Raw genomic sequence first — 111,871 nt, forward strand, 5'->3', positions numbered from 1 at the left:
AGTGACGGCGAAATATATATTGGTCGCGACTGGTGCCTGGCCGGTCATGCCCGACATCGAAGGCGCGGAACATGGCATCACCTCGAACGAGGTGTTTCATCTCGACCAATGCCCAAAGCGGATCGTCATCGTCGGTGCCGGCTATATCGCCAATGAATTTGCCGGCATCTTTCACCAGTTCGGCAGCCATGTGACGATCGTCAATCGCTCCTCCACCCTGCTGCGCGGCTATGACGAACAGATACGCGACCGGCTGCTTCAGATTTCGATGACGAAGGGCATCAATTTCCGTTTCAACGCGCATATGGATCGGATCGAAAAGACGGATGACGGTGCGCTGTGCGTTCACTTCAAGGATGGTGATCCGGTATCCGCCGATGTCGTCCTGTTCGCGACCGGGCGAAAGCCCAATGTCGACGGGCTGGGGCTGGACAGCGCAGGCGTCGAACTGGACGACAGGGGCGCGATCAAGGTCGACGACTATAGCCGGACCAGCTGCGAGAGCATCTATGCCGTGGGCGACGTGACCGACCGTCTGCAACTGACCCCGGTGGCCATCCGCGAGGGTCATGCCTTTGCCGACACGGTCTTTGGCGGCAATCCGCGCACGGTCGATTATGACTGCGTGCCATCCGCCGTGTTCAGTCACCCCCCGCTGGCCGGTGTCGGCATGACCGAAGCGCAGGCGAAGAACAAGCTGGGGACGGTGAAGGTCTATACGTCCGACTTCCGCCCGATGAAATATGTGCTGGCCGGGCGCGACGAGCGGGCGCTCTACAAGATGATCGTGGACGCCACGACCGAGCGGGTGGTGGGGCTGCACATGATCGGTCCCGACGCGCCGGAAATCTTGCAGGCCGCGGCCATTGCGGTGAAGGCCGGGCTGACCAAGCAGGACTTTGACGACACGGTCGCGCTGCACCCCAGCATGGCGGAAGAACTGGTGCTGCTGAAATGAAATAGGAGTGTTCCCGCCTATGCGGGAACACTCAGGCCTGGACGAAGGTCACCACCAGCGCATCGCGCCAGGCCGGTTGGTTGTCATCGACCGCATGGATTTCCGTAACGCCATGCAATATCCGCCGGTCGTCGATCAGCATGGCGTCGCCCGCATCGGCCAGCATGAATTCGCCCAGCGGCGTGCCGTCTGGCGCGCCGATCCGGGTCACGCCTTCCCGCACGTTGCGCCGTTCGACCAGCATCACCAGGACATGATCCACCCCGTCGCGATGCAATCCTTCGGGCGTGGGGCGGCCGACTTCGCCGGGGCGTGCCTCGATACGGAACTGGTGCATTTCGACATGGGCGGTGCCGTTCATCGGAAACTGCGCCGCGCAGAAGGCGAAGATGGCGCGGCAGACCGGGGTGTCGATCGTGGCCTGTTCGACCGGATCGAACCAGCGCTGCACATCGCCATTCAGCGGATTATAGTCCCGGCTCTGATAATGGGGCTGGTGCGGCTGGCGGATGAAATCGCCCGCTTCGTAGCGGAAGGTCGCGTGGCGACGGCGGCGGTAGCGCCCGCCATCGGCCATATAGAGATCCGGCCCCAGATCGTTCCAGCTGGCGGCAAACGCATGCCATTCGGCCGCATCGACGCCCAGTTGCGCGATGGTTTCGGCCCCCGACAGGCGCGCATAGCCTTGTCTTGCCATCATGGTCTGAATGGCGTTGGTCGCCGGGTCGATCAGTGCGCCGTGAGTCATCATGCCTCTCTAGTGCCTTGCCCAGACGATCGACAGGGCCGCTTTCCGCAGGCTGGCTTCACCCGATCCAATAGGGGACGATCTGGCGATTGTCCGGGTCGACATGGATCGGCCGGTCGGCGGGCGGGAAGGCGCGCTGGTCGCAGCTTTGGCGCGAACAGAGGCGGCAGGTGATGCCGATGGGCGTCGCCGCGCCCTCATCCTCCAGTCGCAGTCCGTCGGCATAGACGAAATTTGCGGCATGGGCGGTCTCGCACCCCAGCACCACGGCAAAGCGGCGCGGCGTGCGGCTGTAGCTGCCCGATGGCTTTACCAGTCCCTTCGCCATAGACACATAGCGCACCCCATCGGGCGTTTCGCCCAGTTGCACGTTGATCCGGTCGGGGATGGCGACGGCTTCATGCACGTTCCACAGTGGACAGGCGCCACCGAAACGGGCGAATTGCAGCCGGGTGGCGCTGTGGCGCTTGGTGATGTTGCCCGCCATGTCGACGCGGCAGAAGAAGAAGGGGATGCCGCGCAGGCCGGGGCGTTGCAGCGTGGACAGGCGGTGGCACGCCTGCTCGAAACTCACGCCAAAGGTGCGGGCCAGACGGTCGATGTCGTGGCGCATCACCCGCGCCGCCTCCCGAAACGGCGCATAGGGCAACAGCAGCGCGCCAGCGGCATAATTGCCAAGGCCGATCGCCAGCAACCGATCAGCCCCGGCCACCGGCAGCGCGGCCTTTGCCACGACATCGGCGATGACGGCCTGCCCCTCCAGCATCATCAGTTGGTGCGCGAGCATGAATTTGCGGCTCTCGGTCGGCAGCGCCGCGTTGATGAACAGGCGTCGGTCCGGCGCGCTATAGGATCGCAACGCGCTGTCGGGCGTATCGGCGATCAGCGTCTCGATGCCATGCCGCCGCGCAAGCGCTTCGACCAGCATACCCTCGTCCAGCGCCTGCCCGGCGGTAAAGCTGGCGGCCATATCCTCGGCCAGACAGTCGAGAGAGTGGACATAATTGCCCGCCTCATGAAACCAGTCGCGCGCCGCCTCCCATGGCAGCCGCGCCTGCACCGTGCTGTCGTTGGCGATCGCCTCCTCGATCATGTTGATGCGTTCATTGGCGCGGATATGGGCGTTGTAGAGATCGAGGTAACGCGCCGCGAATTCGGGGAATTGCAGGTGCAATTTCTCGATCCGCTCCGGCTCCAGCGCGACGCCGGGCAGTTCGGGATGGCTGAGCGCGAAGGTGAACGCCCCCAGCATCTGCTCATCCTCGCGCGCGTCGAAACTCGCCCAGTCGGTCGGGAAGGCATTGGCGAGCGCCGCCTTGACCTTGGCAGTCAGTGGGCGATCGTCATTTTCCATCTGGGACAGATAGGACACGGATATGCCCAGCGCCTGCGCCATCGTCGCCTGGTCCATGCGATGGTCAAGGCGCAACTGGCGCAGCCTTGGTCCTGCAAAGATACGGTTGCCGCGTGCCACTATACACCCCCTGCACAAACCCATAGACTGGATTTGCCCATCCCTAATTTGCGAAGTCGTGATTTGCAAATTAGCAAATTTACATTTGCGAAAAATCGCAATCGCGGGAAAAGGGCGTCACAACAGGTCCGCACCCTGACCGGAGAGATATGCCTATGTCGAAGCTCGCCATTATCGAACAGCTTGAAGCCAAGCGCGAAGGCGCGCGCATGGGCGGCGGCCAGCGCCGCATCGACGCGCAGCATGGCAAGGGCAAGCTTACGGCGCGCGAGCGGATAGAGGTGTTGCTGGACGAAGGCAGCTTTGAAGAACTCGACATGTATGTCGAACATAATTGCACCGATTTCGGCATGGATGAAGCGCATATCCCCGGCGACGGCGTGGTCACCGGGTCCGGCACCATCAATGGCCGGCTGGTGTTCCTGTTCAGCCAGGATTTCACGGTTTACGGCGGCGCGGTGTCCGAACGGCACGCGATGAAGATCTGCAAGATCATGGACATGGCGCTGAAGGTCGGCGCGCCGGTCATTGGCCTGAATGACAGTGGCGGCGCGCGGATTCAGGAAGGCGTGGCGTCGCTGGCGGGCTATGCGGAGATTTTCCAGCGCAATGTGCTGGCGTCGGGCGTGGTGCCGCAGATCAGCGTCATCATGGGGCCGTGCGCGGGCGGGGCGGTCTATTCGCCTGCCATGACCGACTTCATCTTCATGGTGAAGGATTCAAGCTTCATGTTCGTAACCGGCCCGGACGTGGTCAAGACGGTGACGAACGAGGTGGTGACGCAGGAAGAACTGGGCGGCGCGGTGACGCACACGACCAAGTCGGGCGTTGCGGACGTGGCGTTTGAAAATGACCTCGAAGCGCTGCTGGCGGTGCGCGATTTCGTGGACTTCCTGCCTGCGTCGAACAAGGAGCCGGTGCCGGAGCGTCCGAGCGCGGACCCGTGGGACCGGATCGAACCGAGCCTCGACACGCTGATCCCCGCCAATGCGAACCAGCCCTATGACATGCACGAACTCATCCGCAAGATCGTGGATGAAGGCGACTTCTTCGAAGTGCAGCCGGCGCACGCTGGCAATATCATCTGCGGCTTTGGTCGGGTCGAGGGGCGCACGATCGGCATCGTCGCCAACCAGCCCTTCGTGCTGGCGGGCGTGCTGGACATCAATTCGTCGAAGAAGGCGGGGCGCTTCGTGCGCTTCTGCGATGCGTTCGACATTCCGATCGTGACACTGGTGGACGTGCCGGGCTTCCTGCCGGGCACGGCGCAGGAACATAATGGCATCATCAAGCATGGCGCCAAACTGCTGTTCGCCTATGCCGAAGCGACGGTGCCCAAGATCACCATCATCACCCGCAAGGCCTATGGCGGCGCTTACGACGTCATGGCGTCCAAGCATCTGCGCGGCGACCTGAACTATGCCTGGCCGACCGCCGAAATCGCGGTGATGGGGGCCAAGGGCGCGGTCGAGATCATCTTCCGCGGCAAGACGGCGGACGAGATCGCCGAGCGCACCGCGGAATATGAAGCGCGCTTCGCCAACCCGTTCGTAGCGGCCTCAAAGGGCTTCATCGACGAGGTGATCCAGCCGCACTCGACCCGCAAGCGGATCGCGCTGGGCCTACGGAAACTGCGCAACAAGGCGCTGGAGAATCCGTGGAAGAAGCATGACAATATTCCGCTTTAACTGACACCGTCATTCCCGCGCAGGCGGGAACCCATCGCCCACCCCATCGTCAGGCGCGCGGGCCGGAGATGGATACCCGCCTTCGCGGGGATGACGAAGTTGAGGATTGTAAGACATGAAACTCGGCCGTCTCAACCACATCGGCGTCGCCACGCCCAGCCTGGAAAAGAGCATCGCTTATTATCGCGATGTGATGGGCGCGACGAAGATCCATGAACCGTTCGACCTGCCCGCGCAGGGGGTGAAGGTGTGTTTTGTCGATACGCCGGGCGAGAATGGGACGGCGGGGACGCAGATCGAGTTGATCGAGCCTTTCGATGAAAGCTCGCCGATCACCGCCTTCATCGCCAAGAACCCGGCCGGGGGGCAGCATCATATGTGCTACGAAGTGCCCGACATTCTCGCAGCGAAGGCCTGGTTCGAGGCGAAGGGTGCGCGAGTGCTGGGCGAACCGCGCATCGGGGCGCATGGCACGCTGATCTTCTTCGTGCATCCCAAGGATATGAACGGGGTGCTGACCGAGATCATGGAGACGCCGAAGGAGGCGCATTGACGGTTTAGCCCTCCCCCCGGCGGGGGGAGGCAGCGAGACTTGGGGGCTGCGCAGCAGACCCTTAGTCGCAGCGGAGAGGGGGCGCGACGCCCGATGGGTCGAACCCCCTCTCCAACTTCGGCTAGCCAGACAAGCTGGCAAGCCTGCGTATCCTCTCCCCTCCGGGGCGAGGAAAGGGATGGATTAGATGACCGACAAGCCGACACTGGACCAATGGGCCGCCGCTGCCGCGAAGGAAGTGAAGGGCAAGGATTTGACCTGGCAGACCCCCGAAGGGATCGCCGTCAAGCCGCTCTATACCGCCGACGATGTGACCGCCGATCCTGGCCTGCCCGGCTTTGCGCCCTTCACCCGTGGCGTGAAGGCCAGCATGTATGCGGGCCGCCCCTGGACCATCCGCCAATATGCGGGCTTTTCGACGGCGGAGGAATCCAACGCCTTCTACCGCCGCAATCTGGCCGCCGGGCAGAAGGGGCTGTCGGTCGCGTTCGACCTGGCCACCCATCGCGGCTATGACAGCGACCATCCGCGCGTCACGGGCGACGTTGGCAAGGCGGGCGTGGCGATCGACACGATCGAGGATATGAAGATCCTGTTCGACGGCATCCCGCTCGACAAGATGTCGGTCAGCATGACGATGAACGGCGCGGTCATCCCGATCCTGGCCTTTTTCATCGTTGCGGGCGAAGAACAGGGCGTCGAGCGCAAGTTGCTCGACGGGACCATCCAGAACGACATCCTCAAGGAGTTCATGGTCCGCAACACCTATATCTACCCGCCCGAACCATCGATGCGGATCATCAGCGACATTTTCGGCTATACCAGCCGCGAGATGCCCAAGTTCAACAGCATCTCCATTTCCGGCTATCATATGCAGGAAGCCGGCGCGACACAGGTGCAGGAACTGGCCTTCACCATCGCCGACGGCATGGAATATGTGAAATATGGCGTCGCGTCCGGGCTGGACATCGACAAGTTTGCCGGGCGGCTGAGCTTCTTCTTCGCCATCGGCATGAACTTCTTCATGGAAATCGCCAAGCTGCGCGCCGCGCGCGTGCTGTGGCATCGCGCCATGACGCAGTTGGGCGCGAAGGACGAGCGCTCCAAGATGCTGCGCACCCATTGCCAGACGTCGGGCGTCTCGCTGACCGAGCAAGACCCTTATAACAACGTCATGCGCACCACGATCGAGGCGATGGCCGCCATGCTGGGGGGCACGCAATCGCTCCACACCAACGCGCTGGACGAAGCGATCGCGCTGCCCACCGACTTTTCCGCCCGGATCGCGCGCAACACGCAGATCGTGATCCAGGAAGAAACCGGCATGACCAGGGTGGTCGATCCGCTGGGCGGCTCCTACTATGTCGAGGCGCTGACCCAGCAGCTGGTCGACGAAGCCTGGGCGATCATCGAAAAGGTGCAGGCCGAAGGCGGCATGGCGAAGGCCGTTGCGGCTGGCTGGCCCAAGGCGATGATCGAAACCGCAGCGGCAGCGCGTCAGGCGCGGGTCGATCGCGGCGACGATGTGATCGTGGGCGTCAACAAATATCGGTTGGCGAACGAGGATCTGCTCGAAACGCTGGAAGTCGACAATGCCAAGGTGCGCGAAGGGCAAATCGCCCGGATCAACCGGGTGAAAGCGGAACGCGACAGCGCCAAATGCGAAGCCGCGTTGCAGGCGTTGCGCGATGGCGCGGCCAGGCCGTCCAGTCTTGACAACAACCTCCTCGCCCTCGCCGTGGAGGCCGCCCGCGCCCGCGCGACGCTGGGCGAAATCTCTTCGGCGATGGAAGAAAGCTTCGATCGTTATGGAACCCAGCCGACGCCGGTGAAGGGCGTCTACAGTGCGCCTTATGCAGGCGACAGCCGCTGGCAACAGGTACTCGACGGCGTGCAGGCCGTCGAGCGGCGCCTCGGTCGCAAACCCAAACTCCTCATAGCCAAGATGGGGCAGGATGGACATGACCGGGGCGCCAACGTCATCGCGTCCGCGTTCGGCGACATGGGGTTCGACGTCGTGTCGGGTCCATTGTTCCAGACGCCCGACGAAACCGTGGTGCTGGCGCTCGACAGCGGCGTCGATGTCGTCGGCGCATCCTCGCTGGCGGCGGGCCACAAGACCTTGATCCCGGACCTGATCGCCAAGCTGCGCGAAGCAGGTCGCAACGACATCAAGGTGATCGCTGGCGGGGTCATCCCGCCGCAGGATTATGACTTCCTCCGTGACGCGGGCGTCCAGGGCATTTATGGACCGGGCTCCAATGTCGTGGAATGCGCCGCCGACGTGCTGCGCCTCCTCGGCCACAACATGCCCCCTGCCGGGCTGGAGGACGCCGCTTGAATAATCTCTTCATCCTGATCCGCACCCAACAGCCGTTCGTTTCGAGCGTAGTCGAGAAACATTGGCATGCGGCTTCCGGCTTCTCGACTTCGCTCGAAGCGAACGGAGGCGTGGAGTGACCATGACGGCTATCACCGCCCGCACCGACTGGACCCGCGCTGAAATCGCCGCGCTGTTCGATCTGCCCTTCAACGACCTGATGTTCGAGGCGCAGTCGATTCATCGCGCGAATTTCCCGCGCAACGAAGTGCAGCTTTCCACCCTGCTCTCGATCAAGACCGGCGGTTGCCCGGAAGATTGCGGCTATTGCAACCAATCGGCGTCGGCGGAGTCGGGCTTGAAGGCCGAGAAGCTGATGAGCGTGCAGGCGGTCATGCAGGCCGCGGCTCAGGCAAAGGATGCTGGCAGTTCCCGCTTCTGCATGGGCGCGGCGTGGCGCAACCCCAAGGAGCGGCACATGCCCGCCATCGTCGAGATGGTGAAGGGCGTGCGCCAGATGGGCATGGAAACCTGCATGACGCTGGGCATGCTCAGCGAAAGCCAGGCCAAGGTGCTGGCCGACGCGGGCCTCGATTATTACAACCATAATATCGACACCTCGCCCGAACATTATGAGAAGGTGATTACCACCCGGACCTTCGACGACCGGCTCGAAACGCTGGAAAATGTGCGCAATTCGGGGATCAACGTCTGTTCCGGCGGGATCGTGGGCATGGGCGAGACGCGCGAGGACCGCGTCGGCTTCCTGCACGCGCTGGCCGTGCTGCCCACCCATCCGCAGAGTGTCCCGATCAACGCGCTGGTGCCGGTCAAGGGCACCGTGCTGGGCAATATGCTGGCCGACACGCCGCTCGCCAAGATCGACGAGATCGAGTTTGTGCGGACGGTTGCCGTCGCGCGGATCGTGATGCCGGAAAGCATGGTGCGCCTGTCTGCGGGGCGCGAGAGCATGTCGGATGCCTGCCAGGCGCTCTGCTTCATGGCGGGCGCCAATAGCATCTTCACCGGCGACAAGCTGCTGACCACCGCCAATGCGGGCGACAATGCCGACGCGGCACTGTTCGCGAAGCTGGGCGTCGTGCCGATGCAGGCCGAGGTAAAGGTTGAGCTGGAGGCGGCTGAATAGGAGTGATCCGCTATTTGGGGTGCTTGGCGGTCGCCATCGCAGTTCTGGCAGCGGTTTTTTGGGTGATGGTCGATCTGGGCATGTTCATGCACGGAGACTGAAATCATCCGTTCGCTTCGAGCGAAGTCGAGAAGCAGTTCTCGACACGCTCGAACCGAACGGACTTTAGAGCAAGGACTGGGACAGGAAATAGAATGGCAATCACCAAGATCCTGATCGCGAACCGTGGCGAAATTGCGTGTCGTGTCATGCGCACGGCAAAGAAAATGGGCATCAAGACCGTCGCGGTCTATTCCGATGCCGACGCGCGCGCGCCGCATGTGCTGATGGCCGACGAAGCCGTACATATCGGCCCGTCGCCCGCCGCCCAATCCTATCTGATCGCCGACAAGATCATCGCGGCCTGCAAGCAGACGGGCGCCGACGCGGTCCATCCCGGCTACGGCTTCCTGTCCGAACGCGAAAGCTTCCGCAACGCGCTGGACGCGGAGGGCATCATCTTCGTTGGCCCGCCCGCCAATGCCATCGCGGCGATGGGCGACAAGATCGAGTCCAAGAAGCTGGCCCTCGAAGCAGGCGTCAATGTCGTTCCGGGCTTCGTCGGCGTCATCGACGATACCGAACATGCCGTCAAAATCTCGAACGAGATCGGCTATCCGGTGATGATGAAGGCGTCGGCTGGCGGCGGCGGCAAGGGGATGCGCCTCGCTTATTCCGAACAGGATGTTCGCGAAGGCTTTGAAGCGACCAAGCGCGAAGGGCTTGCCAGCTTCGGCGACGATCGCGTGTTCATCGAAAAGTTCATCGAAAGCCCGCGCCATATCGAAATTCAGGTGCTGGGCGACCAGCATGGCAATATCGTTTATTTGAACGAACGCGAATGTTCGATCCAGCGCCGCCACCAGAAAGTGGTCGAGGAAGCGCCGTCGCCCTTCGTCAGCCCCGAAATGCGCCGCAAGATGGGCGAGCAGTGCGTCGCTCTGGCCCGCGCGGTCGGCTATTTCAGCGCAGGCACGGTCGAACTGATCGTGTCGGGCGAGGACAAGACCGGGGACGGTTTCTACTTCCTGGAAATGAACACCCGGCTTCAGGTCGAGCATCCGGTGACGGAGGAAATCACCGGCGTCGATCTGGTCGAACAGATGATCCGCGTCGCCAATGGCGAGAAGCTGGCCTTCACGCAGGACGATGTGAAGATCAACGGCTGGGCGGTCGAAAACCGCGTCTATGCCGAAGATCCCTATCGTGGCTTCCTGCCGTCCACGGGTCGCCTGATCCGCTACAATCCGCCCGAAACCGGCGCGGACGAAAGCGGCGCGCTGATCCGCGTCGATGACGGCGTGGAGGAAGGGGGCGAGGTCTCCATGTTCTACGATCCCATGATCGCCAAGCTGATCACCTGGGCGCCCACGCGGTTGGAAGCGATCGACAAGCAGATCGAGGCGCTCGACAAGTTCGAGATTGAGGGGCCTGGACACAATATCGATTTCGTGTCCGCGCTGATGCAGCATGAACGGTTCCGGTCGGGCAACATCACCACCGGCTTCATTGCGGAGGAATATCCTGACGGGTTCCAGGGCGCGCCTGCGTCGCCCGAACTGCTGGTGCGCCTGTCCGCCATCGGTGCCTTCGCCGCGATGGCGCAGGCCGATCGGGCGCGTCGGATCGACGGCCAGCTGGGCAAGCGCCTCAGCCCCCCGACCGGCTGGCAGGTCAAGATTGGCGACGCGACCCATGACGTCGAAATTGACGGCGACGAAGTGACCGTCGATGGCGTCAGCATCGACATGGCGCTGGAATATACGCCAGGCGATCGCCTGATCGAGGCGGAGTTTGGCGACGAGCAACTGGCCGTCCGCATCGCGCCGGTACGCTCCGGCTTCGTGCTGACCTGCCATGGGGCCAGCCACAAGCTGCGCATCCTGCCCGCCCATGCTGCACGCTATGCTGCGCACATGATCGAGAAGATTCCGCCGGATCTGTCGCGTTACCTGATCTGCCCGATGCCCGGCCTGCTGGTCGCGCTGCATGTCGGCGAAGGCGACAAGGTCGAGGCAGGGCAGCCGCTGGCCGTGATCGAAGCGATGAAGATGGAAAATATCCTGCGCGCGCAGAAAGCGGGCGTGGTCAAGAGCGTGTCGGCGGCGCAGGGCGACAGCCTGGCCGTCGATGCCATCATCCTCGAAATGGAATAGGCGCACGCCGCATCGCGAAAATAGAGGGCCGCTCCGCTCAGGCGGGGCGGCCCTTTGTCATAGTTTGCAAACCGGAATTGGCGTGTTGAGCAAGGTTCCTCGTTCCCCGCGGGGTATGGCTATCGCACATAAAACGCGCCTCATTTCTCTTCGTCATGCTGAACTTGTTTCAGCATCCATTTCTCGTCACGAGCGGCAGCTTTTTGGGGCGCGATGGATCCTGAAACAAGTTCAGGATGACGTTGTAGGATGGCGAAAGCTTATATGCGATCCCTCTACTGTTGCGGGGGCAGGATTTTGGCACCGGGCTTGCAAAGACCATGATCGCCCTTTGTTATTTTATGTTTCGCTGCGCTGTCACGCCTTGCCCCGGCCCCGATCCTTCGCCTAGCAGCCGCCGGATGAGCAGCCTGCGACAGACGATCTTCGGCCTTTTCGCCCTCTGCACCGCCATGGCTGTGTTCCCGGCCCACGCCGCCGAGGATGAGCAAATCTGGCTCCAGGCTATCGCGCAGGGGCCGGTTTCGGGCGACATCGTCTATTTTGCCGAGATCCAGTCCCGCTTTGGCAGGGATATGGGCGGGCTGGACCAGATGCTGCTGCGTCCGGCGATCGGCGTCAAACTGTCCGACCGGCTGACCGTCTTTCAGGGCTATGCCTATGTCCGCACGCCGCAATCGGGTGGCGGCGAAACGCGCGAGCATCGCAGCTTCCAGCAGATCAACTGGTCGCTTGGCAAGGTTGCGCGCGGGCCGCTCTCTTCCCGCACGCGGCTGGAACAGCGCTGGGTGTCGAGTGGCGACGATATAGGGTGGCGGCTGCGTCAGATGATCCGGCTGGCAGTGCCGTTGACGGAGAGGTCGGGGGGCGTGTCGGCGCTGGCCTATGCGGAAGGATTCGTTGCCCTTAACGATACCGATTGGGGCGCGCGCGATGGCTTTGACCGGCTGCGCAGCTTTGCCGGGCTGGAACTGCCGCTGGCGGGCAAGTCGACGATGGAGGTCGGCTATCTCAATCAATATGTCAAAAATCGCGGTCGCGCAGACGATGTCGACCATGTCCTGCTGGTGACGCTGCAACTGCGACGCTGACACAGGTTTTTGCCTGTCCTATTGCGCCTGCTTCATGCCATATCGACCCTGTGTTGCGCGGGGTCGATGCAGTCGGTCGCGTCGCGCGATGTTGGAAATTTAGTTGCCGGATCGGGTAACACAATATCACGATTGCCGGGAAAAATGCGAAGTTAAGGGGGGCAGGGGATGAACGGAGCGGTCGGCAGCGACTATGTGATGGACGTCAGGCGCGACCGGCTGGTCATCACCGCCTCGGCGCTCGGCACCGTGTTCGAATGGTATGATTTCTACATCTATGGCGTCCTCGCGCCGATCATCGGGCGCACCTTCTTTCCCACCGACAATCCCACCGTCGAACTGCTCTATACGCTGGCGGGCTTTGCGATCGGCTTCGCCTTCCGTCCGATCGGCGCGGCATTGTTCGGCTATCTGGGTGACAGGCTTGGCCGCAAATATACATTCCTTGCCACGATCATCCTGATGGGCGTCGCGACCGCCGGGGTCGGCCTGACGCCGTCAGCCGCCAGCATCGGCATCGCCGCGCCCATCATCCTGATAGTGCTGCGTATCGCCCAGGGACTCGCGCTTGGCGGCGAATATGGCGGGGCGGCCATCTATGTCGCTGAACATGCGCCGCCCGGCCGACGCGGCTTTTACACCAGCTTCATTCAGGCGGGAGTGATCGGCGGCTTCATCCTGTCGCTGATCGTCGTGGTCGGTACGCAGGCAATCGTCGGGCCGGACATCTGGGCGGAGTGGGGCTGGCGATTGCCTTTCATCTTCTCGCTCGCGTTGCTCGGCATATCGCTATGGATGCGGCTGATGCTGCGCGAAAGCCCGGTATTCACGGCCATGAAGAAGGCAGGCGCCCAGTCGAAAAACCCGATCAAGGAGGCTTTCACCTATCCGGGCAACCGAAAGCGGATGCTGGTCGCAATGATCGGCATCGCGGCGGGCTTCACCGTCATTGCCTATACGGTGATGTTCCAGGCGCTCTATTTCCTGCAAAATGGCCTGCATGTCTCCCCCGGCATCGCGCAATTGCTGGTAGGGGGCAGCGCCTTTGCGGGCATGGCGGCCTTCGTCTATTTCGGCCATCTGTCCGACCGGGTGGGGCGCAAGAAGCCGATCGTCATCGGCTATGCGCTGGTGTTGCTGCTGTTGATGCCGCTCTACCAATTCATGGGCGCGACCGCGAACCCCGCCCTGGTGGAGGCAGGCGCGCGCTCGCCCGTTGTGGTGGGCGGCCCGGATTGCGTGTTCGATCCCTTCGCCAAGGTACAGCCGACCGCCTGCGGCAAATTGCTCGACCATTTTTCCAAGCGCGGCATCCCCTATGACAAGCAGGCCGCGCCCGCGCCTGCGGTGCAGATTGGCGATCTGGTCGTCACGGATCTGAGCACCGACGGCCTCGACACGGCGTTGAAGGCCGGGGGCTACCCCAGCGGCGCCGTAACCCCGGACTGGCCGCGCGCGATGATGCTGTTCGGCGCGCTGCTGCTGCTCTGGACGCTATCGGGTGCGACCTATGGCCCAGTGGCGGCGCTCTTGTCGGAATATTTCCCGGCGCGCATCCGCTATTCGTCGCTGTCGATCCCCTATCATATCGGGACTGGCTATTTCGGCGGTTTCCTGCCGCTCGTCAGCCAATATATCGTGGCGCGCACGGGTGATCCCTATGCCGGGCTTTGGTACACATTGGCTATCGTGGCGCTGGCGCTTATCACCTGTCTCGTCGCGCTGCCGGAAACGAAGGACCGCCCGCTCGACGCCTGAAACAGCCGGGGATTGCCCATGCCACGCGGCGTAGCGAAGCGCGATCTGCCGACCAAGACCTGCCCGGTCTGCCAGCGCCCCTTTGCCTGGCGCAAAAAGTGGGCGCGGGACTGGGACAATGTCGTCTATTGTTCCGACCGCTGCCGCAACGCGCCGCGCAAAGCCTGACACGAAAAAGGCCGCCGCTCCCTTTGCTGGAGCGACGGCCATTTTCAATGTCTCAGGCGATCAGCGTTCGATGCACATCGCCACGCCCATGCCGCCGCCGATGCACAGCGTCGCCAGACCCTTCTTCGCGTCGCGCTTGGCCATTTCATACAACAGGGTGGTCAGCACCCGCGCGCCCGACGCACCGATCGGATGGCCGATGGCGATAGCGCCGCCATTGACGTTCACCTTGGACGCATCCCAGCTCAGTTCCTGCCCGACCGACAGCGCCTGCGCCGCGAAGGCTTCATTGGCTTCGATCAGGTCGACATCGGCCAGTGCCCAGCCTGCCTTTTCCAGCGCCTTGCGACTGGCAGGCGCGGGGCCGATGCCCATGATCGAAGGGTCGACGCCGCAGGTCGCAAAACCCGCGATCCGGCCCAGGATCGTCGCGCCGCGCTTGGCAGCCGCATCGGCTGTCATCAGCACCAGCGCGGCGGCACCGTCATTGAGGCCGCTGGCGTTGGCGGCAGTGACGCTGCCGTCCTTCTTGAATGCAGGCTTCAGCTTTTCCATCGCTTCGATGGTCGCGCCAGCGCGGATATATTCGTCCTGATCGACAATCGTGTCGCCCTTGCGGCCCTTGATCGTGACAGGCACGATCTCGTCGGCAAAGCGCCCCGCTGCGCGCGCGGCTTCGGCCTTGTTCTGGCTGGCCACCGCGAAAGCGTCCTGCGCTTCACGGCTGATCTGATATTTCTCCGCCAGATTTTCCGCGGTGATGCCCATATGATAATTGTTGAAGGCGTCAGTCAGGCCGTCATGGATCATCGTGTCGACCAGGCTGACATTGCCCATCTTGCTGCCCGCGCGCAGATATTGCGCATGGGGGGCCAGCGACATGCTTTCCTGCCCGCCGGCCACCATGATGCTGGCATCGCCCGCACGGATCGCCTGGGCCGCCAGTGCGACAGCGCGCAGGCCCGATCCGCAGAGCTGGTTGATGCCAATCGCCGTGCGCTCGACCGGGATGCCGGCATTGACGGCGGCCTGACGCGCGGGATTCTGCCCCTGACCGGCGCTCAGCACCTGGCCCAATATCACTTCGTCCACTTCGTCGGGCGCGACCCCGGCCTGCGCCAGCGCGGCGATGATTGCCTGACGGCCCAGTTCATGCGCCGGAGTCGATCCGAACGCGCCCATGAAGCTGCCGACGGCCGTACGCTTGGCGGCGGTAATGACGATATCTGACAAAGGCTCGATCCTCTATTATTGGGGTCTCTTTTCGCAGGCGCACATAGCATCATCCGCCATGGCTGGAAAGCCATTGGGACAGGGGAAGCCACAGAGTTTCGCGCGCCTGCCCACCCACGACCATGCCGACATGCCCCAGTTTCAATTGCCAGTCTGTAGCCAATTCGGCCGAGGCGGCGGCGGGGACGATCCGGTCGGTCGTGGAACGGATCGACAGGGTGGGGCAGGTCAGTGCCTGCGGATCGACCGCCTGTCCGCCGACGGTCCAGCGCCCTTGTCCGCTGGCGTTACCGGCATAGAGATCGTCGAACAGGTCGCGCCCCGCAGCAAAGGTAAGCGGCGGGCCACCATTGGCCCAATCCTCCACCGCCATGAACGCCCGCTCCCCGTCGGAACCCGGCGCGGCATCGGCAAAGACGGCGAATTTGCGGATCGTGCGCGCCGGGTCCATCGCCCAGAAACCCGATTGCAACACCTCCATCGGAACATAGCCCAGTCGATCGCACATCGGTTTCGCGCCGCGCCACAGGGCACTGATCTCCTGCCGGTCGGCATCGCCAAAGCCATCGAATCGCCAGGGCGAGGCAATGGTTGCGACTGCCTGAACGGGGCGCAGCATCGCCGCACCCATCGCCAGCGTTCCTCCCAGGCAATAGCCCACGATGATGGGCGGTCGCGGCAGCGCCGCGATCAGCGGCAAGAGCCGTTCGGTGACATGCCCTTCAAGCCCCATCGCTCTGTCACCAGCTAATGGAGCGCCCCAGTCGACCAGCCATGCATCATGTCCTGCTGCGGCCATGTGGCGCAGCAAAGATCGGCGTTCCGACAGGTCCAGCACTTGCGGCGGATTGATGAGCGAGGGCACGAAAACCACAGGAGCGCGGCCATTTTCAACGCCATAGCGCAACAACCGGGCGCTGCCGACCTGCACCATGCTGGCCGGGGCAGGCGGCGGGGCGGGCCGCTTTGCCTGCTGATAGCGGCGCAAACCGACGAACGCGCGCTTGCGCAGTTCGGGATCGCCCTCTGTTTCGCGCCATAAAATGTTGAGAAAAAGGGGTAAAGGCCTCGGGCCATGTTGCGGTGCGGCAACGCCCTGTGCTAATAAGGATTGTGCAGGTGCGGGAGAGGTGTCCATGGCCAAATCTAAAGCGGCTAATGAATCAGAGCCGGTCGTTATCAAGAAATACGCTAACCGGCGGCTTTATAACACCGAAACCTCCAGTTACATCACCCTTGATCTCCTGTCGCAAATGACGCGCGAGGGCCGCGAGTTCGTGGTCGTCGATGCCAAGAGCGGCGAGGACATCACGCACAATGTCCTGACGCAGATCATCATGGAAGAAGAACAGCGCGGCGAAAATATGCTGCCCGTCAACTTCCTGCGTCAGTTGATCTCCATGTATGGCGATTCGATGCAGTCGATGGTGCCGCAATATCTCGAAGCGTCGATGGACGCTTTCCGCAAGAACCAGTTGCAGTTTCAGGAAGCGATGCAGGGTGCGTTCGGCGGCGGCCCGCTGGCCGAAATCGCCAAGCGCAACATGCAGATGTTCGAGGCCGCGACCAGCGCCTTCAAGGGGGCAGGCGGGCTGATGCCCGGTGTTCCGGGCGTTCCGGGCACGACGCCCGCGGAAGCCGACAAGGATGACGAGATCGCCGAGTTGAAGGCGCAACTCGCCGCGCTCAACGCGAAGATCGACAAGCTGGGCTGATACCCCATGGCGAAGGCTGACCGGCTCGAACGGCTGGACGTAAGGCGGGCCGAGCTGGAAGCCGACTATGAAGCCGCGTTGATCGCAGCGCTTCAAACGGCCGCTGGCGGGGTTTGGGGCCTGTTCGACCATAAGCCTGACCGGCAGGCCCGCGCCAGAACTGCGCCTGTCATCGCGGCGCTGGTTGAACTTGCCGCCGACATCGACGCCCTGCGCGATCAGTTGGGGCTGGAGCCGTTTGCGCTGCACCAGTCCTTTCTTGCCGCCCGCGGCCCGGTGGCATCGGATGCGCCGGGCGAGCCAAAGCAAGCCCGCGCATGGCTTGAAAAACTGGGCGTCACCATCGGCTGAACATCAATGCGCGTCGGGGCTGGACGGGAATAGCGCGCATGGCCTATTGCGCGCCGATCCATTCCCTACAGCAGGCAAGCCATCTCTGTGAAACACGCCCTTTCCGTCACCCGCGAACAGGATTTCTCCGCCTGGTATCAGGCCGTCATTACCGAAGCGGACCTTGCCGAAGAAAGCGGCGTGCGCGGCTGCATGGTCATCCGGCCATGGGGCTATGGCATCTGGGAACGCATCCAGACGTTGCTCGACGCGCAGATCAAGGCGACGGGCCATGAGAACTGCTATTTTCCGCTGTTCATCCCCTTGAGCTATTTCGAAAAGGAGGCCGAGCATGTCGACGGCTTCGCCAAGGAAATGGCGGTCGTCACCCATCACCGGCTGATCCAGAAGGACGGCAAGCTGGTTCCCGATCCGCAAGCCAAGCTGGAGGAGCCGCTGGTCGTGCGCCCGACGTCGGAAACGGTGATCGGCGCGGCGTTCAGCCGTTGGGTCCAGTCCTGGCGTGACCTGCCTGTCTTGATCAACCAGTGGGCCAATGTCGTCCGCTGGGAAATGCGCACGCGCATGTTCCTGCGCACCACCGAATTTCTCTGGCAGGAAGGCCATACCGCCCACGCCACCGTCGAAGAGGCGATGGAAGAGACGATGAAGATGCTGGAAGTCTATCGCAGCTTTGCGGAGGACTGCGTCGCCATGCCCGTCGTGGCGGGCGAAAAGCCGGAGAATGAACGCTTCCCCGGCGCAGTCGCGACATATTCGATCGAAGCGATCATGCAGGACGGCAAGGCGTTGCAGGCCGGCACCTCGCACTTTCTGGGCACCACCTTCAGCCAGGCGCAGAATATCAAGTTCCAGAATGCCGAAGGGCAGCAGGAACTGGCGCAGACGACCAGCTGGGGCATGTCCACCCGGATGATCGGCGGGCTGATCATGGTCCATGGTGACGATGACGGACTGCGCGTGCCGCCGCGCGTTGCGCCCTATCAGGTGGTCGTGGTGCCGATGCTGCGCGACACGGACGAGGATGCCGCGATCGTCGATTATTGCGCCGATCTGGTCGGTCAGCTCAATGCGCTGGACGTGTTCCGCGAACCCGTGCGCGCGCTGCTCGACCGTCGTGCGGCCAAGGCGGCGACCAAGCGCTGGGGCTGGGTCAAGAAGGGCGCGCCCATCGTGATCGAAGTCGGCGGCCGCGACGTGGCGGGCGGTAATGTGTCGGTGATCCGGCGCGACCGGCTCTATCGCGCCGACGGCAAGCTCGACAGCCAGATTGTCGCCAAGGATGATTTCGTCGCCGGCGCCACCGCCATGCTGACCGAGATTCAGGCGTCCTTGTTCGCGGATGCCAAGTCCAGGCTGGATGACAGCATCGACAGGTCGATCAGCGACATTGAAGCGCTCAAGGCCTATTTCGCCGCCAGTGCCAAGCCCGGCTGGGCGCTGGTGCAATGGGCAAAGCCGACCGGCGAGGCGCTGGAGAAGGTGGTGCAGTGGCTCAAGGGCGAGAAGCTGACATTGCGCAATGTCCCCAATGATGCCGACCCCGCCGACGGGACATGCATATTCACCGGCGAGAAGGCGGTCGAACGCGTACTGGTCGGGCGGAGTTATTGAGCTTCGGCAGACAAAATACCTCCGTTCGCTTCGAGCGTAGTCGAGAAGCCGCCAGCGCTGTGCTATGTTTCTCGACTACGCTCGAAACGAACGGATGTGGTTTATGACGATTCAGATCGGAACATTGGGCAATCCATTATCGGCATTTCGTACTTCGGATAATGGCGTCGTTGTTTGGTGTGATCATTGCCGAAATTGGCATGCCCACGGTCGTGGTTCTCCGGCCTTTGGTATTGAAGATGGCCACCGATCAGCACATTGCCGAGACAAGTCGTCACCCGATTTCGGCAATGGCTACCATTTTTCAGTTCGCGGTGCACTGACGCTGCAAGCCATGGCTGAGCGCGGCGAATTTCTCCCAGTCGCGCTAATCCCCGGCAATGTATCATAAGACATATTTGCTCAGATCCGTGTCATGCGCGATGGCATTGAGCTGCTTTTCGACATAGGCGGCGTCGATCACCAGCGTTTCGCCGCGACGATCCTCCGCCTCGAAACTGACATCTTCCAGCAGCTTTTCCATCACGGTCTGAAGGCGGCGGGCGCCGATATTTTCGACCTCGCTATTCACTTCCGCGGCGATGCGCGCAACGGCGTGGATGCCTTCGGGCGTCAGGTCGATCGTCACCTCCTCGGTCGCCAACAGTGCGCGATATTGCGCCACCAGGCTCGCCTTGGTATCCGACAGGATCGCCACGAAATCCTCCTCGGTCAGCGCCTTGAGTTCGACGCGGATAGGCAGGCGGCCTTGAAGTTCGGGGAGCAGGTCGCTGGGCTTGGCAACATGGAAGGCGCCGGACGCGATGAACAGGATATGGTCGGTCTTGAGCGGACCATATTTGGTCGAAACGGTCGTCCCTTCGATCAGCGGGAGCAGGTCGCGCTGCACGCCCTCGCGACTGACCGAGCCGCCGCGCACGTCGCTGACTGCAATCTTGTCGATCTCGTCAAGGAACACGATGCCATTCTGTTCGGCGCTCGTGATGGCGACGCGGGCGACATCATCCTGATCCAGGCGCTTGTCCTGCTCCTCCTCGACCAGCTTGTCCCACGCATCGGCGACCCGCATCTTGCGGCGCTTCTTCTGCTGCTGGCCAAAGGCTTTGGACATCATGTCGGACAGGTTGATCATGCCGACCTGACCACCCATGCCGGGGATTTCCATCGGCATGGAAGGGCTGTCGGCGACTTCCACCTCAACCTCTACATCGTTCATCTGATGCTGTTCGATCTTCTGGCGGAAGGACAGGCGCGTAGCCTCGCTGGCTTCCTTGCCCGTCAGTGCGTCGAGCAGGCGGCCCATCGCGGCTTCCGACGCGGCTTCGCGCACGGCCTCACGACGCCGGTCCTTTTCCAGGCGCACCGCTTCCTCGACCAGATCGCGGACGATCTGTTCGACATCGCGGCCGACATAGCCGACTTCGGTGAATTTGGTGGCCTCCACCTTGACGAAGGGCGCATCCGCCAGTTTGGCAAGGCGACGGCTGATCTCCGTCTTGCCGCAGCCGGTCGGCCCGATCATCAGGATATTCTTGGGCGTTACCTCATCGCGCAGGTCGTCGGGCAGATGTTGCCGCCGCCAGCGGTTGCGCAGGGCAACAGCCACGGCGCGCTTGGCGTCATGCTGGCCGATGATATGCGCGTCGAGCGCGGCGACGATGGCTTTAGGGGTCAGATTGTCGTTCATTTCAGTCCTTTTCCCCGCCCTTCAGGGAGGGGTTAGGGGAGGGCATGTCGGGGACGGCTGATTACGCGCCATCCCCAAACTCCTCCCGCAAGCGGGAGGGGAGGTTAAGCGGCGCTGTCCAGCGTCTCCATTGTGAGCTGATCGTTGGTATAGACGCAAATGTCGGCCGCCACGGCCATGGCCTTGCGCGCCAGCGTTTCCGCATCTGCCTCGTAATCTACCAGCGCGCGGGCGGCGGCGAGGGCGAAGTTGCCGCCGGAGCCGATCGCGGCCACGCCATTCACGGGTTCCAGCACGTCGCCATTGCCGGTCAGGATCAGCGTCACATCCTTGTCCGCGACGATCATCATCGCTTCCAGATTGCGCAGATATTTGTCGGTGCGCCAATCCTTGGCCAGTTCGACCGCCGATCGCATCAATTGGCCATTATGGCGCTCCAGCTTCGCTCCCAGCCGCTCGAACAGCGTGAAGGCGTCGGCGGTCGCCCCGGCAAAGCCGCCAATGACGCTGCCGTCATGCAGTCGGCGAACCTTGCGGGCATTGGGTTTCATCACCGTCTGGCCCATCGAAACCTGACCGTCGCCAGCGACGACGACCTTCCCATTCTTCCGGACCGACATGATGGTGGTGCCATGCCAGACCGGCATGCTGCTGCTGTTATGGTCATTCATGAAGCGGCATATGGGACGCTGTGCTTTGTGGTGCAAGTCGCCTGAACAGCGACGACGAAGCGTGGCATTTTGGCGACAATATTCTTACAAACCGTTCAGGAACAAATGTCGATCAATTGACATTGTGCATCGCACCATCAATTATTGGCGTCCGCTTTCATGGGAGAACGCGCATGACTCTCAAGGCCAGAGCTCAGGAAAAGGTCGAGCGCGCGGGCATTTCCAACTATAGTTTCGATCACGACATTTTGGTCATGTGTGGCGTGCGCTACACGATCGAAGCATGCAACTGTGGCGAACCGGAATGTGATGGCGTCCGGCTGCGCAAAAACGCGACAGCCATCGGCCGCGTCCTGCAATAATATACTGTCGATCGGTCAGTGCATCACTTCTTTGCCGGCCCGACCAACAGATTCAATATCGCGTCCTACGCCCTGCACCGTGTTGCAGGCGGCCAACGTAGCCAGAATGGCCAGAAACAGCGCCTTACGCATTAATTCGTCACTCCATATTTGCGGCATAATCATTTTAAGCGCTTGGGCGATGCTGTGCAAAGGCGCAATTTGCGCGCGCCCATGCCGCCACGCTTGACAGGGCGCGCCAGCGATGCCAATGGCCGCCTCCTCCCGAAAGGGGGCGCGTAGCTCAGTGGTAGAGCACACCCTTCACACGGGTGGGGTCGTAGGTTCAATCCCTACCGCGCCCACCATGGCTTGGCTGCCATGGACGGGACAGATTATTTCCCTGCATTGATCTTTTCAGTCTCATGGGGCTAATCATTGCCCTTGATCCGGTGGCCTGCACGGTCGCCGACGTGAAAGGATGTCGATGCCGCCCTATCTGAAATCCGGCGCAGCGCTTGGCGTGCTGCTGATGCTGTCCGCAGCACCTGTCATCGCGCAGGAAAAGCTGACGCTCGAGAGAGTTTTTGCCAGCCCCGACCTGGCAGGACCGCAGCCGCGGGCGCTAAAATTGTCGCCGGACGGTACGCTCGTCACCCTGCTCAAACCGCGCGCCGACGAAAAGGAGCGGCTGGACCTGTGGGCGATCGACACGCGCACCGGCAAGCAGCGGATGCTGGTCGATTCGCGCAAGACCGGCAGCGGCGCGGCGCTATCCGAAGCGGAAAAGATGCAGCGCGAACGCGACCGCTCCGTCGCGGGGAGCACCGGAATCACCAGCTATGACTGGTCGCCGGATGGCAAGAGCATCCTGGTGCCGGTCGATGGCGATCTTTATCTTGCGGCGCTGGATGGCAAGGTGCAGCGGCTGACCGATACGCCCGACGGCGAATTGAATGGCGTTGTCAGCCCCAAGGGCGGTTTCGTGTCCTTCGTGCGCGGCGGCAACCTGTTCGTACAGCCGATCGGCGGTGCGGAACGGCAGGTAACGCAAGGGGCCAGCGATACGGTCAGCTGGGGCGTTGCCGAATTTGTCGCGCAGGAAGAAATGGACCGGCGCACCGGCTATTGGTGGTCGCCCGACGACAGCCTGATTGCGGTTGCGCGGGTCGATGAAAGCCCGGTCGGCATCGTCACCCGTACCGCTATTGGCGGGGAGGGCACGACAGTCTATCAGCAGCGTTATCCCGCCGCCGGGACGCCCAATGCGATCGTCGACCTCTATGTCATGAAGCCGGACGGGTCGGGCCAGGTGAAGGTCGATCTGGGATCGGATCGGGACATTTATCTGGCGCGGGTCGACTGGGCGAAGGATGGCCGCACGCTCTATGTCCAGCGCGAAGCGCGTGACCAGAAGCGGCTCGACCTGCTGGCAGTCGATCCGGCGACCGGCAAGGCCAAGGTCATTTTGAGCGAAACGGCCAAAAGCTGGATCAACCTGAGCGATAATTTCCATCCCCTGTCGGGTGGCGATTTCCTGTGGTGGTCCGAAAAGAGCGGCCATGGCCATCTCTACCGCGTCCATGACGGCAAATGGACGGCGCTGACCAGTGGTGACTGGGAGGTCAAGACGCTGGTGGCGGTCGACGAAAAAGCGGGGCTGGCCTATTTCACCGGCAATCGCGAAACACCGCTGGAACAGCAGCTTTACAGCGCCCCCATCACGCGACCGGCCGCCGCGCGCCAGATTACGGCCAGCGGCTGGTGGAATGACGCGGTGATGGACGCCGCCGCCAGCCGCGCCGTCATCACGCGCCAGAACAGCGATCAGCCCAAGCAGGTCTATCTGGCCGACAATAGCGGCAAGCAATTGCAGTGGCTGTCCGAAAATGCGCTGAAGGGCGACCATCCCTATGCGCCCTATCTGGCGAGCCATGTCAAAACCCGGTTCGGCACGATCAAGGCGGCGGACGGAACGACGCTCTATACCAACATCATGACCCCGCCGATCGAGCCGGGAAAGCGCTATCCGGTGTTCATGATCCATTATGGCGGGCCGGGTGGCGGGCGACAGGTGACGAACACATGGTCCGGCGCGCTGAACCAGTATCTGGTCGACCGCGGCTGGATCGTCTTTGCGGTCGACAATCGTGGCACGCCCGATCGCGGCAAGGCGTTCGAGGATCATCTCTATCGCGCGATGGGGACGGTCGAGGTGACGGATCAACTGGCCGGCGTGGATTGGCTAAAGGCCCAGCCGTTCGTCGATCCCAAGCGGATCGCGACCTATGGCTGGTCCTATGGCGGCTATATGTCGTTGAAGCTGCTGGAAAAGGCACCGGGCGTTTTCGCGGCGGCCGTCGCGGGTGCGCCAGTCACGAAGTGGGAGTTGTACGACACCCATTACACCGAACGCTATCTGGGGATGCCGCAGGACAAGCCCAGCGCCTATCCGGCATCAGGCGCGATCGACGAGGCGGTGAAGATCAGTGATCCTTTGATGCTGATCCACGGCATGTCGGACGACAATGTGGTGTTCGACAATGCCACTGCCTTGATGGCCAAGATGCAGGGAGCGGCGGTGCCGTTCGAGATGATGGCCTATCCCGGCCAGACCCACCGCGTCGGCGGGCCGGGGATCAGCGTGCATCTGTGGCGCACGATCGAGGATTTTCTGGCCCGGCGCGGGATAGCGCCCGACGCCGCCAAACCATAGGAGACAGGCGGCAAAGGGCGTTGCGGCATCGCGGCAACGTCCAGCGGGAAAAGCTGACCTTTCGCGCAACAAAGGGCTTGCCACTAGACAAATGACGCAACGCCGCTATGCCGCCCACTCCGCAATATCTGCATCGGAGTGGAGTGTTCAGTCATGGGTTACAGGGTCGTCGTCGTAGGTGCCACCGGGAATGTGGGCCGCGAAATGCTGACCATTCTCGCCGAGCGCGAGTTCCCGATTGACGAGATCGCCGCGGTCGCATCGTCGCGGTCGCAGGGTCTGGCCGTCGATTTCGGCGAAACCGGCAAGACGATCAAATGCCAGAATATCGAACATTTCGACTTTAGCGGCTGGGACATCGCCCTGTTCGCGGTAGGCAGCGGCCCGACCGCCGAATATGCGCCAAAGGCGGCGGCAGCCGGCTGCGTCGTGATCGACAATAGTTCGCTGTACCGCATGGACCCGGACGTGCCGCTGATCGTGCCCGAAGTGAACCCGGACGCGATCGACGGCTATATCAAGCGCAACATCATCGCCAACCCCAACTGCTCGACCGCGCAGATGGTGGTGGCCCTGAAGCCGCTGCATGACGCCGCGACCATCAAGCGCGTGGTCGTATCCACCTATCAGTCGGTGTCCGGCGCGGGCAAGGCAGGCATGGACGAACTGTTCGAGCAGTCGCGCAACATCTTCGTCGGTGATCCGGCGGAGCCCAAGAAGTTCACCAAGCAGATCGCCTTCAACGTCATCCCGCATATCGACGTTTTCCTGGACGATGGTTCGACCAAGGAAGAATGGAAGATGGTCGCGGAAACCAAGAAGATCCTCGATCCCAAGATCAAACTGACCGCCACCTGCGTGCGCGTGCCGGTGTTCGTGGGTCATTCCGAAGCGATCAACATCGAGTTCGAGAATGAAATTTCCGCCAAGGAAGCGCAGGACATATTGCGTGAAGCGCCCGGCATCATGCTGGTCGATAAGCGCGAGGATGGCGGCTATATCACCCCAATCGAATGTGTCGGCGACTTCGCGACCTTCATCAGCCGCGTGCGTGAGGATTCGACCGTGGACAATGGCCTGACGCTCTGGTGCGTCAGTGACAATCTGCGCAAGGGTGCGGCGCTGAACGCGGTGCAGATCGCCGAATTGCTGGGCCGCCGTCACCTCAAGAAGGGGTGACGGCCCCATGATCTCCGGCGCTGCCGCTCTCTGGAACGCTGTTCCTGTTGCGCAGCGCCGGATGATCCTCTCGCTGATCATGGCGATCGGCCTCGCCAACATCGCCCAGCCCTATTCTGAACTTGCGCCACTACAACATGGGCCAACCATTGCGCTGATCGCTGCCACGCCCTGGCTGCTTCGACGCTGGCCGTTGTCCAACGGCGCTGTTGCGTGCATCTTGCTCTTTCTCCTGCTCCATACACTCGGCGCGCGCTGGATTTATTCCTATATACCCTATGATGATTGGGCGCGGGCGTTGGCAGGGCACGATCTGTCATCCTTGTTCGGGACGTCCCGCAACGGCTATGACAGGTTGGTTCATTTTGCGTTCGGCATGCTGCTGACAATGCCTCTGGCGCAAAGCGCGCATCGCTTCGGTGGCTTGCGGCACGGATGGAGCCTGACCTTCGCCTTCGCCGCTATCGGTTTGGGCAGCGCGCTTTACGAGATATTCGAATGGCTGCTTACGGTGATCGCGGCTGGCGAGACGGCTGACTATTATAATGGCCAGCAAGGCGATGTCTGGGACGCGCAGAAAGATATGGCGGCGGCCCAACTGGGCAGTGCGCTGACGCTGATCGCGCTCTTGCGCCCCCGCGCCGGACGCCATATCGGCAAGCCGCCCACCGCTGGTAAGGATTACTCCATGACCGACCTGACCATCGAACGCCATGACATCAAGGGCTTTGATGGCCTGCCGATCGCCGTGCATGTGGCGGGGGAGGGCCGGGACCTGGTGCTGATCCATGGCTATTTTTCCAACGCCTTCACCAACTGGATTCGCTACGGTCATGCCGCGAAACTGGTTGAGGCGGGCTTCCGCCTGATCATGCCCGACCTGCGCGGCCATGGAGAGAGCGGGAAGCCACATGATATTGCCGCCTATCCGCCCGACGCCCTGACCGAAGACGGGCTGGCACTGGTCGAGCAACTGGGGCTGACCGACTATGATCTGGGTGGCTATTCGCTGGGTGCGCGCACGACCGTTCGGATGCTGGCGCGCGGAGCGACGCCGCGGCGGGTGATCCTGGCGGGGATGGGCCTGCGCGGGCTGGTCCAGACGCTCGACAATGGCGGCTATTACAGGAATGTCCTGACGAACCTTGGCACGTTCGAGCGCGGCACGTCGGAATGGATGACGGAAGCCTTCCTCAAGACCACCAAGGGCGATCCGGTGGCGATGCTCCATATCCTGAACACCTTTGTCGATACGCCGCGCGAGACAATCGCTGCCATTCAGCAGCCGACCGAAATCATCTGCGGCGCGGACGACCGCGATAATGGCGTGGCGCAGGAACTGGCGGATGTGCTGCCCGATGGGCGCTATGTCGAAATACCGGGCAATCACATGAACGCCGTCACCCGCAAGGAGATGGGGCAGGCAATGGCCGATTTCCTGACCGCTTGACTGTATCGTCCGGGCAAGTCACCTTCCCCTTCATAAGCCTATGAGGGGAACTCCCGTGAAAATCGCCATCTCGCTTGCCGCGCTTGCGGCCGCACTCACTGTATCGCCCGTCCTTGCCCAGCAGACGCCCGCACCGACGGCTGCCGAGGCCGAAGCTTTCCTTGCGAAGGCGGAAAAGGCAATGTTCGAACATTCGCTGATCTCCAACCGTGCCGACTGGGTCAATTCCACCTATCTGAATGACGACAGCGACGCCGTGGCCGCCTATTTCGGCGCCATCCGCACGTCCATGAATGTCGATTATGCGCTTGAGGCGGCGAAATATGCCACCGCGCCTGGCCTGTCAGCCGAAACGAAGCGCCGCCTGGACCTGCTGCGCACCGCGCTGACCCTGCCTGCGCCGACCACGCCGGGCGCGGCGCAGGAACTCAATGATCTCGCGACGCGGCTCCAGTCCACCTATGGCAAGGGGAAAGGAACGCTCAAGGGCCAGCCGATCAATGGCAGTGACATTGAGGAGCAGATGGGGAACAACCGCAACCCCGAAGAACTGAAGGAAATGTGGGTCAGTTGGCACGACAATGTTGGCGCGCCAATGCGGGACGATTACGCCAAGCTGGTCGATATCGCCAATGCCGGCGCCAGGGAATTGGGCTTTGCCGATACCGGGGCGATGTGGCGGTCCAAATATGACATGCCCGCCCATGATTTCGCCAAGCTGACCGACAAGATCTGGGCGGAGGTCAAGCCGCTCTATGACCAGCTGCATTGCTATACCCGCACCAAGCTCAACGAGAAATATGGCGATGCGGTGCAGCCGGCGACGGGACCGATCCGCGCCGACCTGCTGGGCAATATGTGGGCGCAATCCTGGGGCAATATCTATGATGTCGTCGCGCCCAAGGGCGCAGGCGACCTGGGCTATGACGTCGGGGAGCTGTTGAATGCCAAGGGTTATGTCGAAACCCGCCCCGGTCAGGTCGATACCCCCGACACGCCGGAAAAGCAGCAGCGCGGTTATTGGGAAAAGCAGATGTTCAAAATCGGCGAGGGCTTTTATTCCTCGCTGGGCTTTGCGCCGCTGCCGGAGACGTTCTGGGAACGCACCCAGTTCATCAAGCCGCTGGACCGCGAAGTCGTCTGCCATGCATCCGCATGGGATATCGACAACAAGGACGACATACGCGTCAAGATGTGCACGAAGGTCAACAGCGACGACTTCGTGACCATCCATCATGAGCTGGGCCATAATTATTACCAGCGCGCCTATCAGAATCAGAAGCCGCTTTATCTGGATGGGGCGAATGACGGCTTCCATGAAGCGATCGGCGATTTCGTCGCTTTGTCGATCACGCCCGACTATCTGGTGAAGATCGGCCTGCTGGACGCGGGCAAGGTGCCCGGACCGGACAAGGATATTGGCCTGTTGCTGCGTCAGGCGATGGACAAGGTTGCGTTTCTGCCCTTTGGCCTGCTGGTCGACAAATGGCGCTGGGGCGTATTCAGCGGCGCGATACCGCAGAGCCAGTATGAAAAGGGCTGGACCGACCTGCGCCGCCAATATCAGGGTATCGTCCCGCCGGTGACCCGCGATGAAACCAAGTTTGACGCGGGGGCGAAATTCCATATTCCGGGGAATACCCCCTATACCCGCTATTTCCTGGCAGGGATTTTGCAGCAGCAATTTTACGAAGCGGCCTGCAAACAGGCGGGCTGGAAGGGGCCGCTCCATCGCTGTTCCTTCTACGGAAACAAGGCTGTCGGCGCCAAGCTGAACGCGATGCTGGAAATGGGTGCCTCCAAGCCATGGCCCGATGCATTGCAGGCTTTCACTGGAACGCGCGAGATTTCGGGCAAGGCGATGACCGCTTATTTCGCACCGTTGCAAAAATGGCTCGTCCAGCAGAACAAAGGCAAGTCTTGCGGCTGGTAATCGCCAAGTAAAGCCAGTAAAGGCCAGGCCCGTGGACCCGGCGATCATCATCATTGCTTTGCTCTTCTTCACCAGCGTCATCATGGCGCTGGCGATGGGGGTGGCGTGGTTACATTTTGGACGCCAGGTCCATGTGTTGAGCTGGACGCTGTCCTACAGCGCCGCAATGGTCCAGTGGATCGCCAATGCGGCGGGCATTATGTTGAAAAGCGCCCCGCTGATGGCGCTGGCGGCATGCTGCATCGTCGTCAGCGGTACGCTGGTGGTGGCGGGCGTGCGCCAGCGGTCGGGACAGCCTGTACCCTGGCGATTGATGCTGGGCGCGGGATCAGTCGTGGCGGTCGGGGGCATCTATGCGGCGATGATCCATGATCGCGCGCTTCAGGGCATGATCGTGCCGGGCTATGTCGGCATATTGATGCTGTGTTCGGCTGCCTCTCTCTGGCCCCGCGACCGACGGTTCAATGCACCGGAAATCGCCTTTTTCACCATGTTCCTGTTGTTCGCGCTGTTTCAGACGGCGCTGGCCGTCAGCGCCGCCGCCAATCTGGGCCAGGCGCCAGGCGCGGGCTTGGTCACCTATCGCGCGATATTGGGCCTTGGCCTGCCGTCCATCTATGTTGGCACGGGCGTGGCCGCCGTCATGGTGGTCGCAGGCGATCTGGCGCACCAGTTGCGGCGGCAGATGCGGCATGATCCGCTGACGGACGTGCTCAACCGGCGCGGGTTGGATGAGGCCGCCGTGCGCGCCATCGCCAATGCCAGGCGTTATGGCCGCCCGTTGGCGCTGGTCGTGTGTGATCTTGACGGGTTCAAGGCTTTGAATGACGGGCATGGCCATATCGCCGGGGACGCTGCCCTGCGCGGTTTTGCCCAGTTGCTGGGCAGCGCCGTCCGCCGCGGCGATATTGTCGCGCGGATGGGCGGCGATGAATTCGGGCTGCTGCTGGTGGAGACGGACGCCGCCGCCGCCGCCGACGTCATGGAGCGGGTGCGTGCGGAAATTGGCTGCCTGATCCTGCCCAACGCCCCGCACGCCCGGTTGCACGCCAGCTTTGGCGTTGCGCAATTGCAGGCGGGCGACCAGCAACTGGACGACATGGTCGCTCGTGCTGACGCCGCCCTTTACGACGCCAAGCGTGACGGCAAGGACCGTGTCGCCATCTGGCGCGCGGCTGCCTGATCAACGCCTCATCTGAATGGCGGCTCGTTGAAGGCGCGCAGCTTGCGGCTGTGCAGCTTTGCGCCCCCTTCTCGCAGCAGTTCGCAGGTCATTAGCCCGACGCGCAAATGGCTGGCGATCGCTTCCTCATAGAAGCGATTGGCCTGGCCCGGCAGTTTGAGTTCGCCATGGATCGGCTTGTCGGAAACGCATAGCAACGTGCCATAGGGCACCCTGAAGCGGTAGCCCTGGGCCGCGATGGTGGCGGATTCCATGTCGATGCCGACCGCGCGCGACAGGCTGAAGCGCAGGGCGGAACTGGAATAGCGCAGTTCCCAGTTGCGATCATCGGTCGTGACGACCGTGCCGGTGCGCAGGCGGCGCTTGAAATCTTCCGGGTCGCGCCCCCCAAGCACGGCTTCTGCCGCCTGGGCCATCGCCACCTGCACCTCCGCAATGGCCGGGATCGGAATTTCCGGCGGCAGCATGGCGTCCAGCACCTTGTCATCGCGCAGATAGGCGTGGGCCAGCACATAGTCGCCGATCCGCTGGCTGGGGCGCAGCCCGCCGCAATGGCCGATCATCAGCCAGGCTTCCGGGCGCAGCACGGCCAGATGATCGCAGATCGTCTTTGCGTTGGACGGACCGACACCGATATTGACGAGCGTGATGCCGCTGCCGTCTGGCGCGATCAGGTGATAGGCCGGCATCTGATGCTTGCGCCAGGCGCTGTCGGCGATCATCTGCGCCGGATCGGCGGTTTCGGGGGTGACATAGACGCCACCAGCCCCCGACAAAGCGGTAAAGCGGTTGCCGTCCCGCTGCAATTCGGCGCAGGCCCAACTGACGAATTCATCGACATAGCGATGATAGTTGGTGAACAGGATGTAGCGCTGCATATGTTCGGCGGGCGTGCCGGTATAATGTTTCAGACGCGCCAGCGAAAAGTCGGTGCGCAGACCATCGAACAGCGCCAGCGGCCGATCACCGTCCGCATCCGGCATGAACAGGCCATCGGCAATCTCGTCGCCAATCTCGGCCAGTTCGGTCGTGGGGAAATAGCGCGCCAGTTCGGTAGGGGGCGTGCCGTCGAGCGCCCCCATGTCCAGCCCGTCCAGAACATAGGGAAAGGGGATTTGCTGGTGACTGAGGCCGGTTTCGACCTCCACCCCATAGTCGCGGACGAGCAGGTCGATCTGTTCAGCCAGATAATCGGCGAACATCGCGGGACGGGTAATGGTGGTGACATAGCGGCCCGGTTTGGACAGGCGGGCGAAGGACCGGCCGGGCGGCGGCGCGTCGCTGTCACCATGATAGGTGATGCGCAATTCGGGATAGCAGAAACGCTGGTCGTGCCGCGCTTGCGGCGGAGGGACGCTGCCGTCGCGACCGTAAGCGCGCATGGCGTCGCGCAATGTTTCGATGGACGTCTGATAGAGGCGGTCAAGTTGCGCGACCGTTGCGCTGCCGATGCTTTGTGTCATCGCCCCTTGCTAACGCAGTTGCATGACGGAAGGAAGTCGGCGCGCGATCGAAAATGCGCGCCGACTTCTGGAATTAAAGCTGGCCCAGCATATGGTCGGCCGATGACAGTTTGAAATCGCCGGGGGCTTCGACATTGAGTTCGGCCACGACGCCGTCCTTCACGATCATGGAGAAGCGCTGGCCGCGCTGGCCAAGGCCGAATTTGCTGCCATCCATGGTCAGGCCAACGGCCTTGGCGAAATCGCCATTGCCATCGGCGAGCATCGTCACCTTGCCATCGGCACCGGCAGACTTGCCCCAAGCGCCCATCACGAAAGCGTCGTTGACGGCGGTGCAGGCGATTTCATCGACGCCCTTTTCCTTCAGCGCACCGGCCTTGTCGATGAAGCCGGGCAGATGCTTGGCAGAGCAGGTGGGCGTAAAAGCGCCGGGAACGGAAAAGACCGCGACCGTGCGGCCCGCGAAATATTCGTCCGACGTCACGGGCTCCGGGCCATCCTCGGTCATTTTCGTGAATGTCGTGCTGGGAAGGCGGTCGCCCTTGGCAATGGTCATGGTCATTCTCCTGAAACTGACGAGGGCGCAGGTCGTTGCTGCCGGGCGGACTGTCAAGGGCGGGGACGGAATATGCCGCGAGATCCTTGGCATCATCCCATGTTGGTCTATATTCCGGTGATGGACCAGACCAGTTTCTTTGGCGGGCATTTCCTGCTCGCATTGCCCGGCATGGCTGATGCGCGGTTCGATCATAGCGTGGTTGCGCTGTGCGTTCATGACGCCGAAGGGGCAATGGGCATAGCGGTAGGGGAGGAAATGGAAGGCGTCAGCCTGCATGGCCTGCTCGACAGTTTCGACATTGACGGCAGCGCGATCCCCGACAGGCCCGTCCTGCGCGGCGGTCCGGTCGAACCGCGGCGCGGCTTTGTCCTCCATTCGCTCGACTGGTCGGGGCAGGACATGGTGCAGGTCGGCACGCAATGGGGCTTGTCCGGATCGCTCGACATATTGAAGGCGATTGCGCAGGGACGCGGGCCGAGCCGGTATCTCGTCGCGCTTGGCTATGCCGGGTGGGGCGCCGGACAATTGGAACGCGAGATGACGAGCGACAGCTGGTTTCTGGCACCGGGCAATGCCGACCTGTTGTTCGACGTGCCCACCCATCGCAAATGGGCCGCTTCCTATGCCGCAGCCGGTGTCGATTCGTCGCATCTGGTGCGCGGGGCCGGTTCGGCCTGACGCAGGTTTCGGTCGACCGGCAGGGTCATCACATAAAGAAATCTTTATATCGAGTTGCCACGGGCGGCGGCGGTTGGTAAAGCGCTTGCCATCGCCGCCGCCCGGACCTTTTTCCAGCGGTACAGGCATCATTTCAAGTTTACGGAGACACGATCGTGGCCACCGCTTCCGCCACCCAGGCGCAGGATTATGTGATCGCCGATATCGCCCTGGCCGATTTTGGCCGCAAGGAAATGGATATCGCCGAAACCGAAATGCCGGGCCTGATGGCCCTGCGCGCGGAATTCGGCCCGTCGCAGCCGTTGAAGGGCGCGCGCATCACCGGATCGCTGCACATGACGATCCAGACCGCCGTGCTGATCGAAACGCTGACCGCGCTGGGCGCTCAGGTTCGCTGGGCGACCTGCAACATCTATTCGACGCAGGACCATGCCGCCGCCGCGATCGCCGCGTCGGGCGTGCCGGTATTCGCCATCAAGGGCGAAACGCTCCAGGAATATTGGGACTATGTCGAACGCATTTTCGACTGGCACACCGATCCGTCAGGCGTTGCCAACATGATCCTGGACGATGGCGGCGACGCCACCATGTTCGCGCTGTGGGGCGCGCGGGTCGAAGCGGGCGAGGAACTGTTCACCCCGTCGAACGAGGAAGAGGAAATCTTCTGCGCGGTGCTGAAGCGCGTGCTGAAGGAACGCCCCGGTTTCCTGACCAAGACCGTTCAGTCGATCAAGGGCGTGTCGGAAGAAACCACCACCGGCGTCCATCGCCTCTATGAACTGGCCAAGAAGGGCAAGCTGCCTTTCCCCGCGATCAACGTGAACGACAGTGTTACCAAGTCGAAGTTCGACAATCTTTACGGCTGCAAGGAATCGCTGGTCGACGCGATCCGTCGCGGCACCGACGTCATGCTGGCCGGCAAGGTCGCCTGCGTCGCCGGCTTCGGCGATGTCGGCAAGGGTTCGGCTGCCTCGCTCCGCAATGGTGGCGCGCGCGTGCTCGTGACCGAAGTCGATCCGATCTGCGCACTGCAGGCGGCGATGGAAGGCTATGAAGTCGTGACGATGGAAGAGGCCGCCCCGCGCGCCGACATTTTCGTCACCGCGACTGGTAATGAAGGCGTGCTGACCGTCGATCACATGCGCGCGATGAAGAATATGGCGATCGTGTCCAACATCGGCCATTTCGACAGCGAGATCGAGATTGCGGGCCTGAACAACATGAAATGGACCGAGATCAAGCCGCAGGTGGACGAAGTCGAATTCCCCGACGGCAAGAAGATCATCGTCCTGTCGAAGGGGCGCCTGGTCAATCTGGGCAATGCCACCGGCCACCCCAGCTTCGTGATGTCGGCCAGCTTCACCAACCAGACGCTGGCGCAGATCGAACTGTGGACCAAGAGCGATCAGTATCGCAACGAAGTCTATGTCCTGCCCAAGCATCTGGACGAAAAGGTCGCCGAACTGCATCTGGAAAAGCTGGGCGTGAAGCTCACCAAGCTGAGCCAGCGTCAGGCCGATTATATCGGCGTGCCGGTCGAAGGGCCGTTCAAGCCCGACCACTACCGCTACTGATCAGCGACCATCCTCCCCTTTAAGGGGAGGTGCCGGGCCGCAGGCCAGACGGAGGGGTGTCCTGCTTTCGATAGGGCGACACCCCTCCATCAGCACGTCGTGCTGCCACCTCCCCTGCAAGGGGGAGGATTTGTTTTGGTCTGCTTTTACGCGCTGGCCTCAATTCTTTGCATCGCCTTCTTCCCGCTGCGCCCGACTTGCGTTAGTCCGGGCATGATTATGAACAGCGACAGGCAGTTTCGGCGGAAATGGGAGCAGAGGGCGCAATGACGCTGACCCCCATGGCCGCCATCATATTGGGCATCGTGCTGGCCCTGTGGCTGGGCGCCGCCGTGTGGGCGCTGGCCAGCGGACAGCGGATGCGCCGCGAGGGGATGCAGGCGCAGGGCAAGCTCGATCGCCTTGCCATGCTGCTCGCTTCCGCACCGGCCGCCCCGGTGGTCATTCATCCCGATGGCAAGCTGGAAGCGGCTGATCGTCTCGCCAAATGGCTGGGCAAGCCCCGTGTCCCGACCTTTGCATCTGAACTGATCGCTGCCGACGGGGGATTGGAACCCGACGATGCCGCAGCACTGGCTCGCGAAATCGCGTCTGCGCAAAAGGCGGGCAAGAGCTTTGCCCTGCCGGTGCGCGGTGTCGGGTCGTCACGGCTGCTGCTGGTCCGCGGCGCGCCTGCATCGCCCGGCCTGGCGTCCAACGGCGGCGTCGTGCTGTGGATATTCGACGCGACCGACAGCCAGTCCGAAATCCAGGCGCTTAAAGGCCAGGTCGACCAGTTGCGCGATGCGCTGGAAGCGCTGGCGGGACTGGTCGAGGCTGCACCCTTCCCGATGTGGCACCGCACCCCGGACCTGCGCCTGAGCCTGGTCAACAGCGCCTATGTCCGCGCGGTCGATGGTGCCGACGCCCGCGAAGTGATTGGCAGCGGCGTCGAACTGGTCGAAGCGGTGGGCGGCCTGACGCCACAAGCGGCCGCCGCCGACGCATTGGCGCGCGGTGAGCCAATCGAACGCATGGTCCCCGCGACGATCGACGGCGAGCGGCGCACCATGCGCGTGGTTGACGTGCCGCTGGGCGAGGCGGGCGTCGCGGGCTATGCCGTCGACCAGCATCAACTGGAACAGGCACGGGTCGAACATCGTCGCCTGGAAGCAGCGCAGCGCGACTTGCTTGATCGCCTGTCCGCTGGCGTCGCCAGATTTGGCCCGGACCGGGCGCTACGCTTCTGGAACCAGCCCTTCATCAGCCTGTTCGGCCTGCATCAGGACCAACTGGCCGATGCCCCCCTGTTCGAACGGGTGCTGGACCAGATGCGCGACGCTCGCCGCCTGCCGGAACATCGCGACTTTCCGGCATGGCGCGGCGAACGGCGCGACTGGTTCCTGTCCCCCGATCCGGTCGAGGAAAACTGGCTGTTGCAGGATGGCACCCATTTGCGTGTCTATGCCCAGCCTCTTCCCGATGGCGGCCTGCTGCTGATCTTCGAGGACCGGACCGAGCAGGTGCAGCTTTCGAGCGCGCGCGATACGCTGCTGCGCGTACGGACGGCGACGTTCGACAATCTGTTCGAATCGATTGGCGTGTTTTCGTCCGATGGTCGCCTTCAGATGTGGAACAGCCGGTTCCGCACGGTGTGGGGCGCAGATGAGGAAATGCTGGCGACCCATCCGCGCATAGATGACCTGATGCGCGCGGTGCAGGAACGGCTGGCCAAGCCGCAACAGTCCAATCTGGTGCGCGAACTTGTCCGCGCGGCGACGGTCGAACGCAAGCAGCGGATCGGCCATGTCGGCTTTGCTGACGGGCGGACCTTCGAATTTGCCGCCATCCCGTTGCCAGACGGCAATGCGCTTTTCACCATGCTGGACGTGACCGACAGCCGCCGCGTCGAACAGGTGCTGCGCGACCGCAATGTGGCGCTGGAACAAGCCGATGAAGTCAAGACCGCCTTCGTCACCAATATGAGCTACGAACTGCGTACGCCGCTGACCACCATTGCTGGCTTTGCCGAGATGATGAGCGCGGGCTATGCCGGGGAACTCAGCGCATCGGCCAAGGACTATGTCGACGGCATACTGCAAAGCACAGGCCGCCTGTCCATGCTGATCGACAATGTGCTGGACCTGACGCAGGGCGAGGCGGGGACGTTGCCGATCGATCGTGCGCCCGTCGATCTGGCGGCGGTTGCCCGTGCGAGCGCCGATCGTGTCCGCGCCGACGCCAACGCCAAGGGGATAGACCTGGCCGTAACCATCGACCCCAGCCTGGGTCAGGTGGAGGGGGACGCACGCCGGATCGGGCAGGCGATCGATCATCTGCTCGAAAATGCCATATGCTATGGCGGCAGGAGCGCGCGCGTACTGCTGCATGGCGATGGTGGTGCTGATCGTGCCCGGATCGTCATTTCCGACAATGGGCCCGGCATTCCGGCGGTACAGCAGAAATTGCTGTTCGATCCGGCAGCCCGCGCCCGACAGGCACGTAGCGGGGGCAAGGCCGGGATCGGCTTGCCGCTCGCCCGTCAGTTGGCGCAGGCCCATGGCGGGACGCTGGAACTGGTGTCGCAGCCGGGTCAGGGGACGATGGTGGTGATCGAGTTGCCCCGTGGCTGACGTGGCGCTCTATCTGGCCGATGAAGCTGCGATGCTGGACCTTGGCCATCGCATCGCCACCCATGTGCGAATCGGCGATGTCATTGCGCTTGAAGGTGGGCTTGGGGCAGGCAAGACGACGCTGGCGCGCGGTATATTGGAAGCGTTGGGGCTGGCGGGCGAAGCGCCCAGTCCCAGCTTTGCGATCGTGCAGCCCTATGACGTGCCGGAAGTGCGATTGCCGGTCGCCCATGTCGACCTCTATCGGCTCGACACGCCGGAGGATACGGAGGAACTTGCGCTGGGCGACTATCTGATGGACAGTCTGCTGATCGTTGAATGGCCTGACCGGCTGGGTACGCGGCTATGGCCGCATGCGCTGCGTTTGAGCATTGCGATTGAAGGGGATGGCGCTCGGCGCTTGACAGCGGACGTGCCCGACGCTTGGACGGAGCGATGGTCACAGATATGATCCCCCCGGCCGCCGCGCCCGCTTTCCTTGGCCAAGCCGGATGGGGCGACGCCGCCATCGTGCCGCTGGCAGGCGATGCATCCTTCCGCCGCTATTTCCGCGTCGTCGACGGCGGACGCCGCGCGGTGCTGATGGATGCGCCACCGCCGCATGAAGACCCGCGCCCGTTCATCGCCATCGCTGAACATCTGCTGGCGGACGGCTTTGCCGCGCCACGAATATTGGCCCGCGATCTGGAAGAGGGGCTAGTGCTGATCGAGGACTTCGGCGATCTGCGGGTCAAGGAACATCTGGACGATCAGCCGGACGCGGAGCTTGCGGTCTATGGCCGCGCGATCGATTTGCTGGCGGACCTCCACCGTTTGCCCGCGGCGCCGGTGCCACCCTATGACCGCGCGGTCTATCAGCGCGAAGTCGATTTGCTGACGCAATGGTATTGCCCGGCGATCGGCCTGACGGTCGATCAGGACGCCTATGTCGCGGCATGGGATGCGGTGCTGCCGATCGTCGAACAGTCCGCCAGCCCGACCGTCACGGTGCTGCGCGATTATCATGCAGAAAATATCATGCTGATCGACCGGGCGACGTCGCACGGCCTGGGCCTGCTCGATTTTCAGGACGCGCTTGCCGGGCATCCCGCCTATGATCTGGTGTCGCTGTTGCAGGATGCGCGGCGCGATGTGCCGCCGCAGGTCGAGGCAGCGATGCTGGCGCGCTACAAGGCGATCGCCGCGCCGCCCGCCGATTTCGACGCTGCCTATGCGGTGCTGGGCGCGCAGCGGAACGCCAAGATAATCGGCATCTTCACCCGCCTTTGGCAGCGCGACGGCAAGCCGCGTTATCTCAGCTTCCTGCCGCGCATGTGGGATTTGCTGGAGCGCGATCTGGCGCACCCGGTGCTGGAACCGGTGGCGCAATGGTTCGCCGCCAACATACCGGCCGATCAACGCCATAGGGCGCTGGTGGAGTTCGCCCCGGCATGATCGACACAGCGATGTTGATGGCGGCGGGGCTTGGCAAGCGGATGCGTCCACTCACCGCCACTCGGCCAAAGCCGCTGGTCAAGGTGGCGGGCAAGCCGCTGATGGACCATGCGCTCGACCGGCTGGAGGCTGGCGGCATCCGCAAGGTGATCGTCAATGTCCATTATCTCGCCGACACGGTCGAGGCGCATTTGCGCACGCGCAAGGGCGGCATGGCGTTTGCCGTCTCCGATGAGCGCGCCAAATTGCTCGAAACCGGCGGCGGCCTGATCCATGCCGCGCCGCTGCTGGGCGACAAGCCCTTTTTCTGCGCCAATAGCGACAATCTGTGGATCGACGGGCCACAGGAAACGCTGGGAATGATGCAGCGCATCTGGAACCCGGAGAGGATGGATGCGCTGCTGCTGCTGGTGCCGCTCGCGCGCGCGCACTGCCATACTGGCCAGGGCGATTTTCATATGGATGCCAGCGGTCGGCTGACACGACGCAAGACGGCCCATGTCGCGCCATTCGTCTTTACCGGCGTACAGATCATGTCGCCCGCGCTGCTGCGCGATCCGCCCGGTGACGTATTTTCGACCAATATTTTCTGGGATCGGGCGATCGAGGCGGGACGGCTCTATGGCGTTTCGCATCAGGGCCTGTGGTTCGATGTCGGTACGCCCAAAGCCATTCCTGTCGTGGAATCCATGATCACCCATGGGTGATCGCACTCGCCCCGCGCTATTTTCCATCCCGGCGCATCGCGCCTTTTCCGATGCGCTGGTTGCGGGCCTGTTGGCGCGCCATGGCGGCGATCCGATGGCGTTGGCGCAAGGCATGATCCTGCTGCCCAGCAATCGCGCGGTCCGCGCGGTCAGCGATGCGTTCGTGCGCGCGTCGGGCGGGGGGCTGTTGCTGCCCCGTCTGGCGGCCGTCGGTGACCAGGATATTGGCGAACAGGTCGGCAGCGCGCTCGATCCGTTGGGGGAGGGGGACGCGCTGCCCCCGGCGATTGCGCCGATGCGCCGCCAGATGATCCTGGCGCGGATGGTGCAGCAGGTGAAGGGCGATATTGACGCCGGGCAGGCGCTGCAACTGGGGCAGGCGCTGGGCGCGGTGCTGGATCAGATGCAGGTGGAGCGGGTGCCAGTCACGGCGCTGCGCGACATCAGCCTGTCCGACGAATTGTCGCGACACTGGCAAACGTCGCTCCATCTGTTCGAGATCGTGATCGCCCGCTGGCCCGATGAACTGGCGCGGCTGGGCTGCATGGACCTGACCGAGCGGCGCAACCTGCTGTTCGACCGGCTGGCGGCGCGCTGGCGGGATCATCCGCCGTCGGGCTTTGTCGTGGCGGCGGGCATTGCGTCGACGGCTCCGGCGGTTGCGGGGTTGTTGCGCCGGATAGGCGAAATGCCGGGCGGCATGGTCGTGTTCGCCGGGCTGGACCAGCATATGGACGACGAAGCGTGGCAGGCGATCGGCCCGTTCGATCCCGATCCCGTCACCGGCCTGGCCCCCGCCGGGCATGAAAGCCATCCGCAATATGCGCTGAAACGGCTGCTCCACGCCATGAGCGCGACCCGTGACGATGTGGCGCAATGGCGCTGGGGCAGCGAGCATGATGCGCGCGCGGTGCGCGGGCGCAATATCTCCAACGCGATGCTGCCGCCCCGGCTCACCAGTCGCTGGCGTGACCTGAAGACCGCAGACCGTTCGCTGGCGGGGGTCGCTGCGCTGGAAGTGGCGACGCCGGGCGAGGAAGCGCAGGCCATCGCCATCGCCCTGCGCGAGGCGCTGGAGACGGAGAAGCGCACCGCCGCGCTGGTGACGCCCGACCGGCAACTGGCGACGCGCGTATCTGCGCATCTCAAGCGCTGGGGCATAGAGGCGGACGATTCGGCGGGTTTGCCGCTTTCACGCTTGCCGCCCGGCACCTTGCTGATCGCGATAGCGCAGGCGGTGGCGGAACGGTTCGCGCCGGTCCCGCTGCTGACATTGCTTAAACATCCGCTGGTCCTGCGGGGCGAAGGGCGGCTGGCATGGCTGGAGGGTGTGCGCGCGCTCGACCTGCTGTTACGCGGGCCAAGGCCGCAGGCGGGACTGGCGGGGATCGACCTGCTGCTGATGCCGCGCGATGATGATCGCCAGCGGACCATACGCGGACAGGTGCGCGACTGGTGGCCCGCCGCGCGCGCCTTGCTGGAACCGCTGGAACGGGCCTTTGCCGTCGCAACCGATCTTGCCACGCAATTGGCGGCGATCCGCGAGCAGGCGGGCGCGCTGACGGGGGACGCCGTCTGGGCGGGGCATCAGGGGCATGCCGCCGCCGATCTGTTCGCCGAGATGGAGGGTGCCGCCGATGAAGGCCCGCGCCAGGCGGACATGCGCGCGCTGCCGATGCTGCTCGATCATGTGCTGGGCGGCGTGTCGGTGCGTCCGCCGCAGGGTGGCCACCCGCGCATTGCGATATTGGGGCTGATCGAGGCGCAACTGGTACAGGCGGACCTGATGATATTGGGCGGCCTGAACGAAGGCACATGGCCCGGCCTGCCCGCGCCCGATCCGTGGCTGGCGCCGCGTATCCGGCGGGAACTGGGCTTGCCGGGGGTGGAGACGCGCATTGGCCTGGCGGCGCATGATTTCGCCAGCGCGCTGGGCGCCCCCCATGTTCTGATCACGCGCGCGAAACGCGGGAGTGGTGGCCCGGCGGTGGCGTCGCGGCTCTGGTTGCGGCTGAAGGCTATGGCCGGGCCGCAATGGAAAGTGGCAGATAGCTATGCCGTGCTGGCGCGCGCCCTCGACACGCCCGCTATGCATAACCCCGTCGGCCGCCCCGCACCCGCGCCGCCTGCATCGGTTCGCCCAACCGTCATCCCCGTCACCGATGTGGACCGGCTGAAGGCCGATCCTTTCGCATTCTACGCCCGGCGCATACTGCGGCTGGCACGGCTTGATCCGGTCGATGCCGATGCCGGACCGGCCTGGCGCGGGACGGCGGTGCATGACATTCTGCAGCAGTGGGCGGAGGCCGGGATACTGGACCCCGCCGATCTGGAAGCGCGCGCCCGCGCCATGTTCGACCGGCCAGAGGTCCATCCGCTGCTGCGCGCGCTGTGGCAGCCGCGCCTGATCGAAGCGATCCGCTGGATCGCGGCGGAAGTGGTGCGCGACAAGGCGGAAGGACGCATCATCCTTGCCGTCGAAAAGGAAGGGCGCGCAGGCATTGCCGAGGTGACGTTGATGGGCAAGGCGGACAGGATCGACCGCCTGCCCGACGGCACGCTGGGCATTATCGACTACAAGACCGGCAAGCCGCCCAGCGCAGCGCAGGTAAAGGCGGGCTTTGCGCTGCAATTGGGGCTGCTGGGCGTGATCGCGGAAAATGGCGGGTTTGACGGCATTACGGGGAAGAGGACCGCCGGCGGCTTTGAATATTGGTCGCTCGCCAAGAAGGGCGATCAGTTCGGCTATCGCGAAAGCCCGGTCGATCCGATGGGCGCGCGCAACAAGATCGTCACGGACCAGTTCACCGCCACCGTCCATCAACAGTTTGAAGAACTGGCGCAGGCCTTCCTGCTGGGAACGGCGCCCTTCCGTGCGGAAATCAACCCGGAAGTCGCCAATTATGGCGATTATGACCAGCTGATGCGGCTGGAGGAATGGTATGGCCGCGACGATGGCTAAGGCGCTGCAACCCTTGCAGGGCAACCAGGCCCGCGCCGCCGCACCGGACGCGCATGTCTGGCTGTCGGCGTCGGCAGGGACCGGCAAGACCCATGTGCTCACCGCACGCGTGTTCCGCCTGCTGCTGCAAGGGGTGCGGCCGGAAAATATATTGTGCCTGACCTTTACCAAGGCTGGCGCGGCAGAAATGGCCGATCGCATCCATGACCGGCTCGCCGCCTGGGTGCAGATGGACGACAAGAGGCTGTTTGCCGATCTGGAGGCGCTGGGGGAGGAGTCCGGGCCGGATGCGCGCGATTTCGCGCGGCGGTTGTTTGCCGAAGTGCTGGAGTCGACCGGCGGCGGGCTGCGTATCCAGACGATCCATGGCTTTTGCCAGCAATTGCTGACCGCGTTTCCGCTGGAGGCGGAGCTGACGCCGGGCTTCAGGCCGCTCGACCAGCGCGAACAGACCAATCTCGCCCGGCAGACGCTGGCCGACATGGTGGTGCGCGCGCATGAGACCGGCGACGATGCATTGTTCGCGGCCTTGCAGGCGATCAGCCTGCGGCTGGGCGAGGGTGGGGCGGAAAACTATCTTCTGCGGTGCGCGGCGAAGGGCGACGCACTGGAATATCTGCCCGATGCGATCACCCCCTGGGTCATGACCGAACTTGGCCTGCCGGAGGGCGACATCGATCAATGGCTGGCCGACCAATGCGCGGACGCAAGCTTCGATATGCGCACGCTCGACCAGATCGTGCAGGTGAATGTGCAATGGGGCAAGAGCCGCGGGCTGGAACGGTGCGACCGGATTGCCGCGTGGCGCGCGCTTGACCCGGCAGGCCGGGCCGCCACCCTGTCCGACCTGCATCGCGCCTGGGCCAAGGCGGATGGCGAGATCATGCTGACGAAGGGGTGGGTGCCGCCGGTCGATGGCTATGCCGAAATGGCGACCCGGCTCTACGACCGCTGCGCCGAGCTGATCGCGATGAAGCTGCGCGCCGATTATGCGGCGCTGCTGGGGCAGGCGCTCCATGCCGGGCGGGCCTATGCGCGGGCCTATGCGCAGGCCAAGCAACTGGCCGGTGCTGTGGATTTCGACGACCTGATCGCCCGCGCCGCCGCGCTGCTGGAGCAGGACGGGATTGCGGAATGGATCCGTTACAAGCTGGACCAGCGGATCGACCATATATTGGTGGACGAGGCGCAGGATACCAATGCCGCCCAATGGCGCATCGTAAGGACGCTGGCGGAGGAATTTTTTGCAAGCGAGTGGCAGCCGGGCGACAAGGTGCGGACAATCTTCACCGTCGGCGATTTCAAGCAGGCCATTTTCGGCTTTCAGGGGACCAGCCCAGCCAATTTCGCGGCGGCGCAAATCCTGTTCCAGCGGGATGCCGACAATAGCGGCCATGATTTTCACAACCTGTCCCTCGACCAGAGCTTCCGCTCGACCCCGGCGGTGTTGGAAGTGGTGGATCGCACCATTTCGACCCTGCGCGCCGATCGGCTGGGGCTGGAGGCGGGCGACGTCCATCATATCAGCGCCAACCGGCATCCGGGCGAAGTGCTGCTGTGGAAGCCGGTCGTCGCCAACCTGTCCGGCGAGGCCGAGGGCGAGGAGGATTGGGCCGCCGATCAGGAGCGGGTGTTGGCGCAGAAGATCGCGCAACAGATCAGGCAGTGGATCGACGACGGGGTGATGCTCGAAAGCCGGGGGCGTCCGGTGCGGGCAGGGGACATCATGATCCTGGTCCGTCGCCGCAGCGAACTGGCCCGGCTGATCGTGGCGCGGCTTTATGAGGAGAAGGTGGCGGTTGCCGGGATCGACCGGCTACGGCTCAATGCGCCGCTGGCGGTGCGCGATCTGCTGGCGGCGCTGCGCTTTGCGGTGCAACCCGACGATGAGTTGAACATGGCGTCGCTATTGGTGTCGCCGCTGATCGGCTGGACGCAGGACGAACTGATGCACCGGCTGATCGGACGCAAGACCGGGCTGTGGCGGCACCTGCTCCAGACACAGGACGAAGAAACGCTCAAACCCTTACGCGATTTGCTGGCGGTCGCAGACCTGACGACACCCTATCGCTATCTGGAGGGGATATTGTCGGGGCCGATGGATGGCCGCCGTCGCCTGATCGAACGGCTGGGAGCGGAAGCGGTCGACCCGATCGAGGAACTGCTCAACGCGGCGCTGGCGTTCGAGAGTGACGACCATCCCTCGCTCCAGCGCTTCATCGACTGGTTCGACCGGGGCGAAGTCGACATCGTGCGCGATGCGGCGGCGCAGGGCGACATGCTGCGCCTGCTGACGGTGCACGGCGCCAAGGGTTTGCAGGCGCCCGTCGTCATATTGGCGGATGCCTGCCTTGATCCCGATGCGGGCAATCGCGCGGATGCGCTGCTGTGGAATGGCCTGCCCATCCTTGCCCCGCGCAAGCCGGAGCGGCAGGGACCGATCGGCGAGGTGGCCGAGCAGGCCGCCGCCGTCGAGCGGGAGGAGCATTGGCGGCTGCTCTATGTCGCCCTGACGCGCGCAGAGGAAAAACTGATCGTCGCCGGATCGCTGGGACCAAGGGCGAAGGGCGAAGTGAAGCCTGAAAGCTGGTTCGCGGCAGTGGAAGATGCGATGGCTTCGCTGGGCGCGGAGTGGGAGGCGGACCCGCTATGGGGCGCGAGGCGGCGCTGGCTGGGGACGGAGGATTTGCCATCGCGGAAGGCAGAGCCGGAAGCCCCGCAGGAACAAGTCGCCGCCGACATACCCGACTGGCTGCGTCGGCCCGCGCCAGTGGAAGCGCGCCCGCCGCGTCCGCTCGCCCCGTCCGCGCCGGTCGAGGACGACGTGCCTTATCCGCCGCCCACGCCCGCGATGCGCGCGGCTGCGGAGCGAGGGCGATGGCTCCATGCCCTGTTCGAACGGTTGCCAGGTGTCGAGCCTGAACGTCGCCGGAACGCCGCCGACCGCTGGCTGCTCCAGCAGGGGGCGGACGATGCGGCGGTTCGGCAGGATATTGTCGCGCAGGCGCTACAGGTGATCGAAGCGCCCGATTTTGCCGACCTGTTCAGCCCCGATGCGCTCGCCGAGGCGCCTATAGCGGCGGTGGTTGGCGAAGCGGTGATCGCCGGGACTGTGGACCGGCTGTGTGTTGGCCCGGATCGTATCCAGTTGGTGGACTTCAAGACCGGACGGATCGCGCCAATCGGCGTGGACGAGGTGCCCACGGCACATGTCCGTCAGATGGCCGCCTATGCCGCCGCACTGGCCGTCATCTTCCCCGACCGGACGATCGAAGCGGGACTGCTTTACACCAGTGCCGCGCGCCTCATCACCCTGCCGCCCGCCCTGCTGGCAGCGCACAAGCCGGGCTTTGTTGCCGCGCAGGAGAATTTGCCGCTCTGACCCGTTGAGCCGGATGCGTCCACGCCCTAGATACCGCTTCAAGACAAGGAGATTATAGTCATGGCCACCAAGGCAGTTACCGACAGCAGCTTCAAGGCTGACGTGATCGATTCCGACAAGCCCGTGCTTGTCGATTTCTGGGCCGAATGGTGCGGCCCATGCAAGATGATCGGCCCGGCGCTGGAGGAAATCTCCGACGAACTGGGTGACAAGCTGACGATCGCCAAGGTCAATATCGACGAAAATCCCGACGCGCCGGGTCAATATGGCGTGCGCGGCATCCCGACGATGATCCTGTTCAAAAATGGCGAACCGGCGGCGACCAAGGTTGGCGCAGCGCCCAAGAGTGCGCTCAAGAGCTGGATCGAAGGCGCCCTCTGATCAGTTGGTCCGGGCGTCGTAACGGATACGACGCCCGGACGATCAGCGAAACAGCAGTTCCGCCGCCATGTCCCACAGCCTTGGCGAGGATGCACCGAGCAGACCCCGGCGCATGTCGCCCACGACATAGGCGGTCCCATCGAGCCGCTGGCAGCAGCCGCCCGCTTCGTTCAGAAACAATGTGCCCGCCGCATGGTCCCATGGCAGGGTGCGGGCGAACACCGACACATCATTCTGTCCCAGCACCAGCCGGGGATATTGTTCGGCGGCGCAGCGGGGAATATCGACCAGCGCGAATCTGTCCTGCGACCGTAGCGCGATGTCGGCGCGCTCGTCCGGCGTCATGAAATAGACCGCCAGCGCCGCGATCGGCAGAGCACCGCCACTTTCGCGCGCCTGCACCCGTTCATCATCGATATGACTGCCACCGCCCAGCATCGCATGGCATAGCCGTCCGCTGATCGGATCGAGAATCCAGCCGGCCAGCGTCGTCCCGGCATCCGCCAGCGCGATCATGATGCCGAAGGGTGGCTTGCCGGCAGCGAAATTGCCGGTGCCGTCGATCGGGTCGATGATCCAGTTGAGACCATCGCCCGCCCGGTCGAGGATCGAAGGATCGGCGGCGCAGGCTTCCTCCCCGATAATGCCTGCTTCGGGCAGGATCGCGGCCAGCCCCTCGGCCAGCCGGATTTCACTTTCCTTGTCGGCGATGGTGACAAGATCGTCGGCATCGGCCTTTTCACTGATCTCGCTGCTCGCCAGATTCTGGTAGCGGGGCATCACGACATTGCGGGCCACATCGCGCATCAGCGCGACGACCGGGGCGTGCAGTTCCAGCATCAGCTGCGATAGTCCGCGTTGATCGAAATATAGCCATGGGTGAGGTCACAGGTCCACACCGTTGCGCGGCCTTCGCCCAGCCCCAGGTCGACGCCGATGACGATGTCCTGCCCCTTCAGATGCGCGGCAACCGGCGCTTCGTCATAGCCCTCCACCGCCAGGCCCCCGGTCGCCACCTGAGTCGCGCCGAAACGGATGGAGAGCAGGTCGCGATCAGCCGGTTCGCCAGCCTTGCCGATCGCCATGACGACACGGCCCCAATTGGCGTCCTCACCCGCGATCGCCGTCTTAACCAACGGCGAGTTGGCGATCGACAGGGCGATCCTGTGCGCGCTGTCGTCGCTGGTTGCGCCCTCGACACTGATCTCGACAAATTTGGTCGCGCCTTCGCCATCGCGCACGACGAGATGGGCGAGTTGGCGGCACAGATCGGCCAGCGCGGCGGCAAAGGCGTCGGCGCCTGTATCGTCCATGCTGGTGAGCGGCGCGTTGCCTGCCTTGCCAGTGGCGAAGGCCAGCACGGTATCGCTGGTCGACGTATCGCTATCGACCGTGATGCAGGAAAAGCTGCGGGTGTTGGCGGCCGAGAGCATGGATTGCAGCAGCGCCGGGTCGATCGCGGCATTGGTGAAGATATAGCCGAGCATCGTCGCCATATCCGGCGCGATCATGCCCGACCCCTTGATGATGCCGACCAGATCGACCCGCGTTCCCCCGATCATGGCGGAGACATGGGCGCCCTTGGCGAAGGTGTCGGTCGTGCCGATGCTGTTGGCGGCATCTTCCCAGCCGCAGGGGGCGGCGGCAAAGGCCGCTTCAAGACCAGCCTCTGCCTTGTCGATGGGCAAGGGCACGCCGATCACCCCGGTCGAGGAGACGAATATGTCCGAGGGCTGGCAGGAAAGGTGATTGGCGACCTTGGCCGCGATCGCCTCCACCGCCGCGCGACCGCGATGGCCAGTGAAAGCATTGGCATTGCCCGCATTGACGACGAGTGCGCGCGCCGACCCCAGCGGAATGGCATCCCGGCACCATTCGACTTCAGGGGAGGGGCATTTGCTCTGCGTCGTCACGCCAGCGACCGCCGTGCCTGCGTCGAGTTCGACATAGGTGAGGTCGCACCGCTCCCACGCCTTGTATCCGGCACGGGCGCGACGCAGCGTCACGCCTGCGATCGGAGGCAGGGCCGGAAAGGCGGCGGGGGCGAGGGGGGAGCGTTGCATTCTGTCTCACTTTGTAGAAAGTCGGCATGTCTTTAAGCGGACTGCGCGATTGGACAAGCATGTTTTGGAGTATCTTGATGAGGACGCTTTCGTGCGCGCTGAGCGCCGGATTAATCGCCGTTGCCCTGCCATTGGCCGTGTCAGCCAAAGACAGCAAAGAAAAGGTCGCAAAAGCAGAACCATTGGCCAATCCCGGCAGTTGGTTCAGCGACGAAGATTATCCAGTCGCCGCTAATCTGGACGGCACAGAAGGCAAGGCAGGCTTTAAACTGGGTATCGGACTGGACGGACGGGTTGTCGATTGCGCCATCACAGTTGGAAGCGGATCGGAAGTTCTTGACGAAACGACATGCACGATCCTCAAGCAGCGAGCACGATTCAAGCCTGCAACAAATGCAAAAGGCGTAATTGTTCCTGGCGTTTACTCTGGCATGATCACTTGGCGCATCCCGCAAAACCACGCGGTGCGACTGACTGATCAACACAAGCGCCTGAGCTTGGCATTTGACGTGGACGAGGAAGGCGTCGTTGAAAACTGCAAAATCGTGGAAAATCTCGGGAATGCGACCTATGTAGCATCATTATCCCGTGTGGTTGACCCGTGCGAAGTCATGACAACGCGGAATCGTCCCACCCCGGTGCTGGATGCCGAGGGCAACGCGATCAAGGTTCATGTCGAAACGACTACCGAGACGAAAATCACGCCGCGATAACAGCTGCTGATCGTATCCGCCTTGATTGACTATCGGTTGAGCGCTCCCTAAATCGCCGCGCATGTCTGCGCGTGGTCTCTGTTCGGGGCACGCTTCCCTATTGTGTCAGGAATTTGCATGTTCGGCGCCCTCGCCAAGTCCATCTTCGGATCGTCCAACGAACGTTATGTGAAGTCGCTGGGCAAGATCGTCGACAAGATCGCCTCGTTCGAGCCATCGGTTCAGGCGCTGAACGACGCGGATCTGGCAGCGCAGACGGTGCGTTTTCGTGAACGGCTGGCTGCTGGCGAGACGCTGGACGACCTGCTGCCCGAAGCCTTCGCCACTGTACGCGAAGCCGCCGTCCGGGTGCTGGGCATGCGGCATTTCGATGTGCAGATGGTGGGCGGCATCGTCCTGCATCGCGGCGAAATCGCCGAAATGCGGACGGGTGAAGGCAAGACGCTGGTGGCGACGCTGGCCACCTATCTCAACGCGCTGGAGGGCAAGGGCGTCCATGTCGTTACCGTCAACGACTATCTGGCCAGCCGCGACTGCGAATGGATGGGGCAGGTCTATCGCTTCCTGGGGCTGACGACCGGCGTGATCGTGCCGAATATCAGCGAGGATCAGCGCCGCGCCGCCTATGCCGCCGACATCACCTATGCGACGAATAACGAGCTGGGCTTCGACTATCTGCGCGACAATATGAAATATGACCGCGCGTCGATGGTCCAGCGCCCCTTCAATTTCGCCATCGTCGACGAAGTGGACTCGATCCTGATCGATGAGGCGCGCACGCCGCTGATCATTTCCGGGCCGACCGACGACAAGTCGGAACTCTATGTCGCGGTCGATGCGATCGTGAAGCAGATCGACGAATCCGATTATGAAAAGGACGAGAAGCAGCGTTCCGTCACCCTGACCGAAGAGGGGACGGAAAAGATCGAGCGGCTGCTGGAGGCGGCGGGGCTGCTACAGGGCAGCAACCTCTATGATTTTGAAAATACGCAGGTCGTCCATCACGTGAACCAGGCGCTGCGCGCGGTCGTGATGTTCCGCCGCGACATCGATTATATCGTCAAGGACGGCAAGGTCGTCATCATCGACGAATTTACCGGCCGCATGATGGACGGGCGCCGCTGGTCCGACGGGCTGCATCAGGCTGTGGAAGCCAAGGAAGGCGTCCAGATCGAGCCGGAGAACCAGACGCTGGCGTCGGTCACCTTCCAGAATTATTTCCGCATGTATCCCAAGATTTCGGGCATGACCGGCACCGCTTCCACCGAAGCGACCGAATTCTACGAAATCTACAAGATGAACGTCGTCACCATCCCCACCAACAAGCCGGTGCAGCGGATCGACGAGCAGGACAGTTTCTACAAGAATATCGAGGACAAGTTCCGCGGCATTGCCCGCACGATCAAGGAACATTCGGAAAAGGGCCAGCCAGTGCTGGTCGGCACCGTGTCGATCGAAAAGTCCGAAATGCTGTCCGAATTCCTCAACCAGGAAGGCGTGCCGCACGCGGTGCTGAACGCGCGCTTCCATGAGAGCGAGGCGCACATCGTGGCGCAGGCCGGGCGCAAGGGCGTGGTGACGATCGCCACCAACATGGCCGGGCGCGGGACCGACATCCAGCTGGGCGGCAATCTGGAACTACGGGTCGAGGATGAATTGCGCGACATGCCCGAAGGGCCGGAGCGCGACGCCGCGATCGAAGCGATCAGGGCGGAAATTGCGGCGGAGAAAGCCGAAGTGCTGGCGGCCGGCGGTCTGTTCGTGCTGGCGACCGAGCGGCACGAAAGCCGCCGTATCGACAATCAGCTGCGCGGCCGTTCGGGCCGTCAGGGCGATCCGGGCCTGTCGCGCTTCTACCTCAGCCTGGACGACGACCTGATGCGCATCTTTGGCCCGGACACGATGTTCGCCAAGATGATCCGGTCCAACCTGGAAGATGGCGAAGCGCTTCCCCCGTCCAAATGGCTGAGCAAGGCGATCGAGACCGCGCAGAAGAAGGTCGAGGCGCGCAACTACGATATTCGCAAGCAGGTCGTCGAATATGACGACGTCATGAACGACCAGCGCAAGGTGATTTACGAGCAGCGGTCCGACATCATGGATGCAGAGACGGTCGACGATGTCGTCACCGACATGCGCCATGAAACCGTCAACGACATTGTCGGCAGCAGCTGCCCGCCCGGCACCTATCCCGAACAATGGGACATCGCCAAGCTGAAGGCGCGCACGCTGGAAATTCTGGGTCTTGAGCCGGATTTCGATGCCTGGCTGGCCGAAGATGCGGTCGACCCTGAAATGATCGAGGAGCGGCTCTCCGCCCTTGCCGACGAAACCGTCGCGGACAAGGTGCGGGAGGTCGATCCGGCGGACTGGCACATGATCGAAAAGTCGATTCTGCTCCAGAGCCTGGATCATCACTGGAAAGAGCATCTCTCGACGCTCGATGCGCTGCGGCAGGTCGTGCATCTGCGCGCCTATGCGCAAAAGACGCCGATCAACGAATATAAGCAGGAAGCCTTTGCCCTGTTCGAGCGGATGCTGGAAAATATCCGGGAGGATGTGACCGGATCGATCGCGCGGGTGCAGTTCCGCATGGACGCGCCGCTGCCCGAATTCGACCTGCCCGTGCTACCCGATTTCATCACGACCCATATCGATCCTTTCTCCGGCGAAGATAACAGCGCTGATTTCGATGCGGGGACATTTGGCGGGATCACGACGACGATCCCGCGCGCGCCTGCGGTCCCGGCCGGTGAATTTGCCAATCTGGACATCAGCCGCAATGCGCCGTGCCCCTGTGGTTCGGGCCAGAAATACAAGCATTGCCACGGCGCGCTGGCCTGATTTCCAATCGGGGGGGGGCAGAGACCCGTTCATACCTGCCCCCCCCGGTTAACCAGCCCGCTTATCGCTTCTGCAAGATTGCTGCGACAGATTCACATCTGATCCTGGGGGGAAACCGGGAGACAGCGATGAACAGCATCCATTACAGGCCGCAGGTCCAACGTCGCCGCGAAAGCCGCTTCATAGCCAATGCCCGCGCGACGCTTTTATGGGACGGCGTCACCGAACCTGTCACCATCCTGAATATCTCTTCCTACGGCGCGCTCGTCACTGGCCTGTATCTACCGCCGATCGGCGCGCGCGTTACGGTGATTGCCGACTATCTGGAAGTATGCGGTACGGTGATCTGGTGCGGCGTGGAGCGTTGCGGCCTGTTGCTGAGCCGAGAGATAGACCCATTGGCGGTGATCGCCGAACCATCGGTCAGCACGGTGGACCCAACCCCGCAACGCGAAATCAGCCTGAAACGGATTGCGCCCGGAACCTACGCCTGAGCACCGCGAGGCCGGATAGGCCGCGTTTCAAAAACATGTAGCGAGATGCGATATTGGCGGAAGGGGTGGGATTCGGATTGGTCTGATTTTTGCGCGATAAACATGGTATTTTCCTGCCTTCGAATTTCTGATGCCCCCGAGGATGACCCCGTCAGGAAGGTGGATTGCGGATGTTTTGGGTTGCCCATTCGAGAATTTCGGAGCGCAGCCAGGCTACGCTGGCCGGACCGATTCGGTGGCCTTTGGGAAAGCGCTTCTGCTTGATCCAGCGGTAGATCGTCGCCTTGTCCTTCGGCACGATCTCCCTGACCTGGCGCATGGTCAGGAAACGGTCGTCTGGAGAAATGCGGGTAAGGTCGCTCATCGACCTTCGCTCCTATTGGCGACATCGAGAAGGACGTCGGCGTGGCACCACGGAGAGGTTGTCGGGCACCAGCATTGCAAATCCTTGCCTTCCAGATCTGGAAGGCGCGCAATGAGCCGATCGCGCCATCGGCGCAGCCCGGCGATCTCATCTTCGCCAAAGCCAGCGCGGGTGAGAATATGCGGGTTGAGGTCGCCCTTTATCCAGGCTGCGTAGAGGATGACACTCCGCGCATGACCGATCTTCGGCCGCCCGGCGAACGGGTTACCCCAATCCGTCGGTCGACCCACATACACCGCGCCTGGCGGGGTTCGGACATTCTTCCGACGCGTGCGATGCAAGCGGCGCGGCGAACCTGAATTAGAGTGGGCGGCGCAGCCGCCGTTGATCGGCGGGGCGAAGCCCCGCCGATCCGCGAGGGTCGTCATGCCGTGACAAGCTCCTTTAGCGCATTGTGGCGCTGTTCGAGATCGATGGCTGGATTGAAGCCAGCATGGGGTCCGAGATCGATCGCCTGACGTAATCCCTCAACCATCAGTTCGAGGCATTGTGTTCTGGCCCGAGCGGCCAGATCGGCCAGATCGGCCCGAGCGGCCAGATCGGCCAGAGCGGCCAGATCGGCCCGAGCGGCCAGAGCGGCCAGAGCGGCCAGATCGGCCAGATCGGCCCGAGCGGCCAGAGCGGCCCGAGCGGCCCGAGCGGCCAGATCGGCCAGATCGGCCCGAGCGGCCAGATCGGCCCGAGCGGCCAGAGCGGCCCGAGCGGCCCGAGCGGCCAGATCGGCCAGAGCGGCCCGAGCGGCCAGATCGGCCAGATCGGCCCGAGCGGCCAGATCGGCCCGAGCGGCCAGAGCGGCCCGAGCGGCCAGATCGGCCAGAGCGGCCCGAGCGGCCAGAGCGGCCAGAGCGGCCCGAGCGGCGATATCCCGGAACTCGGCGTCGCTGCGCGCCACCTCGCATCGCGACGCTAAAGCGTCGAATTGAGGGATCTGATAGGCGCGCAGCCAAATGGGCGCGATTTTGTTGATGCCCCACATCGCCAAAAACTTCGCGCGAGCGTGCTCATCGTCGATCGTTCCGCGCGTCCCGGCAATGAGCGGTACCATCGGCTTGAGCAGGCGGTCCCGCATGGCGTCGGGCATGTTATCGTTGAGCGTGATACCATAGCGACCAAGTACTGGGCAGGCGCACAGCGGTCGGTCACTGTGGGCTTCACCAGCGAACCAGGCCGTCATCTCCATAAAACACATGCCTTCGGCAGCGTTACTATGCGTTCCGGAACTCAGCCGGACCTCGTTAATCTGTGAGAAGTCGAACGTCATGATCAGTCTCCTTGCTTGTACACGGGGCGATGGGATGGGCGGCGGCACTCATGCCGCTTGCTTCTTGCGCAGGTGGCGGAGCTGCTCGACCCAGGCGTCGTCATTGGCGGGGCTGACGTCCGGGTGGATCTTGCGGAAGGCGCGATGGTGCCAGATGGCCTTGGGCGGGAAGCCTTCAAAACCGAGCATCAGGCCGCAGTCGCATTCGACGACGATGCTGACCCTGAGAACCTGTTCCTTGCGCGGCGGATCATAGGGACAGGGGGTCACATGATCGTCGCCGACCCAATTGTCGCTGATGCAGACAGCGAGATCGCCGACCTTCCAATTCTCCTCGGTCATGCGATGCGCCTTTCGAGTTGGGATGCCCGCGTGGTGAGCAGCTGCTCGGCCGTCATGGCGTTGCTGCCGGTGAAGAGGCGAGGGACGAGCGCGAGGGCGGTGCAGCGATCGCCGGCCGAGCAGGCCGCGATGAAATCGTGCAGGTCGCGCGGATCGATCGGCCCCTCCACATCCTCATCAAAATGCCAGCCATCTTCGGACAGGACGTCGATCGCTTCGTCGCGATCGACTTCGGCATTGCGCACCATCAGGCGATCGCCGCCGTTGCGCTGGAAGGCGGCAATGCCGTCCTGTCCCTCGACGCGATAGGTGACGGTCACCCTGACAGCCTTGACGATCGCGCCCTTCAGCTGGCTGACGCCCATGGCGCGGACAACCGCGCCGAGCGAGACATTGGCGTCGAGCTTCATGCCGCTGTCTCCAGTTCCTGTTCGCGGGCAATGACGGCGAACATGCGCGGTCGGAAGCGGAGCATGGGGTGGACCCAGTCCGCGACCTTCTTGAGCGTGCGGGCTACCGGCGCTGACAGGTCTGAGGCCTTGAGCTTTTCGAGCGCCAGATATTCGCCGTTGGTGACGTGTGGGTGGATCAGGGCCAGCTGGCCGGCGCGGGGGAGGAGGGCGATCATTTCCTCGGTCGGTTCGATCAGCGTCCGCTGGCGTTCCGGCTCATGATAGCCCGCCAGCAGCGCGACATGATCGTGTAGCTCTACCTCATATCCGCCGGCGCTGGCCGATCGCTCGAGCGCGCAGCCAGTGACGATCGCGGCGACTTCCTGCTTCCAATGCCAGTCTTCGACCCGAAAGGCGTCGAAGGCGGTGACCAGATCCTTGTCGGTCACCGCGGGGTGCTGCTTCAGGCGATCAACCGCCGCTTTCCAGGTGCGATGCGCCTTTGTGCGTTCAAGATGAGACGCCGCTTCTACCGGCTGCAATTCCTGCCGCGCGGCAAGTCCAGCGAGTCCACGCTGGTGGGCGCGTGACGTGATCATGCCGCCGTCTGTTATCCGGTCGCGCATAAGCGACCAGAGCAGATAGTCCAGCGCGACGCTGCTATTGCGCAGGCCAACAGCGAATGCTTCATTGAGCAGCGCGGCGCGGAGCATTTCCCGGCGCAGGGAGCGCATGATCTGCACGCCGTCGGCAGTCAGGCCATGCTCGTCGCGGATCAGCGCATCGGCCTTCGCCCGTTCGCCATAGCCGCTGCCGCCATCGATCGCTTCGGCCGATCGTTCGAGCGATCGGCGGGCGTCGGGACCGGGCATTGCGGCGCGCGCTATCGGGCCGACCGACACGGCGCGAGGTGGTGGCGCGTCCGGCAGTTTGCGCGCCGCTGCCTCGGCCTTCTCCTTCGCCTTGCGATCGGTCCACCAAAAGCGGAGATCGGTTTCACCATCCTCCTGGACGATGAGGGTGGCGAAGGCCTGGGCCGGAATCGCGAGGACGAGGCGATCCTGAAGGGCTGCAAGCTCCACCTCCATCGGCTCGATATGTTCGTCGATTGCGGCGATGCAGTGGGCGATGATGTCTTTGGACACGTCTTCGTCGTCGAGCACCGCCAATGCCTGTTCTTCCAGACGGGCCATCCAGAAGCCGAGCCAGGCGAGGCGCTGCGCGTCTTCAGCGTCGGCCGGTTGTGGTTCGGCGAAGATCTCCAGCGATGTATCAACGCCCTGGTCGTAGCTGCCGATCATCAGTTGCGGCGGAGCGGGCTGGAACACCAGCGCCCGTCCGCATTGTTTGCGGACGCGGGTGCGGATGGCATCGAGGCGCGCGTCGGCCAGCTGCATGAGCAGACCTTCATCGGCGACGCGGCCGCGCTGTTCGGCATCGTCGGCGAACATGTCCAGCTCATAGCGCCCGCCGGCGTCGGCATATGCAGCGTCGCCGACAAAGCGGAGCATCTTTTCGAGATCGCGATCGCCGATGCGCAGCAGCTTGCGGATCTCGGCGGCGGAGCGGCGCCAGTCGCCCGGCGCATAGGCAGCGATCTTCTCAAAGATATGCAGCTGCAGGGTAACGTCCTCGGTCGCGCCCAGCGCCTTGGCCTGGTCCTGGCTGATCTCGCCCAGTTCGAGCGCGGCGAAGATGGTGGGGTGAAGATTGCCGAGCCGCGCCCAGCGGCGGATTGTCTCGATCGTCTGACCATTGGTGTCAGCAATTTCACTAAACGACCGCCCTTCGGCATGGGCGCGGGCGACGGCCGCATAGATTTCATAGGGGCGAAGGTCGACACGGACGAGGTTCTCCGCGAGGCTGAATTCGCGCAGTTCCCCTTCATCCTCGATTTCGAGCAGGATGACGTCGATCGGATGGTCGGCGGGCAGCCGGCCTGCATCGATGAGCGTGCGGAAGGCGCGATAGCGACGGCCGCCAGCGATCGCGCCATAGACGCGCTTGCGACCGCGACTGCCCTTGATGGGATGTACGGTGAGGGGCTGGATCTGGCCGCGACGCAGTAGCGATTCCGCCATGCCATTGACGGCATTGGCGTCGACCTGGTTGGTGCGGGCGTTGAAAGGCGACACGCATAGCGCGTCGATCGTCATCGTGGTAACGGACATGGGTCTTCTCCTGGTCAGATGCTCCTTGGTGGGGAGGTTGGCGGGGGTGGATTGGTCCGGACCGGCGCAGGGCATGGCCCCGGTCCGGACCCGCTTCGCCTGGCCAGCGGGGGTGAGAGAACTGGCAGGCGGGCGTTTGGGGAGGCATGCGAACGGGGCGTCCGAATGCAGAGCTGGCGTGATGAGGGCGAGTTGACGCCCTTCCATCGGAAATTGCGCGTCGAGCGCTTCGCACGTCGCGCAGGAGCAAAGGGCGAGGGCGGGCTTCATGCCGCGACGCTCCGGACATAGAGAGTCTCGTTCGTCACCGGATCGACACCAATGCGCGTCAATTCTACAGTCGCGCCGGACGGATCGAGCAAGTGGGTACTACCCTCAGCCTCGATCAAAACGCGCGTCCGGCGCGCCATAATGAGAAGCCAGCGACGCATTGGCTCCCGCTTCCACGCGTCGGGCCGGTGGCAATGCGCGATGACATAGCCCGCCGAATTAAGATCGAGCACCACACCGGTGCGATCTGGTCGGAGCGCATGAGGCAAACGAAGCTCTTTGACCGACTGACTGCCTAGCCACCAGCACATGAAGATCTGGCAGGGCTCCGGACGATCGGCATAGATGGAACAGCCAGTCCCGGTGCAGTGCTGGCACGGGGTGTGCGCGGGTTTGGGCGGCGCGGGAAGCGGTGGCGTCACTTTCATGACGGTGCAACACAAGGTGCAGTTTCCACAGCCGCTCATGACGCACCCGATGACTGGCGCGCCTGCCATGCCTCAAAGGCTTTAGCGTGGGTGGCGCACAGATCCTTGTCCGGAGCCGGTGACGTGGTGCAGCGGTTGCAGACCGGCGCGTCGCAGGTGCCGCCTGTTTCCGGTATCTTCCAGTCGCAGAGCAAAGGAGCAGGACGACCGCAGGCGCATCGTGCGCGCGTTCGGCCACGGCCAGAGCAGACAATGGCGCGACCGCCGCCGGGGAGGGTGACGACATCGCAGGTCATGACAGCCGCTCTTCCGGTGCGTCGATTGTCATCGTGGCGTCGCAGCAGCGAGGCCAGCCGTGGCGCAGCGCGCCCGGGGGATCGACGCGGGTCGAGCGGCCACAGGTGCGGCACCAGATCATGCCGCGCCGGAGCCGATGATGGCTCTGGGCGAGACGATCGTGGAGGCCGACGCACATCAGGCATTCTCCTGCGCAAAGGCGGCGCGTAGGGCGCGGCCGGGGTCGGTGGCCGAGACGAGGCAGTCGCGGCGATCGGGACCGGAGCGGGCGTGGGTGAGAAGGCCGAGCGTCTTCAGCTTCTGGACAGCGCGCGTGACGACTGGTTTGGCGACGCCCATTTCGTTGGCGAGATCGCGGACATGGTGCGGGCCGTCGCTGTCGGCGACGATGCCAAGCAGGGCCAGCTGGCGCAGGCTCAGTTCACAATAGTCGGGCGACCGTACGTAGCGGAGCGCTGCGGTGACCAGGTCCGTCATGCCGCCGTCCTTTCGAAGAGGATGGCGCGGATCTTGTCCTTCGTGACCGAACGGTCGAGGCGATAGGTGCGGTTGTAGATCTGCGTGACGCTGTCGCCATCGGCAAACATCGTGCGGAGTTCGGCCGGGCTGAGCGGCGTGGTGCGGGGCGGGCGCATCAGGACAGCCCATCCAACTGATCGGCGATCGACTGGAGATCAGCGATCAGGCGCTTGAGGCCGGGGCGGGAGAGGGTGGTGGTGACGGATTCGTCGCTGGGAATTTCAGTGTTGCCGCCCCAGATCGACAGTATGACCTGGCGCAGCGGCGTGCAGGGTGCCCAGGCGACGGCGAGGCCTTCGCACAGCGGGACGTTTGTCGTCATCCCGGGATAGAATGGGTGCGGCACCCATGCTTCGCCCCGTTCGGTGACGATGAGCGGCGCGCGCATCGGCGGGAACGGATCCTGCCGATCGCCGCCGGGCGAGGGGAGAATATGGACCGCGCCCATCATTCCATCCCCAGCGCGGCGAGATAGGTCTGAAGGATCGCCTCCATTTCACGCCGGTCATGCGGGTGCATCTTCCGCAGGCGGACGATCTGGCGCATGATCTTGGGGTCGTAGCCGGTCGCCTTGCCCTCGAGATAGACATCCTTGATGTCGTCACCGATGCCCTTCTTTTCCTCTTCCAGCCGCTCGATACGTTCGATCAGCAGGCGCAGCTGATCGGCGGCGACGTTGTTGTCTCCACTCATGACTGCATCCACCAGATGAGGGCGGCGGCGAAGAGACCGGCGATTACGCCCAGCAAAATCGCACCGCTTAGTCCCTCCAGATCGGCGTCGATCTGTGCCTGGGTTTCGTCGATGAAGGTGATGGGGTGCCGGGGTTCATCGAAGTGCAGGCGATCGCGAACGCTTTTCGCCAGAGTGAGATCGATCGGGCGATCGGTATAGGTGCGCGGACGGAAGGGCCGGATTTCGGGTGTGCGGGGCATGGGTCAGGCCTCCTTGATGGCTGGTTGCTGTGGGCAGGCGGTCGGGACGCAGGCGGTGCAGCTGTCGGCGGTGGACCAGCCGCAGCAATCAAGGCTGTTCGGATCGACACAGGGGTCTTGATCGGAGCAGCCGCAAATCAGGCAGATGCGGGTGACGGCGGAAGTGTCGCCATAGCTGCGCGCGTCGATCAGCTGCTGCAGGATCCGGCGTGAGAAGCGGAAGGCGTCCGCCAAAGTTTCAATGACGTCAGGGCTGAGCGCGGCGACATCATTTTCGATCCGGGTGATCCAGCCGCAGCGATCAATCTCTCCCAGCCGCGGCGCGGTGTGGACCATCGCAGCGACATCCTCGATCGACAGGCCTGCGGCCTGGCGGCGAAGCTTGAGATAGGTGCCGGGTGATAGCATGGCGGTGGCCTTGCGGATTGAGGCAGCAGAATGGCCTTCCCGAAAGCGCGAAGATCGCGCCGGGTTGGCCGGTTTCCTGATTGGGTCTTGAGGGGGGAGATTAGCCGCTCAGCGCTTCAACTCTGGTGAGCAGGCGTCCCCGCTGTGTTCATCAAGGCGGCTTGCGGCCGAGACGGGTAAGAATCCTGTCCGCCCATTGGCGGACATCGAGAACCTGTTTAGTGGCGATCACCTGTTCCGCGTCGCCTGCGTCCGGCTCAGCGGCTTCCAACAGCGCGAGATTGGCTTCGTTTGTCTCGCGCATGAAGTCGATCGTCTCGCGGCGCAGTTCCTGCTTGTCCCCGAACGCATCGCCGGCGGCGATCCGGACCATGTCGCCATGCGCTTCGAACAAGGGCGCACCGACGCCGCCATGGCTTTGAAAAAGGATATCGAGCGCGATCGCGATGGGCAGGCTGATCTGTTCGGCGCGATCGACATCGCCCCATGCGCGGACGGTACGCGCTTGGTAGCCGACATGAACGGCCATCGCATCCCATCCACCGTCGACCTGCCCGGCGATGCGGGCGAGGGCGGTGTCGATCGAGATGGGGGGGCGCAGCTTGGTCATGCGGCAGCGCCAGAAATATCTCCGGCTCCCTCGCCAGGTGCGACCCGAAGGCATTGAGGGAGGGACGGCGCGCGATCGGCCAGATGCGCGGCGGCACGTCCAGGGCGGCCGGAACGCCCATGACTGTAAAAGGCCGCCGCCGACTCCAAGCGGTCAAACATAATGTCGGCGGCGGCAGGCATGGCCCCGGCAAAGGGTCGACTATGGGAGCCGGGGGCCACGGGGCTGGAGAACCTAGAGCCAAGCGCACCAAAAGTGCGCGGCGATTGGGAGAGACGCGGCTTGGCGTCATGCATATTTCGGCAAGAATATGCATGATGACATGGATTTGATGCGCCTTTGGGGGCCGGGCTGGACGCCCGACCCCGTCCGGCTATCGTGTGAGTCACCACAACCACACGAAGGACGGAAAACATGGGAGAAGTAGACGCGATCGCCGCGCTCCAGGCGCGCATCGTTGCGCTGGAAGACAAGCAGAAGAGCGATGTCGCATATCTGCGCGATACGTTCGATCGCATCGATGTGGCCGTCAACGCGAGCAAATCGCTGGAAGAGCATGTTGTCATTCCAATGCTCCTTCGGTTGGCCGGCTTTGGTCATCGCGATGAACTGGCAGAGATGCTGGCTGGTCTGTTGCTGGCGATCCGGGATGACGAACCGCATCCCCGGCGCGATCTGGAGCAGGCGCGGGCGACATATTGGAAGACGCAGGTTCAGCAGAAGATGCCGAAGTGGCACGGCTTCCATCCCGAGGGGTATTTCCCGGACGAGGAGGCCCCCGATGAAGCACCTTGATTTGCGCTGCCGCGAAATCAACCTGTGCCTTGATCAGGGCGGACAAGGCAGCGCTGACACCCCAGTGCACCTCGTTGATATCGCCGTCGACGATCGCGAAGACTTCGCGTGCCGCCTGCGCTTCGGCCAGGCCGCGCCAGTATGTCAGGCGATCTTGCGCGGTGCGGGGGTCCAGATGCCGTGATTGAGGCTCACCGAGGTTCATGGCCGCAAACCTTCAAGCCGGTCGTCGCCATGCTTGGGTGGCGTGCCTGGCGCTGGAGCGTCTTCCTTGATGCCCAAAGCCACGGCGATGCGGTGCGATTCGCCATGACGACAGGCGCGCCGACCGGTCAGAACCGATTGCACCAGGCTCACGGAGAAGGAGCGCTCACGCGCCCACTCGCTGATATTGGTGCCGGAAGCGGCAAATTGCTCACGAACCGCGAGCGCACGCGCTTTCAGCCCCTCAGCAGATGTGACTCCGACCCCAAACATGTGCAATGTGCCAAATTGTTGTAACCGAGCACAGTGATTTACTAGTTGTGATAAACAGTCAAGCTGAAATTATCGATTCAGATAATATCGCCGGGCGTCTTCGTGCTGCCCGGAATGCAATGGGCTTGTCGCAGCGAGATTTTGCTGGGTTGGGTGGTGTCACGTTAAACACCCAACATCGTTACGAAGCTGGGACGTTCCCACCAGTGGAATATCTGCTCCGAGTCGGTGAAGCTGGCGCCGACTGGTACTGGATTGTCACTGGCAGAAGGATCGGCGATGCGCTTAGCCAAGAGGAGACCGCTTTCCTCGACGCCTTTCGCCAGATGGACGACGCCGGACGGGCTGCGCTCCTTCTGGTCGCACAGCGCATGGTTAGCAACACACCACAGGCAAACTCAGTCACGCCTGTGTCGATGGCGCTGCATGATGGGCAATCAGATTATAAAGGGGCGAAGTAGAGATCATGAAGAAAATAGGCGCCTTGCTGATTGTCATCGGCGCGCTATTAGCGGCGATAGCTCTGCTAATCCTGCCCTCCACTGTCAACACTGAGGAAATGCGCCTGGCCGATTTTGGCGGCATGGTCGGCACGGGCAGCTATTCCGAAACCTACAATCTGGCGCGCGCGCAACTGCGCGAGATGATCTTCCTGGGCGGTATCGCACTCAGCCTGGCCGGAGTGCTGCTGTTCGTGGGCGGTGCGCTGGGTGAACGGCTAGAGCGTCTCACGTTTTCCATCAAAAATGACCAGCATGTCGCCGTTATTCCTGAGAGCGAGATCGCGGATGTGCCAAGCGTTCCGAGCCCCGAATATATTGCACGAGATCCCGAGGATGAGGCGAAGGATGCGCTGTTCAATAAAGTGCTCATTTCCCTCATCTTCGTGCCCATTGCGATTATTGGGGCAATCCTCTTAATCGTTGCGCAGAATGGCGGACTGCAGTCGGAAACTGAAGCCACAATGCCGACCGCCGATTCTGCCAATGCCGCTGAAAATGCATCACAGGCGGCGGACGAGGCCATGAACGCCGCGCTACGCGCCGCAGACAACGCCGCACGGGCTGCAAGATAATGACAGTGGAGCGTACCCGAACAGACCAAGACGTCGATGTTCTTTCCGACGCTGATGTCTTAGCGATCTGGCTGGAGGCTGCCGATCCGGAGCATCCGACACCGCGCGAAGAAGCGGCGCTGCAGGTGATAGAGGCGCGAAACCTAGACCTCTAGATCAGAGCAGGCCCGGCAGTTGTCCCGGCCTTTCTGAACCAAGGGGTATCGGTCGCATCGACGATCATGCGATCGGCGGGATAAGGGCGATCGAAGCGATAGAGATGCTCCAGCGGCGCCGTGAGCCATGTGTCCCAGTCCTGCGGATCGAGGATCACCGGCGACCGGTCGTGAATGTGCGCGAGCTCCGGCGCATTGTCAGTCATGACGCCGGTGAATACGTTGCCCCATTCATCGCTGTTCGACCACAGGCCCGCCCAGGCGAAGATGGGCTGGTCCTTCACGGACAGCCATGTTTCGGTCATCGCGCCATCTGGCCCCACCGCTTCGGCATAGCGCGCGGTGGGAATGAGGCAGCGGTGGCGTGGATCTGTCGCTGTGCGTTTCCAGAAGAAGCTGTCAAGCTTGTCGAAGCGAGCGTTGTTCACCGGTTTGGGCTTCAAGGGCTTGCCGGTCTTTCGGCTTTTCTGGGCCAGCGGGAAGCCCCAAGTCATCTGTTCCAGTACGCGATCGCCACCGTCGAGGCGGATGACCGATCCGGGATATTTGGGATGAATTTCAAGCGGACCTTCATTGAAGCGCGATCCCGGCCGCGCATTGAAGAGCTGCAGCACTTTCTGCGTATCGCCACGTTCCGCCCGGTTGCACATGGCGGCAGGGTGGTTTGCGGCAGGGCGAGTGTCAATGCGTTTGACACGACTCGCCGTCATGTTCGCCATATGTACCATGACCGCATGGATACCGAATTGGGCGCAGACAGTCGGCGCGATGGCAGAGCATGGCGTGCGCGTGCAGGTACATTGCACGCAGTGCCGCGCCTATCGCGTGATAGACCCGGCCGTGTTGGTCGCGATCAAGGGGCCCGACTACAGCCTGGTCAACCGGCGTTGCCGATGCCGGCTGACCGAAGGATGCCTGGGCTGGAATAACTTCCATTATCTGCACGGGGTGATGCGACCATTATGGGTGTATGAGGAGGTCTATCCACGATGGCTGCGGGAATGATGACCGCGCTTGCTGGCCTTTCGTCTGATTTCTCCTTATGTTCTCCCGATCGGGAGGCCTGCTTTATGGGCATGTTGGAAGGGATACCGCGCCTGTCGCCGGAGATGGCGAGCAGGAAGCTGCAGGTGCTGGCCTTCGTTCGGATGTTTCATGCCCAGCATGGGGTGGGCCCATCGCTCAGTGAGATGGCCGCCGCGATAGGCACGAACCGGGCACGGGTGCAGGGCGCGGTCCGCAAGCTGGCGCGGGAGGGGCGGATTCATTATCAGCCAGGCGTGCCGCGCGGTATTCGTCCCGCCGAGAGCCATGAAGAGGCGCTTCAGCTGCTGCAATCCGAAGGGTGGGTGGTCAATCCTGAACGGTTCGAGCTGATCCAGCCGATGGGCCTGCCACTCATTGACCTGGACGAGGCCGGGCATATGACCGTTACAAATCCGAGCCTGCCGCAGACACGCGCGCGCGCGCATGATGCGCGGCGAGCGGGAGACGTGCGGAATGACGAAATTGGGGACGGCAAGCGGGGCGGTGGATAGTGTTCGATCGGCACTGGCGTTGGCAGTTCAGGCCGAGCGGGCGCAGGTGGCGGCAAAGCGGACGGCGATCGAGCAACGTGCGCTGCGCAAGGCGCGAGCCCAGACGCTGGAGCGGTGGCATCACAAGAATGCGGGCACGCCCGAAACCCATGAAGCGCATCGAAGGCAGCGGCCGGGCGCAATCGTGCGGCTCCATGCGTCGGGCTATCTTGACGATGACGAACTGGCCTATGCCGAACAGATCGCGGCGATCGCCTACAGGATCATGGCCGATGTGACCGTCCGAACGGCCAGCCTGGAGACACGGATCGACGGCAGTCGGCATGGCGACGCCTTTTTCGAGGCTCTGGGCGCGGTGTGGAACGAGATGGCCTATTCGCGGTGGCGCACAGCGATCGGCCCGGCCAACGCCAAGCTGGTGCTGGACATCATCGTGCGCGATGTCGGCGTGGCCCGCGCGGCGGTGCTGCATGGGGTGCATGTGCGGCGGGCGCGGCGGATGCTGACCGATGCGCTGGCGCTGTGGGCGCAGACGCATCGCACAGTGCGGGATGAGGTGACACCGGCCGACCTGGCGGCGGCGCATGTCGGACTGATATGATACTGGCGGACCGCACCATCGTTATCGACGGTATTAAAGTCGGCACCACGCAGATGATGGAAGTGCGGCAGGGGCGCGAGATCCGCATCGACCTGCGTTTCGTGCCGTGGTGGCCGGGCATGTTCCACCTGATGGCGCGGGAGGCGGACCGGCTGCGTTGATCACCCGATTCCGTTATTTCCGCGTCGTTACAAAAACGAGCCTGCCAAAGTGGCCACGAACAGGGCATATCCGACCCCGCGCTAATTGCGTCATGAGCCCGCCGATCCCCCCATCGGCGGGCTTTTTGCGTCGATGGAGGTTGCCCTGGCCATTTCGCCTACCCGGCCTTCGATCCCCGACAGTCTCGAAAATGCCAGCCATGCGCTGGACGAGCTGATCCGCGATGCCCGCCTGTCCCACCCCCAGACATCCCGGCGCCGCCACGACATGGTCATGGCCGAGCTGGAAGAGCGGGCGCAAGCCATAGCGGCCTCCATCGTCGCATCGTTTCGTGGTGCAGCCGCACCATCCGCTTCGCCGCTGTCGTTCGAGACGCACGGCGACAGGGCAGAAGCCTGGTACTGAAGGACTGATCCATGAGCAGCTTGCCACGCCGTCTGCAAATTCGCGGCCTGAAGGTGCGCGGCTTTAGTCGCAAGACCTTCCGCCTGTCGCGCGATGCCGACGGCATCCTGCGCCCGGTGCGCATAGCGCGCGGCGGAATCATTCTTGGGCCGGAACCGGAGAATAAGCCTGTCGGCTACCGTTGGCCGCGGGTCTTGGATCTGCGTCAGGCATCTGCGACATGAGCGCGATCGACATGGCTGCGCTCGCCCGCATGGCAGAGGGCGATGGCGGCGACGAGATCCGCGTCACCAAAAGGTGGCTGCGGTCGATGATCGCTGAACTCAAATCCCGCGACGCCGCGGCGCAGGCGACGGCCGCGTTCGAGCGTGTCGTGAAGGCGCGCCTCTGATGGGGCGCGTTCGTTCCCCGGCGCAGCGTGCGCCGCAAACGATCGAGCAGGCGCAGGCCTTGTGCGCTCGCTTCGTCGAGCGGAGCGCGCAGGCCGCGCTGATCGTCCAGGCGCGCGACGAGGCAATCGCCGCGGCCAATCAGGACGCGGATACCGAGCTGGTGCCGATCACGGCCGAGCTCAAGGATATCGAGAAGCAGCTCAAGCCCTTCTTCGCAGCCAAGTTCGATGAGCTGACGGGCGGCAAGCGCAAGTCGATCGAGCTTGGCGGCTGCTATCTGGGTTATCGGCTGGACAAGGCCAGCGTTTCCTTTGCCCATGGCAAGGATGACGACATGGCCGTGACGCTGCGCGCGGCCGAGATGACGGACTATGTCCGGACCAAGCATTCGCCCGACAAGGTCGCCATCATGAAGGCGCTGGAGGCCGAGCGCGAGGCGTTCGTCCTGGCGTCCGATGGCACGACCGTGCCGCTGCCGCTGCATGACATGGGCTTTTCGATCAAGCAGGGCGAGAGCTTCTTCCTGGAGCGTGTCGGGCAGAGCGGGGCGATCGAGCCTTGAGCGAAATCCTCGCGGGCGTACGGCTGGTGCGGGCGCTGGAGCGCTCGGCTGAGCTGGCCGGATGTAGCTTCGATTTCGTGGCGCGGGATAGCCGTTCGCTGTCGTGCGGACTCTTTTGCTGTGCCGAGCATCGGCTTCAGGGGATCGTCGCTGGCCAGTCAGCGCAGGCTTGGCTCGATACGCTCGACGAATATGCGATTTTTCTGCCCGGCTACGTGCTGGTGCAACTGGCCGTCGGCGCGATCGAGGAGAAGGGCGAGCAGCTGCTCGTCGAGATCCAGGCGCAGACGGTGAAGGAGGCGTAGATGGTGCGTTATCTGTTGATGTTGCTGGCATGCCTGCTGTGCATTCCGCTTGCGGCATGCGAGACTGCGGCGCAGCGTTGCGCGCAGGCGGCCAACCCGGCCGAATGCATCAAGGTCGCCGACGCCGGCGGCGATGTGAACGACTATCTGCTCTATGGTATGGCGGGCTATATGCTCTCGAGCGCCATGAACGGTGGGCAGCGGCAGACCGTGATCGTGCCGGATCCTCACTATCGTGGGTATCGTCGCCCGATCCCCAGCTATCAGGCCAGTCGGGATTATGTGCGATCGCGCACCGTTACGACGACCACGACCAAGCGCGGGCTGTTCGGCGGTACCAAGACAACGACATCGACGGCGCGCTATAGCTATCGACCATCGTCCTTCCGCTCCTCATTCCGCAGGCGCTAGGTGCCGAGCCAGGCACCGCGCTTTCGCCCGCCGGGATGGAAGCCGCCGGAGCCTTGGGCCACCTCCAAGGGCAAGAGCAGGCAGCAGCGCGGGTATGACGCCGAGCATGATGCCATGCGCAAGCGGGTATTGATCGAAGAGCCATGGTGTCGGGAGTGCATCCGCACCGGCGTGTCGCCGCCAAGGCGGACGACGATCGCGGATCACATGCGCAACCGGGCCGAAGGCGGCACGAACGTCCGCGAGAACTATCAGGGCCTGTGCGATCCGCATAGCAAGGCGAAGACGGCGAAGGAGGCGGCGCGGGCGCGATGGCGCAAGCGGAACGCCGACTGAACAGACCGAATCGATACGTCGATCGACCGATTTTCAAGCAAAATCGGACGCCACGCGATGCAAAACGGGCCAAGTTGAGGGCGGGGGGAGGGTCAAAACTTCCCCTGCCACCCCCCTGGGACCGCGCCTGTGGACATTTTCTTACGCGGTCAAATTCAAAGGGTAAAAAGTGAGGCGGGATGGCACGAGGTGGATCCCGATCGGGCGCAGGACGGAAACGTAAAGATCCGGCGCTAAAGGAAGCGCAGGGGACATACCGCGAAGATCGCGACGCGAAAGTCAACGAGGATGTGCCGATCGGCCCGATGATCGCGCCGCTGCATCTGTCGGAAATCGCGCGCGGTCACTTCGCGACGATCGCAGGCATCCTTGAAGAGCAGAAGCGATCCAGCCCACACTATGCCGAGCATGTCGGCCTGCTGGCACTGCGTCTCGAACAGATCGCGATGTACCAAGCCGTCATCGAAACAGAGGGCTGCACCTTCAGCAGCGAAATCGCCCAGGTCGCGAAGGATGGTGCAGTCATCGCCATTAAGGTGATGAAGCGGGCGCACCCCGCTGTCGCCATGCTCTCCGAAGCGCTCCGCCATGCACAATCGCTGCTCGGCGATTTGATGCTCAATCCAGCCGCCGCCCTGAAGATCGCCAGCGGCCATAAGCAGGAAGCTGGCGACTTCGACGACTTTTAGGAGGACACCATGACCACGACCATCACGCTCGAAACACATAGCTGGCCCACGCGTATTGTCAGTCGGGACAATTTCGAAAGCGAATGTGGTACGCATAAGCATCACGGCGTGACCGAAGAGATTGTGCCACCCAATAGCAAGCGCACGGTGCATATCAGCCAGAGCCGCTCGATCGAGTTTATCGAACTGCCGTTGCCTTCGTCCGACGCCGGTTAACGGCATAGATTGATGTGGATGGCCGGGGTTATGCAGCTATCGCGCGCAAATATGCGAGCGACGTCTGCAGCGGCAAGATCCCGGCCGGGCTGCAGATCCGGCTTCAGTGCCGGCGGTTCCTAGATGAGCTGAAACTCAGCCGCTCACGGGCGGCGAGGTTTCCGTATGTTTTCGACGAGGACGCCGCGGCCAGGCCGTGCCGCTTCATCGAGAAGCTGCCCCATTCCAAGGGCAAATGGGCGCGATCGAAAGAGCGGCTGGTCCTGCAGCCGTGGCAGATCTGGATCATTTGCGTCACTTTCGGGTGGCTGCACAAGGCCGGGCCGCGCAAAGGCCTACGCCGGTTTCGCCGGCTGTTTCTGGTCGTGCCGCGCAAAAACGGCAAGTCGGCGATTGCCGCAGGCATCGGGCTGTACATGTTGTGCGCCGACAATGAGTTCGGCGCCGAGGTCTATTCGGGCGCGACCAACGAAAAGCAGGCATGGGAGGTTTTCAAGCCCGCCCGACTGATGGTCGACCGGACGCCGGCGCTGAAGCGCCGCTTCGGTATCGAGATCACGGCGAAGGCAATCAGCCGGATCCAGGACGGATCGAAGTTCGAAACGATCATCGGAGATCCGGGCGACGGCCAGTCGCCCAGCTGCTCGATCCACGATGAATATCATGAGCATGCGGATGACGGCCAGGTCGATACCATGGTCACCGGCATGGGCGCCCGCGACCAGCCGCTGCAGCTGCTCATCACCACTGCCGGCGATAATCTTGCTGGCCCCTGCTATGCGCTGATCCAAGAGGAGAGGAAGAAGCTCGCCGGCATCGGCCATAACGGCGGGCCGCCGCTCGATGACGAAACGCTGTTCGTCGAATATTCGATCGACGAAGGCGACGACTGGAAGTCGGAGGTTGCGCTCCGGAAGGCCAATCCGAATGCCGATGTGTCGGTGTCGATGGACTTCCTGCGCGCCCGGCAACGCGACGCGATCGCGACGCCGCGCAAGGCCGGCGTCTTCAAAACGAAGCACCTAAACCTTTGGGTCTCGGCAAAGGCCGCCTATTTCGATGTCGAAGCCTGGCGCAAATGCAAAGACCCGGAGATCCCGGCTAAACCGCGCGAAGCGCTGGCGCTGGAATGGCTGCGCGGCCGGCGCGTCATTCTTGGTCTCGACCTGGCGTCGAAGGTCGATATCGCAGCCTTGGAATATTTGTTCCTGCCGATCGGCGAAGTGGCGACGAAGGATGACCCTTATATCCGGATCGGTCGGTACTTCCTGCCCAGCGACACGGTTGCGGAGGTTCCTGCCTACCAAGGATGGGACGCGCTGGATCTGCTGGATGTCACCACCGGCAACATTGTCGACTATGACGAGATCGAGGCCGCCATCGAGGAGGCTGTCGAGCTCTTTCAGGTCGAGTTCGTGCCCTACGACCCGTTTCAGGCGACACAGCTATCAACGCGCCTAGCCAAGAAGGGTGTGCCGGTCATCGAATATCGGCCGACAGTGCTCAATTTCAGTGAACCGATGAAACAGCTGGATGCCGCGATGCGCGCCCGGCTGATCATCCATGGCGGCGACCCCGTGATGGAGTGGGAAATCTCCAACGTCGTCGGCACCCCCGACAAGAAAGACAACGTCTACCCCAACAAACCTGAGGGCCAGGCGCATCTAAAGATCGATAATCCGGTCGCGCTGATGAGCACGATCGGTGTCCATATGGGCGAAGAGGCCGAGGGGCCGTCCGTCTATGAGCAGCGCGGCGTGCGGGTGCTCTGAGGAGATTGCATGAGCCTGTTCGATCGCATTTTCGGCCGCGCGGCCGGGGATGTTCCTGCGCGGATCGATGGCGGCGGCGCGCCGCTGTCCTTCGGTGCGAGCGGGCGACCGCTGGCGCAATCGGTCTCGCCGGATGGCGGGTTTGTGATTTCGACTTCGCAGGAGCTGGAGGCAGCTCTGCGGGGCGAGGCCGGGCTGTCCGGAGAGGTGGTGACGCCGGAAACGGCGATGCGTGTGGGCGCGGTGTTCGGCTGTGTCCGCCTGATCGCGGGCAAGGTCGCAACGCTGCCGATCGATGTGAAGCGGCGTGTGGACGATCGGACGCGCATCGATGCGTCGGACCATGCCGTCGCCCAGCTGCTGCGGCGCAAGCCCAATGGCTGGCAAAGACCTGCGCAGTTCAAGCGGATGATGCAGGCACATGTGCTGCTGCGCGGCAATGCGTTTGCCCTGAAAGTTATCTCGCGCGGTGAAGTTCGTGCCCTGATCCCGATCCATCCGGAGCGGGTGACGGTGCGCCAGCGGGACGATCTGACGTTGGAATATGATGTGGTGCGCAAAAATGGCTCGCCCATCACTGTCAGCCAGGACGAGATGTTTCACCTTTATGGCCTGACGCTCAACGGCTATTCGGGCGTGACGCCGCTCACTTACGCCCGCGAGACGATAGGACAAGCGCGGGCGCGTGACCGTCAGGTGGCAGCGACCTTCCGCCATGGCGCGCGGCCTTCGGGCGCAGTGTCCATGCCTGACGACAAGAAACTGAGCGATCCGGCCTATGACCGGCTGCAGCGTTCGCTCGATGATTTTCGGGCGGGCGGCGAGAAAGATGGCGGCGTTCTGCTGCTGGAGGAGGGGCTGAAATGGGAAACCATTTCAATGAGCCCGACCGACATGCAGTGGATTGAGGGGCAGAAGCTTTCACGATCCGAAATCTGCATGTTCTTCGGAGTGCCGCCCAGCATGATCGGCGACAATAGCGGGTCGGATAGCAATTGGGGGACTGGGTTGGAGCAGAAGTCGAATGGCTTTTCTGCTTACACGATGGATGATCACCTGGTCATGTGGGAAGAAGAGATCGGCGCGATGATCGCCGATCCGAAGATTTACGCGCGGTTCAATCGGGCGGCTATGGTCAGGACCGACATCAAAACCCGCTACGCCGCCCATGCGGTTGCACTGCAATGGGGCTGGGCATCGCCCAATGAAGTCCGCGCGCTGGAGGATCAGAACCCGCGTGAAGACGGCGACATTTATTATCCGCCGCCGAACACGGCCGGCGACGCCAGTGGCAAATCCGAAAAGGACGACAATGATCCAGTTGCGTAACATGCCTCGCGTGTTTGCGGGCGCTCGCCCTGGCGCGCTGCCGTTGCCCGCCGACAAGAAGTTGCAAGCGTTTACGCCAGCGTCTGTGCTGGATCGCTATGGTGACATGGCGGCTGGCGTGCGGGCGGTTTCCACCGGCGACAACGTCATCACCATGTTCGACAGCATCGGGGAAGATTACTGGTCGGGCGGGGGCATCACCGCCAAGAAGGTTTCTGCCCAGCTGCGTGCAATCGGCGATCGCGACGTTGAGGTCCATATCAACAGCTATGGCGGCGATATGTTCGAGGGGATCGCCATTTACAATGTGCTGCGCGAGCATCCGCAGAACATCACGGTCAAGATCATGGGAATGGCGGCTTCGGCTGCGTCGGTCATCGCCATGGCGGGCGATCGACTGGAGATCGGCGCGGCCAGCTTCCTGATGATCCACAATTGCTGGGTCGTCGCGGTCGGCAATCGCCATGACATGGCCGAAACCGCCGCCTGGCTTGCACCATTCGACCAGGCAATGGTCGATGTATATGCCGCACGTAGCGGTCAGGACGCGGCGGCGATCGCCAATTGGATGGATGCCGAGACGTTCATGTCCGGCAGCATCGCAGTCGAGCGTGGCTTTGCCGAGGCGCTGTTGCCCGCCGATCAACTCGCCGTCGATGAAGATGCCAAGGCGCAAGACAAGAGCGTCAATGATTTGCGCGCGATGGAACTGGCGCTGGTCGCATCTGGCCAGACGCGCAGTCAGGCGCGCGCGCGCATCAAGAATCTGAAGGGCACGCCAGGCGCTGCCACCGAGGAGCCCACCACGCCAGGCGCTGGTGACCCGAAACTTGCCGAGGCGCTCACCGGGCTCCTCGCGACCGTCACCCGATAGGAGCAATCCCCATGAAGAATTTGAAGCGCACCGCCCTCCTGGCGGCAGGCGCGACCATCGTCGCGTCCACTCCCCGTGCCGTTTTCGCCTCCCCGCGCGCGGAGGCGGACAATCCCGTCGCCATGATCGCGCAGATCAATGCCGCCGTCGAGGCAATGCGCGCCAAGCACGAAGAGGCGATCGCCGGTCGCCTGACGCAGGCCGAGGCCGATGCGCTGATCGCGCCGATCAATGCGGAGATCGATCGTCTGTCGGCCGCGCTCACTGCGGCCCAGCTGGGCGGCGGTGCGGGCGATGGCCTGACGCCGGCGGCGCGCCAGCATTCGCAGACGTTCAACACCTGGTTCCGTCGCGGCGATCGCGCCATCGATGCCGATATGCGCGCACTGGAGGTGCAGGCCGGCCTTACCACCCAGTCCGACCCGGATGGTGGCTATCTGGTCCCGGTCGAAATGGAACAGGGGATCGATCGCGTCATGGGCGCTGTTTCCGTGTTTCGCCAGCTGGCGCGTGTCGTTCAGATTTCGGGCGACACCTATAAGAAGCTGGTGAGCATGGGCGGCGCCGGCGCTGGCTGGGTTGGCGAAGAGGATAGCCGGGGCGAGACCGGCACGCCGACTCTGCGCGAGATCGCCATCAACACCGGCGAGCTTTATGCCAATCCCGCCACCACGCAGACGCTGCTTGACGATGCCCGTGTCGATATCGCCGCCTGGCTGGCTGACGAGGTGTCGATCGAGTTTGCCGAGCAGGAAAGCGAGGCCTTCATTACTGGCTCCGGGATCAAGAAGCCGCGTGGCTTGCTCAACTACGACACGGTCGCGAATGCGAGCTATGCCTGGGGCAAGATCGGTTTCATCAAGACCGGAGCGGCTGCGGCCTTCGCCACCAGCAACCCCGCCGATGCACTGATCGACCTCTATTATGCGCTCAAGCAGGGCTATCGTAACGGCGCGGCCTTCCTGACGTCGGACCCCGTCATGGGCGAAATGCGCAAATGGAAGGACGGGGAGGGCAATTATCTGTGGATGCCGCCGTCGGCCACTGCGGAAGTTGCCACTATCCTGGGTAAGCCTGTTTACACCGACGATTTCATGGATGCGCTGGGCGCCAACAAGTTCCCGGTTGCGTTTGGTGACTTCAAGCGCGGCTATACCATCGCCGATCGCATGGGCGTGCGCATCCTGCGCGACCCGTTCACCAACAAGCCGTTCGTGCATTTCTACACCACGAAGCGCGTGGGCGGCGGGATCACCAATTTCGAGGCGATCAAGCTGTTGAAGTGCGCGGCCTGACGGCTGGCATCTGACTCGGTGACCGGCGGCGACGCCGGTTTTCCAATCCCCTTTATATTCTGGAGACAATCCATGAAGGACATTCATTCGGACATGTCGGTCGCGGTCGCGATCGGCAATTCCACGCTTGCGGCTGACAATACGCCTGCGGCGATCGACCTGCTCGGCTATGACGCAGCGGAGATCGTGCTGGCGATCGGCGCGGGCGGCATCTCGTTCAGTGGCTCGAACAAAATCGAGTTCGTGCTCACCCATTCGGACGACGATGTGACCTATAGCGCGGTCGAAACCAAGCATATGCTGGGCGTCGCGGTGGCGACGGGTGGCATCATCAAATCGCTGATCGCCCCGCACGCCGCTGCCGCCGGATATCGGTTCGGCTATAAGGGTGGCAAACGCTATCTGAAGCTGCTTGCCGATTTCTCCGGCACGCACGGCACCGGCACGCCGATCGCCGCGCTGGTGATCAAGGGCTGCGGCCACGACAACCCGCAGGCCAACCAGGCCTAAGCGCGATGGCCGGCATGGATGGTCCGATCACGGTCGCTGATGCGAAGCTCCACCTTCGCGTCGAGACGGCTGACGACGATGTGGCGATTGCGGATCTGATCCGCATCGCCGCGCGTCAGATCGAGACCATTTATGGCGTGGTGGCGGTGCGGCGGGAGGTGGCGTTCAACCTGGACTGCTTTCCCCGCGATTTGCGCATCCCGCTGGTACCGGTGATCGCCGACAGCATCACGATCAGCTATCTGGACGCGGCAGGCGAATTTCAGGCGTTCGAGAATTTCCGATCCTTCGTGCGGCAGGACTGGACGTTTGTGACACCCGCCATTGGCGCGCGCTGGCCCACTGCCGCTGCCGTCCCAGGGGCGATCACGGTGACTGCTACGGTCGGCCATATCGACCGCGATGCATCGATCCAGGCGCAGCAGGAAGCAGTGCCGCATGATGTGCGGCAGGCCACCCGCTATCTGGTCGAGCATCTTTACACGCGCGCTGGCGGTCCCATTCCACGGTCGGTCGATGATCTGATCGACCATTATCGATACAGGCGGCTGTGATGGGCGATCCCCGTCTGCTACCGGCCCGACGCAACAAGCGCATCCTGTTCGAGGAGCGGCTGGGCGGGACCGACGGCTATGGCCACCGCACCGTCGACGCCGAGTGGCGAGAGACCGCCGCGCGCTCAGCCAATGTCCTGTTTGGCGCAGGCAGTGAGCAGCGTGAGGCGGCACAGCAGGGCGGATCGCAGACGGCTACCTTCCTAGTCTTGGCCGACAGCGATACGCGCGCGGTGAGCGTGCGCGATCGCATCCGCTATCCGCTCAGTGATCCCGATCCGGCGAAATCGCCCGCCTGGGAGATCAGCGCGATCGAGGAAATCGGCTTTAACGAGGGCTTTGCCTTCACGGCGACGCGGGTGGCGGCGTGAGCGGTGGCGAGTATGACATGCAGGGCCTTGATGCCCTGCTCGCTACGCTTAATGCATTGCCCGAACAGATGGGAAAAAATGCGCTGGAGCGGGCAGGGAAGCGAGCGCTTCAGCCGTTTCTAGTGGCGGTCAAGGATATCGCGCCGACGGACGCTCCTTCGGAAACACCCGATCGACCGGCCTTTGCTTACCGTGACAGCTTCATCATCAGCACGAAACTGAACGAGCGCCAATCGAAGCTGATACGCCGGGCCGGGAAGAATTACGCAGAGGTCTATGCCGGCACAAACGACCCGGTCGGCACATGGCTGGAATTCGGCTTTATCCATCGGCGCGGCGAAAGCCTATCCTGGGTACCGCCGCAACCGCATGTTTCGGTCGCCTGGAATGTCACGGCTGGCGACGTGCTTGGTGAATGCGCAATCGCGCTGGCCGATGAACTGGACGGCGCGCTGACGCGATCGGTGCGGCGGTCATGACTTTCGAAGAAGCGTTGCGCCAGCGTGTCGTCGCCGCGCCGATCGGCGGGATGCTCGGCCGTTGGCAAAACACGCGGGCGGCACATTGGGGCGATAGGCCGGATGGCGCACCATTGCCTGCGATCGTGTTCACGATGATCGATCCGGGCATCAATTATAGCCATGGCGGCCGCGACGATTTGCGCATCGTGCAGGTGCAGGCCGACAGCCTGGCGCCGGATTACGGGACAGCACGAGCGATAGCCTATGACCTCGGGCAGCTGCTCGAGGGCGCGGCCGTCGTCGCCGGTATCACCTTCACACACGGTTTCATCAATCTGGAGCGAGACATTCCGGTCGTCGGCGTGCGTGGCGCTTCATCCGTCTATGGGCGCACGCTGCGCCTTTCCATTTACTGCAAGGAGTAAGGCCCATGTCGAACGGCAATTTCGGCGCGGAATTCTATTTTACTGACATCGCGGATGCGGAATTCGAAATTCCCGAAGTGCTTTCCGTAACGCCCAGCAATCCGACGCGTCCGACCTACCAGAATTCGCACCATAAAACGGTGGGTGCCCATACTTATGAGGGCGAGAAGCTGCTGGAGCCCGGCACCCTCACCGTGCAGATCAACTATCTGTCTGGATCCGCGAGCGATCTGCAACTGTTGGCGATGCTTAATCACCCCTCTCCCAAGCCATATCGCTCCGCTCACGTGGCCGGATCAGGCAAACGTCAGATTAGCGGCAATGCGATCCTGACCGGCTATGCACCAGGCGCCATGCCGATTACCGGAAAGCAGGAAGCGACTTTGACATTCCAGGCGAGCGGTGTCGCCACCCACGCGGCGGTTAGCTGATGAATCCCCTGCGCGGTGAAGTGCCGCTTGTCCTGGGCGACGTGACGCTGACGTTGAAGCTCGGCATTAACGCCTTGTGTGTCGCCGAACCCATGCTGGGCAGGAAGGCAAGAGCCATCCTAGACGATATGGAAGATGATCGGGATGGCCCAGCGCTGGACACTATCCGTGTTCTGACTTGGGCTGGTCTCCGGAAACATCATGCCGATTATCATCTTATCCAGATCGGCGAGTTGATGGAGGAATTCGGTCCCGCCGTTTTCAGCAACGCGATTCTTGCCAGCCTCGAAAGCGCGTTCGGCTCCGGGGAGGGTAAGAAGGGCGAAAACCCTCCCAAGCCGACGCGCCGGAAGAGGACTGGGACTGGCTGAAGCTCCACCAGCGCTGGTGCGAGGCCGGCTTTGATCCGGATGAATATTGGGAACAGACGCCGCGCCTCGTGCGATCGGCCCTGGTCGGGTATCAGGAACGCATCAAGCGTGAGCAGCTGACGCGGCTTGAAATCGCCTGGCACAATGCGCGCTGGTCTGCCTTCAGCCCAAAACTCGACTCCCTGGCTGACGTGTTGCGGCAGGCCGAAGGCAAGGAAGAGGATCCCGACGTCATCTGGCACAAGATGAAGGTGTGGGCCACCGCCTATGGGCAGGTGATCGAAGAAGCCTAATCGCGACCGAACAGAAAGTCCTTTGCTCGATCAACGATCGTCTCTTCCTTTTCCCCTGAGGGCGAGAGGTTCGTGAGCCGCTTCATGATTTCGGCCCGCTGTGCCATTGATGCGATGAAATAGGGTATAGCCGCAATCCCGATGCCGACCGCCGCCTGCGCTGCGGTCTGTGGGGCACTATAATCAGGGCCAAGGCTGGTGAGGATCAGCCAGCCGCCAAATAGTGCGGCCAAAAACGCAATGACTTCCCAAACAACAGTCATGATGCACCCCACATACTGAATCGTCCGTGCCGAGTCATTATCGGTTGGCTGAGCTTTTGTAACTGTTATTGATTTTTAGCCTGGTGCCGTTGGCATCGGGATGGAGGTGCGTATGTCAAAAGACATTATCGGCGCTCTCCGCGTGACGTTGGGCTTCGATACGTCACAGTTTGAGCATGGCTCCGAGCGCGCCAAGCAGAAAATCAAGACGGATGCCACCGCTATCAAGGCCGAAGTTTCCGGGCTTCGCCGTGCGATCGGCGACCTGACGACCGCCTTCATCGGTGTTGAGGCGGTGCAGGCTGCCAAACGTGCGCTGGATTATGCTGGCTCTCTTAAGGCTGCCGCAAATGAGGCGGGCGTTACGAGAAAGGAACTTCAGGAATATCGCTATGTCGCCACTCAGGCGGACCTTACGCAGAAGGAAATGGATGGCTCGCTCAAGAAGCTGACCAAGACGATCGGCGAGGCAAAGGCAGGGACGAAGGAACAGGCAACCCTCTTCCGCGATCTTGGCGTATCCGTGCAGGATGCAAATGGCCGGATCTACTCGGCCGGCGAAGTGCTACCCAGGCTGGCGGACGCGCTCAGCAAGATCAAGGATCCAGCGACCAGGGCGCGCCTTGAGGTCAAGCTGTTTGGCGAAGCCGGACAGAAGCTCGACGGACTGCTCACGCAGGGCAGCAAGGGGATGGAGGCGCTGCGCGCGCGCGCGCGCGAACTGGGACTGGTGCTTTCCGACGACCTAGCCGACGGCGCATCGGAGGCAAATGATCGGCTCGCCGAAATCAAGATGACGCTTGATACGCGGTTCGCGGCAGCTGTCTCCCAGAATGCGTCCTCGATTCTGGGACTCGCCAATGCATTGGCGACGCTAACCAGCAAAGCCCTTGAGCTTGTGGGCGAATATCCACGCATTTCTACCGCGTTGGCGGGGATTGCCGTGGGTTCGCGCTTTGGAGCGCCCGGCGCCATTCTGGGAGGGATAGGCGGCGCGGTAGGCGGCGACTCGCTCGCCCGTGGCAATGCCGACGCCAACATGAACCTTCAGTTCCGGATGCAGGCTTTGCGCGATGCGCGGGACGAAATGCAGGCCCGCCTCAGGTCAACCAAAGGCGAGGGCAGTTTGATCCAGTTCCGCCGCGTGGGAAGCAATGTTCAGGGCGGGACGCTGGAGACCGCAACAGCAGAAGTTCGTCGACAAACCCTGTTGTTGCAGCAGGCGACGGCACAGGCAAATGTTCCGAAGCCACAAAATTCCATCGTCCCCGACGGCGCATTGCCCGTTCCCAATCCCGGCCGCGCTAAAAAAGGACCAAAGGACCGCACCGAGGAACTGGCGGCGCGGTACCAGGATGAGCTGGCTGGTCTCTATGATGACCATCTGGGTATGGAACGGGATCTTACGTCGGACCTGCGGGAAAGAGCTTCGATCGAGCATGCGCGGATATTGGCGGCTAAGGAAGCCTATGGCGCCGACGTCGACAGCCGGGTCAGGCAGGGCGATTTGACCGCCGCTCAGGCCGAGCAGCTGAAACTGCAGCGTGTGCGCAATTATGATCTGGAAAAGCAGCAGATCAATTGGGGGCTGGATGACGCCCTGATCGAGGAGGAGACCCGCACCGCACAGGAGGGACTCGATCGCGAAAGGGACATGCTGCAGATCCGCGCGGCGACGGCAACCACCGCAAAGGAGCGGCGGACAGTCCAGCTCTCGATGCTCGAAAACGAGCTGAAATCCATGCGCCTGTCGGCCGAGGAGGTGCTGGCGCGACACGACAGCACGGAAGCCGGGAAGAAGCTCGCCCAGGCGAAGCTCGACCAGCTTGGCCAGATCCGCACCGGCGAGACGCTGCGCATCAACCGCGACACGCTGGGGCCGATCGCGTCCTACATGGACAGCATTCCCAAGACGGCGGCCGAGATCAACGAGGCTTATGAGAATATCGCGGTCAACGGCATCCGCAATATGAACGATGGCCTCGCCGAATCCGCTTCGCGCATGCTCAAGCTCAAAGGCTTTGCCGGCCAACTGTTCAACCAGTTGATCGCCGACCTTATCCGATTTCAGCTGCAGCAGGCTGTCGGCGGCAGCGGTGGAATATTGGGCAGTCTGTTCAAACTCGGCGGCGGTCTACTCGGGCTCGGCGGTGCCACCGGCAGCGTCGATCTGTCCGCGAAAGCAGCGACGGGTAACTTTGTCGGCCCGCGCTTTGCCAATGGCGGCGAGATGACGATCGGTGGCTTGCGAGGTATTGACCGCAATGTGCTGTCGCTGAATGGCCAGCCCATTGCCAATGTCAGCTATGGCGAGAAGTTATCGATCGCCAACGACAATCCATCCGGCAGAATGGCGGCGACCGTTGTGGTTGAACCATCCCCTTACTTCAATGCTGTTGTTGATCGACGGGCCTATGGGGTCGCCGCGCCGATCGGCGCGCAGGCCGCGTCGGCCGGGTCGAACGGCGCGCAGATCGCGCTCAGCCGGGCGGGGGCCAAGCGGTTCCCATGATCATCCTGCCCACCTGGCCCGGCGCGCGCAAAGCGATGCCGCGCGTTCTCGACTTCGGCGGGATTCTGCAGCCCGATAGTGGTGCGGAGACGCAGCGGTTGAACAAGCTTGGCAACCGCTATGGCGTGGCCTTTGAAATGCCACCGCTCAAAAGCAATGCCGACGAAGGCATGAAATGGGTCAACCGGCTGGTGCGCGGCCAGCGTGAAGGTGCGCGGATGGAATATCCGTTGCTGGACTTCGATCCCGGCACGCCGGGCAGCTTCGTGGTGAATGGCAGCGGCCAGGCCGGCACGGTGCTCAACATCGATGGCGGTGCGCCTTTCTACCAATTCAAGGAAGGCCAGCCCTTCCACCTGTCGATTGGTGGTCATCTCTATTTCGATTTCATCGCCTCGGACGTGACCGCTAATGGCAGCGGGGCCGCGACGATCACGCTGACGCAGATGTTGCGCAAGCCGCCGATCGACGGCGACGCACTGGAATTTGTGCAGCCCTGCATCGAGGGCTGGGTCGTCGGCGATCAGCTGGGCTGGGAACTGGCGCTGGAGCGCAACATCGGTCTGTCCTTCGAGATTCATGAAGCACGGTAGCCGGGCCCGATAGATGGCATTCACAGGACGGGTGATCCACCCGGTAGCGTTGATGGAGATCACGCTGCCGGCACGAACAGTGCGTCTGTGCGACGGCGGCTTTCTGTATTGGGGCGGCAATCTGTTCGACTGCGTCGATGAAGATTTCGGCACGGTGAAATCAGCCGAGAGTTTCGAGGAAAAGACCGGCGACGAAGCACCCGGCGGCAAAGTCACCTTTCTGCCGCGCAATACGGCCGACGCGGCTGCCCTGTCCGATCCTGCATTTCAGAATAGCCGGATGAAGTTCTGGCTGGGCGAATATGACCCGGTGACGGGCCATGTCGTCGGCACGCCGGAGCTGAGCGCCGACCTGTCGATCGACACGGTCACGCTGAAGCGATCCCGCGGGCAGCGCGAGGTCGATATCGAATTTGAGAGCGCGGCGAAGCGGCTGTTCATGGTGATGCGCGGGAACGCTCTGAACAATCGATTTCACCAGCAATGCTATCCGGGAGAGCTGGGAATGGTGAACGCCACCGGAATGCCCAGGTCGAGCGCCTGGGGCGCGGATAATCCGGGATGACCGACCTTGAGCGGCGGCAGGCCGCACTGGAAAAGACCATCGCGAAATATCGCGGCCGGGTGCTGGATTTCAAATCGGCCGACTGTGTGCGGATGATCCGCTTCCATCTGCTGCAGATGGGCCACAGGCCACCGCCATTGCCTCGCTATTCGTCGATGATCGGTGCCCGTCGTGCGCTGAGGGACAAGGGCGGCCTAGTGGCGATACTTGACGGGTTGCTGCCACGCATCGCCCCGGCAAGAATGCTGGAGGGGGATATTGCGGTCGTCGGAGGCGAGGGGGGTGAGGCTGGCCTGATCTGCGTCGGCTACAAATATATGGGCTGGCATCAGGATGCTGCTGAATCGGTCAACCTGATCATAGGCCTTGGCGACGTGACGGCGGCCTGGCGGGCCTGATATGAAGGCGCTGCGGACGGTCGCTGTCATCGCAGGTGTCGTGGCGCTGGTCGCGACCGGCGTGGGTGCGGCCGCGGGAGCGGGATTGTTTGGCGCAACGGCTGGCTCCGCTGCAGCTGCGGCGGGGGCATCCACGGCTCTGTCATCCGCCATCATCGCCACCGCCACGACAGTCGCGCAGGTTGCCACCGTCGTCGCCGCCGCTTCGTCGATCGGTGCGCAGTTGATGCAGAAGAAGCCCGGCATGATCGGGTCGGTCAATACGGTGACCATCGGCGGCAACCAGCCCATTCCCTATGGCATGGGGCGGTGCTTCACCGCAGGGAGCCAAGTGCATGACGTCGGCTATGGGGGGAAGGTTGGCAAGACGCATAATCCCTATCTGTCTAAGGTCTTCATCTGGTCGGCCAGCACGGCCCTGTCGATCGATGCGGTACTGGTCGACTGGAACGTCATCCCCTTCTTCGGCAACTCCGCGTCGGGCTATTACAACAGCTGGCTGTACCTAGACCGGCAGGTAGGATTGCGTCCGGAGCCGGATGCGCTGGCCGGACCGTGGGGCGCGATGCCCGACTGGTCTGCGGCGCACAAGCTGTCTAACTATGCGGCAGGCTTGTTCAGTTACCGGTTCGACCGAGACAACAAGCGTTGGGCCAATGGCATACCTGTCCATGGCGTCGTCGGTCGCTGGTCAAAAGTATATGACTGGCGCGAGGACGACACTTTTCCAGGCGGCGTGGGCAGCCATCGGTGGGATGATGAGGAGACATTTGCCTACGACACCAATGTCGCGTTGAACGCCATCACCTATGCGCGCGGGCGCTTTGCCATAAATCCGGCGACGGGCGAACAGACAGTGCGCCTGGTCGGCTGCGGCTATAGCCAGGACGAGATTGACTGGCCTGCCTGGACCGCCTTCGCGAATGTCTGCGATGCCAATGGCTGGGCGGTCAACGGCTTCGTGTATGATGGGCCTGGGATAAGCCAATGGGATAATCTGAAGCGCATCTGTGCGGCGGGTGCAGCCAGTCCGGTGTGGAGCGGCGGGCTGCTGTCCGTACGCTTCCAGAGTCCCAAGGTCGCGCTCGACACGATCACAATCGAGGATTTTGGCGAGGGCGAATATGTGACCCCCGGTATGCGGACGTGGAAGGACCGCATCAACACGATGGTGCCCAAATATCGGTCTGAAGCCAATAAATGGGAATATGTCCAGTCCGCCGCGATCTCGTTCGAGAGCTATATCGCGCTGGATGATGGCGATCCAAAGGAAGAAGAATATCTTTGCGAGCTGGTGACCGACAAGGATCAGGCCGCCAAGCTCACCGCCTATGAACTGTTCAACCGGCGTGAGCTGACCGGTATAACTCGCCCGTGCAAACCGCGACTGTGGCATGTGCGGCTGGGGGAGGCCTATCAGCTGGTCGATCCGGACGACGGATTGGATCACCTGGTCGTCGTTGCGGCGATTTCCAAGGATATCGCAACCGCCACCGTCACCATCACATTTGAAACCGAGACGACCGGGAAGCATGCACTGGCGCTGTCCATGAGCGGCTCCGCGCCTCCGCCGCCCACGCTGATCGCACCTGGCGCTGGCGACGACACGGTCTGGGATGGCGCAACCTTCGATTCTACCGGCGCTTTCACTTTCGACAGCACCGTCGGCACATTCGACGAGACCTGATCCATGACATTGCAAGACATCAACGTTGGTACCATTGCCAATGATGGGACCGGCGATAATCCGCGCGCCGGTGCGCTGAAGATCAACAGCAATAATGCGCTGATAGAGGCTGCCCTGTCCGGCGCCGTCGCCGGCAGCACATTAGCCGGCACCGAAAAGCTGCTCGGCCTTGATGGCAGCACGAACAAGGCCTGGCTGGTGAGCCAGCTGGCTACGTTTATCGCCGCCCAAATTATCGACAGCGCGCCGGGAACGCTCGATACGCTCAACGAACTCGCCGCGGCACTGGGCGATGACGCTAATTTCGCGACGACGATGACGACGGCTCTGGCAGGAAAACAACCGCTCGACGCCGACCTGACCGCGATCGCAGCGTTGGTGACGACATCGTTTGGAAGGGCGCTGTTGACGATGGCAGATGCCGCCGCAACCCGTCTCGCCATCGGCGCGCAGCCAAGCAATGGCAATCTGAACGCTATCGCGGCGGCAACACCCATTGCGGATGGCGCTCATGCAATCGGCGGCGTGACGATCGAGACCGTGGGCGGGATCATCACCGCCATCTACTGACCGGGGGCGCAGCCCTCTCCTTGTCCCGGCGGCTGACGCCGACCCCCTGAAGCAGGATTGATCTTATGAAATCTGCGGGCTTTCACCCGCCGACGCATCATTGTGTCGGCGATCGGATCGCTGTGCCGGGTCACAGGGCATGAGCATGTTCCGCGCGCTCGCGCCCGTTCTGACGATCTGGGCGGCCAACCCCCGTGCATTGCGCATTGTTCTGCTGGACAAGGATCGGCAGCCGCAGGATCTGACGGGGCGGACGGCGACGATGGCGATCCGCCGGTCGTCTATGCTGGAGCCGCGCGTCACGGTCGAGGCTGTCCTGTCCAGCGACGGCTATGCCTGGCTGTTCCTGCTGGCCGCGCAGCAGTGCGACCTTATCTATGCCGATGGGCAGGCCTATGGTCTCTCCTATGACGTGATAGAGACCTATGCAGGCGGATCTCTGCGCTGGACGGGTCGCATCGATCCGCAGCCCGCATCCGATTTGCCGGGCGACGGTGCCGCGCCGGCGCTGGTCGATCTGCCTGTCGCTGAGCTGGTTTCCGAAACCGATACCATCCTGATCACAGAACGCGGGGCGGCAGGCTTTGGCGTCGAAAAGCGGCTGAAGGATCTGGGTCGGATCGATGAGGCGACTCCGGCGGCGATGGATGCCTATATCCGCGGTCTCGGCATTGCCGGCGCGCAGCCCTTTGCCGAGGTGGCGGAAGCGGCGCGCGACACGGCGATTTTGCAGGCCGACCGATCCGAGCAGGAGGCCGATCGATCGCAGACGCAGGCGACGCTGGCTCAGGGACAGGCAGACAGTGCGCTGGCCCAGGCGGATCGCGCACAGACGCAGGCCGACCGATCGCAAACGGAGGCGGATCGATCCGAACTGGCGGCCAGCGCGTCGGCCAGCGCCGGACGGCTCTATACAACGAAGGAAGAGGGTGAGGCTGTCACGCTGGAAGGCGACATATTCTATACCCAGTCACCCAGCAACAATGAGGTCGCGATCGTCTGGCGCATGACGGGCGGCGTCGCTGTTGATACTGGCAAGCGTACGCCATCGGCCACCTTCATCGATGCCGCTGTGGCGCAGGTGAGCGCTGACGCCGCCTCGGCGGCCGGCGCGGCGGCTACGGCTGTAACCGCACAGTCGGAGGCTGAAGATGGCGCTGCGGAAAGCGGCGCGGCGCGGGATGCATCGATAATTGCGCAGGGCATTGCGGAAGCCGCCGCGCAGACAGCGCTTCTGGGCGCCAACGTCTTTGCGAACAAGGCGGCAGGCGAAGCTGTCACGGCAAACGGCCAGCAGTTCGTGGCTTACGGGCCGGCCGGGGCCTACGCCACCCGTTACCTCATGGTGGCAGGCGCGGGCGTCGTTCAGGACAGCTATCCCAACCGTACGGCGCTGGACACGGAGACGTCTGCGCGGCAGGCCGCCGATCAAGCATCGGGCGCCATTGCCCTCATCAACGTCGGCGGCACTGGTGACGCCGCGACCGCCGCCATACCGGCGGCGCTGAATATGCTGGCGATCGGGAACGACACGCTGTTCGCCATCCGCTGGCCAGCCACCAACACGGTGGCCGATCCCACGCTCCAGATCGGCTCAACTACCTACACGGTGAAAGGTCAGCGCGGGCAGGTCATTCAGCCTGGACGGCTGGCGGCGGACTCCCCTTATCTCCTGCGTCGTCACAGCGCCGGCGTCCTGAAGGTGGTGAGCGCCCTGGGGCGGGAGGATGTAGGCCTCTTCAACGTCGACAATACGTCGGACGTGTCAAAGCCCGTCTCGACCGCGCAGCGCAGTGCGCTCAACCAGAGCAGTGTGATCCATTTGGGCAATGTGGGCGGCACTGGAAACGCGGCGACCGCCGAGTTCCCCGGCGCATTTGCCGATCATAATCTGGCGATCGGCGAAATGGTGTCGCTGACCTGGCCTGCCTTGCTCACGGCGGCAGGCCCGACGCTGACCCTGGGCGGCGTGACCTATACCCTCATCACCTCACGCGGCAGCGCGATAGTCAGCGGCCGGCTGGAGGCCGGTCAATCCCTGACCCTGCGCAAGACAGGCGCAACGCAGCTTCGCGCGGTAAACACGCTAAGCGCGAACGAAATAGGCCTCTTCAACGTCGACAATACGTCAGACGAAGCAAAGCCCCTGAGTTCGGCGGCGCGCGCGGCGAACACCGCGCAAGGCCAGAGAACAAGGGCCGCGACACGCGGCTATGGGGAAGCCTCCGCCGCCTCTTCCAACTTCTATTCGATGCAGAATGGCGCCGTTGCCATTTCGCCCGGGGGCGGCCGCGTGACGGGCTTTTCCATCCCGGCGGGGCAAACTGGCGGCGGAACCTTCATCACGCCGCGCATTGCGCTGTCGAAGGAGCGCGCAGCCGATCTGGCAGGCTACACTGTGCGGATCGTGGTCAAGGCCAGCGTGACGTCCGGGTTTCTGGCCGCGCACCCGCTTCAGGGCCTTGTCCGCGTGGATCGCCAGAATGGTGATGTCGTGCTGTCGACCGGCGTCCTGGAGGAAGAGGTGGTCGAAGCGGGCTACCTGCGCCGCACGGTTCTTTATGTGATGGAGGGCGATGAAGCCCGCATCGGCCAGACGATCCAGCGCGTCGCCAGTGGCTCCGGCGCAGGCGTCGACCACAGCCTCGATATCGTCTCGATCACGATCCAGCCTGCGCTGGACGCGGTTGGCTCTACCGTGTCGGCCGCCGACATGGTGGCGCGCCATGCAGCGGAAGAACAGGCGGCGCAGGTCGTCGGCGTCTCGACCCTTGGCGCGCCGGGCATGTCTGAACCCAAACAAGTCACGACCACGGTGCAGGACGCCGTCGATGGCGCTGGCGGCCGGACGAATGCGCTGGCCTACGTCCAGCTGCCGCATGGAGTGGTGCAGGAGCGGTCGATCGACAGTGACGGCCAGATCGTGCTGGCGGGACGTGGCCGCCACCGCACGACACTGGACGGCAGCCTGCCTGACAATGCCGCCTCCGCCGATGTAGCCGCCACCAGCGCTATCGACGCGCATCGGGGCACCGTCGTCATCCGTGACCAGACCATCGTCATGAAGAACGGGCGCTATGCCTATCACGCGGACGATCATGTAGCGAACGCGCGCATCCATCTCGCCAACTGCGACTTCGTACATATGGGCAACGTAGCGGCCGGATGGACAAGCCAGCATGGCGTTGGCCATGGCGCATGGTCCGGCACGGAAATGGAGATCGAGGACTGTCTCCTGTCCGGTCCCCGCGCAGGCCTGCAATATCACAACAATGTCGATTTTGCGCATCCATCGAAGGTGACGGCGCGGCGCTCGCGGCTGGTAGCGCGGAACATCAATGCATTCGGCGTGATCGTTGAGCCGCTGGGATCTGGCGTCCAGGACCATCTGACGCTCGAAGACTGCCAGATCGTGGGCAACCTGTTCATCAACTGTAACCAGTGGTTCGGCACGACCTACCAGCCCGCGAACCACGCGGCAGAAATCATGGTGACCGGCAAGGGCAACACGCCAGCGGCGGCACAGGTCGCTGACTTCGGGCGTGCCTTGCGCGTCACCTCCGCCACCACCGGCGCCTTATCCACTGTCGAAATAGGCGGTGCGGCCGCCGCGCTGCTGTTTGGCGCACGCACATATGGCCGCGCCGGCGCAGCGGGCGTGTCGGGCAAGTGCTGGGGCGACGTCGACATCAACGGATCTGTGCTGACCGGACCGTCGGCCAACATCAATGTGTCGATGGGCGCGCGCCTTGGCAATCGCGCTTCGCTGGGCCCTATGGATTTGAGCATCACGATTGACGGAACGCTTCGGACCGTCACCTTCAGCGGCGATTACTCGGCCTCCACGAACGCCACCATCCTGGGCATAATCAACACCGCGATATCGGGCCTTGGCGTCGCGGACGAATATGCGCCCGGCAATCGTGTTCGCCCCCTGATGATCGACGAGGAAGAGACCCTGCTCAATGAGAGCGGGACCTATATCCACTGGATGGCTCCGCTGGCCTTCGACGGATCACGGCGGAATGTCCGGATCATGACCGATGCCGATCCGTTCACCGCGTTTGCCGGAATGTGCTGGGAGCCGGACGGCATTTATCCCGGCGAGTTCGGGCGGGTCAAGCGGCGCGGCTGGATCAGCCGTGATGACCTTGCCCAGGCCGGCGTCGAGAATGGCGCTCCGGCCATAGCCTATGGCCATTGGTATGTGCCCTTCGGCACGACGGGCAAGGTCGATGCCGATGCGAACATCGCCACCTACCCCGATGGCGTCCTTCAGGTGGTGCGCTTCGATGCTGGTCAGCCAGCCACCTGGACCGCGCTCAGACTGCGCGTGACAACCTGATCGCGGAACATAGCAACCGCGGCCTCATCCTGCCGATGGTGGCGCTGATAGCCTATTGGCTGGTCAGCCAGGCGGGCGGAACACCGCTGCTGCCGACGATCAACATCTTCGACCGCGAGATTGCGGCGATGCGCGCCTATTATGGGATCTGATCCAGATGAACCTTATGGAGCATAGCGGCGTCAAGCTGGCCGCAGACGGCCTGTCGATAGGCGTCCTCGCAGGAACGCTCTCCAATGCGCTGCCGTCGATCGCGGCGCTGATGACGATCGTGTGGACGACCATCCGTATCTGGGAAACGGCGACGGTACAGCGCTGGTTCGGCCGAAAGGACTGATAACATCATGAGCAAGTTGAAACTTGTCGTTGCGGCATCCGCCGTAACGCTGGCCCTGATTCCGCCTGCTGCGATCGAGATCATCAAGCCGACGATCGCGCTGGAGGGTGGATATGTGAATCACCCCAACGATCCTGGCGGTGAGACCAATATGGGCGTCACCAGGAAGGTGGCGGTCGAGCATGGCTATACGGGCCCGATGAAGGCGCTGCCGCGCGACGTGGCGGTGAGCATCTATTATCAATCCTATCTGGTGAAGCCAGGCTATGTGCCGTTGATCGCGCTCGACCCCGCCGTCACCACCGAGTTGTTCGACACGTCGGTCAATATGGGACCGGCGCGGCCGTCGCGCTTTTTCCAGCAGTCGCTCAACGAGATTTGCCCGGCGCTTAAGCTGAAGGTGGACGGCCAGGTCGGTCCTGCCACTGTCGCGGGCTACGCACGCTGCCAGCAGACCTTGCTGTGCCAGGCGATGCTGCCCCGCCTCGATGCCAAGCAGCTGGCCGAATATGACCGGCTGATCCGCGCAAATCCCAAGCTCAAGGTCTTTCGCAAGGGCTGGGTCAACCACCGCATTGGCAATGTTTCCATGGAGAAATGCGCATGAAGATCGAGAAACTGAGCGGGAAGCTCACAAGCATCAGTCTGGCCCTGGAGGCCGGATTGTTTCTGTTGCGCCTTGGCAAATCCGTCGTGCGCGAGGTGAAGGGCAAGAAGGCCAAAGCCCCTGACGCTGTCGCGACCCCGCACGCCGAAGGGGATGCATAATGGCGATCACGCATGTGACCTGCGGTCCGGTGACCGCGCGCGCCAGTACCGGTTCCACCATGGCCGTCGAATCGTCGCAGCCGGCCCGCAAGCAGAAGTTCGTGCCCAGTGGCACCAGCCAGCCCAGCAGCATCACCGCCAACGCGGCCGAGGGTGACTTCTGGCATGTCGTGACTGACACGGCCGTCTGGATTAAGTTCGGGACGACCCCGGTCGCTGCAGATGGCGATGCCCATTTTCTGCCCGCCGGCGCATCGCGATCGTTCATCGCGACCGGCGCAGCCGAGAAGATCGCGGTGATCACCGCGTGAGAACGTTCGGCAGCGGCTTCGGCTTTGATCAGAGCAGGCGGCTGCCGGGCGGTGGCGCGTCCACGCCCGTTAAATCATGGCAGATCATCGGGCAATATAATGATATCCCTCAATCGCAGCAGGGAGTGAACGGTGCCAGCCTTCGAGCGATCACTGTGTCCAAGGCGAAGTTGGCGGCCACTGACGTTACAGCATTGCGGGTATATGGGCAGGGCTATTATGTCGGCGGCAACGGCGGTCCTGAAGTCAATATCGGGAATGATGTTCCGACCCGTGTAGCTGTGCTGGATGGTTCCACGGTGCTGGGGATATCCCCGTCGCCAGTTGCAGTTGTGAATGGCAGCGCTCTTACGCAATTGGCTGAGTTCAGCGGGCTTAACCTAAGCGCTGGGACGGTGCTCAAGCTCCAGAAGGAACGTGTTCTTACATCTGGCCAGTTTTCGACGCAGACGACGCCCTATGCGGCTGGAACGCTTCCGACCGGCGTAGGACGCAAGGGGGATGATGGTGTTGCAGCGAGCGTGCTAGGCACGCCTTCGCCGTCTGGTATCGCAGCGGGAACGCTCGAAGGTGATATTCTGGTTGGATATGGCGTCCACCCTGCCCACACCTACATTATCGCCAGTCACAGCATCGGTTATAACAACACGGACTCTGCGATCGGCGACGGCGGTTTGATTGGCGCTGATGGCCGGACTGCCGAGGGCGGCGGTCTGTTCCGGCGCGGTTTCCGCGCTGCGGCTGTCGCTACCGGCATCGAAATACCTTTGCGGATGGTGGCCAAGCCTGCGGGGCAGATGGCCCTGCTGCGCTCGGATGGCGCAAGGCGGCGCGCCAGCTTCATATATGGCAATACCCTTGTTCTGTATCTGGATACAAACGACCTCGACAGCAGCGCCGGGAACAAGACTGACGCACAGCTTGCAGCCTATTATTCAGCAGAGGCCGCACAGTTCCGGGCGGATTGGGCAGCAGTCAACCCGCTCCTTCCCTGCTTCGTTATCGTCTGTACGCCGTTGCCGCGTGGCGCCGACGGCGGAACACCAAACACCACGCAACAACGCATCGCTGACTTCGATGCGCGGGTCCGCGCGGGGATCAGCGGGACCGATGGCTATTGGGACCTGAACAGCCTGTACGCTGTGCCAGGCATACCATGGAAGATCGCGGACACGGCGCTTTTCAATGGTGACCTCATCCACCTGTCGCCAGCGGGCCAGACTGTCGGGGGTGCCTATGTGTCGAACATGATCCAGCAACCTACGCCATGGATTGATTACCCATGATCATCGCCGCGTCGCCGTCTCGCACCGAAAGTAGGGGTATCGCGTGGGGTATCGCTATAGACTGAAGTTGCCCGTAACCCGTGCAATTCCGTCGGTTTCACGATGTGCGCGACGGAGGGGTTGTCCGTCGCTAAGCTGGACCTCGAACCAAAACCGCCTCGTTGATCGATACATTTAGCTTATGCAACTGGCCGTAACGAGGGCAGATGTGGAACACGACGATTCGATCGTCTTCTATCCGGCCCCGAATTTCGCCGCATTCTTGGCAGTATTCCTGCACCTCTGTCTTTTCGGCCATAAAGCTACCGCGCCATTCTAGATCTAAAGGAAGTGGGGTGGGTTAGGTCGCCCGATAGCGACCAAGACGGAGGGCCTCGCGAGCCGTATCCATCCTGTCACCACCCCTTCGCTGCCGTGGGTTATGCTGAAGTTCTGCGACCGGTTGGGGGCATCAAATCAAGTCCTGAAAATTAAATGGGAGCAATCCATGCTCAGCAACGCTGCGGTGAAAGCCGCGCGGCCGCGTTCGCGCGCCTACAAGATGTTCGATGAGCGGGGCCTGTTTCTGTTCGTTGCGCCGACCGGCCTTCGCGCCTGGCGCATGCGCTATCGCATCGGCGGACGGGAAAAGCTGCTGAGCCTGGGCCAATGGCCCGACCTGCAGCTGGTTGATGCGCGGACAAGCGCCGAGGAAGCGCGGGGCCTGATCGCCCAGGGCGTCGATCCATCGTCCCGTGCAAATTTGCATGTGCAGATCCGCACGTTTGAATCGGTGGCGCGCGAATGGCACGCGCATCAGCGCGATCGCTGGACGGATCGCCATGCCGACGATGTGATCGGATCGCTGGAAAGCAACGTGTTTTCAGATATCGGGCCGTTGCCGATCGGAGCGATCGGCGCGCCGGCGGTGCTGCAGGTGTTGCGCGACGTCGAGGCACGCGGATCGATCGAGACGGCGCGGCGGATCCGCCAGCGGATCTCGGCCGTGTTCGCCTTCGCCATTGCCGAGGGCCTGGTCGATCATGATCCGGCTGCCGTGGTCGGCAAGGCGCTGCGCCCTTCGCCGCCGCCGCGCCGCCAGCCGGCGCTGGTGTCGATCGATGAGGCCCGCGCATTGCTCCTCGCATGCGATCTCGCGGGTGGCCCGCCGATCGTGCGGCTGGCGTCGCGATTCCTGGCGCTGACCGCAGTGCGCATGGGCGCTTTGCTGGGCGCGCGCTGGGACGAGTTCGAGCAGCTGGACGGCGACGCGCCGACCTGGCGCATTCCGGCCGCGCGGATGAAGATCGCGCGGGCCAAGAAGGACGATGCGTCCCATGATCATCTGGTACCGCTGTCGCCCCAGGCGGTGGCCTTACTCAAAGCCGTTCGTGCTTTCGAGTATGAATACTCGATAGTCTTTCCAATCCATCCTGCCGCGATCGGCGCGCTCTACAAGCGGGCGGGCTTTGCCGGTCGGCATGTGCCGCATGGCTGGCGCGCCAGCTTTTCGACGATCCTCAATGAGCAGTTCCCGCTCGAGCGCGGCGCGATCGACATGGCGCTGGCGCATGTGCCGGCGGATCGCAGCAAGGTCGAGCGCGCCTATAACCGGTCCGAGATGCTGGACCAGCGCCGCAGCCTGTTCGATCGCTGGGGTGCGATGCTGAACACATGATTTAATGTGCTTCCTTCGCCCCAGCGCTGACGAGCGTCGGGAGCGGGGGCTATCGGGCTGCAACCCAATAGACCGACGAGAGCAACCTCGCCACGACACAGCTGGCCGACCGGCCGCCCCGCACCCGCGCATACGGGCGCGGGCGTTGGAGCGAACCTTCATGCATTCGTCAAATGATTCTGCCTGCGTATCGAATAAATGCGCGTCCTGCCGCGCCCTGCTTTTCAAATCCGAGCCCGGTGCGATCGCCGGTGTCATAGAGATCAAGTGCCGCCGCTGTGGCGCTTTCAACTGTCTGAGGCCTGTGAGCCCGTACCCGACCGCCGATCGAGCGGCCACCGGAAGGTTCCGCCATGACGCTTGAGAAAATCACCCCCATCAATCCCGCCGCCGGTTATATCGGCGGCAAGCGTAATCTGGCCAAACGGATCTGCGCGATCATCCAGGCCGTCGATCATGACGGCTATGCCGAGCCCTTTGTCGGCATGGGTGGCATCTTCTTCCGACGCGCTGCGCGTCCGCGCGCGGAATCTATCAACGACATATCGGGCGACGTGACGACCCTGTTTCGCGTGGTGCGCCGCCACTATCAGGCGTTCGTCGATGAGATGGAATGGCTGCTGGCCAGCCGGGCCGAGTTCGATCGCTTGCGTGCGATGGATCCCTCGACCCTCACTGATATCGAACGCGCCGCGCGTTTCCTGTACCTGCAGCGCCTTGCCTTTGGTGGCAAGGTCGCCAGCCGCAACTTCGGCGTGGACAGCCGGACGCCGGCGCGCTTCAATCTCGCGCGATTGCGCGCCACCCTGTGGGCTATTCGCGACCGGCTTCAGCCGGTCGTCATCGAGCAGCTGCCCTATGCCGACTTCATCCGGCGCTACGACCGGCCGGGCATGTTGTTCTATCTCGACCCGCCCTACTGGAATTGTGAGGATGATTACGGCGCAGGCCTATTCGATCGGGCCGATTTCGACCGACTGGCGGCGCTGCTCGGCGGGATCGCGGGCAAATTCATTGTCTCGATCAACGATACGCCGGGGGTGCGTGCCGCCTTTGCGGCCTTCGACATGGCCGAGGTGGAAACGACCTATTCGATATCGACGGCTACGGCTGGTGGCGCGAAGCGGGCGGGGGAGCTGATCATCACCAACTTCGCCCTGGACGGTGCCGCCTACGCTACCCTGGGCGCAAAAGGGCGATCCTAACCTCTTGGCCCCCTGGGAGCCAAGCGGGGAGGCCACAGCCTCCCCGTTCCCTACGGTGCGGAAATGCACGCGGGTGTTGCCGAGTAAGCGGGGGTGCGTCGGGAGAGCCTCAAATAGCGCCAGCCGAAGGCTGACCTTATCCTCTTATACCCCTGTGTGGGTGAACATCACCATTTCTAAACTCGCGCCTCTATGCCGGCTTCGATCCGTTTGAGGATCGCCTCCATGGCGGGATCAGCCGGTTTGGCGGGCTCCGGGGCTGCCACAGGGGCGGGAGCGGCGGTCTTGGGGGTTTGGGCCGCGCGACGGCGGCGGGCCTCACGCAGGTTCAGGAAGCGCGCACGCACGGCCCTGCCAGCGTCGCCGAGCGCCTTGCCCAGGCGACCGATGTCGAAGTGATAGGCGTTGGTCGCCTGCTGGCGCTGTGGTCCAGCTTCCCCCACATTGGTCGTCTTCTCGCTTCGCCGTACCCAGTCCAGGAAGCCATGTTCCTTGAGGCGACGCAGGGCGTCGACCACGGCATTCTTGGACAGTGCCGTCACCTTCATGATCGCGGTGATCGCCGGATCGAGCGTGCCGGTCTTGAACTCCAGAAACTGGCGCAGCATCGCTTCGAGCACGCGGATGCCGTTTGCCATCAATGGACTGCGCTCACCCTTCTTCTTGTGGATGACATCATACTCCTTGGCCAGGCGCAGATAGTCGTCCGCCCAGGCCAGGCCTCCGGCGACGGTCCCGTCGGCGATCGGCCGGAATACATCCGCCTGTCGACTGTCGACGTCATAGCTATGGCGATGCACGGGATCATGCCCGCGCTTCTTGCCGCCCAGAGTCGCGCCGGCGCCCTTCAAAATCTTGCGGGTCTGGTACGCGATCGCGCGTGCGTCGGACGGGGCGCTCATGCTGCCACCGCCCGGCTGTTCAGCGCCTCGGTAGTGTGAGCAGGGCTGAAGGCAGTGGCAGGCCGTCGAAAAGCATATCCGCCCATGCCTGCGCGATCTCGCGCCGTCGCGCCATATAGGCCGCGCGATTGTAAATGGGTTCGACGCCCTCCTGCTGGTGCGCCAGCATGATGTCGATGACGACGCGATCGCCCGGCCGGTCCTGTGACATTGCCAGCTCGTTCATGATCGTCGAAAAGCTGGACCGCCAACCATGTGGAACATGCCGCCCCTGATATCCCGCTTCCCGATAAAGTTTCGACACGGTCGAATCGCTGATCGGACGGCGCATCGATCGCGAACTGGGGAAAGCCAGGGGACCGTGCCCCGTCAACAGGCGCAAGGACTTCAGCAGTTCCATCGCCTGACGAGACAGCGGCACGGCGTGATCGTATGCATCCTGCTGCTTGCGCTCGACCGAAAGTTTCATCCGCGCGGCCGGAATGACCCAAACAGGATCTGTCGCGTCGTCGGCCGGCAACTCCGACCAGGGCAGGGACTGCACCACGCCCGGCCGCACTGCGGTGAGCGCGATGAAGCGCGATGCCAGCTTGGATACGGGATGCGCGGGCAGCGCTTCGACGGTCATCAGCATCCGCCTCAGATCGGCTAGGTCGGTAATAGCGGGCCAGCGTTTCTTCGTAAGCGGCCGCAGCGCCTTGCCGACGTCGGCCGGATTCCTGACCTCGTAGCCCAGTGCCTGCGCATGTTCGAAGATGGCATCGATTCGCTGGCGATGGCGCTTTGCCGTTTCGATCGCACCGCGCTTCTCGATCGCCTTCAGCCGCTGGACAACCATCGGCTTGGTGACCTCGCCGATCGGCAGCGAACCAAAATAGGGATAGAGATCCCGCGCCATCGCGTCCTCGACGTTCCTGGTGTGCTTGCCGTTCCAGCGTGGGCGCTGTTCGTCCAGCCACAGCTGCGCCATGACTTTGAAAGTGGCAGCCGCCTCGATCATGCGCGAGGCTTCGCGCTGCTTCTTCACGACGGCGGGGTCGCTGCCCGCGGCGATCAGCTTGCGGGCCTCGTCCCGCGCCGCGCGCGCTTCGATCAGCGACATTTCGGGGTAGGCGCCGAGCACCAGCCGTTTTTTCGTCTTGGCGAACCAGTAGCCCATGCGCCAGGAGCGATGACCGGTCGTTGTTACATGCAGAAAAAGACCGAGAGAATCCGTTAGACGATAGGCTTCGCCCTTCGCTGCCGCCTTCCTGCAAGCTGCATCTGTCAGCAAACCCCGATGCCCCCAAATGTCCCGGTTGGTGCCCCGCGAGTAGCCCCGACAGCGCCGCGCTTTCATGCCACCTAATGCAACTACTTGCGACAACGAATTGTAGGAAAACCGGGGATAACTTGCGATTTTGCGACTGAATGCTGCTGTATGCGACTGCTATCTGGCGGAAGGGGTGGGATTCGAACCCACGGATGCTTGCACATCGGCGGTTTTCAAGACCGCTGCAATCGACCACTCTGCCACCCTTCCGTCGCCTCGCTTCCTAGCGCGCTGTGCTGGCTTGCCAAGCGCAAAAATCGCCTGGGCTCGGTTCGTCGTCTAAACGGGCCATAGTTGCCATTAAGGGGATTCACCTGCCGTCCGGCCTGTGCAACAACGGGGGGATGAGAGATTCTCTGCGTTCGTCTGTATTTTCGCTGTTGCTGGGGCTGGCTGGCGTAACGGCTGGCACTGTCGTGCCGGGGGTTGCGCAGGCACAGGATGTGACGGATTTTCGCGCCTATCTGGAAAGCCTGCGCCCCAAGGCACGGGCGATGGGGATCAGCGACGCGACGCTGGACAGCGTGTTTCCGACGCTGACGCCCAATCCACGGGTCATCGCGCTGGACCAGACGCAACCCGGCGGTGGCGCTTATTCGCCCATCCCCAATTTCGAACCCTATCGCCGCCAGCATGTCGATGCCGCGCGGATCAGGCGCGGCCAGACCGCCTATCAGGCCAATCGCGCGCGTCTGGCCCGTATAGAGGCGGAAACCGGCGTGCCGGAGGAGATCATGGTCGCCATTTATGGCCATGAAACCAATTATGGCAGCTATGTCGGCGATTTCGACCTGATCCGGTCGCTGGCAACGCTGGCGCATGAGGGGCGTCGGCGCACCCTGTTCGAGCCGGAACTGCTGGCGACGTTGAAGATGCTGGACAACGGTGTGTCGCGCAGCCGCCTGGTCGGCAGTTGGGCCGGGGCTACAGGCTATCCCCAATTTCTGCCTTCGGTCTATCTGCGGCTGGCCAAGGATGGCGATGGCGACGGGCGGGCGGACATCTGGACCAGTGAGGCGGATGCACTGGCGTCGATCGCCAATTATTTCGTGCAGGCCGGATGGCGACGCGGGCAACCCTGGGGCGTGGCGGTCTCCGTGCCGTCCAGCTTGAACCGCGCCAGCGTGGCGGCAAAGACCAATCCGGCGCGCTGCCCGCGCGTATTCAACCGGCATAGCCGATGGCTGACCATGGCCGAATGGCGCAAGCTGGGCCTTACCCCGCAAAGCGGCGCATGGCCCGCCGATACGGTGATGGCGACGCTGCTGGAGCCGGACGGGCCGGGCAAGACCGCCTATCTGCTGACCGGCAATTACCGGGCAATTCTGGATTATAACTGTTCCAATTTCTATGCTCTGTCTGTGGGGTTGCTGGCCGATGCGGTCAAATGAGGGGGGTAGGCTGCCTCTGGCGGCCGGGCTTATACTATTGCTGGTATCGTGCAGCGGCGGGGAACAGCCGCCCATGCCACCGCCGCCCGCATCATCGCCGCGCCCGCTGGCGCAGGGCGCGATGGTGGCCGACGAACCCGTGATGATTGGCGCGCCCTACAGCGTCGGCAAGGTCACCTACACGCCCGAAGACGCGCCCAATTATGATGCGGTCGGTTATGCCGGCTGGTATGGCGAGGAGTTGCAGGGCAACAAGACGGCCAATGGCGAAACATTCGTGCCGGAGGCGATTACCGCCGCGCACCAGACATTGCCGCTGCCCAGCTATGTCGAGGTGACGGCGCTCGATACCGGACGGACCATCCTGGTCCGGGTCAATGATCGCGGACCTTTCGCCAATGGCCGGATCATCGACCTGTCGCACGGCGCGGCGGAGCAGTTGGGCGTGATCGGCGACGGCGCGGCGGCGGTGCGGGTGCGGCGCGTCAGCCCGCCCGATCAGGAACGGGTTGCGCTGCGCAGCCATGGCCGGGTGGCAGAGCGGCTGGAAACCCCGCCCGCCTTGCTGACCGCGCTGCGGGCCAAGCTGCCCGCCCGTCCCGCAGCAACGCCCGCAAAGGCAAAGGTCGTAGCAAGGCCAAGCGCCAAGACGCCGCCCAGGGCGGTCCGCGGCCCAGAGAAGCGCGGAATTGCGCCAACGCCCGCAAGGCAGGATGGCTTCGTGGTGGAAAAGGCGGGCGCGCCATCGGCGCCAACGCCTGTTGCGCCAGTTGCTCCTGCCTCTGCCCCCGCGCCAGCCGCCGCCCGGACTTATGTGGTGCAGGTCGCTGCCTTCTCATCCCGCGCCCGCGCCGAAACGCTGGCGAAGCGCATCGGCGCCAAGGCAGTGGAGGGCGACGGCGTGTGGCGGGTGCGCTTTGGCCCCTATCCCACGCAGGACGACGCGCAGGCCGGTGTGCGCGCCGCCGCAGCCAAGGGGTTTGAGAATGGCCGCATCATGGCTAATGACGCGCGATAGACATCGCGCACCACCCAAGCGATTCCATCCCATTTGAAGGCAGCCCCATGAACAAGTCCGTCGCAGTCCTCCTCTTCACCGGGCTGTTGGCCCAGCCGCTGACCGCAGCGGCGCCGCCCTACACCAGCGAAGCGCCGATCGCTTATATGAAAGATCTGTCGTCGGGCGCGGTGCTGTATGACAAGGGCGGCGAAACCAAGATGCCACCGGCATCCATGGCCAAGATGATGACCGCCCATGTCGCCTTCCGACTGATCCAGAAGGGCGAATTGAAGCTGGACACCATGTTCACCGTACGCCCGGAAACCTGGAAGCAGTGGCACGGACCGGCTGCCGGTTCGACCATGTTCCTGTCGGCGGGCGAGCAGGTATCGGTGGAAAATCTGCTGCATGGCATCGTCACCCTGTCAGGCAACGACGCCTGCGTCGTTCTGGCCGAAGGGATTGCCGGGACCGAGCAGGCTTTCGTCGCGCTGATGAATGAGGAGGCCAAGCGCATGGGCCTCAAAAACAGCCATTTCGGCACCAGCAATGGCTGGCCGGACGAAGGCGTGACCTATGTGACTGCCGAGGATCTGGCCAAGCTGGCGCAGGGAACGATCGAGGAAACGCCCGATCTCTATAAGCGTTTCTACGCCACCCGTTCCTTCACCTGGGGCAAGACGATGGGCGGCGCGGACATTGCGCAGGGCAATCGCAACCCGATTTTGGGCAAGATTGCCGGGGCCGATGGTCTCAAGACCGGCCATACCGAGGAGGCCGGTTATGGCTTTACCGGGTCGGCGGAACAGGATGGTCGCCGCCTGGTGATGGTGGTGGCGGGGCTGGGCAGCTTTAACGGGCGCATCCAGGAATCGGTCCGCTTCATGGACTGGGGTTTCAAGGCGTGGAAGGCGCAGCCCCTGTTCAAGAAGGGTGCAACTGTCGAAACCGCTGACGTCCAGTTGGGCAGCGCGACCAGCGTGCCGCTGGTCGCGCCGCAAAATCTGGCGGTCACGCTGCCGCGCACCGCATCGACGAACATCTCCGTCAAAGTGGTCTATACCGGCCCGATCAAGGCGCCGATCGCCAAGGGGCAGAAGATTGCCGACCTGATCGTATCCACGCCGGACACGCCGCCGCAGGTGATGCCGCTGGTCGCTGGCGCGGATGTCGCTGAAGCGGGCATGTTCGGCCGGTTGTGGAATGGCCTGAAATCGCTGTTCGGGTGATAGAAGGGCGGTTCATCACGCTGGAAGGCGGGGAGGGCGCGGGCAAATCGACCCAGTTGCGCGCCCTTGCCGCTGCTCTGCGCGCGCGCGGACTGGAGGTCGTGGAAACGCGCGAACCGGGCGGCAGCGAAGGCGCGGAAGCGATCCGTTCGTTGTTGCTGACGGGCGGCGCGGATCGCTGGAGCGCGCGGGCGGAGGCTTTGCTGTTTGCTGCGGCGCGGGCCGATCATATCGAAAAGACGATCCGCCCCGCGCTGGCGCGGGGAGCGTGGGTGCTGTCCGACCGCTTTCTCGATTCAAGCCGGGCCTATCAGGGGCAAGGGGCGCTGTCCGACGCGGACATTGTGACGCTGCACCGGATCGGCAGTGAGGGTTTTCTGCCTGACCGGACCCTGTTCCTGACCTTGCCAGCGGGTGAGGCCGAAGCGCGGGCACGCGTGCGGGATGGTGGCGCATCGGACCGGATTGGCGGCCGCGACCAGAGCTTTCATCGCGCCGTGGCGGATGCCTTCGCTCGTTTCGCGACGGACGAGGCAGCGCGGTTCCGCGCGATCGATGCGTCCGGCGAACCCGGCGCGGTCACGGCCCGCCTGATCGATGCGCTGGCGGATCTGCTACCATGACGTCCCTTCTGGGCCATGACGCGCAGGCCAGCACGCTGATCGACGCGGCGGCCAGCGGGCGGATGCATCATGGCTGGATATTGAGCGGGCCAAAGGGCATCGGCAAGGGCAGCTTCGCGCGAGCGATGGCGCTGCGTTTGCTGGCCGACGCCGCAGGCCCGCCGGTGGTTGGGGCGGGGCTTGACGTGCCGGAAAGCCACCCGGTCCGCCGCCTGATCGAGGCAAGCGCCCATCCCGACTATGCCGAACTGTTCCCGCTGGAAAAGGATGGCGTCACCGCGCGCAACATCAGCGTGGATCAGGTGCGGGGACTGCATCGGTTGCTTCAGTCCGCGCCGTCGCTTTCGACCCGGCGGATCGTGGTGATCGACAGCGCGGACGATCTGGAGCGGGGCGCGGCGAACGCGTTGCTCAAAAATCTGGAAGAACCGCCCGCCGACATGATCTTCCTGCTGGTCAGCCACGCGCCGGGCCGGTTGCTGCCGACGATCCGTTCGCGCTGCCGCACGCTGCGTTTCGATCCGCTGAGCGACGGGGCGATGCGCGCCATCCTGCGCGGCAAGGATGAAAGCCTGTCCCCGACCGAGATTGACGCCCTGATCCGCGCGGGCGAGGGGTCGCCGGGCAAGGCGCTGCGTTATCTGGGCCTGAACCTAGCGGACATAGAAAGCGCGATGGCGCGGATTGCGCAGAATGGCGACCGGGACAATCGTCAGCGGCTGGCGCTGGCCAAAGCGCTGGCGATCAAATCGGCCAAGCCGCGCTATGAGGCGTTTCTGGAACGCGCGCCCGCCTTCATCGCGCAGGCCGCGCGGCATCGCAGCGGGTCGGCACTTGGCGTGGCGCTCGACCATTGGGAAAAGGCGCGGCATCTGGCGGGCGGGGCGGTGATCCTGTCGCTTGATCCGGCGGCAGTCGTTTTTGAACTGGCCGGCCATGTCGCGGCGCTTGCGCCACCATCGGCCTGAAAAGCGGCTTCCCGCCCGACGCAACAGCCGCTAGGGACATCGCATGTCCCAGCCCTATACCATCACCACCGCCATCTCCTATCCCAATGGCCGCCCCCATATCGGCCACGCCTATGAGGTGATCGCGACCGACGCGATCGCCCGTTTCCAGCGCATGATGGGCCGCGACGTCTTCTTTCAGACCGGCACGGACGAACATGGCCTGAAAATGGCGCAGACGGCACGGAACCGGGGGATCGAACCCGTCGCGCTGGCCGATGAAATGTCAGGCTATTTCCGTGACATGAACGATCGGCTTAACATCAGCCATGATCGTTTCATCCGCACCAGCGAAGCGGCGCACCATCGCGCCAGCCAGGCCATCTGGCAGGCGATGGAGGCCAATGGCGACCTGTATCTGGATCGGTATGAGGGCTGGTATTCGGTCCGCGACGAAGCCTTTTACGACGAAAAGGAACTGACCGACGGGGAAGGGGGCGCCAAGCTCTCGCCACAGGGCACGCCGGTTGAATGGACGGTCGAGGAAAGCTGGTTCTTCCGCCTGTCCAACTATCAGGACAAATTGCTGGCGCTCTACGAAAGCCAGCCCGATTTCATCCGTCCGGACAGCCGCCGCAACGAGATTTTACGCTTCGTCGAAGGCGGCCTTTCGGACCTGAGCATTTCGCGCACCAGCTTCGACTGGGGCGTCAAGGTACCCGGCAGCGATGGCCATGTCATGTATGTGTGGGTTGACGCGCTCACCAACTATCTGACCGGCTGCGGCTATCCCGATGATGCCGACCGCATGGCACGATATTGGGCAGAAGGCGGCGACATCACGCATATTATCGGCAAGGATATTGTGCGTTTTCATGCGGTTTACTGGCCAGCCTTCCTGATGAGCGCGAAGCTGCCCTTGCCCAAACAGATTTTCGGTCATGGCTTCCTGCTTAACCGGGGCGAGAAAATGTCCAAATCGGTTGGCAACGTCGCCGACCCGATCGAACTGGCCGATCGGTTCGGTGTGGATCAACTGCGCTACTTCCTGTTGTCGGAGGTCACTTTCGGCAATGACGGCAGCTATAGCGCGGAGGCAATCGTCCAGCGCTCCAACAGCGATCTGGGCAATGCGTTCGGCAATCTGGCGCAGCGGACGCTAAGCTTCATCGCCAAGAATCTGGATGGCAGATTGCCAGCCATTCACGGCCATGATCCGGCGGACAGCGAGTTGTTCGATCTGATCGACCGGGTCGTGCGTACTGACATGCCTGCCGCCATGGCCGATCTCGCGCCATCCGTCGCGATCGACGCATGGCTGCGCGCTGCTTTTGCCTGCAATCAGTATATCGACGCCCAGGCGCCATGGTCATTGCGCAAGACCGACCCGCAGCGGATGGAGACGGTGCTGGCGACGCTCTACATCGCGATCGCGCAACTGGCCGTCGCGGTCCTGCCGGTCATCCCCGCCAGCGCGACCGCGCTACTCGATCAGATGGGCATCCCCGCCGACAAGCGCAGCTACAACGCGATCGGCGATCACTGGTATTCGCCACTGGCTGAAAGCGACTTTATCCTCGCCGCGCCCAAGCCGCTCTTTCCCCGGCTCGAACTGACCGAAGCGGACGGGTGAACCCATGCTGATCGACAGCCATTGTCACCTGAATTACAAGGGGTTGATCGAGGATCAACAGAATGTGCTGGAACGTGCGCGCGCGTCCGGCATCGACCTTATGCTCAACATCGCCACGCGCGAAAGCGAGTGGGACGCGGTGCTGGACACTGCGATCCGCGCGCCGGACGTGTGGGCGACGGTTGGCATCCATCCGCATGAGGCGGACGAGCATCCCCATATCGACACCGCCAAGCTGGTCGCCCGCGCAGCGCACCCCCGCGTCGTGGGCATCGGCGAGACGGGCCTGGATTATTATTACGACCATAGCGACCGCGACCGGCAGCGCAGCAGCTTCCGCTCGCACATCGTCGCCGCGCGCGAAACGGGCCTGCCGCTGATCGTCCACACTCGCGATGCGGAGGAAGATACGCTGGCGGTGATGCGTGACGAGATGGGGAAGGGGGCCTATACCGGCGTCATTCACTGTTTCACTGCCAGTGGCGCCTTTGCCGACGCCGCGCTGGAACTGGGCTTCTACATCAGCATATCGGGCATCGTGACCTTCAAGAGCGCCAAGGATTTGCAGGAAACCGCCGCGCGCCTGCCGATCGACCGGTTGCTGGTGGAAACCGACTCGCCCTTTCTGGCGCCCGTGCCGCATCGCGGGCGTCCCTGTGAGCCGGCCTTCGTCGCTGATACGGCCAAATTCCTCGCCAATCTGCGCGGCGAAAGCCTGGAGGATCTGGCTGCGGCTACCTCCGCCAATTTCCGCACCTTGTTCAAGAAGGTGGCATGAGCCTTAAACTCACCATCCTGGGCAGCGGCACATCGTCGGGGGTTCCGCGCATCGGCAATGATTGGGGGGCGTGCGACCCGGCCGAACCGAAAAACCGCCGCACCCGCGTGTCCATTCTGGTCGAAAGCGCGACAACGCGGATATTGGTGGATACATCGCCCGACATGCGCGCCCAGTTGCTCGCGGCCGATGTGATTGCGATCGACGCGATCTTGTGGACCCATGACCATGCCGATCACAGCCATGGGATCGACGATGTCCGGCAGTTGTTTCATCATCGCCGCGTGCCGCTGCCCGGCTATGCCCGATCGCAAACGCTTAACCTGCTGCGGCAGCGCTTCGGCTATGCCTTTGAAGGGCGCAACGGTTATCACCCGACCGTTGACGGGCGGATCTTGCCCGATGGCCTGCGGATCGGCGACATCGACATTGCCTGCGTCGATCAGCCGCATGGCGAAATCTATTCGACCGGCTTTCGCTTCAGCCATGGCGGCAGGTCCGTCGCCTATGCCACGGATTTTCATGACCTGACGCCCGATATGCTGGCGCTGTACGACAGGGTGGATGTGTGGGTGGTGGACGCGCTGCGGGAAAAGCCGCACCCCACCCATCCCCATCTGGCGCTGACGCTGGATGGCATCGCCGCCGCCCGGCCCGGTCGCGCGATCCTGACCCATATGGACCAGAGCATGGATTATGCGACATTGCGCCGCACCCTCCCCAGCGGGGTCGAACCGGGCTATGACGGCATGGTGATAGTGTTGGAAGCGGTGGAGCAGGGGGATTGATGGACAGCGGCGATCAGGCGGCATCAACCATCTGGTATGTGCTGGCACTGGTGCTGGTCGGCTCCGCGCTTATCGGTCGGCGGCTGGCCTGGGGTGGGGTGCTCCGCATGGCTTTGCTATGGGTCGCCATCTTTGCCGGGCTGCTCGGCCTGTTCAAACTGGCGCAGGACGAAGGCTATCTGACCGGCCGTTGGGCAGAGCAGGGCGATCTTGTCGATGAAAGCCCGGCGTCGCTGCCGCCAGCAAAGGCGCAAGGCCAGTCGATCCGCATTCCTGTTGCGCCCGATGGCCATTATTGGGTCGAAGCGACGATCAACGGCACGCCTGCCCGTTTCCTGATAGACAGCGGCGCGACCATCACCGCGCTATCGGAAAATACCGCGCGTGCGTCTGGCCTCAACTATGACGTCGGCGCGCCCGGCGTCGTCATGACCACCGCCAATGGCAAGGTGGAAGCGCGGCGATCCAGCATCGCCAGCCTGGTTGTCGGTCCGATTGTAACGACCGATCTGCCCGTCGTCGTGTCCTCCACCTTTGGCGAGGTCAATGTGATCGGCATGAACATGCTGTCCCGCCTGAAAAGCTGGGGCGTGCAGAATGGTGAAATGGTGCTGACGCCATGACCGCCCCAATCGAAACTGGCGCCCCGACCCAGCGCGAGCGGCTGAAAGCCATTATCGGCGGTTCGACGGGCAATCTGGTCGAATGGTATGACTGGTATGCCTATGCTGCCTTCACCCTCTATTTCGCACCGCACTTCTTCCCCAGCCAGGACCGTACTGCCCAGTTGCTGAGCGCGGCGGGCATCTTCGCCGTCGGTTTCCTGATGCGACCGATCGGCGCATGGCTGATGGGCGTTTATGCCGACCGGCACGGGCGCAAGAGCGGGTTGACGCTGTCGGTCGCGCTGATGTGTGCGGGATCGCTGCTGATCGCGGTGACGCCGGGTTATGAGACGATCGGCGTCGCGGCGCCTTTGCTGCTGGTGCTGGCGCGGTTGATGCAGGGGCTGTCGATCGGCGGGGAATATGGCGCGAGTGCGACCTATCTCTCCGAAATGGCGGGCAGGAACCGGCGCGGCTTTTTCTCCAGCTTTCAATATGTGACGCTGATCGCCGGGCAACTGGTCGCGATCTGCGTGCTGCTGGTGTTGCAGGCCGTGCTGAGCGAGGCGCAACTGGATGCATGGGGCTGGCGGATACCCTTTTTCATTGGCGGGGGGCTGGCGGTCATTGTGTTCTGGCTGCGGCGCGGGCTGGCGGAAACGCAGAGCTTTGCCGTGGCGAAGGCCGAGGGCGCGCCGAAATCCGGCTTCGTCGAATTGTTGACGAAGCATCCGCGTGAAACCGCGACGGTGATGCTGTTGACTGCTGGCGGCACGATCGCTTTCTATGCCTATTCCATCTACATGCAGAAATTCCTGGTCAATACGAGCGGATTGAGCCGGGAGGCGGCGTCACAAATCAATGCAGCGACGCTCTTTGTTTTCATGCTGTTACAGCCCGTAGCTGGCGCATTGTCTGACCGGATCGGACGCAAGCCGCTGATGATCGGCTTTGGCGTCATGGGCGTCCTGTGCACCTATCCGATCTTTGCGACGTTGGCAGTGACCAAGGATCCGCTGGTCGCCGGGCTGCTGGTGATGGGCGGACTGGTGATCGTCACCGGATATACATCGATCAACGCCGTGGTGAAGGCCGAGCTGTTTCCCGCGCATATCCGCGCGCTGGGCGTCGCGCTGCCTTATGCGCTGGCCAATACAATGTTCGGCGGGACGGCGGAACTGGTCGCCTTATGGTTCAAGCAGGCCGGTATGGAGCAGGCATTCTATATCTATGTCAGCGTGATGATCGCCATCTCGCTGATCGTCTATGTGCGGATGAAGGACACGGCGAAAACCAGCCTGATCCGGGAGGATTGAGGCAAAGCCGACACTGAGCCGAACATAGGCGCAGATGATATTTGATTTAACATAATATATATTATCGGACTAAGATCACGCCTGAGAGTGGATTCTATTTCGAAGTGCGAAATCCTAGGATTTATAGGGGTCTGATCCCTTTTTCAGGAAGGCACATGATGAACGGCTATCAGCATCTGGGTTTGGACGAGCGGCGCGATATCTATCGATTGGTGGCAACCGGACGTTCTGTGCGGCAAATCGCGGACGCGCTGCGGCGTCATCCTTCGACGATCTATCGCGAACTCAAGCGTAACCGGCATCTGGATGAGCATCCGCTGTTTCGCGGCTATTTTCCAACGGTCGCGCAGACCATGGCGCGTGGACGTCGTGTCCGTGGCGGGAAGATCGCCCGCCAGCCGGAACTCGCCGCCTATATCGCGGACCGCTTGTCGGCAGCCTGGTCGCCAGAGCAGATTGCAGGTTACCTACGGCGCCATCGGGGTGTTCGCGAGGCGGTGTGCCACGAAACCATTTACCAGTATGTCTATGGCCCTGATGGACGGCACCAGAAGCTGTGGCGCCGCCTGCCTGTTGCCCGCCGTTCGCGCCGGCAACGTTATGGTCGAAAGCCCCGCGGTCTCCATATCCCTGTGGCCAATACGATCGGCGCACGGCCGCAGGAAATCGCGGATCGCAGCAGCTTTGGCCATTGGGAAGGCGATCTCCTGATCTTCAGGAGAGAGTATGGCAAAACCAACCTCACCTCGCTGGTCGAACGCTGCAGCCGGTTCACTTTCCTCGCGCGTAATCCGACCCGGCATTCGGCCGTCGTCATGGCTGGCATCGATCGGCATTTGCGCGGCATGCCTCCTCCCCTCCGGCGCAGCATCACCTTCGATCGCGGCACGGAATTTGCCGCCTTTGCGACACTGCGAAACAGGCTCGGCATCACCAGCTATTTCTGCCTGCCGTCAGCACCTTGGCAGAAAGGCGGCGTGGAAAATTGCAATGGCCGAATACGGCGTTTCCTGCCCTCCGATACCGACATTGCGCTCCTGTCGGACAAAGAGATCCAGGCCGTTGCCGATCGCCTCAACACCACACCCCGCAAGTGCCTTGGCTACCGCACTCCGCACGAAGTCCTGGGAGAGCAGATCACCCTGCTCAAGGCCGGATAAATTTTGCCATCCGGGGTGGGGCTCGCCCCACCCCGGATGAAATGCTACGCATTACCTCCGGTGTCGCGCTTCAAATCGAAACCGCCGTCTGGCCATCCCCCGGCAGAGCCACTATCGCCATTTTGACTCCATCATCATCGCAGGTTCCCCATGTCCAAAGCCAGCCCCGCCGACATCATGCCGCTCGCCAATGTCATGGCGCAGTTGCGCGATCCCGATACCGGCTGTCCGTGGGACATCGAGCAGGATTTCGCCTCGATCGCGCCCTACACAATCGAGGAAGCCTATGAAGTCGCCGATGCGATCGAGCGCAGCGACATGGTGGCGCTGCGCGACGAACTGGGCGATCTGCTGCTGCAAGTGGCATTTCACAGCCGGATGGCCGAACAGGCCGGGCATTTCAGCTTGCAGGACGTGATCGACGGCATCACGCAAAAGATGATCCGGCGGCATCCGCATGTCTTTGGCGACGGCCTGGCGCGGGAGGACGGCCATGCCCAGTGGGAAGCGATCAAGGCGGCTGAGCGCGCCGAAAAGGAGACTGATCCCAGCGCCCTGGCCGGGGTGGCGATCGCCCTGCCCGCATTGTTGCGCGCGGAAAAATTGCAGAAGCGCGCAGCCCGGACCGGGTTCGACTGGCCCGATAGCGATGGGGCGATCGCCAAGATCGTCGAGGAACTGGACGAGGTGCAGGGCGCGACGACACAGGCCGAGCGCGAAGAGGAAGTGGGCGATCTGCTGTTTGCCGTCGTCAACCTCGCACGGCATCTGAAGGTCGACCCGGAAGTTGCTCTGCGCGCTGGCAATGCCAAGTTCGACCGGCGGTTCCGGATCATGGAAACGTTGGCCGGAGAGGCCTTTGCCGCTCTGCCGCTCGATGAAAAGGAAGCGCTGTGGCAGCAAGCCAAGCGCGCGGGGATGCCAGCGTGATCCGCGCGGTTTCGCCTGCCGATCAAGACGCAATCTGGGCGATATTGGAGCCGGTGATCCGCGCGGGCGAAACGCTGGCCATCCCGCGCGATATGACGCGGCAAGCCGCCCTCTCCCTCTGGCTCTCGTCCGATCGCACCGTGCGCGTCCTGGAGGAAGACGGCGCCGTTCTGGGCATATTCTATGTGCGCGCCAATCAGATGGGCGGCGGCGCACACGTCGCCAATGCCGGCTATGTCGTGGCGCAGCACGCAACCGGACGCGGCGTCGCGCGCCGCATGTGCGCCGCTTCGCTCGATCTTGCACGGGCGTTGGGTTTTCGCGCGATGCAGTTCAACTTCGTGGTGTCGTCCAATGTGCGTGCGGTGGCTCTGTGGCAGGATATGGGCTTTGCCGTGGTCGGGCGGTTGCCGGACGTGTTTGATCATCCTGCCCTTGGCTATGTCGACGCGCTGGTGATGTTTCGGGCTTTGTGAAGGGCGCATTGGTGCCAGACATAGTCCAGAAAAGGTTTGGAATTAAAACTCATATTTGACAGTTGCTTGACAATGGCATAGCCTAAACCTCCAGATATGTTGGAGGAATTTGTGATGCGCCTGACGATCCTTTTCCCACTCCTGTGTGCCGTGGCAGTCCCTGCCTATGCCCAGCAAAATGGCACCGGCATTTCGGGCATTCATTTCGACGCCGGCAGCCCGATGGGCGTGGTGCCTATCACAGGCTTTGGCCCGGACAATTTCAAGGGCGGCAATCGCTCGACGTCGTTGGATCAGGCGCGGCAGTTGATCGCATCAGGTGATCTGATGCAGGCCGACAAGCTGCTTGCTACCGTAATTGGCGAAACGCCCAGCCGTGAGGCGCGATTCCTGAAGGGCGTGACGAAGCTGGGCCTGGGTGATGCCGCTTCTGCCCGTCGCTATTTCGAACAGAGCCTCTATCGCGGTCGCAACGGTCATCCCGGTGCGATGTCGGGGCTGGCCATCGCCGAAATTAAGCTCGGCAATGTCGATGCCGCGCGGGATATTTTGCACAAGTTGCAATATCAGCAGGAAAAATGCGGTCATAGCTGCGACCGCGCGGGATCGCTGAAACAGGCGGTCGGCGTCGTCGAGAAGGCGCTGGCGTAACGCCAGCCCTACCCCTGCCCCCGCTTCCCGAACCGTGCGAAGGCGGCGTCCGATAGCCGCACTTCGACACGGGTTTCCTCGCCCTGCGCGTCGCTCGACAGCACTTCGCCATGCTCATGGAGCCAGGCCAGCGCCGCGCCGTCAGCGGCCGCGATTCGCAGGCCATAGACTTTGGCACCGGCGGTCATCTTGGTGCTGATGGCGCGTTGCAGGTCGGCGACACCTTCCCCTGTCAGCGCCGAAAGGATCACGACATCGTCGCGGCGCGACGCTGTTTCCCGCGCCAGCGCTTCGGCTTCCGGGTCGAGCAGGTCCAGCTTGTTCCACGCCTCGATAATCGGCGGCGCGGCAGGCTCGTCTGGGGCACGGTCTAGCGCCCCCTCCCCGGCTACGCCCAACTCGCTCAGCACGTCCAGCACATCGTCGCGCTGGGCATCGCTGTCGGGATGGGCAATGTCGCGAACATGGACGATCAGGTCGGCGGACAGCACTTCCTCCAGCGTCGCGCGGAAGGCGGCGATAAGCTGGGTCGGCAGATCGGAAACGAAACCCACCGTGTCAGACAGGATCGCCTTGTCTAGGCCGGGGAGCGCGATCTGGCGCATGGTCGGATCGAGCGTTGCAAAGAGCAGATCCTCCGCCATGACGTCAGCCCCGGTCAGGCGATTGAAAAGCGTGGATTTTCCGGCATTGGTATAGCCGACCAGCGCGATAACCGGCCAGGGCGCGCGCTGTCGCCGGGCGCGGTGGAGGCCACGGGTGCGGGTGACCTGATCCAGTTCCTTGCGGATCTTGGCCATGCGGTCGCGAATCATTCGCCTGTCCGCCTCGATCTGGGTTTCGCCGGGACCGCCCAGGAAGCCGAAGCCACCGCGCTGCCGCTCCAAATGGGTCCAGCTGCGCACCAGGCGCCCTGCCTGATAGTCGAGATGGGCAAGCTCTACCTGCAACCGACCTTCATTGGTGGCCGCGCGTTCGCCGAAAATTTCGAGGATCAGACCGGTCCGGTCGATGACCTTGGCGCCGACCGCCTTTTCCAGATTGCTCTGCTGGACCGGCGACAGGGCGTTGTCGACGATGACCAGTTCAGCCTCTTCCTGGTTCACCAGTGTGGCGATCTGGTCCACCTGACCGCTGCCGAACAGTGTCGCGGGCTTGCGATCGCGCACGCGGAACGCCTGCGCCGCGCGCACGTCGATGCCGATGGCAAGCGCCAGACCGCCCGCTTCCTCCAGCCTTGCGTCGCTGTCCCGGCGTTCCGGTCCGTGGGTTTCGGCATGGACGACCACGGCGCGAGCGCCGCGGGCGACTTCATCATCGGAATCGCGGTTGAATATGGCCATGAGGTTAGCCGGGACTCCCCGCAAGCCTGGCCTTGACCGCGTCGATCGCCGCCGCCGCCTTGTCGCCGTCCGGGCCGCCGCCCTGCGCCATGTCGGGACGGCCGCCACCGCCCTTCCCGCCCAGCGCTTCGACGCCCGTGCGGACCAGATCGACCGCGCTGATCGTGCCGGTCAGATCGTCGGTGACGCCCACGGCAATGGTCGCGCGGCCATCGACCACCGCTACGATCGCGGACACGCCGCTACCCAGCATTTTTTTATTGCCGTCAACGATGCCGCGCAGTTCCTTGGGGTCCAGCCCTTCGATGACCTGCGCCATGAAGCTGACATTGCCGACCTGTTCCCGACCAGCCGGGGCCGCGCCCGATGCGCCGCCGCCCAAAGCCAGCGCCTTCTTCGCTTCGGCCAGTTCACGCTCCAGCTTGCGGCTCTGTTCGACCAGCGCCGCGATGCGGGCCGGCACATCTTCCGGCGCGCTCTTGAGCGTGGCGGCGGACTGGCGCAGCTTGTCCTCACGATCGACCAGCCAGAGGCGCGCGGCCTCCCCGGTCAATGCCTCGATCCGGCGGACGCCGCTGGAAACGGCGCTTTCCGATACGATCTTGAGCAGGGCGATGTCGCCGGTCGCGCGGACATGGGTGCCGCCGCACAGTTCGACCGAATAATGATTGTCGTCCCCCCGCCCCATCGAAAGGACGCGGACCTCATCGCCATATTTTTCGCCAAACAGCGCCATCGCGCCTGCCGCAATCGCGTCGTCGGGCGTCATGAGGCGGGTCGTGACCTCCTCATTATGGCGAATCTGCGCGTTCACATCCGCCTCTATCCGCGCGATCTGCGCATGGGTCAGGGCGTCAGGATGCGAGAAATCGAAGCGCAACCGATCGGCAGCGACAAGACTGCCCTTCTGCGTCACATGCGCGCCCAATTCCCTGCGCAGCGCAGCATGAAGCAAATGGGTAGCGCTATGGTTGGCGCGGATGCGGTCACGGCGATCGACATCGACGCTCAACTGCACCGTGTCGCCGACCTTGACGCTCCCCGCCTCGATCATGGCGCGGTGGGCGTGGATGCGACCGAGCGGCTTGGCGGTATCCTCTACCTTTGCCGACAGGCCGCCAAGCGAGGCGATGACGCCCGCATCGCCCATCTGACCGCCGCTTTCGCCATAAAAGGGCGTCTGGTTGGTGATGATGGTGACCGTGTCGCCCACGCCGGCGCTATCGACGCGCGCGCCGTCCTTGACGATGGCCTGCACTTCGCCCTCACCCTTGGTGGAGGCGTAGCCGACAAATTCGGTGCTGCCGAGCGTTTCGGCAATGTCGTACCAGATGTCGTCCGAGGCTTTCTCGCCCGATCCTTTCCAGGCGGCGCGGGCGGCGGCTTTCT

General features: G+C 63.1%; 123 protein-coding genes, 2 tRNA genes and 1 pseudogene (2 of these 126 cut by a window edge). 92 read left to right on the forward strand and 34 right to left on the reverse strand.

Going from position 1 to position 111,871, the window contains the following annotated elements; genetic code table 11:
* Positions 1-958, forward strand: the 3' portion of a protein-coding gene (gene gor / locus IWY39_RS02520; RefSeq protein ID WP_107123947.1) for a glutathione-disulfide reductase. It extends 389 nt beyond the left edge of the window; 958 of the gene's 1,347 nt are visible here — the last part of the coding sequence; the start codon falls outside the window, past its left edge; it ends in the stop codon at positions 956-958.
* 31 nt (positions 959-989) lie between these two features.
* Here the strand turns inward: gor and IWY39_RS02525 are convergent, their stop codons facing one another.
* Entirely contained in the window at positions 990-1,706 is a 717-nt protein-coding gene (locus IWY39_RS02525; RefSeq protein WP_409994368.1) for a 2OG-Fe dioxygenase family protein, read from the reverse strand.
* Between the two features lie 58 nt (positions 1,707-1,764).
* The gene (locus IWY39_RS02530) at positions 1,765-3,180 is read right to left on the reverse strand and encodes a helix-turn-helix domain-containing protein (protein ID WP_026149508.1); all 1,416 of its coding nucleotides are present in this window, start codon (positions 3,178-3,180) and stop codon (positions 1,765-1,767) included.
* A gap of 155 nt (positions 3,181-3,335) precedes the next feature.
* Between IWY39_RS02530 and IWY39_RS02535 the strand changes: the two genes are divergently transcribed.
* The 8 genes from IWY39_RS02535 to IWY39_RS02570 all read left to right on the forward strand — a co-directional run bounded on the left by IWY39_RS02535 (position 3,336) and on the right by IWY39_RS02570 (position 14,100).
* On the forward strand, positions 3,336-4,868 hold the full coding sequence (locus tag IWY39_RS02535) for an acyl-CoA carboxylase subunit beta (protein WP_017184438.1): 1,533 nt from the start codon (positions 3,336-3,338) through the stop codon (positions 4,866-4,868).
* 115 nt (positions 4,869-4,983) lie between these two features.
* Positions 4,984-5,421 carry a methylmalonyl-CoA epimerase gene (mce, locus tag IWY39_RS02540; protein ID WP_107123945.1) on the forward strand — a complete coding sequence of 146 codons (438 nt, stop codon included), beginning with the start codon at positions 4,984-4,986 and terminating at the stop codon, positions 5,419-5,421.
* Between the two features lie 187 nt (positions 5,422-5,608).
* The gene (gene scpA / locus IWY39_RS02545) at positions 5,609-7,762 is read left to right on the forward strand and encodes a methylmalonyl-CoA mutase (RefSeq protein ID WP_107123944.1); all 2,154 of its coding nucleotides are present in this window, start codon (positions 5,609-5,611) and stop codon (positions 7,760-7,762) included.
* A gap of 121 nt (positions 7,763-7,883) precedes the next feature.
* Positions 7,884-8,888 (forward strand): biotin synthase BioB, encoded by a 1,005-nt coding sequence (bioB, locus tag IWY39_RS02550; protein ID WP_107123943.1) that lies wholly within the window; start codon positions 7,884-7,886, stop codon positions 8,886-8,888.
* Positions 8,889-9,082: 194 nt separating this feature from the next.
* Entirely contained in the window at positions 9,083-11,083 is a 2,001-nt protein-coding gene (locus IWY39_RS02555; protein ID WP_019052111.1) for an acetyl-CoA carboxylase biotin carboxylase subunit, read from the forward strand.
* 401 nt (positions 11,084-11,484) lie between these two features.
* Entirely contained in the window at positions 11,485-12,174 is a 690-nt protein-coding gene (locus IWY39_RS02560; RefSeq protein WP_107123941.1) for a DUF2490 domain-containing protein, read from the forward strand.
* Positions 12,175-12,342: 168 nt separating this feature from the next.
* Entirely contained in the window at positions 12,343-13,932 is a 1,590-nt protein-coding gene (locus IWY39_RS02565; RefSeq protein ID WP_107123940.1) for an MFS transporter, read from the forward strand.
* A gap of 18 nt (positions 13,933-13,950) precedes the next feature.
* Positions 13,951-14,100 carry a DUF2256 domain-containing protein gene (locus tag IWY39_RS02570; RefSeq protein WP_019052114.1) on the forward strand — a complete coding sequence of 50 codons (150 nt, stop codon included), beginning with the start codon at positions 13,951-13,953 and terminating at the stop codon, positions 14,098-14,100.
* Positions 14,101-14,160: 60 nt separating this feature from the next.
* Here IWY39_RS02570 and IWY39_RS02575 read toward each other — a convergent pair whose 3' ends face one another.
* Positions 14,161-15,333, reverse strand: a complete 1,173-nt coding sequence (locus IWY39_RS02575) for an acetyl-CoA C-acetyltransferase (protein WP_107123939.1) — start codon at positions 15,331-15,333, stop codon at positions 14,161-14,163.
* A gap of 49 nt (positions 15,334-15,382) precedes the next feature.
* Complete coding sequence (locus tag IWY39_RS02580; protein WP_229380586.1) at positions 15,383-16,471, reverse strand: alpha/beta hydrolase; 1,089 nt, start codon at positions 16,469-16,471, stop codon at positions 15,383-15,385.
* Between IWY39_RS02580 and phaR the strand changes: the two genes are divergently transcribed.
* The 4 genes from phaR (at position 16,470) to IWY39_RS02600 (ending at position 19,404) form a co-directional block, all read left to right on the forward strand.
* The gene (gene phaR / locus IWY39_RS02585; RefSeq protein ID WP_017184428.1) at positions 16,470-17,048 is read left to right on the forward strand and encodes a polyhydroxyalkanoate synthesis repressor PhaR; all 579 of its coding nucleotides are present in this window, start codon (positions 16,470-16,472) and stop codon (positions 17,046-17,048) included. The genes IWY39_RS02580 and phaR overlap by 2 nt on opposite strands.
* Positions 17,049-17,054: 6 nt before the next feature.
* Positions 17,055-17,399, forward strand: a complete 345-nt coding sequence (locus tag IWY39_RS02590) for a hypothetical protein (protein WP_107123937.1) — start codon at positions 17,055-17,057, stop codon at positions 17,397-17,399.
* A gap of 87 nt (positions 17,400-17,486) precedes the next feature.
* The gene (gene proS, locus IWY39_RS02595; protein WP_107123936.1) at positions 17,487-19,013 is read left to right on the forward strand and encodes a proline--tRNA ligase; all 1,527 of its coding nucleotides are present in this window, start codon (positions 17,487-17,489) and stop codon (positions 19,011-19,013) included.
* Positions 19,014-19,116: 103 nt separating this feature from the next.
* Entirely contained in the window at positions 19,117-19,404 is a 288-nt protein-coding gene (locus tag IWY39_RS02600) for a hypothetical protein (protein WP_145169756.1), read from the forward strand.
* On the opposite strand, the gene hslU is transcribed toward IWY39_RS02600, so the two are convergent.
* On the reverse strand, positions 19,399-20,700 hold the full coding sequence (gene hslU, locus IWY39_RS02605; RefSeq protein WP_017184424.1) for an ATP-dependent protease ATPase subunit HslU: 1,302 nt from the start codon (positions 20,698-20,700) through the stop codon (positions 19,399-19,401). The two genes, IWY39_RS02600 and hslU, sit on opposite strands and share 6 nt — an antisense overlap.
* A 104-nt stretch (positions 20,701-20,804) precedes the next feature.
* On the reverse strand, positions 20,805-21,371 hold the full coding sequence (gene hslV / locus IWY39_RS02610; RefSeq protein ID WP_269207979.1) for an ATP-dependent protease subunit HslV: 567 nt from the start codon (positions 21,369-21,371) through the stop codon (positions 20,805-20,807).
* Between the two features lie 173 nt (positions 21,372-21,544).
* On the opposite strand from hslV, the gene IWY39_RS02615 reads away from it, so the two are divergent.
* A complete protein-coding gene (locus IWY39_RS02615; RefSeq protein WP_017184422.1) occupies positions 21,545-21,733 on the forward strand; it encodes a hypothetical protein in 189 nt (62 codons plus the stop codon).
* Positions 21,734-21,748: 15 nt separating this feature from the next.
* On the opposite strand, the gene IWY39_RS02620 is transcribed toward IWY39_RS02615, so the two are convergent.
* A complete protein-coding gene (locus IWY39_RS02620) occupies positions 21,749-21,865 on the reverse strand; it encodes an entericidin A/B family lipoprotein (protein ID WP_026002628.1) in 117 nt (38 codons plus the stop codon).
* Between the two features lie 140 nt (positions 21,866-22,005).
* On the opposite strand from IWY39_RS02620, the gene IWY39_RS02625 reads away from it, so the two are divergent.
* From IWY39_RS02625 to IWY39_RS02655, 7 genes and pseudogenes are all read left to right on the forward strand, one after another.
* A tRNA-Val gene (locus IWY39_RS02625) sits at positions 22,006-22,080 on the forward strand.
* 119 nt (positions 22,081-22,199) lie between these two features.
* Entirely contained in the window at positions 22,200-24,428 is a 2,229-nt protein-coding gene (locus IWY39_RS02630; RefSeq protein WP_107124058.1) for a S9 family peptidase, read from the forward strand.
* Positions 24,429-24,581: 153 nt separating this feature from the next.
* On the forward strand, positions 24,582-25,607 hold the full coding sequence (locus IWY39_RS02635) for an aspartate-semialdehyde dehydrogenase (protein ID WP_107123934.1): 1,026 nt from the start codon (positions 24,582-24,584) through the stop codon (positions 25,605-25,607).
* Between the two features lie 7 nt (positions 25,608-25,614).
* Positions 25,615-26,256 (forward strand): annotated as a pseudogene (locus tag IWY39_RS02640) (DUF2238 domain-containing protein); the annotation flags it as partial.
* A 39-nt stretch (positions 26,257-26,295) separates the two neighbouring features.
* Positions 26,296-27,057 (forward strand): alpha/beta fold hydrolase, encoded by a 762-nt coding sequence (locus IWY39_RS02645; RefSeq protein WP_017184418.1) that lies wholly within the window; start codon positions 26,296-26,298, stop codon positions 27,055-27,057.
* A 55-nt stretch (positions 27,058-27,112) separates the two neighbouring features.
* On the forward strand, positions 27,113-28,990 hold the full coding sequence (locus tag IWY39_RS02650) for a M2 family metallopeptidase (protein ID WP_107123933.1): 1,878 nt from the start codon (positions 27,113-27,115) through the stop codon (positions 28,988-28,990).
* Between the two features lie 31 nt (positions 28,991-29,021).
* Positions 29,022-30,173 (forward strand): GGDEF domain-containing protein, encoded by a 1,152-nt coding sequence (locus IWY39_RS02655; protein WP_107123932.1) that lies wholly within the window; start codon positions 29,022-29,024, stop codon positions 30,171-30,173.
* Between the two features lie 8 nt (positions 30,174-30,181).
* Here IWY39_RS02655 and IWY39_RS02660 read toward each other — a convergent pair whose 3' ends face one another.
* The gene (locus IWY39_RS02660; protein WP_017184415.1) at positions 30,182-31,636 is read right to left on the reverse strand and encodes an AMP nucleosidase; all 1,455 of its coding nucleotides are present in this window, start codon (positions 31,634-31,636) and stop codon (positions 30,182-30,184) included.
* A 73-nt stretch (positions 31,637-31,709) separates the two neighbouring features.
* The gene (locus IWY39_RS02665; protein ID WP_026002626.1) at positions 31,710-32,192 is read right to left on the reverse strand and encodes a peroxiredoxin; all 483 of its coding nucleotides are present in this window, start codon (positions 32,190-32,192) and stop codon (positions 31,710-31,712) included.
* 99 nt (positions 32,193-32,291) lie between these two features.
* Here IWY39_RS02665 and IWY39_RS02670 point away from each other — a divergent pair, with 99 nt between their 5' ends.
* From IWY39_RS02670 to trxA, 9 genes are all read left to right on the forward strand, one after another.
* Entirely contained in the window at positions 32,292-32,873 is a 582-nt protein-coding gene (locus IWY39_RS02670; RefSeq protein ID WP_017184413.1) for a YqgE/AlgH family protein, read from the forward strand.
* Between the two features lie 155 nt (positions 32,874-33,028).
* On the forward strand, positions 33,029-34,447 hold the full coding sequence (ahcY, locus tag IWY39_RS02675; protein ID WP_017184412.1) for an adenosylhomocysteinase: 1,419 nt from the start codon (positions 33,029-33,031) through the stop codon (positions 34,445-34,447).
* 266 nt (positions 34,448-34,713) lie between these two features.
* Positions 34,714-37,059, forward strand: coding sequence for a sensor histidine kinase (locus IWY39_RS02680; protein WP_107123931.1), 2,346 nt, complete (start codon positions 34,714-34,716; stop codon positions 37,057-37,059).
* A complete protein-coding gene (gene tsaE, locus IWY39_RS02685) occupies positions 37,052-37,510 on the forward strand; it encodes a tRNA (adenosine(37)-N6)-threonylcarbamoyltransferase complex ATPase subunit type 1 TsaE (protein WP_107123930.1) in 459 nt (152 codons plus the stop codon). Before IWY39_RS02680 ends, tsaE begins: the two co-directional genes overlap by 8 nt.
* Positions 37,507-38,493 (forward strand): aminoglycoside phosphotransferase family protein, encoded by a 987-nt coding sequence (locus tag IWY39_RS02690; RefSeq protein ID WP_107123929.1) that lies wholly within the window; start codon positions 37,507-37,509, stop codon positions 38,491-38,493. The genes tsaE and IWY39_RS02690 overlap by 4 nt, the downstream gene beginning before the upstream one ends.
* Positions 38,490-39,200 (forward strand): nucleotidyltransferase family protein, encoded by a 711-nt coding sequence (locus IWY39_RS02695; protein ID WP_107123928.1) that lies wholly within the window; start codon positions 38,490-38,492, stop codon positions 39,198-39,200. Before IWY39_RS02690 ends, IWY39_RS02695 begins: the two co-directional genes overlap by 4 nt.
* The gene (addB, locus tag IWY39_RS02700; protein ID WP_107123927.1) at positions 39,193-42,162 is read left to right on the forward strand and encodes a double-strand break repair protein AddB; all 2,970 of its coding nucleotides are present in this window, start codon (positions 39,193-39,195) and stop codon (positions 42,160-42,162) included. Before IWY39_RS02695 ends, addB begins: the two co-directional genes overlap by 8 nt.
* Complete coding sequence (gene addA / locus IWY39_RS02705; RefSeq protein WP_107123926.1) at positions 42,143-45,544, forward strand: double-strand break repair helicase AddA; 3,402 nt, start codon at positions 42,143-42,145, stop codon at positions 45,542-45,544. The genes addB and addA overlap by 20 nt, the downstream gene beginning before the upstream one ends.
* A 60-nt stretch (positions 45,545-45,604) precedes the next feature.
* Positions 45,605-45,925 (forward strand): thioredoxin TrxA, encoded by a 321-nt coding sequence (trxA, locus tag IWY39_RS02710; RefSeq protein WP_017184405.1) that lies wholly within the window; start codon positions 45,605-45,607, stop codon positions 45,923-45,925.
* A 42-nt stretch (positions 45,926-45,967) separates the two neighbouring features.
* Here trxA and IWY39_RS02715 read toward each other — a convergent pair whose 3' ends face one another.
* Together IWY39_RS02715 and argJ are read right to left on the reverse strand one after the other, a co-directional pair.
* A complete protein-coding gene (locus IWY39_RS02715; RefSeq protein ID WP_167383154.1) occupies positions 45,968-46,768 on the reverse strand; it encodes an inositol monophosphatase family protein in 801 nt (266 codons plus the stop codon).
* Positions 46,765-47,988 carry a bifunctional glutamate N-acetyltransferase/amino-acid acetyltransferase ArgJ gene (gene argJ / locus IWY39_RS02720; RefSeq protein WP_107123925.1) on the reverse strand — a complete coding sequence of 408 codons (1,224 nt, stop codon included), beginning with the start codon at positions 47,986-47,988 and terminating at the stop codon, positions 46,765-46,767. Before argJ ends, IWY39_RS02715 begins: the two co-directional genes overlap by 4 nt.
* A gap of 77 nt (positions 47,989-48,065) precedes the next feature.
* On the opposite strand from argJ, the gene IWY39_RS02725 reads away from it, so the two are divergent.
* From IWY39_RS02725 to IWY39_RS02735, 3 genes are all read left to right on the forward strand, one after another.
* Complete coding sequence (locus tag IWY39_RS02725) at positions 48,066-48,701, forward strand: energy transducer TonB (protein WP_181316634.1); 636 nt, start codon at positions 48,066-48,068, stop codon at positions 48,699-48,701.
* A 117-nt stretch (positions 48,702-48,818) separates the two neighbouring features.
* Entirely contained in the window at positions 48,819-51,545 is a 2,727-nt protein-coding gene (secA, locus tag IWY39_RS02730) for a preprotein translocase subunit SecA (RefSeq protein ID WP_017184402.1), read from the forward strand.
* Positions 51,546-51,673: 128 nt separating this feature from the next.
* Positions 51,674-52,039 carry a PilZ domain-containing protein gene (locus IWY39_RS02735; RefSeq protein ID WP_017184401.1) on the forward strand — a complete coding sequence of 122 codons (366 nt, stop codon included), beginning with the start codon at positions 51,674-51,676 and terminating at the stop codon, positions 52,037-52,039.
* Positions 52,040-52,190: 151 nt separating this feature from the next.
* On the opposite strand, the gene IWY39_RS02740 is transcribed toward IWY39_RS02735, so the two are convergent.
* From IWY39_RS02740 to IWY39_RS02810, 15 genes are all read right to left on the reverse strand, one after another.
* A complete protein-coding gene (locus IWY39_RS02740; RefSeq protein WP_196871329.1) occupies positions 52,191-52,403 on the reverse strand; it encodes a helix-turn-helix transcriptional regulator in 213 nt (70 codons plus the stop codon).
* Positions 52,400-52,831: a DUF4326 domain-containing protein gene (locus IWY39_RS02745; RefSeq protein WP_196871330.1), complete on the reverse strand. Its 432-nt coding sequence runs from the start codon at positions 52,829-52,831 to the stop codon at positions 52,400-52,402. Before IWY39_RS02745 ends, IWY39_RS02740 begins: the two co-directional genes overlap by 4 nt.
* Complete coding sequence (locus IWY39_RS02750) at positions 52,828-53,724, reverse strand: hypothetical protein (RefSeq protein WP_196871331.1); 897 nt, start codon at positions 53,722-53,724, stop codon at positions 52,828-52,830. The genes IWY39_RS02745 and IWY39_RS02750 overlap by 4 nt, the downstream gene beginning before the upstream one ends.
* Before the next feature lie 48 nt (positions 53,725-53,772).
* On the reverse strand, positions 53,773-54,066 hold the full coding sequence (locus IWY39_RS02755) for a hypothetical protein (protein WP_196871332.1): 294 nt from the start codon (positions 54,064-54,066) through the stop codon (positions 53,773-53,775).
* Positions 54,063-54,476: a hypothetical protein gene (locus tag IWY39_RS02760; protein ID WP_196871333.1), complete on the reverse strand. Its 414-nt coding sequence runs from the start codon at positions 54,474-54,476 to the stop codon at positions 54,063-54,065. The genes IWY39_RS02755 and IWY39_RS02760 overlap by 4 nt, the downstream gene beginning before the upstream one ends.
* Entirely contained in the window at positions 54,473-56,629 is a 2,157-nt protein-coding gene (locus IWY39_RS02765) for a ParB/RepB/Spo0J family partition protein (RefSeq protein WP_196871334.1), read from the reverse strand. Before IWY39_RS02765 ends, IWY39_RS02760 begins: the two co-directional genes overlap by 4 nt.
* Positions 56,630-56,895: 266 nt before the next feature.
* Positions 56,896-57,327, reverse strand: a complete 432-nt coding sequence (locus IWY39_RS02770) for a hypothetical protein (protein WP_196871335.1) — start codon at positions 57,325-57,327, stop codon at positions 56,896-56,898.
* 35 nt (positions 57,328-57,362) lie between these two features.
* Positions 57,363-57,623, reverse strand: a complete 261-nt coding sequence (locus IWY39_RS02775; protein ID WP_196871336.1) for a hypothetical protein — start codon at positions 57,621-57,623, stop codon at positions 57,363-57,365.
* Positions 57,624-57,801: 178 nt separating this feature from the next.
* Complete coding sequence (locus IWY39_RS02780) at positions 57,802-58,101, reverse strand: MarR family winged helix-turn-helix transcriptional regulator (protein WP_196871337.1); 300 nt, start codon at positions 58,099-58,101, stop codon at positions 57,802-57,804.
* A complete protein-coding gene (locus tag IWY39_RS02785) occupies positions 58,098-58,259 on the reverse strand; it encodes a hypothetical protein (protein WP_196871338.1) in 162 nt (53 codons plus the stop codon). The genes IWY39_RS02780 and IWY39_RS02785 overlap by 4 nt, the downstream gene beginning before the upstream one ends.
* A complete protein-coding gene (locus IWY39_RS02790) occupies positions 58,259-58,594 on the reverse strand; it encodes a hypothetical protein (protein WP_196871339.1) in 336 nt (111 codons plus the stop codon). Before IWY39_RS02790 ends, IWY39_RS02785 begins: the two co-directional genes overlap by 1 nt.
* The gene (locus IWY39_RS02795; RefSeq protein ID WP_196871340.1) at positions 58,591-58,836 is read right to left on the reverse strand and encodes a DUF2312 domain-containing protein; all 246 of its coding nucleotides are present in this window, start codon (positions 58,834-58,836) and stop codon (positions 58,591-58,593) included. Before IWY39_RS02795 ends, IWY39_RS02790 begins: the two co-directional genes overlap by 4 nt.
* Positions 58,833-59,078, reverse strand: a complete 246-nt coding sequence (locus IWY39_RS02800; protein ID WP_196871341.1) for a hypothetical protein — start codon at positions 59,076-59,078, stop codon at positions 58,833-58,835. Before IWY39_RS02800 ends, IWY39_RS02795 begins: the two co-directional genes overlap by 4 nt.
* 3 nt (positions 59,079-59,081) lie before the next feature.
* Positions 59,082-59,486, reverse strand: coding sequence for a helix-turn-helix domain-containing protein (locus IWY39_RS02805; protein WP_196871342.1), 405 nt, complete (start codon positions 59,484-59,486; stop codon positions 59,082-59,084).
* Between the two features lie 151 nt (positions 59,487-59,637).
* Positions 59,638-60,096 (reverse strand): hypothetical protein, encoded by a 459-nt coding sequence (locus IWY39_RS02810; RefSeq protein WP_196871343.1) that lies wholly within the window; start codon positions 60,094-60,096, stop codon positions 59,638-59,640.
* Positions 60,097-60,510: 414 nt separating this feature from the next.
* On the opposite strand from IWY39_RS02810, the gene IWY39_RS02815 reads away from it, so the two are divergent.
* Positions 60,511-60,891, forward strand: a complete 381-nt coding sequence (locus IWY39_RS02815) for a hypothetical protein (RefSeq protein WP_196871344.1) — start codon at positions 60,511-60,513, stop codon at positions 60,889-60,891.
* Positions 60,878-61,075 (forward strand): hypothetical protein, encoded by a 198-nt coding sequence (locus IWY39_RS02820; protein ID WP_196871345.1) that lies wholly within the window; start codon positions 60,878-60,880, stop codon positions 61,073-61,075. Before IWY39_RS02815 ends, IWY39_RS02820 begins: the two co-directional genes overlap by 14 nt.
* 17 nt (positions 61,076-61,092) lie before the next feature.
* Here the strand turns inward: IWY39_RS02820 and IWY39_RS02825 are convergent, their stop codons facing one another.
* Positions 61,093-61,368, reverse strand: a complete 276-nt coding sequence (locus IWY39_RS02825) for a DNA-binding protein (RefSeq protein ID WP_196871346.1) — start codon at positions 61,366-61,368, stop codon at positions 61,093-61,095.
* A 5-nt stretch (positions 61,369-61,373) separates the two neighbouring features.
* Between IWY39_RS02825 and IWY39_RS02830 the strand changes: the two genes are divergently transcribed.
* From IWY39_RS02830 to IWY39_RS02840, 3 genes are read left to right on the forward strand one after another with little or no spacing between them, the layout of a single operon-like run.
* Complete coding sequence (locus tag IWY39_RS02830; RefSeq protein ID WP_196871347.1) at positions 61,374-61,829, forward strand: helix-turn-helix domain-containing protein; 456 nt, start codon at positions 61,374-61,376, stop codon at positions 61,827-61,829.
* 5 nt (positions 61,830-61,834) lie between these two features.
* Positions 61,835-62,443: a hypothetical protein gene (locus tag IWY39_RS23975; RefSeq protein ID WP_231377485.1), complete on the forward strand. Its 609-nt coding sequence runs from the start codon at positions 61,835-61,837 to the stop codon at positions 62,441-62,443.
* On the forward strand, positions 62,443-62,598 hold the full coding sequence (locus tag IWY39_RS02840; protein ID WP_196871348.1) for a hypothetical protein: 156 nt from the start codon (positions 62,443-62,445) through the stop codon (positions 62,596-62,598). The genes IWY39_RS23975 and IWY39_RS02840 overlap by 1 nt, the downstream gene beginning before the upstream one ends.
* Here IWY39_RS02840 and IWY39_RS02845 read toward each other — a convergent pair.
* Entirely contained in the window at positions 62,595-63,248 is a 654-nt protein-coding gene (locus IWY39_RS02845; protein ID WP_196871349.1) for an SOS response-associated peptidase, read from the reverse strand. The genes IWY39_RS02840 and IWY39_RS02845 overlap by 4 nt on opposite strands.
* A 76-nt stretch (positions 63,249-63,324) precedes the next feature.
* Between IWY39_RS02845 and IWY39_RS02850 the strand changes: the two genes are divergently transcribed.
* From IWY39_RS02850 to IWY39_RS02970, 25 genes are all read left to right on the forward strand, one after another.
* Positions 63,325-63,603 (forward strand): hypothetical protein, encoded by a 279-nt coding sequence (locus IWY39_RS02850; RefSeq protein ID WP_196871350.1) that lies wholly within the window; start codon positions 63,325-63,327, stop codon positions 63,601-63,603.
* A gap of 65 nt (positions 63,604-63,668) precedes the next feature.
* Entirely contained in the window at positions 63,669-64,136 is a 468-nt protein-coding gene (locus tag IWY39_RS02855) for a LexA family protein (RefSeq protein ID WP_196871351.1), read from the forward strand.
* Positions 64,099-64,737 carry a hypothetical protein gene (locus IWY39_RS02860; RefSeq protein WP_231377486.1) on the forward strand — a complete coding sequence of 213 codons (639 nt, stop codon included), beginning with the start codon at positions 64,099-64,101 and terminating at the stop codon, positions 64,735-64,737. The genes IWY39_RS02855 and IWY39_RS02860 overlap by 38 nt, the downstream gene beginning before the upstream one ends.
* The gene (locus IWY39_RS02865) at positions 64,734-64,898 is read left to right on the forward strand and encodes a hypothetical protein (protein ID WP_196871352.1); all 165 of its coding nucleotides are present in this window, start codon (positions 64,734-64,736) and stop codon (positions 64,896-64,898) included. Before IWY39_RS02860 ends, IWY39_RS02865 begins: the two co-directional genes overlap by 4 nt.
* Positions 64,899-64,983: 85 nt before the next feature.
* On the forward strand, positions 64,984-65,304 hold the full coding sequence (locus tag IWY39_RS02870; RefSeq protein WP_196871353.1) for a hypothetical protein: 321 nt from the start codon (positions 64,984-64,986) through the stop codon (positions 65,302-65,304).
* 11 nt (positions 65,305-65,315) lie between these two features.
* Positions 65,316-65,528 carry a hypothetical protein gene (locus tag IWY39_RS02875; protein WP_196871354.1) on the forward strand — a complete coding sequence of 71 codons (213 nt, stop codon included), beginning with the start codon at positions 65,316-65,318 and terminating at the stop codon, positions 65,526-65,528.
* On the forward strand, positions 65,525-65,695 hold the full coding sequence (locus tag IWY39_RS02880) for a hypothetical protein (protein WP_196871355.1): 171 nt from the start codon (positions 65,525-65,527) through the stop codon (positions 65,693-65,695). The genes IWY39_RS02875 and IWY39_RS02880 overlap by 4 nt, the downstream gene beginning before the upstream one ends.
* Positions 65,695-66,258 carry a host-nuclease inhibitor Gam family protein gene (locus tag IWY39_RS02885; RefSeq protein WP_196871356.1) on the forward strand — a complete coding sequence of 188 codons (564 nt, stop codon included), beginning with the start codon at positions 65,695-65,697 and terminating at the stop codon, positions 66,256-66,258. The genes IWY39_RS02880 and IWY39_RS02885 overlap by 1 nt, the downstream gene beginning before the upstream one ends.
* On the forward strand, positions 66,255-66,563 hold the full coding sequence (locus IWY39_RS02890; protein WP_196871357.1) for a hypothetical protein: 309 nt from the start codon (positions 66,255-66,257) through the stop codon (positions 66,561-66,563). The genes IWY39_RS02885 and IWY39_RS02890 overlap by 4 nt, the downstream gene beginning before the upstream one ends.
* A complete protein-coding gene (locus tag IWY39_RS02895; RefSeq protein WP_196871358.1) occupies positions 66,564-66,974 on the forward strand; it encodes a hypothetical protein in 411 nt (136 codons plus the stop codon).
* Positions 66,975-67,310 carry an HNH endonuclease gene (locus IWY39_RS02900; RefSeq protein WP_196871359.1) on the forward strand — a complete coding sequence of 112 codons (336 nt, stop codon included), beginning with the start codon at positions 66,975-66,977 and terminating at the stop codon, positions 67,308-67,310.
* 290 nt (positions 67,311-67,600) lie between these two features.
* Positions 67,601-67,999, forward strand: a complete 399-nt coding sequence (locus IWY39_RS02905) for a P27 family phage terminase small subunit (protein WP_331274469.1) — start codon at positions 67,601-67,603, stop codon at positions 67,997-67,999.
* 9 nt (positions 68,000-68,008) lie between these two features.
* Positions 68,009-68,215: a hypothetical protein gene (locus IWY39_RS02910; protein ID WP_196871361.1), complete on the forward strand. Its 207-nt coding sequence runs from the start codon at positions 68,009-68,011 to the stop codon at positions 68,213-68,215.
* 14 nt (positions 68,216-68,229) lie between these two features.
* On the forward strand, positions 68,230-69,987 hold the full coding sequence (locus tag IWY39_RS02915) for a terminase large subunit (RefSeq protein ID WP_196871362.1): 1,758 nt from the start codon (positions 68,230-68,232) through the stop codon (positions 69,985-69,987).
* Between the two features lie 9 nt (positions 69,988-69,996).
* Complete coding sequence (locus tag IWY39_RS02920) at positions 69,997-71,316, forward strand: phage portal protein (RefSeq protein ID WP_196871363.1); 1,320 nt, start codon at positions 69,997-69,999, stop codon at positions 71,314-71,316.
* A complete protein-coding gene (locus IWY39_RS02925; RefSeq protein ID WP_196871364.1) occupies positions 71,300-72,190 on the forward strand; it encodes a head maturation protease, ClpP-related in 891 nt (296 codons plus the stop codon). Before IWY39_RS02920 ends, IWY39_RS02925 begins: the two co-directional genes overlap by 17 nt.
* An 11-nt stretch (positions 72,191-72,201) precedes the next feature.
* Positions 72,202-73,485: a phage major capsid protein gene (locus IWY39_RS02930; protein ID WP_196871365.1), complete on the forward strand. Its 1,284-nt coding sequence runs from the start codon at positions 72,202-72,204 to the stop codon at positions 73,483-73,485.
* A 72-nt stretch (positions 73,486-73,557) separates the two neighbouring features.
* Complete coding sequence (locus tag IWY39_RS02935) at positions 73,558-73,995, forward strand: hypothetical protein (protein ID WP_196871366.1); 438 nt, start codon at positions 73,558-73,560, stop codon at positions 73,993-73,995.
* A 5-nt stretch (positions 73,996-74,000) separates the two neighbouring features.
* Positions 74,001-74,549: a head-tail connector protein gene (locus tag IWY39_RS02940; RefSeq protein WP_196871367.1), complete on the forward strand. Its 549-nt coding sequence runs from the start codon at positions 74,001-74,003 to the stop codon at positions 74,547-74,549.
* Entirely contained in the window at positions 74,549-74,920 is a 372-nt protein-coding gene (locus IWY39_RS02945) for a phage head completion protein (RefSeq protein ID WP_196871368.1), read from the forward strand. The genes IWY39_RS02940 and IWY39_RS02945 overlap by 1 nt, the downstream gene beginning before the upstream one ends.
* Positions 74,917-75,399, forward strand: a complete 483-nt coding sequence (locus tag IWY39_RS02950; protein ID WP_196871369.1) for an HK97 gp10 family phage protein — start codon at positions 74,917-74,919, stop codon at positions 75,397-75,399. The genes IWY39_RS02945 and IWY39_RS02950 overlap by 4 nt, the downstream gene beginning before the upstream one ends.
* A complete protein-coding gene (locus IWY39_RS02955; protein WP_196871370.1) occupies positions 75,396-75,806 on the forward strand; it encodes a hypothetical protein in 411 nt (136 codons plus the stop codon). Before IWY39_RS02950 ends, IWY39_RS02955 begins: the two co-directional genes overlap by 4 nt.
* Before the next feature lie 5 nt (positions 75,807-75,811).
* Positions 75,812-76,237, forward strand: a complete 426-nt coding sequence (locus IWY39_RS02960) for a phage tail tube protein (RefSeq protein ID WP_196871371.1) — start codon at positions 75,812-75,814, stop codon at positions 76,235-76,237.
* On the forward strand, positions 76,237-76,608 hold the full coding sequence (locus tag IWY39_RS02965) for a hypothetical protein (protein ID WP_196871372.1): 372 nt from the start codon (positions 76,237-76,239) through the stop codon (positions 76,606-76,608). The genes IWY39_RS02960 and IWY39_RS02965 overlap by 1 nt, the downstream gene beginning before the upstream one ends.
* Positions 76,609-76,676: 68 nt before the next feature.
* Positions 76,677-76,901 carry a hypothetical protein gene (locus IWY39_RS02970; protein WP_196871373.1) on the forward strand — a complete coding sequence of 75 codons (225 nt, stop codon included), beginning with the start codon at positions 76,677-76,679 and terminating at the stop codon, positions 76,899-76,901.
* On the opposite strand, the gene IWY39_RS02975 is transcribed toward IWY39_RS02970, so the two are convergent.
* The gene (locus IWY39_RS02975) at positions 76,898-77,164 is read right to left on the reverse strand and encodes a hypothetical protein (RefSeq protein ID WP_196871374.1); all 267 of its coding nucleotides are present in this window, start codon (positions 77,162-77,164) and stop codon (positions 76,898-76,900) included. The genes IWY39_RS02970 and IWY39_RS02975 overlap by 4 nt on opposite strands.
* Before the next feature lie 112 nt (positions 77,165-77,276).
* Between IWY39_RS02975 and IWY39_RS02980 the strand changes: the two genes are divergently transcribed.
* From IWY39_RS02980 to IWY39_RS03050, 15 genes are all read left to right on the forward strand, one after another.
* Complete coding sequence (locus IWY39_RS02980) at positions 77,277-79,676, forward strand: phage tail tape measure protein (protein ID WP_196871375.1); 2,400 nt, start codon at positions 77,277-77,279, stop codon at positions 79,674-79,676.
* Entirely contained in the window at positions 79,673-80,269 is a 597-nt protein-coding gene (locus IWY39_RS02985) for a hypothetical protein (RefSeq protein WP_196871376.1), read from the forward strand. The genes IWY39_RS02980 and IWY39_RS02985 overlap by 4 nt, the downstream gene beginning before the upstream one ends.
* A 13-nt stretch (positions 80,270-80,282) precedes the next feature.
* Complete coding sequence (locus IWY39_RS02990) at positions 80,283-80,834, forward strand: hypothetical protein (RefSeq protein ID WP_196871377.1); 552 nt, start codon at positions 80,283-80,285, stop codon at positions 80,832-80,834.
* Positions 80,831-81,232 carry a DUF6950 family protein gene (locus tag IWY39_RS02995; protein WP_196871378.1) on the forward strand — a complete coding sequence of 134 codons (402 nt, stop codon included), beginning with the start codon at positions 80,831-80,833 and terminating at the stop codon, positions 81,230-81,232. The genes IWY39_RS02990 and IWY39_RS02995 overlap by 4 nt, the downstream gene beginning before the upstream one ends.
* Before the next feature lies 1 nt (position 81,233).
* Positions 81,234-82,919 carry a hypothetical protein gene (locus IWY39_RS03000; RefSeq protein ID WP_196871379.1) on the forward strand — a complete coding sequence of 562 codons (1,686 nt, stop codon included), beginning with the start codon at positions 81,234-81,236 and terminating at the stop codon, positions 82,917-82,919.
* A 3-nt stretch (positions 82,920-82,922) separates the two neighbouring features.
* A complete protein-coding gene (locus tag IWY39_RS03005; RefSeq protein WP_196871380.1) occupies positions 82,923-83,489 on the forward strand; it encodes a hypothetical protein in 567 nt (188 codons plus the stop codon).
* Positions 83,490-83,628: 139 nt separating this feature from the next.
* Entirely contained in the window at positions 83,629-87,834 is a 4,206-nt protein-coding gene (locus tag IWY39_RS03010) for a hypothetical protein (RefSeq protein ID WP_196871381.1), read from the forward strand.
* A gap of 157 nt (positions 87,835-87,991) precedes the next feature.
* Positions 87,992-88,171 carry a hypothetical protein gene (locus IWY39_RS03015; protein ID WP_196871659.1) on the forward strand — a complete coding sequence of 60 codons (180 nt, stop codon included), beginning with the start codon at positions 87,992-87,994 and terminating at the stop codon, positions 88,169-88,171.
* A 7-nt stretch (positions 88,172-88,178) separates the two neighbouring features.
* Positions 88,179-88,778 (forward strand): glycoside hydrolase family 108 protein, encoded by a 600-nt coding sequence (locus tag IWY39_RS03020; RefSeq protein WP_196871382.1) that lies wholly within the window; start codon positions 88,179-88,181, stop codon positions 88,776-88,778.
* Positions 88,775-88,939 carry a hypothetical protein gene (locus IWY39_RS03025; RefSeq protein ID WP_196871383.1) on the forward strand — a complete coding sequence of 55 codons (165 nt, stop codon included), beginning with the start codon at positions 88,775-88,777 and terminating at the stop codon, positions 88,937-88,939. Before IWY39_RS03020 ends, IWY39_RS03025 begins: the two co-directional genes overlap by 4 nt.
* On the forward strand, positions 88,939-89,250 hold the full coding sequence (locus IWY39_RS03030; protein ID WP_196871384.1) for a hypothetical protein: 312 nt from the start codon (positions 88,939-88,941) through the stop codon (positions 89,248-89,250). The genes IWY39_RS03025 and IWY39_RS03030 overlap by 1 nt, the downstream gene beginning before the upstream one ends.
* A complete protein-coding gene (locus IWY39_RS03035; RefSeq protein ID WP_196871385.1) occupies positions 89,247-90,536 on the forward strand; it encodes a hypothetical protein in 1,290 nt (429 codons plus the stop codon). Before IWY39_RS03030 ends, IWY39_RS03035 begins: the two co-directional genes overlap by 4 nt.
* A gap of 487 nt (positions 90,537-91,023) precedes the next feature.
* Complete coding sequence (locus tag IWY39_RS03040) at positions 91,024-92,193, forward strand: tyrosine-type recombinase/integrase (protein WP_196871386.1); 1,170 nt, start codon at positions 91,024-91,026, stop codon at positions 92,191-92,193.
* A 160-nt stretch (positions 92,194-92,353) separates the two neighbouring features.
* On the forward strand, positions 92,354-92,557 hold the full coding sequence (locus IWY39_RS24530; RefSeq protein WP_196871387.1) for a Com family DNA-binding transcriptional regulator: 204 nt from the start codon (positions 92,354-92,356) through the stop codon (positions 92,555-92,557).
* Positions 92,547-93,398: a DNA adenine methylase gene (locus IWY39_RS03050; protein ID WP_196871388.1), complete on the forward strand. Its 852-nt coding sequence runs from the start codon at positions 92,547-92,549 to the stop codon at positions 93,396-93,398. The genes IWY39_RS24530 and IWY39_RS03050 overlap by 11 nt, the downstream gene beginning before the upstream one ends.
* Before the next feature lie 176 nt (positions 93,399-93,574).
* Here the strand turns inward: IWY39_RS03050 and IWY39_RS03055 are convergent, their stop codons facing one another.
* The 3 genes from IWY39_RS03055 to IWY39_RS03065 all read right to left on the reverse strand — a co-directional run bounded on the left by IWY39_RS03055 (position 93,575) and on the right by IWY39_RS03065 (position 95,822).
* Entirely contained in the window at positions 93,575-94,300 is a 726-nt protein-coding gene (locus IWY39_RS03055; RefSeq protein ID WP_196871389.1) for a hypothetical protein, read from the reverse strand.
* A gap of 19 nt (positions 94,301-94,319) precedes the next feature.
* Positions 94,320-95,639 carry a tyrosine-type recombinase/integrase gene (locus tag IWY39_RS03060; RefSeq protein ID WP_269207980.1) on the reverse strand — a complete coding sequence of 440 codons (1,320 nt, stop codon included), beginning with the start codon at positions 95,637-95,639 and terminating at the stop codon, positions 94,320-94,322.
* A 95-nt stretch (positions 95,640-95,734) separates the two neighbouring features.
* A tRNA-Ser gene (locus IWY39_RS03065) sits at positions 95,735-95,822 on the reverse strand.
* A gap of 134 nt (positions 95,823-95,956) precedes the next feature.
* On the opposite strand from IWY39_RS03065, the gene IWY39_RS03070 reads away from it, so the two are divergent.
* The 14 genes from IWY39_RS03070 to IWY39_RS03135 all read left to right on the forward strand — a co-directional run bounded on the left by IWY39_RS03070 (position 95,957) and on the right by IWY39_RS03135 (position 109,139).
* Positions 95,957-97,003 carry a lytic murein transglycosylase gene (locus IWY39_RS03070; protein ID WP_107123923.1) on the forward strand — a complete coding sequence of 349 codons (1,047 nt, stop codon included), beginning with the start codon at positions 95,957-95,959 and terminating at the stop codon, positions 97,001-97,003.
* A 73-nt stretch (positions 97,004-97,076) separates the two neighbouring features.
* The gene (locus IWY39_RS03075; protein WP_107123922.1) at positions 97,077-98,021 is read left to right on the forward strand and encodes a septal ring lytic transglycosylase RlpA family protein; all 945 of its coding nucleotides are present in this window, start codon (positions 97,077-97,079) and stop codon (positions 98,019-98,021) included.
* A gap of 47 nt (positions 98,022-98,068) precedes the next feature.
* A complete protein-coding gene (locus tag IWY39_RS03080; RefSeq protein ID WP_095687105.1) occupies positions 98,069-99,232 on the forward strand; it encodes a D-alanyl-D-alanine carboxypeptidase family protein in 1,164 nt (387 codons plus the stop codon).
* Complete coding sequence (gene tmk / locus IWY39_RS03085; RefSeq protein WP_017182364.1) at positions 99,229-99,855, forward strand: dTMP kinase; 627 nt, start codon at positions 99,229-99,231, stop codon at positions 99,853-99,855. Before IWY39_RS03080 ends, tmk begins: the two co-directional genes overlap by 4 nt.
* The gene (locus IWY39_RS03090; RefSeq protein WP_107123921.1) at positions 99,852-100,823 is read left to right on the forward strand and encodes an AAA family ATPase; all 972 of its coding nucleotides are present in this window, start codon (positions 99,852-99,854) and stop codon (positions 100,821-100,823) included. The genes tmk and IWY39_RS03090 overlap by 4 nt, the downstream gene beginning before the upstream one ends.
* A gap of 43 nt (positions 100,824-100,866) precedes the next feature.
* Complete coding sequence (metG, locus tag IWY39_RS03095; RefSeq protein ID WP_107123920.1) at positions 100,867-102,435, forward strand: methionine--tRNA ligase; 1,569 nt, start codon at positions 100,867-100,869, stop codon at positions 102,433-102,435.
* A gap of 4 nt (positions 102,436-102,439) precedes the next feature.
* Complete coding sequence (locus IWY39_RS03100) at positions 102,440-103,213, forward strand: TatD family hydrolase (protein ID WP_107123919.1); 774 nt, start codon at positions 102,440-102,442, stop codon at positions 103,211-103,213.
* The gene (locus IWY39_RS03105; protein WP_107123918.1) at positions 103,210-104,001 is read left to right on the forward strand and encodes an MBL fold metallo-hydrolase; all 792 of its coding nucleotides are present in this window, start codon (positions 103,210-103,212) and stop codon (positions 103,999-104,001) included. Before IWY39_RS03100 ends, IWY39_RS03105 begins: the two co-directional genes overlap by 4 nt.
* The gene (locus IWY39_RS03110; RefSeq protein ID WP_107123917.1) at positions 104,001-104,624 is read left to right on the forward strand and encodes a retropepsin-like aspartic protease family protein; all 624 of its coding nucleotides are present in this window, start codon (positions 104,001-104,003) and stop codon (positions 104,622-104,624) included. The genes IWY39_RS03105 and IWY39_RS03110 overlap by 1 nt, the downstream gene beginning before the upstream one ends.
* Positions 104,621-105,922: an MFS transporter gene (locus IWY39_RS03115; protein WP_107123916.1), complete on the forward strand. Its 1,302-nt coding sequence runs from the start codon at positions 104,621-104,623 to the stop codon at positions 105,920-105,922. Before IWY39_RS03110 ends, IWY39_RS03115 begins: the two co-directional genes overlap by 4 nt.
* 158 nt (positions 105,923-106,080) lie before the next feature.
* The gene (locus IWY39_RS03120; RefSeq protein WP_130754436.1) at positions 106,081-107,082 is read left to right on the forward strand and encodes an IS30 family transposase; all 1,002 of its coding nucleotides are present in this window, start codon (positions 106,081-106,083) and stop codon (positions 107,080-107,082) included.
* 150 nt (positions 107,083-107,232) lie between these two features.
* Positions 107,233-108,012 (forward strand): nucleoside triphosphate pyrophosphohydrolase, encoded by a 780-nt coding sequence (mazG, locus tag IWY39_RS03125; protein ID WP_107124605.1) that lies wholly within the window; start codon positions 107,233-107,235, stop codon positions 108,010-108,012.
* Positions 107,976-108,488, forward strand: a complete 513-nt coding sequence (locus IWY39_RS03130; protein ID WP_107124606.1) for a GNAT family N-acetyltransferase — start codon at positions 107,976-107,978, stop codon at positions 108,486-108,488. Before mazG ends, IWY39_RS03130 begins: the two co-directional genes overlap by 37 nt.
* A 96-nt stretch (positions 108,489-108,584) precedes the next feature.
* Positions 108,585-109,139 (forward strand): tetratricopeptide repeat protein, encoded by a 555-nt coding sequence (locus IWY39_RS03135; protein WP_107124607.1) that lies wholly within the window; start codon positions 108,585-108,587, stop codon positions 109,137-109,139.
* 8 nt (positions 109,140-109,147) lie between these two features.
* Here IWY39_RS03135 and hflX read toward each other — a convergent pair whose 3' ends face one another.
* Positions 109,148-110,482 carry a GTPase HflX gene (gene hflX, locus IWY39_RS03140; protein ID WP_107124608.1) on the reverse strand — a complete coding sequence of 445 codons (1,335 nt, stop codon included), beginning with the start codon at positions 110,480-110,482 and terminating at the stop codon, positions 109,148-109,150.
* A 4-nt stretch (positions 110,483-110,486) separates the two neighbouring features.
* Positions 110,487-111,871 carry the 3' portion of an alanine--tRNA ligase gene (alaS, locus tag IWY39_RS03145; RefSeq protein WP_107124609.1) on the reverse strand. It continues 1,273 nt past the right edge of the window, so only the last 1,385 of its 2,658 coding nucleotides appear in the window; the start codon falls outside the window, past its right edge; it ends in the stop codon at positions 110,487-110,489.

This window comes from Sphingobium sp. JAI105 (assembly GCF_015752145.1).
GTDB lineage: Bacteria > Pseudomonadota > Alphaproteobacteria > Sphingomonadales > Sphingomonadaceae > Sphingobium > Sphingobium xenophagum.

Coding starts and splice junctions, on each gene's coding strand:
- IWY39_RS02525 (WP_409994368.1), bottom strand. CDS start 1,706: ATGACTCACGGCGCACTGATCGACCCGGCGACCAACGCCATTCAGACC.
- IWY39_RS02535 (WP_017184438.1), top strand. CDS start 3,336: ATGTCGAAGCTCGCCATTATCGAACAGCTTGAAGCCAAGCGCGAAGGC.
- mce (WP_107123945.1), top strand. CDS start 4,984: ATGAAACTCGGCCGTCTCAACCACATCGGCGTCGCCACGCCCAGCCTG.
- scpA (WP_107123944.1), top strand. CDS start 5,609: ATGACCGACAAGCCGACACTGGACCAATGGGCCGCCGCTGCCGCGAAG.
- bioB (WP_107123943.1), top strand. CDS start 7,884: ATGACGGCTATCACCGCCCGCACCGACTGGACCCGCGCTGAAATCGCC.
- IWY39_RS02555 (WP_019052111.1), top strand. CDS start 9,083: ATGGCAATCACCAAGATCCTGATCGCGAACCGTGGCGAAATTGCGTGT.
- IWY39_RS02560 (WP_107123941.1), top strand. CDS start 11,485: ATGAGCAGCCTGCGACAGACGATCTTCGGCCTTTTCGCCCTCTGCACC.
- IWY39_RS02565 (WP_107123940.1), top strand. CDS start 12,343: ATGAACGGAGCGGTCGGCAGCGACTATGTGATGGACGTCAGGCGCGAC.
- IWY39_RS02570 (WP_019052114.1), top strand. CDS start 13,951: ATGCCACGCGGCGTAGCGAAGCGCGATCTGCCGACCAAGACCTGCCCG.
- phaR (WP_017184428.1), top strand. CDS start 16,470: ATGGCCAAATCTAAAGCGGCTAATGAATCAGAGCCGGTCGTTATCAAG.
- IWY39_RS02580 (WP_229380586.1), bottom strand. CDS start 16,471: ATGGACACCTCTCCCGCACCTGCACAATCCTTATTAGCACAGGGCGTT.
- IWY39_RS02590 (WP_107123937.1), top strand. CDS start 17,055: ATGGCGAAGGCTGACCGGCTCGAACGGCTGGACGTAAGGCGGGCCGAG.
- IWY39_RS02600 (WP_145169756.1), top strand. CDS start 19,117: ATGACGATTCAGATCGGAACATTGGGCAATCCATTATCGGCATTTCGT.
- hslU (WP_017184424.1), bottom strand. CDS start 20,700: ATGAACGACAATCTGACCCCTAAAGCCATCGTCGCCGCGCTCGACGCG.
- hslV (WP_269207979.1), bottom strand. CDS start 21,371: ATGAATGACCATAACAGCAGCAGCATGCCGGTCTGGCATGGCACCACC.
- IWY39_RS02615 (WP_017184422.1), top strand. CDS start 21,545: ATGACTCTCAAGGCCAGAGCTCAGGAAAAGGTCGAGCGCGCGGGCATT.
- IWY39_RS02620 (WP_026002628.1), bottom strand. CDS start 21,865: ATGCGTAAGGCGCTGTTTCTGGCCATTCTGGCTACGTTGGCCGCCTGC.
- IWY39_RS02630 (WP_107124058.1), top strand. CDS start 22,200: ATGCCGCCCTATCTGAAATCCGGCGCAGCGCTTGGCGTGCTGCTGATG.
- IWY39_RS02635 (WP_107123934.1), top strand. CDS start 24,582: ATGGGTTACAGGGTCGTCGTCGTAGGTGCCACCGGGAATGTGGGCCGC.
- IWY39_RS02645 (WP_017184418.1), top strand. CDS start 26,296: ATGACCGACCTGACCATCGAACGCCATGACATCAAGGGCTTTGATGGC.
- IWY39_RS02660 (WP_017184415.1), bottom strand. CDS start 31,636: ATGACACAAAGCATCGGCAGCGCAACGGTCGCGCAACTTGACCGCCTC.
- IWY39_RS02665 (WP_026002626.1), bottom strand. CDS start 32,192: ATGACCATTGCCAAGGGCGACCGCCTTCCCAGCACGACATTCACGAAA.
- IWY39_RS02670 (WP_017184413.1), top strand. CDS start 32,292: ATGTTGGTCTATATTCCGGTGATGGACCAGACCAGTTTCTTTGGCGGG.
- IWY39_RS02680 (WP_107123931.1), top strand. CDS start 34,714: ATGACGCTGACCCCCATGGCCGCCATCATATTGGGCATCGTGCTGGCC.
- IWY39_RS02690 (WP_107123929.1), top strand. CDS start 37,507: ATGATCCCCCCGGCCGCCGCGCCCGCTTTCCTTGGCCAAGCCGGATGG.
- IWY39_RS02695 (WP_107123928.1), top strand. CDS start 38,490: ATGATCGACACAGCGATGTTGATGGCGGCGGGGCTTGGCAAGCGGATG.
- addB (WP_107123927.1), top strand. CDS start 39,193: ATGGGTGATCGCACTCGCCCCGCGCTATTTTCCATCCCGGCGCATCGC.
- addA (WP_107123926.1), top strand. CDS start 42,143: ATGGCCGCGACGATGGCTAAGGCGCTGCAACCCTTGCAGGGCAACCAG.
- trxA (WP_017184405.1), top strand. CDS start 45,605: ATGGCCACCAAGGCAGTTACCGACAGCAGCTTCAAGGCTGACGTGATC.
- argJ (WP_107123925.1), bottom strand. CDS start 47,988: ATGCAACGCTCCCCCCTCGCCCCCGCCGCCTTTCCGGCCCTGCCTCCG.
- IWY39_RS02725 (WP_181316634.1), top strand. CDS start 48,066: ATGAGGACGCTTTCGTGCGCGCTGAGCGCCGGATTAATCGCCGTTGCC.
- secA (WP_017184402.1), top strand. CDS start 48,819: ATGTTCGGCGCCCTCGCCAAGTCCATCTTCGGATCGTCCAACGAACGT.
- IWY39_RS02735 (WP_017184401.1), top strand. CDS start 51,674: ATGAACAGCATCCATTACAGGCCGCAGGTCCAACGTCGCCGCGAAAGC.
- IWY39_RS02740 (WP_196871329.1), bottom strand. CDS start 52,403: ATGAGCGACCTTACCCGCATTTCTCCAGACGACCGTTTCCTGACCATG.
- IWY39_RS02745 (WP_196871330.1), bottom strand. CDS start 52,831: ATGACGACCCTCGCGGATCGGCGGGGCTTCGCCCCGCCGATCAACGGC.
- IWY39_RS02750 (WP_196871331.1), bottom strand. CDS start 53,724: ATGACGTTCGACTTCTCACAGATTAACGAGGTCCGGCTGAGTTCCGGA.
- IWY39_RS02755 (WP_196871332.1), bottom strand. CDS start 54,066: ATGACCGAGGAGAATTGGAAGGTCGGCGATCTCGCTGTCTGCATCAGC.
- IWY39_RS02760 (WP_196871333.1), bottom strand. CDS start 54,476: ATGAAGCTCGACGCCAATGTCTCGCTCGGCGCGGTTGTCCGCGCCATG.
- IWY39_RS02765 (WP_196871334.1), bottom strand. CDS start 56,629: ATGTCCGTTACCACGATGACGATCGACGCGCTATGCGTGTCGCCTTTC.
- IWY39_RS02770 (WP_196871335.1), bottom strand. CDS start 57,327: ATGAAAGTGACGCCACCGCTTCCCGCGCCGCCCAAACCCGCGCACACC.
- IWY39_RS02775 (WP_196871336.1), bottom strand. CDS start 57,623: ATGACCTGCGATGTCGTCACCCTCCCCGGCGGCGGTCGCGCCATTGTC.
- IWY39_RS02780 (WP_196871337.1), bottom strand. CDS start 58,101: ATGACGGACCTGGTCACCGCAGCGCTCCGCTACGTACGGTCGCCCGAC.
- IWY39_RS02785 (WP_196871338.1), bottom strand. CDS start 58,259: ATGCGCCCGCCCCGCACCACGCCGCTCAGCCCGGCCGAACTCCGCACG.
- IWY39_RS02790 (WP_196871339.1), bottom strand. CDS start 58,594: ATGATGGGCGCGGTCCATATTCTCCCCTCGCCCGGCGGCGATCGGCAG.
- IWY39_RS02795 (WP_196871340.1), bottom strand. CDS start 58,836: ATGAGTGGAGACAACAACGTCGCCGCCGATCAGCTGCGCCTGCTGATC.
- IWY39_RS02800 (WP_196871341.1), bottom strand. CDS start 59,078: ATGCCCCGCACACCCGAAATCCGGCCCTTCCGTCCGCGCACCTATACC.
- IWY39_RS02805 (WP_196871342.1), bottom strand. CDS start 59,486: ATGCTATCACCCGGCACCTATCTCAAGCTTCGCCGCCAGGCCGCAGGC.
- IWY39_RS02810 (WP_196871343.1), bottom strand. CDS start 60,096: ATGACCAAGCTGCGCCCCCCCATCTCGATCGACACCGCCCTCGCCCGC.
- IWY39_RS02815 (WP_196871344.1), top strand. CDS start 60,511: ATGGGAGAAGTAGACGCGATCGCCGCGCTCCAGGCGCGCATCGTTGCG.
- IWY39_RS02820 (WP_196871345.1), top strand. CDS start 60,878: ATGAAGCACCTTGATTTGCGCTGCCGCGAAATCAACCTGTGCCTTGAT.
- IWY39_RS02825 (WP_196871346.1), bottom strand. CDS start 61,368: ATGTTTGGGGTCGGAGTCACATCTGCTGAGGGGCTGAAAGCGCGTGCG.
- IWY39_RS02830 (WP_196871347.1), top strand. CDS start 61,374: ATGTGCCAAATTGTTGTAACCGAGCACAGTGATTTACTAGTTGTGATA.
- IWY39_RS23975 (WP_231377485.1), top strand. CDS start 61,835: ATGAAGAAAATAGGCGCCTTGCTGATTGTCATCGGCGCGCTATTAGCG.
- IWY39_RS02840 (WP_196871348.1), top strand. CDS start 62,443: ATGACAGTGGAGCGTACCCGAACAGACCAAGACGTCGATGTTCTTTCC.
- IWY39_RS02845 (WP_196871349.1), bottom strand. CDS start 63,248: ATGTGCAACCGGGCGGAACGTGGCGATACGCAGAAAGTGCTGCAGCTC.
- IWY39_RS02850 (WP_196871350.1), top strand. CDS start 63,325: ATGACCGCATGGATACCGAATTGGGCGCAGACAGTCGGCGCGATGGCA.
- IWY39_RS02855 (WP_196871351.1), top strand. CDS start 63,669: ATGGGCATGTTGGAAGGGATACCGCGCCTGTCGCCGGAGATGGCGAGC.
- IWY39_RS02860 (WP_231377486.1), top strand. CDS start 64,099: ATGACGAAATTGGGGACGGCAAGCGGGGCGGTGGATAGTGTTCGATCG.
- IWY39_RS02865 (WP_196871352.1), top strand. CDS start 64,734: ATGATACTGGCGGACCGCACCATCGTTATCGACGGTATTAAAGTCGGC.
- IWY39_RS02875 (WP_196871354.1), top strand. CDS start 65,316: ATGAGCAGCTTGCCACGCCGTCTGCAAATTCGCGGCCTGAAGGTGCGC.
- IWY39_RS02880 (WP_196871355.1), top strand. CDS start 65,525: ATGAGCGCGATCGACATGGCTGCGCTCGCCCGCATGGCAGAGGGCGAT.
- IWY39_RS02885 (WP_196871356.1), top strand. CDS start 65,695: ATGGGGCGCGTTCGTTCCCCGGCGCAGCGTGCGCCGCAAACGATCGAG.
- IWY39_RS02895 (WP_196871358.1), top strand. CDS start 66,564: ATGGTGCGTTATCTGTTGATGTTGCTGGCATGCCTGCTGTGCATTCCG.
- IWY39_RS02910 (WP_196871361.1), top strand. CDS start 68,009: ATGACCACGACCATCACGCTCGAAACACATAGCTGGCCCACGCGTATT.
- IWY39_RS02920 (WP_196871363.1), top strand. CDS start 69,997: ATGAGCCTGTTCGATCGCATTTTCGGCCGCGCGGCCGGGGATGTTCCT.
- IWY39_RS02925 (WP_196871364.1), top strand. CDS start 71,300: ATGATCCAGTTGCGTAACATGCCTCGCGTGTTTGCGGGCGCTCGCCCT.
- IWY39_RS02930 (WP_196871365.1), top strand. CDS start 72,202: ATGAAGAATTTGAAGCGCACCGCCCTCCTGGCGGCAGGCGCGACCATC.
- IWY39_RS02935 (WP_196871366.1), top strand. CDS start 73,558: ATGAAGGACATTCATTCGGACATGTCGGTCGCGGTCGCGATCGGCAAT.
- IWY39_RS02940 (WP_196871367.1), top strand. CDS start 74,001: ATGGCCGGCATGGATGGTCCGATCACGGTCGCTGATGCGAAGCTCCAC.
- IWY39_RS02945 (WP_196871368.1), top strand. CDS start 74,549: ATGGGCGATCCCCGTCTGCTACCGGCCCGACGCAACAAGCGCATCCTG.
- IWY39_RS02955 (WP_196871370.1), top strand. CDS start 75,396: ATGACTTTCGAAGAAGCGTTGCGCCAGCGTGTCGTCGCCGCGCCGATC.
- IWY39_RS02960 (WP_196871371.1), top strand. CDS start 75,812: ATGTCGAACGGCAATTTCGGCGCGGAATTCTATTTTACTGACATCGCG.
- IWY39_RS02965 (WP_196871372.1), top strand. CDS start 76,237: ATGAATCCCCTGCGCGGTGAAGTGCCGCTTGTCCTGGGCGACGTGACG.
- IWY39_RS02975 (WP_196871374.1), bottom strand. CDS start 77,164: ATGACTGTTGTTTGGGAAGTCATTGCGTTTTTGGCCGCACTATTTGGC.
- IWY39_RS02980 (WP_196871375.1), top strand. CDS start 77,277: ATGTCAAAAGACATTATCGGCGCTCTCCGCGTGACGTTGGGCTTCGAT.
- IWY39_RS02985 (WP_196871376.1), top strand. CDS start 79,673: ATGATCATCCTGCCCACCTGGCCCGGCGCGCGCAAAGCGATGCCGCGC.
- IWY39_RS02990 (WP_196871377.1), top strand. CDS start 80,283: ATGGCATTCACAGGACGGGTGATCCACCCGGTAGCGTTGATGGAGATC.
- IWY39_RS02995 (WP_196871378.1), top strand. CDS start 80,831: ATGACCGACCTTGAGCGGCGGCAGGCCGCACTGGAAAAGACCATCGCG.
- IWY39_RS03000 (WP_196871379.1), top strand. CDS start 81,234: ATGAAGGCGCTGCGGACGGTCGCTGTCATCGCAGGTGTCGTGGCGCTG.
- IWY39_RS03005 (WP_196871380.1), top strand. CDS start 82,923: ATGACATTGCAAGACATCAACGTTGGTACCATTGCCAATGATGGGACC.
- IWY39_RS03010 (WP_196871381.1), top strand. CDS start 83,629: ATGAGCATGTTCCGCGCGCTCGCGCCCGTTCTGACGATCTGGGCGGCC.
- IWY39_RS03015 (WP_196871659.1), top strand. CDS start 87,992: ATGAACCTTATGGAGCATAGCGGCGTCAAGCTGGCCGCAGACGGCCTG.
- IWY39_RS03020 (WP_196871382.1), top strand. CDS start 88,179: ATGAGCAAGTTGAAACTTGTCGTTGCGGCATCCGCCGTAACGCTGGCC.
- IWY39_RS03025 (WP_196871383.1), top strand. CDS start 88,775: ATGAAGATCGAGAAACTGAGCGGGAAGCTCACAAGCATCAGTCTGGCC.
- IWY39_RS03030 (WP_196871384.1), top strand. CDS start 88,939: ATGGCGATCACGCATGTGACCTGCGGTCCGGTGACCGCGCGCGCCAGT.
- IWY39_RS03040 (WP_196871386.1), top strand. CDS start 91,024: ATGCTCAGCAACGCTGCGGTGAAAGCCGCGCGGCCGCGTTCGCGCGCC.
- IWY39_RS24530 (WP_196871387.1), top strand. CDS start 92,354: ATGCATTCGTCAAATGATTCTGCCTGCGTATCGAATAAATGCGCGTCC.
- IWY39_RS03050 (WP_196871388.1), top strand. CDS start 92,547: ATGACGCTTGAGAAAATCACCCCCATCAATCCCGCCGCCGGTTATATC.
- IWY39_RS03055 (WP_196871389.1), bottom strand. CDS start 94,300: ATGAGCGCCCCGTCCGACGCACGCGCGATCGCGTACCAGACCCGCAAG.
- IWY39_RS03060 (WP_269207980.1), bottom strand. CDS start 95,639: ATGAAAGCGCGGCGCTGTCGGGGCTACTCGCGGGGCACCAACCGGGAC.
- IWY39_RS03070 (WP_107123923.1), top strand. CDS start 95,957: ATGAGAGATTCTCTGCGTTCGTCTGTATTTTCGCTGTTGCTGGGGCTG.
- IWY39_RS03075 (WP_107123922.1), top strand. CDS start 97,077: ATGCCACCGCCGCCCGCATCATCGCCGCGCCCGCTGGCGCAGGGCGCG.
- IWY39_RS03080 (WP_095687105.1), top strand. CDS start 98,069: ATGAACAAGTCCGTCGCAGTCCTCCTCTTCACCGGGCTGTTGGCCCAG.
- IWY39_RS03090 (WP_107123921.1), top strand. CDS start 99,852: ATGACGTCCCTTCTGGGCCATGACGCGCAGGCCAGCACGCTGATCGAC.
- metG (WP_107123920.1), top strand. CDS start 100,867: ATGTCCCAGCCCTATACCATCACCACCGCCATCTCCTATCCCAATGGC.
- IWY39_RS03100 (WP_107123919.1), top strand. CDS start 102,440: ATGCTGATCGACAGCCATTGTCACCTGAATTACAAGGGGTTGATCGAG.
- IWY39_RS03105 (WP_107123918.1), top strand. CDS start 103,210: ATGAGCCTTAAACTCACCATCCTGGGCAGCGGCACATCGTCGGGGGTT.
- IWY39_RS03110 (WP_107123917.1), top strand. CDS start 104,001: ATGGACAGCGGCGATCAGGCGGCATCAACCATCTGGTATGTGCTGGCA.
- IWY39_RS03115 (WP_107123916.1), top strand. CDS start 104,621: ATGACCGCCCCAATCGAAACTGGCGCCCCGACCCAGCGCGAGCGGCTG.
- IWY39_RS03120 (WP_130754436.1), top strand. CDS start 106,081: ATGAACGGCTATCAGCATCTGGGTTTGGACGAGCGGCGCGATATCTAT.
- mazG (WP_107124605.1), top strand. CDS start 107,233: ATGTCCAAAGCCAGCCCCGCCGACATCATGCCGCTCGCCAATGTCATG.
- IWY39_RS03135 (WP_107124607.1), top strand. CDS start 108,585: ATGTTGGAGGAATTTGTGATGCGCCTGACGATCCTTTTCCCACTCCTG.
- hflX (WP_107124608.1), bottom strand. CDS start 110,482: ATGGCCATATTCAACCGCGATTCCGATGATGAAGTCGCCCGCGGCGCT.